The sequence below is a fragment of the Sphingomonas psychrolutea genome (genome assembly GCF_014636175.1).
Taxonomy (GTDB): Bacteria; Pseudomonadota; Alphaproteobacteria; order Sphingomonadales; family Sphingomonadaceae; genus Sphingomonas; species Sphingomonas psychrolutea.
On sequence record NZ_BMDW01000003.1, the window covers coordinates 1 to 115,343 of the forward strand.

General features: G+C 62.5%; 102 protein-coding genes, 2 tRNA genes and 1 pseudogene (1 of these 105 running past the window's edge). 43 read left to right on the forward strand and 62 right to left on the reverse strand.

The annotated features are described in order from the left end of the window. Window positions 1-411 precede the first annotated feature (411 nt). Both IEV62_RS02795 and IEV62_RS02800 read right to left on the reverse strand, forming a co-directional pair. Window positions 412-3,402 (reverse strand): TonB-dependent receptor domain-containing protein, encoded by a 2,991-nt coding sequence (locus IEV62_RS02795; RefSeq protein ID WP_188445349.1) that lies wholly within the window; start codon window positions 3,400-3,402, stop codon window positions 412-414. 466 nt (window positions 3,403-3,868) lie between these two features. Further along, on the reverse strand, window positions 3,869-5,968 hold the full coding sequence (locus IEV62_RS02800) for a PAS domain-containing hybrid sensor histidine kinase/response regulator (protein WP_188445350.1): 2,100 nt from the start codon (window positions 5,966-5,968) through the stop codon (window positions 3,869-3,871). A 270-nt stretch (window positions 5,969-6,238) separates the two neighbouring features. Between IEV62_RS02800 and IEV62_RS02805 the strand changes: the two genes are divergently transcribed. Both IEV62_RS02805 and IEV62_RS02810 read left to right on the forward strand, forming a co-directional pair. Next, window positions 6,239-6,760 (forward strand): glycine zipper 2TM domain-containing protein, encoded by a 522-nt coding sequence (locus IEV62_RS02805; RefSeq protein ID WP_188445351.1) that lies wholly within the window; start codon window positions 6,239-6,241, stop codon window positions 6,758-6,760. Between the two features lie 718 nt (window positions 6,761-7,478). After that, on the forward strand, window positions 7,479-8,945 hold the full coding sequence (locus IEV62_RS02810; RefSeq protein ID WP_188445352.1) for a M48 family metalloprotease: 1,467 nt from the start codon (window positions 7,479-7,481) through the stop codon (window positions 8,943-8,945). 252 nt (window positions 8,946-9,197) lie between these two features. On the opposite strand, the gene IEV62_RS02815 is transcribed toward IEV62_RS02810, so the two are convergent. The 4 genes from IEV62_RS02815 to IEV62_RS02830 all read right to left on the reverse strand — a co-directional run bounded on the left by IEV62_RS02815 (window position 9,198) and on the right by IEV62_RS02830 (window position 12,446). Further along, the gene (locus IEV62_RS02815; RefSeq protein ID WP_188445353.1) at window positions 9,198-9,485 is read right to left on the reverse strand and encodes a hypothetical protein; all 288 of its coding nucleotides are present in this window, start codon (window positions 9,483-9,485) and stop codon (window positions 9,198-9,200) included. Window positions 9,486-9,834: 349 nt separating this feature from the next. Continuing rightward, complete coding sequence (locus tag IEV62_RS02820; RefSeq protein ID WP_188445354.1) at window positions 9,835-10,332, reverse strand: glycine zipper 2TM domain-containing protein; 498 nt, start codon at window positions 10,330-10,332, stop codon at window positions 9,835-9,837. A gap of 132 nt (window positions 10,333-10,464) precedes the next feature. Next, complete coding sequence (locus tag IEV62_RS02825; RefSeq protein ID WP_188445355.1) at window positions 10,465-10,929, reverse strand: hypothetical protein; 465 nt, start codon at window positions 10,927-10,929, stop codon at window positions 10,465-10,467. Window positions 10,930-11,258: 329 nt separating this feature from the next. Continuing rightward, window positions 11,259-12,446 carry a tyrosine-type recombinase/integrase gene (locus tag IEV62_RS02830; protein WP_188445356.1) on the reverse strand — a complete coding sequence of 396 codons (1,188 nt, stop codon included), beginning with the start codon at window positions 12,444-12,446 and terminating at the stop codon, window positions 11,259-11,261. 550 nt (window positions 12,447-12,996) lie between these two features. On the opposite strand from IEV62_RS02830, the pseudogene IEV62_RS02835 reads away from it, so the two are divergent. Continuing rightward, window positions 12,997-13,257: pseudogene (locus IEV62_RS02835) on the forward strand (transposase); the annotation flags it as partial. Between the two features lie 552 nt (window positions 13,258-13,809). Here IEV62_RS02835 and IEV62_RS02840 read toward each other — a convergent pair. The 3 genes from IEV62_RS02840 to IEV62_RS02850 all read right to left on the reverse strand — a co-directional run bounded on the left by IEV62_RS02840 (window position 13,810) and on the right by IEV62_RS02850 (window position 16,397). Continuing rightward, window positions 13,810-14,175: an ATP-binding domain-containing protein gene (locus IEV62_RS02840; protein ID WP_188445357.1), complete on the reverse strand. Its 366-nt coding sequence runs from the start codon at window positions 14,173-14,175 to the stop codon at window positions 13,810-13,812. Window positions 14,176-14,284: 109 nt separating this feature from the next. After that, window positions 14,285-14,890, reverse strand: coding sequence for a hypothetical protein (locus tag IEV62_RS02845; RefSeq protein ID WP_188445358.1), 606 nt, complete (start codon window positions 14,888-14,890; stop codon window positions 14,285-14,287). Window positions 14,891-15,026: 136 nt separating this feature from the next. Further along, on the reverse strand, window positions 15,027-16,397 hold the full coding sequence (locus IEV62_RS02850; protein WP_188445359.1) for a Fic family protein: 1,371 nt from the start codon (window positions 16,395-16,397) through the stop codon (window positions 15,027-15,029). 711 nt (window positions 16,398-17,108) lie between these two features. On the opposite strand from IEV62_RS02850, the gene IEV62_RS02855 reads away from it, so the two are divergent. From IEV62_RS02855 to IEV62_RS02880, 6 genes are all read left to right on the forward strand, one after another. After that, window positions 17,109-17,741: a curli assembly protein CsgF gene (locus IEV62_RS02855; protein WP_188445360.1), complete on the forward strand. Its 633-nt coding sequence runs from the start codon at window positions 17,109-17,111 to the stop codon at window positions 17,739-17,741. Between the two features lie 9 nt (window positions 17,742-17,750). Then, window positions 17,751-18,704 (forward strand): CsgG/HfaB family protein, encoded by a 954-nt coding sequence (locus tag IEV62_RS02860; RefSeq protein WP_188445361.1) that lies wholly within the window; start codon window positions 17,751-17,753, stop codon window positions 18,702-18,704. A 108-nt stretch (window positions 18,705-18,812) separates the two neighbouring features. Further along, a complete protein-coding gene (locus tag IEV62_RS02865) occupies window positions 18,813-19,913 on the forward strand; it encodes a hypothetical protein (protein ID WP_188445362.1) in 1,101 nt (366 codons plus the stop codon). A 70-nt stretch (window positions 19,914-19,983) separates the two neighbouring features. After that, the gene (locus IEV62_RS02870; protein ID WP_188445363.1) at window positions 19,984-21,150 is read left to right on the forward strand and encodes a hypothetical protein; all 1,167 of its coding nucleotides are present in this window, start codon (window positions 19,984-19,986) and stop codon (window positions 21,148-21,150) included. Window positions 21,151-21,228: 78 nt separating this feature from the next. Beyond that, a complete protein-coding gene (locus IEV62_RS02875) occupies window positions 21,229-22,029 on the forward strand; it encodes a hypothetical protein (protein ID WP_188445364.1) in 801 nt (266 codons plus the stop codon). 569 nt (window positions 22,030-22,598) lie between these two features. Further along, window positions 22,599-23,549, forward strand: coding sequence for a hypothetical protein (locus IEV62_RS02880; RefSeq protein ID WP_188445365.1), 951 nt, complete (start codon window positions 22,599-22,601; stop codon window positions 23,547-23,549). Between the two features lie 37 nt (window positions 23,550-23,586). On the opposite strand, the gene IEV62_RS18405 is transcribed toward IEV62_RS02880, so the two are convergent. Further along, window positions 23,587-23,874 (reverse strand): PqqD family protein, encoded by a 288-nt coding sequence (locus IEV62_RS18405; RefSeq protein ID WP_188445366.1) that lies wholly within the window; start codon window positions 23,872-23,874, stop codon window positions 23,587-23,589. Between the two features lie 421 nt (window positions 23,875-24,295). Between IEV62_RS18405 and IEV62_RS02890 the strand changes: the two genes are divergently transcribed. Then, complete coding sequence (locus tag IEV62_RS02890; protein WP_188445367.1) at window positions 24,296-26,221, forward strand: asparagine synthetase B family protein; 1,926 nt, start codon at window positions 24,296-24,298, stop codon at window positions 26,219-26,221. A 160-nt stretch (window positions 26,222-26,381) separates the two neighbouring features. Beyond that, window positions 26,382-27,314 carry a helix-turn-helix domain-containing protein gene (locus IEV62_RS02895; RefSeq protein ID WP_188445368.1) on the forward strand — a complete coding sequence of 311 codons (933 nt, stop codon included), beginning with the start codon at window positions 26,382-26,384 and terminating at the stop codon, window positions 27,312-27,314. Between the two features lie 38 nt (window positions 27,315-27,352). On the opposite strand, the gene IEV62_RS02900 is transcribed toward IEV62_RS02895, so the two are convergent. Then, window positions 27,353-27,757, reverse strand: a complete 405-nt coding sequence (locus IEV62_RS02900) for a VanZ family protein (RefSeq protein WP_188445369.1) — start codon at window positions 27,755-27,757, stop codon at window positions 27,353-27,355. Between the two features lie 298 nt (window positions 27,758-28,055). On the opposite strand from IEV62_RS02900, the gene IEV62_RS02905 reads away from it, so the two are divergent. From IEV62_RS02905 to IEV62_RS02915, 3 genes are all read left to right on the forward strand, one after another. Further along, complete coding sequence (locus tag IEV62_RS02905; protein ID WP_229732792.1) at window positions 28,056-28,853, forward strand: formylglycine-generating enzyme family protein; 798 nt, start codon at window positions 28,056-28,058, stop codon at window positions 28,851-28,853. Window positions 28,854-28,914: 61 nt separating this feature from the next. Further along, window positions 28,915-29,832: a haloalkane dehalogenase gene (locus IEV62_RS02910; RefSeq protein WP_188445371.1), complete on the forward strand. Its 918-nt coding sequence runs from the start codon at window positions 28,915-28,917 to the stop codon at window positions 29,830-29,832. Then, entirely contained in the window at window positions 29,829-30,245 is a 417-nt protein-coding gene (locus tag IEV62_RS02915; RefSeq protein WP_188445372.1) for a DUF1330 domain-containing protein, read from the forward strand. Before IEV62_RS02910 ends, IEV62_RS02915 begins: the two co-directional genes overlap by 4 nt. Window positions 30,246-30,259: 14 nt before the next feature. On the opposite strand, the gene IEV62_RS02920 is transcribed toward IEV62_RS02915, so the two are convergent. After that, window positions 30,260-30,634 carry a hypothetical protein gene (locus tag IEV62_RS02920; RefSeq protein ID WP_188445373.1) on the reverse strand — a complete coding sequence of 125 codons (375 nt, stop codon included), beginning with the start codon at window positions 30,632-30,634 and terminating at the stop codon, window positions 30,260-30,262. Window positions 30,635-30,747: 113 nt separating this feature from the next. After that, on the reverse strand, window positions 30,748-31,833 hold the full coding sequence (locus tag IEV62_RS02925; RefSeq protein ID WP_188445374.1) for an MBL fold metallo-hydrolase: 1,086 nt from the start codon (window positions 31,831-31,833) through the stop codon (window positions 30,748-30,750). Window positions 31,834-31,952: 119 nt separating this feature from the next. On the opposite strand from IEV62_RS02925, the gene IEV62_RS02930 reads away from it, so the two are divergent. The 3 genes from IEV62_RS02930 to IEV62_RS02940 are packed head-to-tail and all read left to right on the forward strand — an operon-like array spanning window position 31,953 to window position 34,614. Next, window positions 31,953-32,339, forward strand: coding sequence for a hypothetical protein (locus IEV62_RS02930; RefSeq protein WP_188445375.1), 387 nt, complete (start codon window positions 31,953-31,955; stop codon window positions 32,337-32,339). After that, window positions 32,336-34,027 (forward strand): sulfatase-like hydrolase/transferase, encoded by a 1,692-nt coding sequence (locus IEV62_RS02935; protein ID WP_188445376.1) that lies wholly within the window; start codon window positions 32,336-32,338, stop codon window positions 34,025-34,027. Before IEV62_RS02930 ends, IEV62_RS02935 begins: the two co-directional genes overlap by 4 nt. 8 nt (window positions 34,028-34,035) lie before the next feature. Beyond that, entirely contained in the window at window positions 34,036-34,614 is a 579-nt protein-coding gene (locus IEV62_RS02940; RefSeq protein ID WP_188445377.1) for a TetR/AcrR family transcriptional regulator, read from the forward strand. On the opposite strand, the gene IEV62_RS02945 is transcribed toward IEV62_RS02940, so the two are convergent. Next, entirely contained in the window at window positions 34,611-36,431 is a 1,821-nt protein-coding gene (locus IEV62_RS02945; protein ID WP_188445378.1) for a DUF885 domain-containing protein, read from the reverse strand. The genes IEV62_RS02940 and IEV62_RS02945 overlap by 4 nt on opposite strands. Before the next feature lie 110 nt (window positions 36,432-36,541). Here IEV62_RS02945 and IEV62_RS02950 point away from each other — a divergent pair, with 110 nt between their 5' ends. Both IEV62_RS02950 and IEV62_RS02955 read left to right on the forward strand, forming a co-directional pair. Continuing rightward, on the forward strand, window positions 36,542-37,525 hold the full coding sequence (locus IEV62_RS02950; protein WP_188445379.1) for a polysaccharide deacetylase family protein: 984 nt from the start codon (window positions 36,542-36,544) through the stop codon (window positions 37,523-37,525). 146 nt (window positions 37,526-37,671) lie between these two features. Continuing rightward, window positions 37,672-38,163 (forward strand): hypothetical protein, encoded by a 492-nt coding sequence (locus IEV62_RS02955; protein ID WP_188445380.1) that lies wholly within the window; start codon window positions 37,672-37,674, stop codon window positions 38,161-38,163. Window positions 38,164-38,197: 34 nt separating this feature from the next. Here the strand turns inward: IEV62_RS02955 and IEV62_RS02960 are convergent, their stop codons facing one another. Next, window positions 38,198-38,470 carry an HU family DNA-binding protein gene (locus tag IEV62_RS02960; RefSeq protein WP_188445598.1) on the reverse strand — a complete coding sequence of 91 codons (273 nt, stop codon included), beginning with the start codon at window positions 38,468-38,470 and terminating at the stop codon, window positions 38,198-38,200. Window positions 38,471-38,608: 138 nt separating this feature from the next. Continuing rightward, the gene (gene lon, locus IEV62_RS02965) at window positions 38,609-41,038 is read right to left on the reverse strand and encodes an endopeptidase La (protein WP_188445381.1); all 2,430 of its coding nucleotides are present in this window, start codon (window positions 41,036-41,038) and stop codon (window positions 38,609-38,611) included. Window positions 41,039-41,129: 91 nt separating this feature from the next. Here lon and IEV62_RS02970 point away from each other — a divergent pair, with 91 nt between their 5' ends. The 3 genes from IEV62_RS02970 to IEV62_RS02980 are packed head-to-tail and all read left to right on the forward strand — an operon-like array spanning window position 41,130 to window position 44,149. Then, entirely contained in the window at window positions 41,130-41,780 is a 651-nt protein-coding gene (locus IEV62_RS02970) for a hypothetical protein (RefSeq protein WP_188445382.1), read from the forward strand. Then, entirely contained in the window at window positions 41,777-43,504 is a 1,728-nt protein-coding gene (locus IEV62_RS02975) for a M1 family metallopeptidase (protein ID WP_188445383.1), read from the forward strand. Before IEV62_RS02970 ends, IEV62_RS02975 begins: the two co-directional genes overlap by 4 nt. Before the next feature lie 48 nt (window positions 43,505-43,552). After that, window positions 43,553-44,149: a methyltransferase family protein gene (locus IEV62_RS02980; RefSeq protein ID WP_188445384.1), complete on the forward strand. Its 597-nt coding sequence runs from the start codon at window positions 43,553-43,555 to the stop codon at window positions 44,147-44,149. On the opposite strand, the gene IEV62_RS02985 is transcribed toward IEV62_RS02980, so the two are convergent. The 7 genes from IEV62_RS02985 to IEV62_RS03015 all read right to left on the reverse strand — a co-directional run bounded on the left by IEV62_RS02985 (window position 44,144) and on the right by IEV62_RS03015 (window position 50,658). After that, window positions 44,144-44,680 carry a DUF4893 domain-containing protein gene (locus IEV62_RS02985; protein ID WP_229732793.1) on the reverse strand — a complete coding sequence of 179 codons (537 nt, stop codon included), beginning with the start codon at window positions 44,678-44,680 and terminating at the stop codon, window positions 44,144-44,146. The genes IEV62_RS02980 and IEV62_RS02985 overlap by 6 nt on opposite strands. A gap of 236 nt (window positions 44,681-44,916) precedes the next feature. Next, entirely contained in the window at window positions 44,917-45,504 is a 588-nt protein-coding gene (locus IEV62_RS02990) for a GNAT family N-acetyltransferase (protein WP_188445386.1), read from the reverse strand. After that, window positions 45,501-46,769, reverse strand: coding sequence for an ATP-dependent Clp protease ATP-binding subunit ClpX (gene clpX, locus IEV62_RS02995; protein WP_188445387.1), 1,269 nt, complete (start codon window positions 46,767-46,769; stop codon window positions 45,501-45,503). Before clpX ends, IEV62_RS02990 begins: the two co-directional genes overlap by 4 nt. Window positions 46,770-46,913: 144 nt before the next feature. Then, window positions 46,914-47,588, reverse strand: coding sequence for an ATP-dependent Clp protease proteolytic subunit (locus IEV62_RS03000; protein ID WP_188445388.1), 675 nt, complete (start codon window positions 47,586-47,588; stop codon window positions 46,914-46,916). Window positions 47,589-47,664: 76 nt separating this feature from the next. Further along, window positions 47,665-48,615 (reverse strand): glycosyltransferase family 2 protein, encoded by a 951-nt coding sequence (locus IEV62_RS03005; protein ID WP_188445389.1) that lies wholly within the window; start codon window positions 48,613-48,615, stop codon window positions 47,665-47,667. Window positions 48,616-48,833: 218 nt separating this feature from the next. Continuing rightward, on the reverse strand, window positions 48,834-50,477 hold the full coding sequence (gene tig, locus IEV62_RS03010; protein ID WP_188445390.1) for a trigger factor: 1,644 nt from the start codon (window positions 50,475-50,477) through the stop codon (window positions 48,834-48,836). A 96-nt stretch (window positions 50,478-50,573) separates the two neighbouring features. Next, window positions 50,574-50,658: transfer RNA gene (locus tag IEV62_RS03015), tRNA-Leu, on the reverse strand. A 132-nt stretch (window positions 50,659-50,790) separates the two neighbouring features. Between IEV62_RS03015 and IEV62_RS03020 the strand changes: the two genes are divergently transcribed. After that, window positions 50,791-50,964 (forward strand): hypothetical protein, encoded by a 174-nt coding sequence (locus IEV62_RS03020; RefSeq protein ID WP_188445391.1) that lies wholly within the window; start codon window positions 50,791-50,793, stop codon window positions 50,962-50,964. Beyond that, window positions 50,964-51,158 carry a hypothetical protein gene (locus tag IEV62_RS03025; protein ID WP_188445392.1) on the forward strand — a complete coding sequence of 65 codons (195 nt, stop codon included), beginning with the start codon at window positions 50,964-50,966 and terminating at the stop codon, window positions 51,156-51,158. Before IEV62_RS03020 ends, IEV62_RS03025 begins: the two co-directional genes overlap by 1 nt. 3 nt (window positions 51,159-51,161) lie before the next feature. Here IEV62_RS03025 and IEV62_RS03030 read toward each other — a convergent pair whose 3' ends face one another. The 6 genes from IEV62_RS03030 to IEV62_RS03055 form a co-directional block, all read right to left on the reverse strand. Beyond that, window positions 51,162-51,770 (reverse strand): hypothetical protein, encoded by a 609-nt coding sequence (locus tag IEV62_RS03030; protein ID WP_188445393.1) that lies wholly within the window; start codon window positions 51,768-51,770, stop codon window positions 51,162-51,164. Between the two features lie 8 nt (window positions 51,771-51,778). Next, a complete protein-coding gene (locus IEV62_RS03035; RefSeq protein WP_188445394.1) occupies window positions 51,779-52,831 on the reverse strand; it encodes a M48 family metallopeptidase in 1,053 nt (350 codons plus the stop codon). Between the two features lie 58 nt (window positions 52,832-52,889). Next, window positions 52,890-54,362, reverse strand: coding sequence for an Asp-tRNA(Asn)/Glu-tRNA(Gln) amidotransferase subunit GatB (gatB, locus tag IEV62_RS03040; RefSeq protein ID WP_188445395.1), 1,473 nt, complete (start codon window positions 54,360-54,362; stop codon window positions 52,890-52,892). Window positions 54,363-54,449: 87 nt separating this feature from the next. Next, window positions 54,450-55,934 (reverse strand): Asp-tRNA(Asn)/Glu-tRNA(Gln) amidotransferase subunit GatA, encoded by a 1,485-nt coding sequence (gene gatA, locus IEV62_RS03045; RefSeq protein ID WP_188445396.1) that lies wholly within the window; start codon window positions 55,932-55,934, stop codon window positions 54,450-54,452. Beyond that, window positions 55,934-56,236 carry an Asp-tRNA(Asn)/Glu-tRNA(Gln) amidotransferase subunit GatC gene (gene gatC / locus IEV62_RS03050; protein ID WP_188445397.1) on the reverse strand — a complete coding sequence of 101 codons (303 nt, stop codon included), beginning with the start codon at window positions 56,234-56,236 and terminating at the stop codon, window positions 55,934-55,936. The genes gatA and gatC overlap by 1 nt, the downstream gene beginning before the upstream one ends. A gap of 49 nt (window positions 56,237-56,285) precedes the next feature. After that, on the reverse strand, window positions 56,286-58,079 hold the full coding sequence (locus IEV62_RS03055; RefSeq protein WP_188445398.1) for a DUF4153 domain-containing protein: 1,794 nt from the start codon (window positions 58,077-58,079) through the stop codon (window positions 56,286-56,288). Between the two features lie 134 nt (window positions 58,080-58,213). Between IEV62_RS03055 and IEV62_RS03060 the strand changes: the two genes are divergently transcribed. Both IEV62_RS03060 and ruvX read left to right on the forward strand, forming a co-directional pair. Then, window positions 58,214-59,317, forward strand: a complete 1,104-nt coding sequence (locus tag IEV62_RS03060; RefSeq protein WP_188445399.1) for a DUF3089 domain-containing protein — start codon at window positions 58,214-58,216, stop codon at window positions 59,315-59,317. Window positions 59,318-59,432: 115 nt separating this feature from the next. Continuing rightward, window positions 59,433-59,897 (forward strand): Holliday junction resolvase RuvX, encoded by a 465-nt coding sequence (gene ruvX, locus IEV62_RS03065; protein WP_188445400.1) that lies wholly within the window; start codon window positions 59,433-59,435, stop codon window positions 59,895-59,897. On the opposite strand, the gene IEV62_RS03070 is transcribed toward ruvX, so the two are convergent. Further along, window positions 59,855-60,295 (reverse strand): hemerythrin domain-containing protein, encoded by a 441-nt coding sequence (locus tag IEV62_RS03070; RefSeq protein WP_268234225.1) that lies wholly within the window; start codon window positions 60,293-60,295, stop codon window positions 59,855-59,857. The two genes, ruvX and IEV62_RS03070, sit on opposite strands and share 43 nt — an antisense overlap. Before the next feature lie 196 nt (window positions 60,296-60,491). On the opposite strand from IEV62_RS03070, the gene IEV62_RS03075 reads away from it, so the two are divergent. After that, entirely contained in the window at window positions 60,492-61,478 is a 987-nt protein-coding gene (locus IEV62_RS03075; RefSeq protein ID WP_188445402.1) for an aspartate carbamoyltransferase catalytic subunit, read from the forward strand. After that, window positions 61,475-62,716, forward strand: a complete 1,242-nt coding sequence (locus IEV62_RS03080) for a dihydroorotase (RefSeq protein ID WP_188445403.1) — start codon at window positions 61,475-61,477, stop codon at window positions 62,714-62,716. The genes IEV62_RS03075 and IEV62_RS03080 overlap by 4 nt, the downstream gene beginning before the upstream one ends. Here the strand turns inward: IEV62_RS03080 and IEV62_RS03085 are convergent. From IEV62_RS03085 to IEV62_RS03095, 3 genes are read right to left on the reverse strand one after another with little or no spacing between them, the layout of a single operon-like run. Next, window positions 62,713-64,053, reverse strand: coding sequence for an SPOR domain-containing protein (locus IEV62_RS03085; protein ID WP_188445404.1), 1,341 nt, complete (start codon window positions 64,051-64,053; stop codon window positions 62,713-62,715). The two genes, IEV62_RS03080 and IEV62_RS03085, sit on opposite strands and share 4 nt — an antisense overlap. A 23-nt stretch (window positions 64,054-64,076) precedes the next feature. Continuing rightward, entirely contained in the window at window positions 64,077-64,667 is a 591-nt protein-coding gene (locus tag IEV62_RS03090) for a hypothetical protein (RefSeq protein WP_188445405.1), read from the reverse strand. Between the two features lies 1 nt (window position 64,668). Further along, window positions 64,669-65,388: an AAA family ATPase gene (locus IEV62_RS03095; RefSeq protein ID WP_188445406.1), complete on the reverse strand. Its 720-nt coding sequence runs from the start codon at window positions 65,386-65,388 to the stop codon at window positions 64,669-64,671. 194 nt (window positions 65,389-65,582) lie between these two features. Between IEV62_RS03095 and IEV62_RS03100 the strand changes: the two genes are divergently transcribed. Then, window positions 65,583-66,584 (forward strand): SPOR domain-containing protein, encoded by a 1,002-nt coding sequence (locus IEV62_RS03100; protein ID WP_188445407.1) that lies wholly within the window; start codon window positions 65,583-65,585, stop codon window positions 66,582-66,584. A gap of 476 nt (window positions 66,585-67,060) precedes the next feature. Here IEV62_RS03100 and serB read toward each other — a convergent pair whose 3' ends face one another. Continuing rightward, window positions 67,061-67,942 (reverse strand): phosphoserine phosphatase SerB, encoded by an 882-nt coding sequence (gene serB / locus IEV62_RS03105; protein WP_188445408.1) that lies wholly within the window; start codon window positions 67,940-67,942, stop codon window positions 67,061-67,063. Between serB and miaA the strand changes: the two genes are divergently transcribed. From miaA to IEV62_RS03130, 5 genes are all read left to right on the forward strand, one after another. After that, window positions 67,935-68,864: a tRNA (adenosine(37)-N6)-dimethylallyltransferase MiaA gene (miaA, locus tag IEV62_RS03110; protein WP_188445409.1), complete on the forward strand. Its 930-nt coding sequence runs from the start codon at window positions 67,935-67,937 to the stop codon at window positions 68,862-68,864. The two genes, serB and miaA, sit on opposite strands and share 8 nt — an antisense overlap. 80 nt (window positions 68,865-68,944) lie before the next feature. Continuing rightward, window positions 68,945-70,690, forward strand: a complete 1,746-nt coding sequence (locus tag IEV62_RS03115; protein WP_188445410.1) for an acetolactate synthase 3 large subunit — start codon at window positions 68,945-68,947, stop codon at window positions 70,688-70,690. Window position 70,691: 1 nt separating this feature from the next. Beyond that, complete coding sequence (gene ilvN, locus IEV62_RS03120) at window positions 70,692-71,207, forward strand: acetolactate synthase small subunit (RefSeq protein WP_188445411.1); 516 nt, start codon at window positions 70,692-70,694, stop codon at window positions 71,205-71,207. A gap of 117 nt (window positions 71,208-71,324) precedes the next feature. Then, complete coding sequence (ilvC, locus tag IEV62_RS03125) at window positions 71,325-72,344, forward strand: ketol-acid reductoisomerase (RefSeq protein ID WP_188445412.1); 1,020 nt, start codon at window positions 71,325-71,327, stop codon at window positions 72,342-72,344. A 205-nt stretch (window positions 72,345-72,549) separates the two neighbouring features. Beyond that, window positions 72,550-73,176: a YceI family protein gene (locus IEV62_RS03130; protein WP_188445413.1), complete on the forward strand. Its 627-nt coding sequence runs from the start codon at window positions 72,550-72,552 to the stop codon at window positions 73,174-73,176. 50 nt (window positions 73,177-73,226) lie between these two features. Here the strand turns inward: IEV62_RS03130 and IEV62_RS03135 are convergent, their stop codons facing one another. After that, window positions 73,227-73,619 (reverse strand): BLUF domain-containing protein, encoded by a 393-nt coding sequence (locus tag IEV62_RS03135; protein ID WP_188445414.1) that lies wholly within the window; start codon window positions 73,617-73,619, stop codon window positions 73,227-73,229. 233 nt (window positions 73,620-73,852) lie between these two features. On the opposite strand from IEV62_RS03135, the gene leuA reads away from it, so the two are divergent. Both leuA and IEV62_RS03145 read left to right on the forward strand, forming a co-directional pair. Further along, on the forward strand, window positions 73,853-75,511 hold the full coding sequence (gene leuA / locus IEV62_RS03140; RefSeq protein ID WP_188445415.1) for a 2-isopropylmalate synthase: 1,659 nt from the start codon (window positions 73,853-73,855) through the stop codon (window positions 75,509-75,511). Between the two features lie 104 nt (window positions 75,512-75,615). After that, the gene (locus IEV62_RS03145; RefSeq protein ID WP_188445416.1) at window positions 75,616-76,248 is read left to right on the forward strand and encodes a hypothetical protein; all 633 of its coding nucleotides are present in this window, start codon (window positions 75,616-75,618) and stop codon (window positions 76,246-76,248) included. 240 nt (window positions 76,249-76,488) lie between these two features. On the opposite strand, the gene IEV62_RS03150 is transcribed toward IEV62_RS03145, so the two are convergent. The 3 genes from IEV62_RS03150 to folE are packed head-to-tail and all read right to left on the reverse strand — an operon-like array spanning window position 76,489 to window position 78,232. Then, window positions 76,489-76,845, reverse strand: a complete 357-nt coding sequence (locus IEV62_RS03150; RefSeq protein WP_188445417.1) for a dihydroneopterin aldolase — start codon at window positions 76,843-76,845, stop codon at window positions 76,489-76,491. Continuing rightward, a complete protein-coding gene (locus IEV62_RS03155; RefSeq protein ID WP_229732808.1) occupies window positions 76,842-77,615 on the reverse strand; it encodes an SDR family oxidoreductase in 774 nt (257 codons plus the stop codon). Before IEV62_RS03155 ends, IEV62_RS03150 begins: the two co-directional genes overlap by 4 nt. After that, on the reverse strand, window positions 77,612-78,232 hold the full coding sequence (gene folE / locus IEV62_RS03160; RefSeq protein WP_188445419.1) for a GTP cyclohydrolase I FolE: 621 nt from the start codon (window positions 78,230-78,232) through the stop codon (window positions 77,612-77,614). Before folE ends, IEV62_RS03155 begins: the two co-directional genes overlap by 4 nt. A gap of 241 nt (window positions 78,233-78,473) precedes the next feature. Here folE and IEV62_RS03165 point away from each other — a divergent pair, with 241 nt between their 5' ends. Together IEV62_RS03165 and IEV62_RS03170 are read left to right on the forward strand one after the other, a co-directional pair. Further along, window positions 78,474-81,077 (forward strand): TonB-dependent receptor, encoded by a 2,604-nt coding sequence (locus IEV62_RS03165; protein ID WP_188445420.1) that lies wholly within the window; start codon window positions 78,474-78,476, stop codon window positions 81,075-81,077. Window positions 81,078-81,223: 146 nt separating this feature from the next. Further along, the gene (locus IEV62_RS03170) at window positions 81,224-81,505 is read left to right on the forward strand and encodes an SWIB/MDM2 domain-containing protein (RefSeq protein ID WP_188445421.1); all 282 of its coding nucleotides are present in this window, start codon (window positions 81,224-81,226) and stop codon (window positions 81,503-81,505) included. 86 nt (window positions 81,506-81,591) lie between these two features. Here IEV62_RS03170 and IEV62_RS03175 read toward each other — a convergent pair. The 5 genes from IEV62_RS03175 to IEV62_RS03195 form a co-directional block, all read right to left on the reverse strand. Further along, window positions 81,592-81,668, reverse strand: a tRNA-Arg gene (locus IEV62_RS03175). Between the two features lie 108 nt (window positions 81,669-81,776). Next, window positions 81,777-82,235 (reverse strand): DUF1178 family protein, encoded by a 459-nt coding sequence (locus IEV62_RS03180; protein WP_188445422.1) that lies wholly within the window; start codon window positions 82,233-82,235, stop codon window positions 81,777-81,779. Then, window positions 82,232-83,053 carry a carbon-nitrogen hydrolase family protein gene (locus IEV62_RS03185; RefSeq protein ID WP_188445423.1) on the reverse strand — a complete coding sequence of 274 codons (822 nt, stop codon included), beginning with the start codon at window positions 83,051-83,053 and terminating at the stop codon, window positions 82,232-82,234. Before IEV62_RS03185 ends, IEV62_RS03180 begins: the two co-directional genes overlap by 4 nt. Beyond that, window positions 83,050-83,307, reverse strand: coding sequence for a glutaredoxin 3 (gene grxC, locus IEV62_RS03190; protein ID WP_188445424.1), 258 nt, complete (start codon window positions 83,305-83,307; stop codon window positions 83,050-83,052). The genes IEV62_RS03185 and grxC overlap by 4 nt, the downstream gene beginning before the upstream one ends. 31 nt (window positions 83,308-83,338) lie before the next feature. Beyond that, window positions 83,339-84,076 carry a ComF family protein gene (locus tag IEV62_RS03195; protein WP_188445599.1) on the reverse strand — a complete coding sequence of 246 codons (738 nt, stop codon included), beginning with the start codon at window positions 84,074-84,076 and terminating at the stop codon, window positions 83,339-83,341. Between the two features lie 43 nt (window positions 84,077-84,119). Between IEV62_RS03195 and IEV62_RS03200 the strand changes: the two genes are divergently transcribed. After that, window positions 84,120-84,989, forward strand: a complete 870-nt coding sequence (locus IEV62_RS03200) for a class I SAM-dependent methyltransferase (protein ID WP_188445425.1) — start codon at window positions 84,120-84,122, stop codon at window positions 84,987-84,989. Here IEV62_RS03200 and IEV62_RS03205 read toward each other — a convergent pair. The 15 genes from IEV62_RS03205 to IEV62_RS03275 all read right to left on the reverse strand — a co-directional run bounded on the left by IEV62_RS03205 (window position 84,986) and on the right by IEV62_RS03275 (window position 108,357). Further along, the gene (locus IEV62_RS03205) at window positions 84,986-85,771 is read right to left on the reverse strand and encodes a DUF1223 domain-containing protein (RefSeq protein WP_188445426.1); all 786 of its coding nucleotides are present in this window, start codon (window positions 85,769-85,771) and stop codon (window positions 84,986-84,988) included. The genes IEV62_RS03200 and IEV62_RS03205 overlap by 4 nt on opposite strands. Window positions 85,772-85,827: 56 nt before the next feature. Next, a complete protein-coding gene (locus IEV62_RS03210; RefSeq protein ID WP_188445427.1) occupies window positions 85,828-86,787 on the reverse strand; it encodes an AraC family transcriptional regulator in 960 nt (319 codons plus the stop codon). A gap of 119 nt (window positions 86,788-86,906) precedes the next feature. Further along, on the reverse strand, window positions 86,907-87,296 hold the full coding sequence (locus tag IEV62_RS03215) for a response regulator (protein ID WP_188445428.1): 390 nt from the start codon (window positions 87,294-87,296) through the stop codon (window positions 86,907-86,909). A gap of 61 nt (window positions 87,297-87,357) precedes the next feature. After that, window positions 87,358-89,787, reverse strand: a complete 2,430-nt coding sequence (locus IEV62_RS03220) for an ATP-binding protein (protein ID WP_229732795.1) — start codon at window positions 89,785-89,787, stop codon at window positions 87,358-87,360. A 90-nt stretch (window positions 89,788-89,877) separates the two neighbouring features. Then, complete coding sequence (locus tag IEV62_RS03225) at window positions 89,878-91,068, reverse strand: EAL domain-containing protein (RefSeq protein ID WP_229732796.1); 1,191 nt, start codon at window positions 91,066-91,068, stop codon at window positions 89,878-89,880. A 662-nt stretch (window positions 91,069-91,730) separates the two neighbouring features. Further along, window positions 91,731-92,897 carry an acetylornithine deacetylase gene (gene argE, locus IEV62_RS03230; protein ID WP_188445431.1) on the reverse strand — a complete coding sequence of 389 codons (1,167 nt, stop codon included), beginning with the start codon at window positions 92,895-92,897 and terminating at the stop codon, window positions 91,731-91,733. A gap of 38 nt (window positions 92,898-92,935) precedes the next feature. Beyond that, complete coding sequence (locus tag IEV62_RS03235; RefSeq protein WP_188445432.1) at window positions 92,936-94,405, reverse strand: efflux transporter outer membrane subunit; 1,470 nt, start codon at window positions 94,403-94,405, stop codon at window positions 92,936-92,938. After that, a complete protein-coding gene (locus tag IEV62_RS03240; RefSeq protein WP_188445433.1) occupies window positions 94,402-95,991 on the reverse strand; it encodes a DHA2 family efflux MFS transporter permease subunit in 1,590 nt (529 codons plus the stop codon). Before IEV62_RS03240 ends, IEV62_RS03235 begins: the two co-directional genes overlap by 4 nt. 1 nt (window position 95,992) lies before the next feature. After that, window positions 95,993-97,102 carry an HlyD family secretion protein gene (locus IEV62_RS03245; protein ID WP_188445434.1) on the reverse strand — a complete coding sequence of 370 codons (1,110 nt, stop codon included), beginning with the start codon at window positions 97,100-97,102 and terminating at the stop codon, window positions 95,993-95,995. Beyond that, window positions 97,099-97,773: a CerR family C-terminal domain-containing protein gene (locus tag IEV62_RS03250; RefSeq protein ID WP_229732797.1), complete on the reverse strand. Its 675-nt coding sequence runs from the start codon at window positions 97,771-97,773 to the stop codon at window positions 97,099-97,101. Before IEV62_RS03250 ends, IEV62_RS03245 begins: the two co-directional genes overlap by 4 nt. A 56-nt stretch (window positions 97,774-97,829) precedes the next feature. Next, entirely contained in the window at window positions 97,830-99,314 is a 1,485-nt protein-coding gene (locus IEV62_RS03255; RefSeq protein WP_188445435.1) for a flavin-containing monooxygenase, read from the reverse strand. A gap of 71 nt (window positions 99,315-99,385) precedes the next feature. Next, window positions 99,386-103,624 (reverse strand): translocation/assembly module TamB domain-containing protein, encoded by a 4,239-nt coding sequence (locus IEV62_RS03260; RefSeq protein ID WP_188445436.1) that lies wholly within the window; start codon window positions 103,622-103,624, stop codon window positions 99,386-99,388. Then, on the reverse strand, window positions 103,624-105,642 hold the full coding sequence (locus IEV62_RS03265) for an autotransporter assembly complex protein TamA (protein WP_373868538.1): 2,019 nt from the start codon (window positions 105,640-105,642) through the stop codon (window positions 103,624-103,626). The genes IEV62_RS03260 and IEV62_RS03265 overlap by 1 nt, the downstream gene beginning before the upstream one ends. A 113-nt stretch (window positions 105,643-105,755) precedes the next feature. Next, complete coding sequence (locus IEV62_RS03270; protein ID WP_188445438.1) at window positions 105,756-107,828, reverse strand: malate synthase G; 2,073 nt, start codon at window positions 107,826-107,828, stop codon at window positions 105,756-105,758. A gap of 76 nt (window positions 107,829-107,904) precedes the next feature. Then, on the reverse strand, window positions 107,905-108,357 hold the full coding sequence (locus tag IEV62_RS03275) for a MarR family winged helix-turn-helix transcriptional regulator (protein WP_188445439.1): 453 nt from the start codon (window positions 108,355-108,357) through the stop codon (window positions 107,905-107,907). Between the two features lie 101 nt (window positions 108,358-108,458). Here IEV62_RS03275 and hppD point away from each other — a divergent pair, with 101 nt between their 5' ends. The 4 genes from hppD (at window position 108,459) to IEV62_RS03295 (ending at window position 112,396) form a co-directional block, all read left to right on the forward strand. Further along, the gene (hppD, locus tag IEV62_RS03280) at window positions 108,459-109,499 is read left to right on the forward strand and encodes a 4-hydroxyphenylpyruvate dioxygenase (protein WP_188445601.1); all 1,041 of its coding nucleotides are present in this window, start codon (window positions 108,459-108,461) and stop codon (window positions 109,497-109,499) included. A 136-nt stretch (window positions 109,500-109,635) separates the two neighbouring features. Beyond that, a complete protein-coding gene (gene hmgA / locus IEV62_RS03285; RefSeq protein WP_188445440.1) occupies window positions 109,636-110,916 on the forward strand; it encodes a homogentisate 1,2-dioxygenase in 1,281 nt (426 codons plus the stop codon). Between the two features lie 188 nt (window positions 110,917-111,104). Then, on the forward strand, window positions 111,105-111,812 hold the full coding sequence (gene gntA, locus IEV62_RS03290) for a guanitoxin biosynthesis heme-dependent pre-guanitoxin N-hydroxylase GntA (protein WP_188445441.1): 708 nt from the start codon (window positions 111,105-111,107) through the stop codon (window positions 111,810-111,812). Beyond that, window positions 111,779-112,396 carry a DUF1989 domain-containing protein gene (locus IEV62_RS03295; RefSeq protein WP_188445442.1) on the forward strand — a complete coding sequence of 206 codons (618 nt, stop codon included), beginning with the start codon at window positions 111,779-111,781 and terminating at the stop codon, window positions 112,394-112,396. The genes gntA and IEV62_RS03295 overlap by 34 nt, the downstream gene beginning before the upstream one ends. Window positions 112,397-112,527: 131 nt before the next feature. On the opposite strand, the gene IEV62_RS03300 is transcribed toward IEV62_RS03295, so the two are convergent. The 4 genes in view from IEV62_RS03300 to IEV62_RS03315 are tightly spaced (at most 7 nt apart) and all read right to left on the reverse strand, a layout consistent with a single transcriptional unit that may run on beyond the window. Continuing rightward, window positions 112,528-113,940 carry a coniferyl aldehyde dehydrogenase gene (locus IEV62_RS03300; RefSeq protein WP_188445443.1) on the reverse strand — a complete coding sequence of 471 codons (1,413 nt, stop codon included), beginning with the start codon at window positions 113,938-113,940 and terminating at the stop codon, window positions 112,528-112,530. Continuing rightward, the gene (locus tag IEV62_RS03305) at window positions 113,937-114,389 is read right to left on the reverse strand and encodes a hypothetical protein (RefSeq protein ID WP_188445444.1); all 453 of its coding nucleotides are present in this window, start codon (window positions 114,387-114,389) and stop codon (window positions 113,937-113,939) included. The genes IEV62_RS03300 and IEV62_RS03305 overlap by 4 nt, the downstream gene beginning before the upstream one ends. Next, window positions 114,386-115,138 carry a prepilin peptidase gene (locus IEV62_RS03310; RefSeq protein WP_188445602.1) on the reverse strand — a complete coding sequence of 251 codons (753 nt, stop codon included), beginning with the start codon at window positions 115,136-115,138 and terminating at the stop codon, window positions 114,386-114,388. Before IEV62_RS03310 ends, IEV62_RS03305 begins: the two co-directional genes overlap by 4 nt. Before the next feature lie 7 nt (window positions 115,139-115,145). Then, window positions 115,146-115,343, reverse strand: the 3' portion of a protein-coding gene (locus tag IEV62_RS03315) for a hypothetical protein (RefSeq protein ID WP_229732798.1). The gene runs 57 nt beyond the window's last position; 198 of the gene's 255 nt are visible here — the last part of the coding sequence; its start codon lies off the right edge, out of view — the gene reads right to left on this strand; its stop codon occupies window positions 115,146-115,148.

Below are 115,343 nucleotides of genomic sequence, written 5' to 3' on the forward strand. Positions count from 1 at the left end.
CACTGCCTCGAGCTTGAACTCTCGGCTGAACTTCCGTCGTTGCATTTACACCCTCCGGTTCCGAAAACACCTTATCTTGGTGTCCACGAAACCGGCAGCAGCTCAAAGTGCCTGACTTACCGATCGTGCGGGCGCGCTTGCACCACTGCTCAGACACCGCATAGAGCTGCGGAGGCGTGTCGCGTAACTTACAGTCTCGTACTTGGCGAACAGCGCACGCCACCGATCGTCGCGATAGTCCCGGCCACGCAGAAGTTCGAGAAGTGGGAACTGGGTACAAGCCTGCACCACGTCTCGACAGATTTTTCCGGGGGATTTCGAAGCGCCTGGGAAAGGTCGAGACCTTGGAGACTGCATCTCTAAAAACCCGCCGCCCGAAGGCAGCGGGTCACCCATTCGCTCGATAAGCGATCAGAATTTCGATGAAAGCCCTAACTTGTAGTTGCGCTTCAAAGCGCTCCCCGTGAACGGATCATAGTTATAATCAAGCCGCGCGAACGACGGATCGCGGTCGAAAATGTTCAGAACCGACAGGCTCAGCGTCGTCCGATGTGGCAACTTCACCCTGAGCGTGAAGTCGGCAGTGAAGAAGCTCGGGATATTCGCGCCCTGCAACAAGGTCGGATTACCCGGCAGATCTTCGCGCGGCCTGAACGGACCCGAATTCGTGTCGGCGCGCTGATCATGGTAGCTGTCGATGTAGGTACCGCTCAGCCTTCCGTCGAAGATACCTGCCCCTAAATCGATATAAGCCTGGCCCTTAATTTTCGGCACAGGATAAGCCGTGGTCTGGAAGTTGAGCTTACCGGCAGCGTCGAATGCCCGCTGCACGATGACACCCTCGACTGATTGATCGGCCGTCTTGTACTCGATCGTGTATGTTGCGTTGGCACCGATGCCGAACCGGACATTGCCGAAGTCGCCTCGATAATTTGCGGCAAAATCAAGCCCCGAATTCTTCACGCCAGCACCGTTGATAACCTGGGTTCGCAAGCGAGAGATATTGGCGACTCTGCAGGTGCCTGCGCCTGAGACGCCGCCGCCGTCGTTGAACTGGAAGCGCTGGCGAAGTGCGGCAAAGGCCGGGTCAGCACAGTTCGCGGCATTGGCGAACAACGTGTTGACGATCCCCGCTACCGGCTCGAATACAATAGAGTTGGTCAGTTCGTAACGGAAATAATCCACGCTAGCGTTGAAGCCGCCGAATTTGAGCAGCACGCCGCCCGAGTAATTGGTCGAGGATTCAGGCTTCAGCGCGACGTTGCCGAACACATCGACTGGACGGAAGCTCGTTCCGATCAGCTGAAGCGACGTGACCGATCCGGGATCGAGATTCTCGTTGCGCGGACCGCGGAATGTCGTGCCGGCACCGGCACGGAAGGCCAACCACGGAGTTGCCTGGAAGCGGATGCGACCCTGCGGATCGAAGGTCGATCCGACATTGCCGCTGTAGCGTTCGTAACGGGCCGAGAGCTGCACGTTGAGCGAATCGAAGATCGGCGCCTGAATTTCGCCGTAACCTGCAAACACGTCTCCCGATGCCTTGGCGTTCCGGTTGGTACCAAGGAAGGCGAGCGCACCCGTCGCCGGTGGGTTGAGCAGGCTGCCCTGGTTGGGCGTGCAAGCGCCGATATTTCCCGTAACGGGCGATTCGCGGCACGGATTGAGCGCAAGATTGTTGTTGTTACCGTACAGTACTGAATAGGTTTCGCGGCGATACTGCCCACCGACGCCGAACTGGACGTCGCCACCCGGCAGCGTGAGTCCGGTTCTGCCGCTAATGCTCGCCTCGGCAACAAACAACGACGTGTCCGTCGCGCTGAAGGATTTGACGAAAAACCACTGAGCAAGATCGGCCGTATTGGCCACGCTGGCCACGTAATTGGGGTTGGCCGCGCCGGTAGCGAGGTTTGACTGGATCGCGTTGCCGAACGGATTGAGATATTGGCAACCGTTGAGGCCGGGTGTGTTGGCCGTGATATTGCAATTCGGCCCACCGAGGCCGCGCAAGGCGAGCTGTACGCGGTCGCCAAACGAATCGAAGCCGTCGATATAGCGATAATAATGATGATATGTGGCGTTGATGTTGAAATCGAGCGCGCCGGTCAGCTTGCCAGACAATTGCGCGGTGAACCGCTCAGATTCCGACTTGCGCGAACCGACCGAAGCACCGGGATCATTCGGGTCGCTCGCAAACAGCGGATTACCGCCCGCGAGAAATGGGCGATACAACAAAGTCGGAAACAGCACCCCTATTGAGGTCGCCGGGATCGCGGTCGGGTTTTGCGCGCGATACTGGATAAGGCCCGGATTAGTCGTCGGCACGAAAAAGCCGCTCTGCGTTATCCCCGAAACCGAAGACGGTGACTGGGTCAGAATGTAAGATGGCGACGTGCGATAATGCGGCACGGTCGAGCGACCATAGAGCGCTGAGATTTCGAATTCGATATTAGGCGCTACATCGATGCCAACCTCTACATAGGCTTGGCCGCGCCTCTCGGTGTCGACCAGTGAGTCATAGGCGCTATACTGCGTCGCGCAGCGATTGAGCGCAGTCACAAAACCTCCGACTACGGCGCAGCTCGCATCGGGCTGGAGACCCGTGATCGGAGCGCCGGTAGGGCCAAGCGCGAGAAAGGTCGCTGGGTTACCACCACCTGTAAAGCCGCCTTCTGGATTGTCGGTGTACGGACGAATGGCAAATTTACGGTCACGGGCGAGCAGTTCGCCGCGGGTCTGATAGCCTGCTGCGACCAGCACGCGGAAGCCGTTGCCATGATGGCCGTAGCTTGCGGAGATGTCGTAATCACCCGGGTCGTTCTTGATGAGCTTGTACGAACCCGAGACCAGAAAACCCTCCTGCTCGGTCCGCGTGAAGAAGTTGACGACACCGGCCACCGCGTCCGAACCATAGGTTGCGGCCGCGCCGTCCTTGAGGATCTCGATCCGTCCGATCGCCGCCTGCGGGATCAGGTTTATGTCAACTGACGGAATGCCGTTGCCGGCCGAAACGAGGCGTTTGCTGTTAAGCAGAACCAGGGTGCGCTGCGGGCCGAGCCCGCGCAAATTGATCGTCGCAATGCCCTCGGCCCCTTGCGAGCGGGAATCGAACTGGTTCGAGTCACCAAGCACGCCGTTCGACGTCGGCAACGCTTTCAGCAATTCCACCAGCGAAGGCGAGCCTTGCTTGGCGGTATCGGCACTGGAAATAACATCGATTGGGATTGCGCCATCTTTGCGTGAGCCGCGGATCAGCGATCCGGTGACGACGATATCGGGACCGGCATTCGCGCTGGTCGCGGTTGACGGTGCGGGCGTTGTGGTCTGCGCAAGCGCCGGCGTTGCGAGCCCGAGCGCTAGTGCCGAAAATCCGCACTCCGCCAAATACCTCTGATGACGCATTTGATCTCTCCCCTAGTCGGCGCGCTGATCGGCTCCGTACTCGATCTTTGAATTGCCGCACGTTTAAGGCGGCGTCAAGCGGAAGATCCGTAGCAAAACGCTACGGCTACGTGCCCTGAGCGCCCAAAGTTCCTATCTATGATAGTTCCGGTTCGGCCAGAACGCGATTTCGAAAAGGAGATTTTCGGATCGCATACGCGAACGAAAAGGACGGTGCCGGAACAAGTCGTGTCGATGCTGAAGCCGTCCGAGAACCTCGCAGGCAGCGTCGTAGACTGCCTCCGCCAACGTCAGCTTTCGGGGACGGCGGCGAACCCGCGAAAGTCGCAACTTGGGCGCTTTCCGCCCGACCGCTTTCTCTCCCGATAGCTGCCGGTCGGGTTTCGACAGGATGATCGCGCTGGCGACCGATGAACGGCGATAGGTGGTGGCGAGCAGTTCGGCAGCTTTCCGGCAGGTCGCTCAATTAAGCGGACGCTCCTTCCAATGCGAAATACGCTGCCCCGGCGTTCGCGAGAATGAGGGGCGTGCAATCCTTTGCTGCGGTGGCTAACGCGTCGGCAAGCCTTGACAGGGGCTGCGTGATTGAGGCCCCAGTCCTAACGGAGCCTTGGTAACTCTGGATCTCTCGCTCGACCTCGCTAGCAAGCTCGCCAAGGCAGGACTTGCCAAACATTCCAGCCGACCCCGCAACCGAGTGCGCGAGCATGACGGCCTCGCTACAGAGCTTGTGCATTGACGCGGCATTCGCGTGGCGGAGCTCCACTTGAACATCAGCCAGCCGTTGCGCATAGTTTCGGCATCTTTCATCGAAAAGTTGGTTCAAGGATTCTTTTAGTGAGTTCGTCCCTTCGGCAGCGATCGCTTGGTTCACCCAGCGGTCAACCACCCGCTTAAGTTCCCCAGCAGAGATCGGTTTCGCAGCGTGGTCGTTCATTCCGGCATTCCGGCAATCTTGAATCTCATAAGCGAAAGCGCTCGCGCTCAGACCTATGATGGGGATGGTTTCAGCCTTGCCACCTAGCGCACGGATTGCTCGTGTCGCAGTGAGGCCGTCCATGACCGGCATCTGCACATCCATCAGGATAAGGTCCCACCCGCTCGACTCTTCATTCATGCGCGCCGCCATGGCCAACGCGATTGCACCATTTTCGGCGAACTCAACCCGGTGACCCATGCGGTTCAGCATAATGGTTACTAATTCGCGGTTTATATCGACATCCTCTACAAGCAGGACCGAAGCACCGAGCCCGACCGCCGGCGTTTCCTTGACCGTCGGCGTAGCCGGTTGAATCCCGGCGTTTGGTTTCATTTCCGCGAGAGGAATCATTACGGTAGCGGTCGTTCCTCCTTCGGGCCGACGTTGCAGGTTGATGCTACCCCCCATCAACTCAACCAATTGGCGCGAAATGCTGAGGCCAAGGCCAGATCCCCCAAACCTCCGCGAAATCGATGTATCTGCCTGGACAAAGGGATCAAACACAGCGTCCAGCCGGTCCTGATCGATGCCCACGCCGTTATCTTTCACGCTGAGAACAAGTGTTGGGTACCCGACCGCATCCGCGACCAGCTTTAATTCGACGGACACTGAACCACTGGTCGTGAACTTTATCGCATTCCCGAGCAGATTTAGCAAAATCTGACGTATGTGTAGACCGTCTGTTAGAATAGTTTGAGGAACATCCGACGCAATTTCAACGCGGAGCGATAGCCCCTTCTGCTCAGCCATTGGTGACATCAAACGGGCGCACTGTTCAACGCCATAAGCAAGATTGTACGGCTCTACGACGACATCCATCTGGCCGGCGTTTAACTTAGAGACGTCCAAAATGTCGTTTAGCAGCTTAAGCAGGGCCTGAGACGATTCAAGAATCAAGCCCGCGTAACGGTGCTGTTCGGGATCTAGCGCAGTGCCGAGTAGAAGTTCGGCGAAACCCATCATGCCATTCATGGGCGTCCGAATTTCATGGCTCATATTCGCCAAAAATGCGGCCTTCGCGGCTGTCGCCGCCTCTGCTTGATGCCTGGCATCCTCTAAGTCCGTCATGTCCTTTTTCAGCTGGCAAGCCATGTACTTGAGTTGGGCGGTTCGAGCCTCAACTCGCATCTCCAGCTCGGCATTCATGGCCTTGACTGCAGCTTCAGCGTGTCGTTGTTCGGTGATGTCCGTGTGGACGCCCACCCACTCGATTATGGCTTCATCCTGCAGGTCGAACAACGGCACAGCGCGAATCGCGAAGAGTCGCCACTCACCATCGTATCGCCTCACTCTGTGCTCGAATGTGAAGGTTCGGCGCTCCGCAACCGCCTGGTTCCAAGCGTCGATTGTTGGCTGCGCATCGTCAGAGTGAACAGCGGACGCCCAGCCGTATCCTTGATAGTCGGCGAATGCCTGTCCAGTTAGAGCGGCCCACCCGAGCTGTTCTCCCACCATTCGGCCCTCTGCATCGTTTGTCCACAGCACACCCTGAACGGCCTCGATTGCGGCGCGAAAGCGGTTCTTTTCGTGTTTTACAGCGGTCATGGCCTCCGCGAAACTATCGCCGCTGAGACGGTGTTCTGGCATACCACTTTCCTCACGAGCCTAAAGCGCCCGACGTGGGTAGCAATAAGTAACAACGATTAAAGGATCGTAATGAGGTGCTGCCGGTTTCGTGGACACCGAGATATGGTGTCATTGAAACCGGCACCGGATCATATCGCCGTTCCGTATATTCCATATTTCTTGGCGCGCAGGCCCACCGAATGGCCTGCTTGGCGCAACCAATTAGCGGGTGCATCGTTTGAGAGCCGTAACGTAAATGGAGAGCCCCCGATGTCCGTATTATCCCGCACGATGCTGCTGATCGCCGGATCCTGCATAGCGGCTGCCACGCCTGTGCTGGCGCAAAGCCAAGCCGACGAGCAGCGTTTCCAGCAAGCACAGCAGCGTTTGGACAATGAACTGAACGTTTTCCGCAGTGAATTCGACCGTTATCAGCAGGCCCGCGCGCGTGGCTATCGCGATCCGCGCGGGGGCAGTTATTACGATCCGCGCGTATCGGATCAACGTTATTCGTACGACGACCGCGACGAATCGGGTTATGATCCATCGCGATATTACCGCGATGGATCAAGCTATCAGGAGCGCGTACTGACCAGCAGCGACCGCGTCTATCGCGGCACAGACGGCCGTTATTATTGCAAGCGGAACGACGGGACGACCGGCCTCATCGTCGGAGCAATCGGCGGCGGGGTATTAGGCAACGTGATTGCCGGAGGGCATTCGGCCGGGGTTGGTACCCTTCTCGGCGCCATTGCGGGCGGCGTGCTCGGCAAGAGCATCGACCAAAACAACCAGCAGATGCGCTGCCGCTGAGACGAGGCACCACGGCAAAGAAGGGGCTGCCGGGGCGACCCGGCGCCCTTTTTTGTGGCGACGTGCGTGCGATCGGGCAGCACGGTGCTCAGTAAAAAACCCAATATACACCTCGCCAAGTGGTGGCATGTCGAGCTGAAGTAACTTTCGGCCCCGCAATTTCATTTCAACGATACCTAGGGCGGCCGCCGTTCCTGGAAAAAACGTTTGTTCAGCGAACTGCGGATTTCAGGTAACCTAGAAGCTGCGCTGACCGGCCGGGGTTGGGGCGCTTTCCGTCCGACCGCTTTGTCTCCCGATAGCTGCCGGTCGGGTTTCGGCAGGATGATCGTGCTGGCGACCGATGAACGGCGATAGGTGGTGGATTCCAGTCCGGCAGCTTGCGGCACCGAAGATTGCTTTAGCCGCCGTTCCCTTGCTCGTATCGATGGCGACGGCTTTGGACCACGAATTGAGACGCAACTTGTCAATTCTATCGAGCCTGAAGCCAGTCGATCTTTTCCCCGATGACGGAGAGCTAGAATTTTCCAAGGCGGGTCAGGTGGCTTCAACCCGATAGGGTCGCTTGTAAGCCAAATCTCCGAACGAGCCGGTCAAGCCGACAAATTAAATCACTGCGGTGGGTGCCGCTCGCTTAGTCGGTGTCGGCAGTGAGCGTTCATAACGGAACTGCAACAGATGCAATTCGTTGAGCGACTCTTAGGGGAGTAAATTATCAGTGTCGAAGTTTTGGGTTGAAGCATCCGCACTTGCGCTAGCGCTGTCGATACCGGGTGCCTCAGAAGCGCAGTCGGGCGCCGCGATCCAGGCGGAGCCAATCAATGCGGCTGAGCGGCAGCAGGGAACCGCTGCAACGGCTGATATTACCGCCGAATATGGCGGCGTATATCGCGGATCCCAGGCCCAATATGCCGAGCGCGTGGGACGTCGAATTGCGGTGCAGTCAGGCCTTTCCAGCGATCCGAGCGCCTTCAACGTCACATTGTTGAACAGCTCGGTCGACAACGCCTTCGCGATTCCGGGTGGCTATGTTTACGTGACGCGCAATTTGTTGGCGCTCATGAACGATGAGGCGGAACTGGCGGCAGTGCTCGGCCACGAAGTCGGACACGTTGCTGCACGGCATAGTGCGAAGCGTGAAAAGACTGCCACCCGCAACTCGATCCTTGGTGCGCTCGGCCAATTGCTGGTTGGTTCGGTCGCGGGCAACTCTCAGGTAGGACAACTGCTCACGCGAGGGATCGGCACTGGAGCTCAACTAGCCACGCTGGGTTTTTCGCGTTCACAAGAAACTCAGGCCGATGATCTGGGAATCAACTATCTCGCCGGAGCGGGTTATGACCCGGCGGCTCTCTCGACGATGCTTGAAGATCTTGCGGCGCAGAATGCGCTGACGCAGCAGATCGCAGGCGCTTCCAGCGCACGTCCGGCATGGGCAAGCACCCATCCTGATCCAGCGTCACGTGTGCGCCGTGCGCAGCAGCAAGCGGCTCAAGTAAGTCGGGCGACCGGTGAACGAGGCCGCGCGCCCTTTCTCGCAGCGATAGATGGCATGTTGTACGGAGACGATCCTAAACAAGGCGTGATCGATGGCCGTAATTTTCTGTATGCGCCGGGACGTGTGGCATTTTCCGTGCCTCAAGGGTTTGCAATTGCTAACGGCGCGCGAGCTGTAACAATATCGGGCGATGATGGACAGGCGCAGTTCTCGACCGCGCCGTACGACGGCGATCTCCCCCGTTATGTCACCCGCGTGCTAAGCCAGCTTGGCAACATTTCCGCGAGCAGTGACGCAGTCAGGCAGACGCAAGTAAACGGCATTCCCGCTGCTTATACCACGGTGCGCGCGCAGAGCGGACAGACCGAGATCGATGCGACTGTATTCGCATATGCGCCTTCACGAGACCGCGCCTACCACTTTCTGGTGCTCGCACCCGCGGGTCAAGGCTTGGGTCAACTCGAATCACTCGTCGCTTCGTTCCGGGCCATGACCTCGGCTGACACGGCGGCGGCAAGGCCTCGCTACTTGCGCGTTGTGGCAGTACGCAGCGGAGATACGCAGGAGACGCTTGCTGCACGGATGGCGTTTTCAGCGTATCGGCTGGAACGGTTCCGCGTCCTAAACCGATTGAACCCGGGTCAGGCTATGCGACCCGGCGATAAGGTCAAGATCGTCACCTACTGATCTGCCAGGCAAGCCGAAGACCCGACCCGGGCATTGTCGGCATGAGATAATCGATCTGGCATCTTCTCACCATCTTTTACGCCTCGGACGCTCGTCGGAACCGATTAGAGCAAGGCGGGAGGCGAGTTGAATCAATGTTAAGCCGACTGTTTTATTGGATCAGGCTGGGATTTTTTCCCAGGATCGGGTCAGCGACGCGGCGATTCGCCGCAGGGTTTCCAGGTAGCGCCGGCAGCCCTCCGGTTGGTGGGGCTATATGGCTTCGATCGAGGTCGATTGCACAGTGCGCCAGCCGCCAGGCTCGCGCGCAGTCTCCACCAAAACCGCTGCCGCTAGACGTTCGGAAAATGCGTATTCAGCTTCCAGCGTCAGGCCATCTTTGCGATCGTCCGACCCTCCCGTAAGTGGCCCATAGCGTGCCTCAAACTCGGTGGTTCCGCGCTTCAGGGTTGCACCGTAAACCGGATCGCCGACGCCAGGCTCGGCGAATGCAACCGATGGCACGAACAGCAAAAGACATGTCAATCCGAGCCGCCACACCAAACATCTCCCCAGTCACAACCATTCTATTGCGACGCATTTGCATTTTGAAGGGGGGGTAGGTGGTGAACTGGGACGTAATTATGCGTTGGACAAAAAGGCGGTAATTGTTAATCTCGCTCCGCTGCGGCGAGTTTGGAAGGCTCAAGCCGCTCAACAAACCGGCGATTGCGGAAGTTTTTTCTACGGATGCCGGCAAGAAGACAAAAACGCGCAAAGCCTGACGGCGTTGGCACGATCGTATAGCGAACCTATTGTCAGACGTAACCGCCGCCAAGCTCTGAGGCTATGGCGGCGGCCGTCTCAATTAATCGCCCACGGGGCGTTCGCTGCACGGGCGCGGTCCAGCCTACCTGCAACCGTCCTGTTCGATCGCGCGTCCGGCGAGTGCGCCGGCGCCAGCGCCGACGATAGTGCCAGTCGTACTTCGCTCATTGTAATATCCGCCGCGACCGACTTCACCTCCCAAAAGCCCGCCAACCACCGCGCCAAGGATCGCTCCGGTCGTGCCCGACGTGCAGCGCTGCGGCCGGCGATAACCCTGTCGTGAATAAATTTCGGTCCGGCGGTCATAATAGGGGCGACCGACATAGACATCCTCGCTGTAGGCGCGGTCATTATAGCCGTCATAGTCGGGCGCGTCGTCGTAGTCGTTGTCGTCGTAATAGCCACTGCGAGCGAAATCAGGGTAAGCGTCATAACCGTATCCGGGTGCTCCGGAATAGCGACTGTCGTAACCCGAACCGATCGAAAATGTAATGCTACTCTGCGCTGATGCGACTGTAGGCAGACCTACCGCGATTGCGGCAACGCCAAATGCGGCAAGAATTGATCGTTTGAATTTCATCTCGCTGTCCTCTCAAAGTAAAATTATTTTGGCATCGAACCCGGAGCACGGCAGCTATACGTAGGGTCGTCGCAAGCGGCACCAATCCGAGGTGTGGACCTATGCATTCCACACCTCGAGCGGATGGACCGGTCAGTAGCGACGCCCATTGTAATAGCGGTAATAGCGCACAGTCGGTCGCGCGCGGCGCTGGATGTAATAACCGCGCTGGTTGGTGCCGTAGTAACCACCGCTTCGACCGTACCCATTATAGCCATAGCCCTGACCGTAACCACCGTAGCCGGAGCCGTACCCGTAACCATTATAGGAGCGGTTTTGATAAGCCTGGCTTTGATGCTCAAGTTCGTGCTGATACTCGATATTCGTGTCAGTCCGCTCATGAGCTCGCGCCAGCTGCTCATGCAGCCGCTGATGCTCCCACGGTGTCAGACCGTCTTCGTGCGCCTCCTGATGGATTTCACCGAGCTGATCGTGAACTGCCGCATGCTCTGCATCAAGCTGCTCATGATCGTCGTCGTGAACCGATTGCGCCATCGCAGGGACGGAAAAAAAGCTAACTGCAACTGCGCCAGCTAGAGTCATTGCAAGTTTCTTCATCACATCCTCCATCTCGTCTGTGCACGGTCTGCGCCGAGTCGGTTGAATGGCGGATGAGGGAAGCTTGCAGCCAGCGTTAATCTGCACGGTTGTCATCAATCCCATGCGAACTCCTGCTTAAAGTCTGGGCCGTTGGCCCAAGGCGCGGCAAATCGAAATTAAGCTGTCGTAGCCAACGCTAGACGCGGCGAGGTTGATCCCCGGCTTGCCATCGATCCGATCGGGCAAGCAGCTGCCGTCGAAAAACATCTGTTCGGCGAACGGCAGGTTTCAGGAAGCCGAAGATCCGAACTGAACGGCGACATCTGGGCGGCAACGGACTGGTCGCTTTATGCATCAACGACCTTGGCTGTCACTGCCGCAAGCCGCATCATCTCCGCGCCGATCGCGTCAGCCGCCACGCGAACGGGATCTTGGGCCAAGTGGGCGTAACGGTTGGTCGTCGCCGCCTGAGTGTGGCCAAGCAAGCGTCCGAGAATTGGCAAACCCATACCCAGCCCCGCTCCGATGCTGGCGAAAGTGTGCCGCAGGTCATGAATGCGCACGTCGTCCAGTCCTGCCAAGGCCCGCAAGGCACGCCACGGCTTTTGCAGGTTCACTAGTGCCGCCCCCTTCCGCTGGCCCGCGATAACAAAGGTCTCATCGCGGCCATAGCTTTTCAGATCAGCAAGGACCGCAATGGCGGCATCGCCGAGCGAAACGGTCAGCGCACCGTTTTTTGTGTCAGGCAAGCGCATGACTTTTGTTTCAAGGTCAATCCACTCCCAGCGAAGCCCGAGAACTTCGTTCAAGCGTCGCCCAGTCAACATCAACAATTTGATGGCACCTATGGCGCTCGCGGATGCCTTGGCGGTGGCCTCATCAGAGCTTAGGAATGTCCATAGCCGTGCAACTTCTGCGCTGGATAAGTAACGCTCCCGCTTGGCCTCCCGATACCGGTCGATGTTCCTTGCGGGGTTGGAACCGTCCACACGCAAACCCCAGCGTTCGGCAAGGCCGAACATCTTACTCGCCATCGCTAGCAATCGGTTGGCCTCATAGGGCGTAGCACGCAGCGAATGATGCAGCGCGGCGATGTCGGGTCGGGTCACAGATCCGACCTTTTTCGAACCTAGTGCGGGCAGCAAATGCGTATCGATCAAGCGCCGGTCGTTACGGATCGACGTCGCCTTTTTTCGGGTTTCCGCATGCTCGCTCATGTAGCGCTCGCATAGGTCGCGAACGGTGGGCGCGGCACGATCGTCCGACCGGGACTGCGATGGGTCCTTGCCTTCCGATACGTCGGCGAGCCACCGACGCGCTTTCTCTCGTGCAGCTTCCGGGCGCGTCGGGCCATGCACGCCGATCGTAGGACGGCGCTGTTGCCCTTCCTTGTTACGATAGTAGAGGAAATAGGTCCGCTTTCCCTTGGGTGTGACCTTGCAGCCGAAGCCTGCAAGTTCCGTGTCCCAAACAATCACGTCAGCCGCTGCTGGCTTGATCGCTTCAACGCCACGGACGGTCAGCTTCACTTTCATCGCACACTCCACCAAGTAGCAGCTAGGTAGCACATTGCAGCGACTGACAGCAACCGTTATCGAACTGGAGCGTGGAGTTAACCACTGCTTTTCTTCGGTTTATCGTAGACTGGCGTAACAGAGCGAACCCCATCAAACATACGGACGTGAGACTCTTAATCAGCGGGTCCTTGGTTCGAGCCCAAGTGCGTCCACCATTTTATTATTGGTTTTCAATACCTTGTGCGCGTTATATCGCATGCTTGCTTGCTGCCTTTAGAAGCAAGAACCGGATAGGTACCGTAAACCCGGAACTGCCGATTCCATTTGTGCTCGATGATGTGATCCACTGGAATGACCGCGTCACACTTGCTACGCCTCCGAAGCGCGTAACGAGGGGGCTAACTTGGCGGAACGTTTTCACATCGCTGAGTGGTACGGTCGACCGTTCCTTGAGTTGACGGACGCTGAGCGCTTCTTGCTGTCGAACCACAAGGTCGGCGGCTCGGTGTGAGCTGCACCCGGTTTCGTGGACACCAAGATAAGGTGTTTTTGGGACCGGAGGGTGATGATGCAACGACGGAAGTTCAGCCGGGAGTTCAAGCTCGAGGCGGTGAAGCTGGTATTGGAGCGGGGCGTTTCAGCAGCGCAGGCGGCGCGCGATCTGGACGTGCATGCCAACGTGCTGCGTAAGTGGATCCGCGAAGCGGAAGGTGATCCTGGATCGGCCTTTCCCGGCCACGGCAACCTGCGCTCAGAGCAGCTTGAGATTGAGCGGCTGCGCCGCGAGCTGGCCCGGATGAATGCGGAGCGCGACATCCTAAAAAAAAGCGGCGGCCAGCTAGGCGCCGCCTCATTCGCGATGCGCGCGGTTCCGTTTGCACCGCGCCGCATCGACCCCTTCGACCCGCGCGCGAACAGCAATGGCGCTGAGTAGCCCAACTTCGGTCCTTGGAAGCGCAAGGATCGAAGTTGCCTCGCTGGATTCAAGTCGGACAATTCCCTCTGCCGAGTCCATGTGGAAGCCCCGCGGCGTTATGTCGGTCAGTAGCGGTCGCGGATCGTCGAAACGCCAAGCACGAAGCAATTCCAGCCCGAAGGGCCATTTGTGATTGCCAGCAGGATCGAGATCCTGCGGCCCCCTGATCAAGTCATAATCCAGCGAACTGACGATGTGCCGGGTGGGCTCCATTAATCCGAGGATGCGACCTTGTTCATCATCATCAGTCTCGGCGCCCTTTGTTCCAACAATGACGACCATGTCGCCAGTTTCTAGCGTCGATCTGGCATTGGTCCGCCAGCCGTTGGTACTGGACTGCAGCGGCCCAGACGGGGTTCTAAATCCCCAGGTTTTGGTCATGTACAGCGTCACGTCCGCGCGCTCCTACACGATGAACAACGGGCTGGGTGTTGTTCGCGACGCAACACTGTGAAGCCTATCCGTCGCCCGGCTCAATGCAACATAGAGCAAGCAGCGAGCATCGGGTTTCTCGGGAAAACTTTTGACGTCGCCGGCAAGTAAGGTAACGCCCCGGCATTCAAGACCCTTGGCCTTGTGAATCGTGCTGATTGCCTTGGCCGGCGGACTCGGCCGCGAATATGTCCGCCGGTCCGTAATTTCAGCGAGGCCGGCTTCGAGATCGTCGAAATTCCCCAACCGGACGGTATCCCAATATTCGCTGTGATGATCGAATGCGACGTCGCTAACGCCGATATCAGAACCCTTCAGCTCGGCGAGGTGACGCAGCATTGCTGCGACCCCACGATGGTCGGGACGGTCGATTATGTGCTTTGCCAGTTCCTGGATCGTCGCTGATTTGCCGCGACATGCCTTTGCACACAGCTCGCGGGCTTCCTGCTCAAACCGATTCCCAAAGGCCGTCGGGCTGAATCTCTTGCCCGTAGAACCGACGAAGGCGACAACGGCCGCAGCGATGAAGGCTTCGAGCGCCGAACGCTTTGTCTAGGTCTGCGAGCGACGTCTTCGCATCGTCGGCGAGTTCGTCCTTGATGGCATGGTCCGCCAAGGTGCTGGCCATGCGCGATCGCAACCCCTTGTCGGAAAGAAGGCGGTCGAGCGCGGCGCCCTGTACCAGCCGCAGATCACGATCATTACGATCGTCGCCGCCCAACCTGACCAGACAGATTTGGCGCCTGAGCGCGACCGGGAAATCATCAGCGCTGGCGTCGGGCTGCAATATCTCATAATAGAGTTCGAGATCCTCGGTTCCGCGGACCCGCACGCGATAGACGGGTTTGCTGTCCGCCGGAGCGTTGCCCTCAAGGCTGGAAGCGATCGCCTCCGTGCCATTCCAATCCCAAGGCCACGCTGGCTTGAGCTGTGTATTAATACCGATGGTCGCGGGCAGCGACAGCACAGCCTCGATCGAAAACCCCTCTTCGATCACTCGCCGGTAATAGTCGGTGTCCGGCAGGTTGGCTGGATTGACCGGGCTCAGCAGCAAGGCGATCGCGTCGAGAATTGTCGTCTTGCCGACATCGCCACGCCGAGGATCAGGTTTAGGCCGGCGCTTGGCCGCCAGTCGACCATCTCAAGGCCCCGAAAGCAGTCAATCTTCAGGCGGAGAATTGTCGGGACGGTCACGCCTGGCTCCAGATCAGACGCCATGCCGCGAATTCCGAAGGGCGGACTTGGTAGCGCGCGAAATTGCCCTCGTGCAGGCCAAGCAACTCGGTCTCAGCGACCTCGATAAACTGGTCCTGATCCGCCGCCGGAATGATCTCGCGCGCAATCTCAGCAAGGTGCGCGCGCGCAGCCTTTCGGTTCATGGGGCCGCGCACAACATCGCGGATGATGTCGCGTAACGTTTCGCGGTAGCGCAAGCGGAAGGTGTCCGGTTCGCCCATCGATTGGCGAACGGCTGCATAGCGCCCTGCTGATCGCTCATAGGCCCAGAGGAAGACGTCGCGCAGTAAGGAGATGTCGTTGCGTTCGTACACCCCAAGCGTAGCGCGCGTATAGAGGTCGCCCGGAACCTCGGTAAACGACAGCGGCGCAAGGTTCGCCCTGATCATCGGAATATTGGCCGCGAGGCGCAAGACCCGCTTGTTCACATCGTCGAAGGGCTGGAGGTAAGGAAGTTGAACCATGACGAAGAAGGCTTGCTCGAAAGGATCCGTGATGGCTGCTGCAGTGGCGAGGAGCTGATCGAAGCATTCCTCGATGAGCCCGGGCACTTCCAGCGGATGGAATGCCGAACCGTCGATGCCGACGATGATGTGCCGCAACCGACCAACCGCCGCAGGGTCGGCCAACAGGTTGTTTGCCAGCAAAGCGTGCAGATTGAGGATCGTATAGCGGTTGAAGCCGATATCGTCGGCGTTGGCGACGAGAAACTCGATCGCGTCCTTGTGGTTGAGGATCATCTGAGCTTCGAGCGGCCCGCGACCCTCAGCAGCCTCCCCGAAATCGAGCAGCCGCCGGGTGTCGAGCAGCGAATAGGTGTTGCCTTCGAGCCGGCTGGAATTCCACGCCAGGTCGATCAGCAGCCTGTTCAGGATTCGCTTCGCGTAGGTTCCTGCGGCTGCGGCCTCGATCTGCGGCTTGCCGATCGTGGCTAGGTGGTCGCGATGCTCTTGGGTGAGATAATAGGTCTCGTTTGGCCGGTAGCCATCTAGGAACCCGCGATTATAGCCGACCGGTAGTCGGGCCGCGACGGGCTGGCGGACATACGCCAGGACCGCCTTGCCCTCGGGCGACATCGGGACGATGTCCGCCGCGTCCGGTTCGGTAGTAGTATCGCCAACAAGATGGTAACGGGCGGCGCGGCCGTCTCCGGCAAGCCGGAGACGGCCGGCATCAATCAGCGCGCGAAGGCGATATTGGAGCGTGCGGCGGGCACCAGGCGTGGCGAGAGATTCGGCGATCTGCGCCGCTGATGCGCCGCCTAGATGTTGGGCTACCGCTGCCTCGATCGCTGCCAGATCGCCTTCGGGAATCGGTCGCGCCACACAAACTCCTTAGTTGCGCGAAACGTGAACCGCGCAACCAAATGAGTCAATGCGCAACTAAACAGAGACTTGCGCAATCACATCCAGATTCGCGCAATCTCAGACTGCGCGAAAGGCCTTCAATCCACAAGCCCTCGCTCAACATTTAGCGCGCGCAGCGCTTTCAGGGTTGGGTGCTTTATCCGACATGGGCGCTACCGGCGATGCCCCCGTGGGCCTTGCGCTGTCCCGCTGCAGATGCCGGGGATTCTCTATCGGTCTCAAATATCAGCCGAAAATGGTCCGGCTGATTGAGCGGCGGAACCTTGTGCACGCCTTACAAGATCCTCGCGCTACCCGAGGTGCTTGTAAGGAAAGATCATTTACCGAAACTAAATTCTTTCGTAAGTCCCTCATACAGAGGTGATTATTTAATCTAGATTGGTATTCGAGTTGTCAGATAAAAGAGAAAAATGGCACACCCCAACTATAACGGTGTACAAAGTTGGCGATCATAAATATAAAGAGATGGCGTTGATTTTTAAAAGTAATCTTCTGCATAATACTGTCGAATGCATTGCAAAATAGTATTTGTTCCAGAATTTTGGCGCGTATCTAAATGCGGATGTCGATAATGCATCCTTTATATTTTCCTGTTGATCTAATTGTATCTATTAGATGTTAATAAAAATTAAATTATATTTTAGTGCATTGCATAAAAGGTCGAATTTAATGTTTTCTCAGGGGGGCGCGATCATTAGTTTCCGTTCACTGACGTCTGCATTATTATTGGCTTTTGGTGTTCTGGCTACACCAGCTTCCGCACAGGAGCTGAAGTTTGATTTTAATTCACCCTCGTTCGGCGGAAATCCTTTTAATTCGACCAGCTTGCTTGCAATCGCCACTGCGCAGCGGCCGGCCGCGAAAACGACTGCTACAGCGCCGTTGACGGCCGCGCAGACGTTCGCCGCGCAATTGCAGGCACGGCTGCTTTCGGCCTTTTCCTCCGGCCTCGTCACCGCGATCACGGGCTCGACCTCTGGCACGTCCGGCAGCTACGATTTGGGTGGCCAGCGCGTCACGTTTACGAACGATGGGACGAACATAACCGTTACGATCGTCGATGATGCCACGGGCGAAACCACGGTCATCACCGTACCGGTCTATACCTTTGGCAAGACAACGGCGGCGGCAGCGGCCGATCCTGCTCTGGTCCAGACCTCGGTCGCGGCATCCAAGGCATCGCTTGAGGCATCGTTAGCCGGCGCAGCACCGATCACCGGCTCCACGCTTGCGGCGGCGGGTTCGTTGGACGGAGCGCCGCTCGATGTCCCGCTGCAACGTGCCGACGGCCTGCAGTTTTAAGATCGGCCGATGTTCGAACACCAGACCATATCGAAGCTCTCTGGCTTGCTTGCAGCGGCGCTTGCCATGACGGGCTGTACCGCCGCGCAACAGGCATTCCGGGTCTCGGGCGCGCCCCCTTCGCTCGCGCAGAGTACGCCGTCGCAGCGCGAGCTGTTCACGATGCCCGTGCCGGCCCAGCCAATCCCGATCGCTGTGTACGATTTCACCGATCAGACCGGCCAGCTCAAGCCATCGGACAGCATCCAAAGCCTGTCTCGTGCGGTGACGCAGGGCGGCGCGAGCATGGTGGTGCAATCGCTGCGCGATGCCGGGGATGGCCGCTGGTTCACCGTCGTCGAGCGCGAGCGGTTGGATAATTTGCTGAAAGAGCGCCAGATCATTCGCGAGATGCGCAACCGCTATCTGGGCGAAAAGGACACCCCGGCCGAGGTTCTGCCGTCGCTCTTGTTTGCCGGCATCGTGCTCGAAGGCGGGATCATCGGCTATGATACGAACCTGAAGACCGGCGGCATCGGCGCTCGCTTCCTCGCGATTGGTGCTTCGACGCAATATCGCCAGAATAGCGTGACGATCTATCTGCGCGCGGTCAGCGTGAAGACCGGCGAAGTGCTGGCGAGCGTCGTCACCCACAAGAGCATCGTCTCGGTGTCGCTGAACGCCAGCACCTTCAAATTCGTTACCTTCGATGAGCTTTTGGAGGCCGAGGCCGGGGTTTCGGTGAACGAACCGACGCAAATTGCCGTCCAGTCCGCGATCGAAAAGGCGGTCTACGCCTTGATCATGGAGGGTGCGCAGGCCGGCCCCCGCCATCTGTGGAGCTTTTCGGACAGCGCAGCGGGTTCTGCCGCGCTGGCGCGTTATGCCGCGGAGAAAGCGCGATCGAACGCGCTTACGCGCGTGACGTTTCCGGTCGATTCGCCAAAAGATCAACCAAAGGTCGGGAGAGCGCATGCACAATAGGGGTGAAAATATTCATTTATTGTATTGATGAACCGTAACCACGTTCCTCTTTACCTAAATCGTACAAGCAGTTTTGTTTTTATAGTTATCCACAATGGGGTCTATTTTATGATGAAGTCCTTTCTAGTTAGCGCATCGGTCATTGCACTGTCGGTTTTTGCTACCCCGGTAGCTTTCGCGCAGACCGCGGCGACTAACGTTACCATTAATACCCAGACGACCACGCAAAAAGGCAACAGCAACCAGATCACGATCAGCCAGGCCACCTCCACTCCAACGCCAGCAGCCAGCGTAACAAGCGAAGCCAAGGTCAAGCAGGATGGTGATTTCAACGTTGCGTCCATTACGCAGCTGGGCAAAAGCGATTTCGGGTTCTCGCAAGTCGTTGGTAGCCACAATACGGTAACGCAGACCTTCGCCGGCCCGTCGAGTGGTTCGGCCACCAACAATCGCAGTGAAGTCTATCAGTGCGCGACCGCCGCGTGCAGCATAGGTGGAACAGCGTCCACGTACAACACTGCGACAACCAACCTGTCGGGCACCAACAACGTCAGCTATATCGTGCAGGCGGGCAACGGCAACACCGCGACGACCAAGTTGACGGGTAATGGCGGCGCCGGCGCAGTCGCAAATGCTGCTATCGAGCAATATACCGACTACAACACTGCGGAAATAGACCAGACTGGAACCTCAGCTGGGCTTGTCAAGATCATCCAGGGCGTGACCACGGTTGGCGCTACCCGGAACACTCCGGTTACCAGCCCCTACACCATTTCTTCGGCACCGGCAGTGAAGCTCGGTACCTATCCCCTTGGTGCAAACAACTTCGCCACGGTGACGCAGGCGAGCGGTGCCGATAGTGGTGTTGTCAATGTCTACCAGGGTGCCGACTTCAACTTGGCAGTTGCCAATCAAGCTGGCGCGAACCAGTTCGTCGAAATCCGTCAGGATGGCAAGACGTCGGCGGACACCTATGGCAACAACAACGCCAAGGTTACCCAGGAGCTTTCGGCTACCACCGCCTCGGCTTATGTTATCCAAGAGGGCCAGAGCAACACACTGACCTTGACCCAGTCGGCCGCAAACGTGAAGGCGGATCTGGCCCAGTTCGGCAATCTCAACAAGCTGACGTTGACTCAGGTTACCGCCGGAGCGTCGGCAACCCTGACCCAGACGGGCAATTCCAACACGCTGACGATGAGCCAGTAAGCCCGCGCACAGGCGACGTGCTGCGCACGTCGCCTGTGATCGACCTCAATGCTGCGCCGATTATCCTGACGTGAAGGAAGCCGGTTTTGTATTTTATCCAAAATCGGCAACCGTTATGACAAAGTTTTTCTTAGCTAGTGCGTCTGTACTTGCTCTGTCTGCGTTCAATACATCAACTGCTCACGCTAAGGGTCCAGCCCAAAGTATTACGCAAAGCGGACAGAGCAGCCAAATTACGATCGATCAGGTGGGCGGCACAAATAACAGAGTCATAATGGACCAGAATGGCGACTTCAACGTAGCAAAAGTTACACAAGTTGGTCGAGACGATATCGCCGTTTTGTCTGTTTTTGGCAATTACAACACGGCAACGCAAACTTTTACCGGCAACGGTGGCGGTGTCACAAACAACGTCAGTCTAATTTTTCAGTGCGGGTACGCTGCGTGCGACGCAAGCGCGTCGGTAACGCCTACGGGCAACACTGCGACAAGCAACCTGTCGGGCACCAACGCGTTCAGTTTTATCGGCCAGGCGGGCAACGGCAATATTGCGACGGCAAAGCTTTCGGGTGATGGCGGTAGCAACGGCTTTTTTAATGCAAATTCTGATATCGAGCAATTTACCGACTACAATACTGCGGAAGTAGATCAGACCGGAACCGCGGCTGGTCTTGTCAAGATCATACAGGGCGTCACGACGGTTGGTGCTAAACGGGGCGTTGCGATTGGCACTCCCTACTCCACTTCTTCGGCACCGGCAGTAAAGCTCGGTACGTATCCCGTTGGTGCAAACAACTCCGCCACGGTGACGCAGGCGAGCAGTGCCGATAATGGTATTGCCAACATTTATCAGGGCGCCGATTTCAACCTGGCAACGGCCGACCAGGCTGGCACAAATCAGTTTGTGGAAATCCGTCAGGACGGGGCCACGTCGAGCGACACCTATGGCAACAACAACGCCAAGGTTACGCAGGAAATTGGCGGCAGCTCTGCGCAAGCTTATGTCCTCCAAAATGGCCAAAGCAACGCGGTAAGCTTGACCCAGTCGGCCGAAAACGTGACGGCGGATGTCGCTCAGTTCGGCAATCACAACCAGCTGACCCTGACTCAGGCAAACGCCGGAGCGGCGATTTATGCCACCCAGACGGGCAATTACAACACAGCGACGTTGCTCCAACAACCCGGCGCGCCACCTCCTCCTCCTCCTCCTCCTCCTCCTCCTCCTCCCCCAGCCTAATATTTGACCCGTGTAGACGAGCAAACCCGCGAAAGGCGGTGCAGTCGGCACCGATCAAAGCATCCGGAAGGCCAGACCATGAAATACGGATCTCACCTTGCTACGATCACCTTGGCGTTAGGTTTTGGCGCGCTCGGCGTGAAGCCCGTCGCGGCCGTGGCCCAACCGGCGGACGCATCCGCCTGTTCCGGCGCGGCCAACGCCGTGTGCGTGACGCAGGTTGGTGATCGCAATGTCGCGACGATCGCGCTGAATGGAAACACGGCCGGCGGCGTCATCGCCGGGGTCGAGACCGGGAACTTAACCGAAATCGGGTCGTCGCGCAGCACCGGGCCGATCAGCATATCCAGCCAGATTGCGGGGTCGGTCTCGCAAAGCGGCAACAACAATCACGTTTCGATCGCAATGAATGGGGACAATACCGCCTTCGCCGTTTCCCAACAGGGGAATTTCAACAGCGCGACGCAATCCGTCGAGGGATTGAATAACAGCCTGACGCTGCGTCAATCGAGTTCGGACCCCGCCATTGGCAATACCGCGATTCAAGTCCAGCTCGGCAATGGCAACAGCTCCTTTGCGTCGCAGACCGGGTCGGGCAACACCGCGCGCTTGATTCAATCGCCGACCGCAGAGGCGACTCTGCTCGGGATTGGTGCCTTGCTCGACCCGGTAAATCGCACTAGCGAGTCCAACGCGATCGTTCTTGAACAAACGGGGCCGAACAATCAGGCCGATCTGGGCCAGCAAGGCAACAGCCATAGCATCGCGCTCCGTCAAAACGGTTATGCCCAAATTCTGATTACGCAATCCGGCGTTGGCCGGTCGATTTCGGTTGATCAACCGGTCGGCTCGGTTGGTGTGCAGATCACCCAATATTAACCAGTACGCGAAGGTCTCTCCTCAGTGTTATTCATGCTGCGACATTTGTTGAGGATTGCTGCGATTGCGAGCGCGACGCTGGCGCTGTCCTTGGGGGTCAGCGAAGGATCCGCGCAAACCAACGATGCAGCGACTGTCGCGCAAATTTCGAATCGTGCCGCAGGCAGTGTGCCGCCTTCCCCGACAAAGTCGCAGGAAGCGCCGAGAGCGTACATGGTTGAAGCACCCGCCCCTCCCCTATCACCAGCGCGGACGCAGCAAATCGATCTCTGCGCGCCAGACGTTCCGCGGTCGGTTGAAGCTACGAAAACCTCGGCCTGTTCCAATGTGCGCGCGAAAAGCGATGGCCTCACCGATCCAGCATCAAGGGATCGAGTCACTTTGAGCGCCCCCGACACCGATCAAACCGCAGCTACGCGTGCGCCCGGATCGGCACCGGATGCCGATGTGATTGCCAATCGTCTGCGGACCGGCGACGTGCAGACCTCGGCGATCGCCGATTCGGTTGGCGTCGGACTGCGTGCACCAACCCCGGCGCCGACTTCTGACGCACAACCTGTGGTGCCGCGATGATCCACTGTGCGCTGCCCGCGGCACATCGGTCGCGGCTCGACCCGCGGCAGGACCATTTCGACTATCGCGTCTTCGGCCTGAAGGTTCGATCGGAAATCAGGTTGTCCGCGCTGATCCCAACCCCGATCGACAGCGCCGATGTAGAGATCCGGCTCGGTGCAGTGCCAAAGCACCAATCGGTCGAACCACTCGGGCTCTATGTCGATACCGATGGGCCGATCCTGAACATTGCGAACGTTGGTCGATTCCTGATTGCCAATGGCAACGAGATCATCGTCGAACCGCACGCCCAGGCCTCGGCGCGCAATGTCGAACTTTATCTGTTGGGGTCTGCGTTCGGGGCGATCCTGCATCACCGGCATTTGCTCCCGCTTCATGCCAATGCGATCGAGATCAACGGTCGCGCCATCGCCTTTATGGGGCATTCCGGTGCGGGCAAATCTACGCTTGCGGCGTGGTTTGCCGATCACGGATACCGGATTTTGTCGGATGATGTGTGCGTCGTCGACTTTGACTCCGCAGGCATAGCCTATGCCAGAGCGGGAATCCCACGGCTGCGCCTATGGAAGGATGCGCTGAAGGTCAGAGGGATTAGCGAGACGGGTCTGACACGGTCATTCGATGGCCAGGACAAATTCGATATGCCGATCATCGGATCTGGATCTCACGATCCTGTAAGACTCGATGCTATCTATTTATTGGGAAAGAATATCGGAGCGACTGACCAGTTGATGATCGAACAGGTTAGCGGTATGGCGGCAGTTGAAGCGATATCGGTCAATACTTATCGCGGTAGTTTCGTGCCACTTATCGGCGATCGTATCAGGCACATAAAAGACTGCTTAAAACTTACTCAACTTGTAAAGGTTTGTAAGTTCAATCGGCAATGGGATCATCGGCATTTCGAGCGTGACGTGAGATTATTTCTCAGTAGCGAATTCCCATAAAACGCTACACAATACATGTGTGGCTATCCAACGGATATTAACCGTCGATAAGTATAATTACCTTTTCATTGACTAGATATTGGACGAGCTCTTCAACATCTATCTGGCAGGTTGCGATATCGATATCGAACTCGTCACACAAAATGGTACAGAGATCGGTTAGCGAAATCGGAGTTTTTACAATCTCCCAAATTCTGTTCGCAACTGGATTAAACATATGAAATTTTGACGTATCAATCTGAAGCGCGATCAATTCCTCATCATGATTTATCTCAATCATCTTGTCTGATCGAGATATCAGAACCCCTTCTTGCATTTTTTTCATCCCAGATAGTCCGCGCTTTATTCAGTATTGGAAATTATCTCCATAGTTCTGAGATATAGCGGCTACACAGTAGCTGCCCAGACCACGCCCGGCAACGACATTCCTAAAAAAAAGAGCAAGATTTTTAGCATATTAAGTGGACAGGCGGCTACCGGTACGCCATAACAAAAGCGCGTATGCAGGTGGGTGTTCGCCGCCGATTTCTGCTATTATATTGGAGTGTAATTATGACGCTTGGACCAATCATCAGTGCCGATCGCGTGAAAGCATCATGGGTAAAGCCAGTCGTTCGCTCGGTTTCCGCCGGTTCGGCCGAAGCTGCCGGCGTTACGAACTTTGACGGCCCAGGCACGCAAAGCTCCTAAGGTGCGGGCGCCATACGGTTTTTAACCCGTATGGATGTCTTTGATATTTATACGCTGTGAACGCGGTTGCAGGTTTAATTGGGGGTAATTCGGGCGAGTTCCTCCGTCTCTGCAATCATATGCTTGCGGCGCAACGCCTTTACGGCCCAGATAAGCAATCGGTCGGAAGTCTCGGAAACGTGACTTTCGGCCATTGCCTGTTCAGGCTGCTGGCTGAGGATGCGTTCGATCTGCAGCCGGTAATTGGTTGCGGTGGCGCCGCGATGTTGGTCGCCGATCTTCGCATCGACAATCGCGACGAGCTTATTGCGCGTTTTGATGTCGCGCAGGATGCCAAAGCGTGGAGCGATTCGCGCTTGCTGATGCACGCCTATGAGGTTTGGGGCATCGGCGTACTCGATCACGTGATCGGTGATTTCGCCTTCGCCATCTGGGATCGCCGCTCCGATCGTTTATACCTCGGGTGCGATCCGACCGGCCAGCGGCCGCTGCATTACCGCGTCACGCCGTCTCGCGTCGAATTTGCCTCAATGCCGGTCGGGCTGATCGCGGTCATGCCCGGACGCGCCATGGTCGATGCTGAAAAAATCGCGGCATTTATCGACAAGCGCCATAGCCCGCTGTCCTCCAGCTATCTTGACTGTATCTTCAGGGTTCCCCCTGGCCACTATGTCGTGTTTGACTCCGGCGTCCGCACGGAACGGCGATACTGGGATCCCCAGCCTAAAACGCTGCGGTTGGCGCGGACACAAGATTATGTCGACGCCTTTCATGCCCACCTCGAACAGGCCGTAGAAGCACGGCTGCGCGATGCCGGCGCAATTGTCGGCACACAGCTCAGCTCGGGCCGCGACAGTAGCGCAATCACCGCGATCGCGGCGCGCCTGCTCGAACCGACGGGCGGTCGCGTCCTATCGGCGACGGGTGCGCCAAGAGCTGGGTTTACCGGCGCAGCCCCCGATCGAAAAGCGATCGACGAAAGTGCCGTGGCCGCGGAAACAGCGCGCAAGTACGCCAATGTTGCGCACGTCGTGGTACGGCCAGAGCACTCGTTCGACTTTGGTGACTGTGAGCGATTGTGGGACTACTATCAGGAACCCTTTATAAACGCTTGCAACTTTCCATGGCTGGCGGGCATCAACCGGACGCTTGGCGAGCATGGCGTTTCGGTACTCTTGACCGGTGATTTGGGAAATCTGACGATCAGCGCCGGCGGATACGCCATCCTCCCCGACTTTTTGTGGCAAGGTTCGTGGCGATCGTGGCTGCGCGAATTCCGGATACTCGGCGCCGAGGGGCGGATGCGCTGGCGCGGCGCGCTGGCGGTGACCGCGGGCGGGTATATTCCGCGCCCGATCTGGGCGCTGCTCGCCAGAGCGACCGGGCGGAGCAGCCAGGACCCTGGGCGCCCGCTTTTACAAAAAGCGTGGCAATCAACTGATCGAACAGCGTCGATCATGGCGCAGCCGCCACGCAATACCTACAGCAACCGGGTCGATCAAATCCTGCACACGAGTATTGCCGGGATCCGAAAGGGCAATCTGGCGCAATTCGGGATCGACGAACGAGATCCGACATCCGATCGACGTTTGATCGAATTTTGCTTGTCGCTACCAGCGGATCAGCTGTTGAAAGATGGGATCGAACGACCGCTTTTCATCGCGGCTATGACGGACTTGGTTGCCCCGGATGTGATCGCGGGGACGTTGCGTGGATTACAGGCCGCAGATTGGTACGCCAGCTATTCGCGAGCAAGTCTGCAAGGACACGTTTCAACCATCTCGGCCAATGATCGCGTCGCCGCGATCATCGATGTGGAGGCCCTCGAAGCCCTCGTCGGTTCGTGGCCGGAACGCGGACACGCCTCCCCGAACGACGCGTTCGCATTTCGAGCACCCTTGATGAAAACACTCTCCGCCGCGCATTTTATCCAGGCGCTGGACGCCAAAACATCGGAATGGAGCACGGCGATTGATTGCTAAAACAGGCTGCTGGATCAGCCGTTCTGGGATCCAGCCTTACCCCCAACAATATACGTTTATGATTGAATTATAACTGAAATCAACGAAGAGTTAACCGTACGCTAATCAATTTGGCGCAGGTTCGAAGGCTCTTTCCCATCCACCATTTTGCCTATGCGTGATGATGACAATGATCGAAAGTGGTAGTCACCGTCCGGGTGTTTTCGCGCGGGATTTTGGCCTTCCTGACCATACGGCATTACGATACGAACAACCCGCGCATGCGCTGCGTGAGCTGCTTCCAAGCTATGCGGTTCTCGATTCCGAACCAGGATTTCCGCATCTGGAAGAGACTTGGATGCTTCCAAGCTGGGCGATGATTTGGGTCGTGCTGGCGGAGGACCCCATCTCGGTCAGCGTGGGCAACCGGCGCTATGGTGAGCTGTCTTCGGCAATCCTGTACGGCGTGACGAGCTCCGCCATGCCGGTGCGATCGAACGGTGGAGTCACGATCGCGATCGACATCAGCCCGCTTGGCTGGGCGCGTTTTTTTAAACAAAGCGCAGAGACGCTGCGTGATCGCATCACACCCCTGAAGGAAGTTTTGCCCCCGTCTCTGGTCAACGAGCTCGTCAATCGGCTCTATCATTCGGATCGCGCGCTCGATGTTAAAGGAATTCTCGACGACATCTTTTTGCGCGCACTACCCGCGCCGCACCCCGACGAGGCAATGATTGCCGACATGATACGCATACTTTCCGCAACGGGGCGGTCAGATTTGTCGGAAGCGTCGGCGAGCTTGGGAATACAGCCGCTGAAATTACGCCGCCTATCGCAACGTTATTTCGGCTTCCCCCCCAAAATTCTCCAGATGCGTACGCGTTTTCTGCGGATTTTCCTCAATATGATGATCAACCCCTGTGATGACTATGAATCACTTATTTCCGAATTTTACTTCGATAGATCGCATTTTTTGCGCGATTCTAAGCGTTTTCTTGGAATGACACCGTGGCAATTCCTGGATTTGAACACATCATATCTGACAGCGGCGTTGCGCGCGCGCAGGCTTGTGATGGGCGTGCCGACATCGTCCCTCGATATCGTCTCGGCATAGTGACAACGTCGGCGGTTTAGCGTCGACGTCGCCCCGCGCTATCGGCCCGCCCCATCGTTCGCCCCACCGTTCGCCCTAGCGCGTGTCCGCCGGCTGTCTCGAACCAAGCGAACGAGCAGGAGAGCCACGATGATGGCGACGGTATCTGCCAACCAGTCGCGAATATCGCAATCGCGATGCAGGACCGGGATCGACTGGCAAACCTCGATCAACGCGCCCAAAAATGACAGTCGCTCTCCAAGAAGCGGTAGCGCCACCCTCGGGTAACCGTTTGCACCCAGAATCGCGACCGTGCTGAACGCCAGCATGTGCTCAAATTTGTCACCCAGGCCGTTGATCGGCAGATGCGGCGGATGGGGTAGCAGCGCCATCACCAGCGCAAACGCGAGCGCAAGCCAAAACGATACGCGGAAAATAGCGGTGTGAGTCGACCTGTCGGGCATTGCTGGGCGCATGGCCGTGATATGCCGATCTGTCTATCCCCAGCCCAAACCACTTGCGCGAAATTCAACCGGACCACAGCTTGGGAAAGGCCGTTGCAACATCGACGTCGCAGGGAAGGCAGCTTCTTCGCGTTGACAATCCGTGCGCCTTGCCGCCTCTTGGGGTTGAGGGGCGACGGCGATGATCCACGGCAGGGAAGGTTTCGCCGCGTTGATCATGGCGCTCGGGTTCGCAGGGTGCGCGCCCGATCGACCGCCTGCAAGCACTAAGCAGTGCGCCGATCTACGATCGGCACCGATGATCCCTCTACCCGCCGCCGACTTCACGATCGGGGCCGATCCGAAATATCCCGAGGAAGGGCCGCCGCGGCGCGCGCGGGTCAAAGCGTTCTGGATCGACGCGCACGAATTGACCAATGGAGAATTCGCCCGGTTCGTCACCGCGACCGGCTACCGCACAGTCGCCGAGCAGACGCCCCGGCAGCTCCCTGATACCCCGCCCGAAATGCAGCAGCCGGGATCTGCCGTCTTCGCGATCCCCGATGATCGCGACCCGCGCTGGTGGCGATGGTCGGTCGGAGCGCAATGGCGCCACCCGTCGGGGCCGGCCGAATCGATCGCAGGGCGTGATGCCGAACCCGTCGTGCAAATCGCCTATGACGATGCCGAGGCTTATGCGCACTGGGGCGGCAAGCGGCTGCCGAGCGAAGCCGAATGGGAATATGCCGCGCTCGCCGGAAGCACAGCATTGCCCGAGCCGATCGATGCCCATGGCACGCCGCAAGCGAATTACTATCAGGGCGTGTTTCCCGCGCGCGATCTGGGGCTCGACGGCTTTCGCGGTCGCGCGCCCGTCGGCTGCTTCAAGCCCAATGCCTTCGGACTGTACGACATGATCGGCAATGTGTGGGAATGGACCAGCACGGCCGTCGGCCCCAGCCGTGCGAGCGGTGTGATCAAGGGCGGATCCTATTTATGCGCCAGCAATTATTGCGCCCGCTACCGCCCGGCGGCGCGGCAGTTCGAAGAGCGCGGCTTGGGCACAGATCATATCGGCGTACGCTTCGTGCGGGATTCGGCACCACCTGCCAATTGACGTCGGAGCTTTCTTTTGGCACTATCGCTGCCAATAGAATATACTGTCAGGAGAGCGCGCGGTGGAGTTTCTGAGAACCCCAGAATCCTGTTTTGACAATCTCCCGGATTATCCGTTTGCGCCGCAGTATCTGAGCGTCACCGACGCCGATGGAACGGAGTTGCGGATCCATTATCTCGATGAGGGTCCCCGTGACGCATCACCCATTCTGCTGATGCATGGCGAGCCGAGCTGGTCGTATCTCTATCGCAAGTTCGTGCCCGATCTGGTCGCGCGCGGCCACCGCGTGATTGCCCCCGATCTGATCGGCTTCGGCAGATCGGACAAGCCGGCCGCACGCAGCGATTACACCTATGAACGCCACGTCGCCTGGATGAGCGCGTGGCTCAGCGCGCTCGACCTCAACGACATCACGCTCTTCTGCCAGGATTGGGGCGGGCTGATCGGCTTGCGCCTCGTCGCTGCCTTCCCGGATCGCTTCGCGCGGCTGGTGATCGCGAACACCGGTCTGCCGGTTGGCACCGGATCGTCCGACGGGTTCAATGCCTGGCTCGCCTTCAGCCAGAACGTCCCGCAATTTCCGGTCGGCTTCATCGTCAATGGCGGCACGTTGCGCGAGCTGACGCCGGAGGAGATCGCCGCCTATGACGCGCCCTTCCCCGATGAAAGCTATAAGGAAGGCGCGCGCGAATTCCCGAAGCTCGTGCCGATCACGCCCGACCACGCCTCGGTCGCGGAAAACCACGCGGCGTGGAAAGTGCTTGAGCGCTTCGACAAGCCGGTCCTCACCGCCTTCAGCGATCAGGATGCCGTGACCAAGGGGGGTGAGAGAGTCTTTATCGACCGCGTTCCCGGCGCGAAGGGGCAGGCGCACACGATCATCGCCGGCGGCGGCCATTTCCTACAGGAAGACGCACCGGAACAGCTTTGCGCGCTGATCGACGCTTTCATTCGCTCCAGCCAAGGTCAAGAATCATGAACGTTACCAACGCGGTATTCCCGGGCCCAGAGCAACTTGCCGCTTTCTTCACTGGCGCGGAGGACGGCCCGTTCGTGATGGTCAATTTGCTGCGCTTCAAGCCGCATGCCGAATATGCCGACGGCAGCGACGCCGATCTCACCGGGCGCGAGGCCTATGCGCGCTACGGCGCCGCTGTGCAGGCGTGCCTTGCCGCGGTCGGTGGCAAATCGGTGTTCGCGGGCGCGGTGACCGAATTGATGCTCGGGCAAATGGACGAGCCGTGGGACATGGTTGCGCTGGCGCAATATCCCAGTCGTGCGGCGATGATGGCAATGGTGCAATCTCCCGACTATCAGGCGATCGAAAAGCATCGTCTGGCCGGGTTGGAGGGACAGTTGAACATCCGCACCAAGGCGCTGCCCGTCGCCTGACGCCGCCGCGTTCCTCAGACGTCGAGCGGGCTTTCGGCGAGCCAGGCTTTGGCTTTGGCGAGCGACCTGAACACGCGCAATCGCGGATGCACCAAGGTCCGCTCGGCTTGCAACTTGTTGAGTTGACTGCCCACCACGACCGCCGCGCGCCCTGACGTCAACGCGATGCCCGCCACCATGATTTGGGTAAGCAGATCGGCAACGTCGTTGGATTGGACCGGAAATTCCAGCGATTCGACGATGACGTCGAAATCGCCACCGGCTCCATGCAGCTCGCGTGCCTTCTCCATCAGCGCCCCGCCCAGATCGGCCACGATGTCCGGCGTCCAGAAACCCTTTACTCGGATCGTGAGCGTGTTGGTCGAGCGATCATGGTCTAAGTGGAACATTCGAAAGCGTATCTCTGAGCGGGCAATGACACAACGCGATGCCCGGTCGGCCCCTCAAAGCGAAGCCCGCGGCACTGCGCAAGCCCTTTGGCGCATGCAGCGCCCCGAAAGTTTCAATCGACCGGCAGGCGCGCGAAGGCGATGGTGGGGTTTGCGGCGGGCAAGCTGAAGATCATGCCATCCTCTCCTACCGTGATCGGCCCGTCATAAAATTGCCGCGCGCGACCGAGGAACGCCGGATAGGCGATGCGGAACGGCACCGGTGGCAGGATGTGGGTGAAGAGCAAATGCTTCACCCCCGCCGCTTGCGCTTCCTGCGCGGCCACCTCGGGTGCTGTATGATAGGTTAGGATATCGCGCGTGATTTGCGCGGTGCCGGGCTGGTGTCGCGCGACCAGCGCTGCGGTCATGCGCTTGACCAAAGCCGGTTGCAGTCCCTCATGCACCAGCAGATCGACACCCTTTGAATTGGCGACCAGCGCCGCGCTCGCTGCGGTATCGCCGCTAATCACCGCCGAGCGGCCCTTATAGTCAAAGCGATAGCCGACGGCTGGCTGGACCGGTCCATGTTCCACGCTGAAGGCGGTGACGCGCAAGCCGTTCGCGCGATACACTTCCACTGCACCAAGCGTTCCGCGCACCGGCGGGGTGAAGCTCACCGCTTTGCCCCCGGCGCCCGAGGGCGGCGCGATCTTCGGACCATGGTGCGCGGTGCGATAGCCTGAATCGGTCGCGTACGCCGCGTCGAACCCGGCGACGATCCGCTCGACTCCGGTCGGGCCGTAAATTGGCAGTGGCGCGGTCGCCCCTCGGCCGGTCCAGCGCAGCAACATCATCGGGCCGAGGCCGTCGATGTGGTCCGAATGAAAGTGCGTCAGGAACACGCCCTCGATCCGACCGTTGGGAATGCCCATCAGCGCGATGTGCTTGGCACCACCCTCGCCCGAATCGACGACGAAGATATGTTGCCCGGCGATGACCACGGTACACGCACCGGCGCGGCCTGGGTCGGGCAACGGTGCCCCGGTCCCACAGAGCGCGACGTGCAAACCGTCGGGCAGATCGCGCGTATTGTCGACGCCAGCGCGTGCTTCAAACGCAAGACCGAGCAGCGCAGCGCCGGTTTCCCCCCGGAACAGCGCCGCGCCGACGACCATTGCAACCAAGGCCACGGTCGTGAGGATCCCGGTAGTGCGCATCGTCCCCTCCCCCTCGCTGACATACGTTGCCGGTTTAATATGGCATTGGCAATGCCGAAAGATTGCAGAACGCCCGAACGGTGCTACGTTGGTTCCCATAACCAAGGGGGGATGTCGCAATGCGCAACGGGATACGAGGAATCGTCGGGCTTACGGCCGTGTTCAACATCCTGCTCGGGATCGGATTTTTGATCGATCCGGCGCAATCGGGCTTGCGCTTCTTCATCACCGCGCTCGGCACGCAAGGGCTGGCGACGATGCGCGCGGATTTCCCCGCCTTTTTCCTGACCGGCGGAATATTCGCGCTGGTCGGGGCGTGGCGCGCGTGGCGCACGCCGTTGATCGTCCCGCTTTGCTTGCTCGGCCTCGCGATCAGCGGACGCGCGATTAGCCTCGTCGCCGATGGTGCCCCCGCTCACGCTTTCCCGCCGATGGTGGCGGAGGCGGTGATGATCATGATCCTCGCGCTGGGCTGGCGCAACTTTGATCGGGAGGGCATGCGATGAAACGCTGGGTCAAGATCTCACTCGCCTCGGTCGCGGCGCTTGCGATCGCTGGGTTTGCCGCCAAGGATTATGTGCTGCTGCACTTGCCCGGCTGGATCGCGCCGCATGTTGAGGACAGTCATCCTGTCGCATGGCAGCCGGGCCCAACCGTCGCCGCTCTGCCAGTCGATCAACGTCCGCCCAACATCGTGCTGATCGTCGCCGATGACCTCGGTTATAACGACATCAGCTTCAACGGCGGTGGAGTCGCGGGCGGCTTGGTCAAGACGCCCAACATCGACGCGCTGGGGCATCAGGGTGCCTCGTTCGCCAATGGCTATGCCGGTAACGCGACCTGCGCACCAAGCCGCGCGGCGTTGATGACCGGCCGATACGCCACGCGGTTCGGCTATGAATTCACCCCCGCCGACGTGCATCCGCCAAAGTGGTTCCCGTCCAGCCTGATCCGCACCGACGCAGCCTTTTCGCGCACGATCGCCAGCTTCCCGACGACATGGGAGCATAAGACGATCTTCGACGAAGATGCCGCGCGCTTGCCGCCGGTGCAGGACAAGGGGATGCCCGCCAGCGAGATCACCATCGCCGATTTGCTGCGCACGCGCGGCTATCACACGATGCACCTCGGCAAATGGCATTTGGGCGATGCCAAGGGGATGCGACCCGAGCAGCACGGTTTCGACGAGAGCTTGGGCTTCATGATCGGCGGCCAGAAATACCTGCTCGACGACAGCCCGGACGTCGTCAATTCGGTGCAGGACTTCGACCCGATCGACAAATTTCTGTGGGCCAACTTGCCCTTCAGCGTCCAGTATAACGGTAGCAAACCGTTTCGCCCCGATCGCTACATGACCGATTATCTGACGGCGCAGGCGCAAGCGACGATCGTCGCCAACCGCAACCGCCCATTCTTCCTGTATCTGGCGTATAACGCGCCGCACACGCCGCTGCAGGCGGCCAAGGCCGATTACGATGCGCTCCCGCAAATTACCGATCACCGGATGCGCGTTTATGCTGCGATGATCCGTGCGCTCGACCGCGGTGTCGGCCGCGTGATGGCGACGCTGAAAGCGCAAGGGTTGGATCAGAATACGCTGGTGATCTTCACCAGCGACAATGGCGGCGCGCATTACATCGGCCTGCCCGATATCAATAAACCGTATCGCGGGTGGAAGGCCACGTTCTTCGAAGGCGGCGTCAAGGTGCCGTTCTTCATGCGCTGGCCGGCACGGATCAAGCCCGGCACGACGGTCGCGGCGCCGGTCAGCCATTTCGACATTTTCGCAACCGCCGGCGGCAGCGCCGGCGCGAGCTTGCCGCACGATCGCCCGATCGACGGGGTCAATCTACTGCCCTTCATGCAGGGCACGGCTACGGGAACGCCGCACAACACGCTGTTCTGGCGCAGCGGTCGCTACAAGGTTGTGCGCGATGGTGACTGGAAGCTGCAGGCGCTCGATCTGCCGCACGTCAATCTGCTGTACGACATGAAGGCCGATCCGACCGAGCAGCGCGATGTCGCGGGCGCGCATCCCGATGTCGTCGCACGCCTAACGCAATTGCTCGCCGCGCACGACCGCGACAACGTCAAGCCGGCCTGGCCCTCGCTCATTCGTTCGCCGATTGCTATCGACCGTCCACTAGGCACCAAACCGAAGGCCGACGAGACGTACATCTATTGGTCGAATTAGGGATAGCGATGGGTGAAACCGACGGGCGCCGCAAACGCGCTCAGACCAGCCGCGACCGGATCGTCGCGGCGATGCTCGCGCTGGTCGAGGAAGGCCATATCACGCCAAGCGCCGATTTGGTCGCGGCGCAGGCGGCGGTCGGGCTGCGCACGGTGTTCCGGCACTTTGCCGATATGGAGACGCTCTACGCCGCGATGACGACTGAATTGTCGCGGCACTACGATCTCGGCGTCCATCCTTTCGCTGCGGAGGATTGGCGGGGCCGACTACGCGAGGGTGCCGAACGCCGGATCGCCACCTACGAAACCTTGCTACCGTTCAAGCGCGCCGCCGACGCGCACCGCCACATGTCGCCCGCGATCCAGGCCGAGCATGATCGCGTGCTGGCACTGATGCGCGCGCGGCTGGAATCGGTGCTGCCCGCAGAGCTTCGGGCGCAAGCGAGCATGGTCGAGACGATCGACCTGCTGCTCAGCTTCGACGTGTGGCAGCGCCTGCGCGGCGACCAGAAGCTCCCGGTCGAGCAAGCGCGCGCCATCATCCTGGCCGAAATCGACCGCATCGCGCGAGATTGCGGCGTCCGCTAGGCGCGCGCCCCGGCGATGTAGCGCGTGATGTTGCCGCCCAGCACATCGAGCGGCACATTACCCCCCTCGACCACTGCTTGGTTGAAATCGCGCACATCGAACCGCGTGCCGAGCGCGACCTTGGCGCGGTCGCGCTGCGCGACGATCTCGGTCTGCCCCAATTTGTAGCCGCACGCTTGCCCCGGCCAGGCGCAATAGCGATCGACCTCGCTCGCCGCATTGCTGAGCGGCAGCCCCGTCGCCGCGACGAACTCCGCCAGCGCACGCGCGCGCGTCCACCCCATCGCGTGGATCCCGGTATCGACCACGAGGCGTACCGCGCGCCATGACAAGCCCATGAGATAGCCAAGCCGACCCGCCGGATCATCGTCATACATGCCCAATTCGTCGGCCAGTTGCTCGGCATACAGCGCCCACCCTTCGGAGTACGCGTTGAACGCGAGGATTGATCGCAGCAGCGGCAATTTCTGCGCATATTCGCCTTGCCAGACATGGCCGGGAATGCCCTCATGGAACACCAGATCGGGGATCGTCACCTTGTTGTGAATCGAAGGATCGCCGAGATTGACCCAGATCCGCCCCGGGATCGACCCGTCGAGCGATCCCGGTCCGCCATAAGCGGCAGGGGCACCCGGCTCCTGCGCCAACGGCATACGGCGGATTTCGAGAACGCCGGGCGTCGTCCGCCGGAACGCAGCGGAAAGGCGTGGGCGGATCGCGTCGATCTTGCCTTGCATATACGCGACGATCTGCCGCCGTCCTGCATCGTCATTGGGGAAGACCATTTCGGGTCGGCGCTGCAACGCCGTCGCGCGCTCAGCAATCGTGCCCTGGGTCAGCCCGAAACCCCTGAGGATGACATCCATCCGTGCGTGCAGGTCGATCAGTTGCGCGACGCCCAGCGCGTGGATTTCGGCCGGAGTCCGCTGTGTCGTCGTGCTCGCGCGCAACCCCCACGCATACCATTCATCGCCAAATGGCCGCGCGCCGAGCCCCGCGGCATCGGTTGCCAGCGCGCGCTGTGCCTGAAGCTCGACAAGCTGACGCTCAAGCGCCGGCACGACCGATTCCTGCACGATCTTGACCGCGCGATCGACCCACGGCCCCGGGATTGTGCCCGATTTGCGCGCCAGCGGACCGATCAGCGGTCCATCGGGGGTCATCGCTTCGCGCACGGTCCGGGTGACCCCGACGATCGTCTTGTCGAGCAGGAAGGCGGGCGGCACGAGTCCCTGCCCGCGCGCGATCCGCCCCCGCACCGTCTCGCCATCGAGTTGCGCCGCCGTCGCGGACAGTCGCGCGAGATAGGCAGCACAATCGGCCGCATCGCGCACCGGCTGATCGCCATCGAGCAGTTGCGGCACGTCGAGCCATGCCCCCACGTTCTGGATCACGGTGTAAGGCGTGTTACGCCAATTGCCGATCGTCGCGACGCCATAGGGCAGCTTCATGCCGTCAAGCGCGGTGCGAAACGCACTCTCGGCCACCGCGAGGCTGGTCAGCGTGGCGGGATCGAGCCCGGCACGCGAAACGCGCCCGAGCGCAACCAGCGACTGCGACAGGAATGCTTGGCTCTTCTCGACGCCCGCTGGCGAGCGATCATCGAGGCGACTGCGCAATGCGGCATGATGCCCGGTATCGACGCCAAGCCGGGTGGCCTCGGCCGGTTGCAGTTCGAGCAATTGCCAGGCGAGGCGATCGAGCAACGCGGCGGCAGTCGGTGCGGCCGCCACGGTACGCTGGGGTGCAACCGCAAATGCGGCGCTGGCGGCAAGACCGGCAAGGGTCGCGCGACGGGAAGGTGCGAAAATGTTCATAGCGCCATGGTTAGTGCGCAACGCGGCGACGTCAAACGTTGGCTGCCCGTTACCCCGATCTTAACGCGGGCGTGCGATAGGCGGAGACCTGATGCCACGCTGCAGCGCCCATGACTGACGTCCTCATCACGATCGACACCGAACTCTCCGCAGGCCTCCATCAGCGAGGAATGTCGGCACGCGAGAATATCGACAATTCGATCCTTGGTGTCGTGCCTGGCGGGACGGTCGGAATCGGTTGGCAAATGGATCAACTGGAGGCGCATGGCTTGAAGGGCGTGTTCTTCGTCGATCCAATGCCGGCGCTGGTCTATGGACCGGAGATTCTTGCAGACATGATCGGCCCGATTGTGGCGCGACGCCACGAGGTTCAGCTCCATGTCCATACCGAGTGGCTGGCATGGGCGAAAAGCGCGCCAGTGGGTAAGCGGCGCGGTCAGAATATCGGCGACTTCGATCTTGCCGATCAATCCACCCTGCTCGGGCTCGCACGCGATCTGCTCGAGCAAGCCGCGGTCCCGCGCCCGATCGCGTTTCGGGCCGGCAATTATGGAGCAGACGACCGAACCCTGATTGCGTTGTCGGACTTGGGCATCGCGTGGGATAGCAGTTTCAACGCATCGTATTTAGGTGCGGCGTGCCGGATCGGGCTTACCGCCAATGACCATGCTCCTGTCTGGCGGCACGGTGTCGTGGAGGTGCCGGTTTCCGGAATCTCGGCGTCGTCCGGCTTGGTCCGACCGGCGCAGGTCTGCGCGTTGTCGCGGTGGGAGATGATCGATGCGCTGCGCCACGCAGCACAGCATCGGCAAGCGGCGTTCGTCATCGTCAGCCACAGCTTCGAAATGCTGTCGCGCGATCGCCGTCGACCGAATCGTGCCGTGATGGCGCGGTTTACGGCGATGTGCCGGGAAATCGCGCGCAATCCAGATTTGCGCAGCGTCGGCTTCGGCGACCTTGATCCGGCGATTGCAGCGCCGTTGCATCCGAAGTCGTCGCGCTTGCCGGCCAATCCGGTACGGATGATTGGACGCGTCATCGAACAGGCAGCGGCGACGGTGCGCTACGAGCGCCAATGGTCACGCGCGCGATGAGCCTGTCGATACCAAAGCTCGCAAAGCGGCTCGTCCGCCATATGGTGCATGACTACCGGCTCAACTGGATTTATGCTTCGACTGGCGCCGATGCTGTCCTTCCGCTCCCCGATACTCTCGAATTTGCGCGGCTCAACGACGTCGGGTTGATGCACATCGCCACATCGAACGACCCGCAATTCCGGAAAGCGCTCGGCTATGATCGGATGGGGGCGGAGGGATATGTGCTGGCGCAAGACGGCATCCCGCTTTGCGTGGCACATTTCGTGGATCTCGCGCGCTATGAGAATGCAACGATTTGGCCGCTTCGTGCGGATGAGGTCGCGCTACTCAACATCGTGACCGATGAACCAGCGCAAGGCCACGGCTACGCCGCTGTCCTCATTTCCAACGCGACCCCAGCGATGCTGTCGGTGCATTTCACGCGGGCAATCGCGTTTATTTGGTGGAACCACCGGGCGTCGCTTCGCGCGTTTCAGCAGGCCGGATGGCACCGTGTGGGTTTTTCGGTGGAATTCATCGGCAAACGAGGCAGCGTGCGCCACCTTCATGTGCCAATACCCACAGCTTGGTCGCCAAATCGATCGGGACCAGGAACCACGGCGAGGAGTCGAACGCCGCACCCGTTGCAGCATTGATGACATCCCCGCCGAACGGGTCAAATCCTTGCGATCAGTTCACAGAATCCTTCAAGCCCTTGCCGGCCTTGAACTTTGGCTGCGAGGATGCCTTGATCGTCATGGGCTCACCGGTACGCGGATTGCGGCCCGTCGAGGCCTTCCGCTTGCTCACCGAAAACGTTCCGAAGCCGACCAGGCGAACTTCATCGCCCCGTTTCAGCGCGACCGATACCGCGTCGAACACCGCCTCGACTGCCTTGCTCGCGTCGCCCTTGGTAAGACCCGACGTGTCCGCCACAGTCGCAATCAACTCTTGTTTGTTCATGGCCACCAGCCCCCCGTTACAAATATTCAAATGATTCCCGGCGCGAAGCCAGTGGTCCAGTAAGACGGGTCGCGCCGGGGCTGTCAAAGCAAAAGCGTCAACCCCCGCGCAAATATGGCAATTTGGGCGGCTAACGCATCAATGATGCAGTTCACCGCCGATTGCCGGAACGCCCGCGGGAGGTTGTGCGGCGAGATCATCGGCTTCGGTCCAATCGATCGGTTCGAGCGGCGCGGTCAGCGCGAGTCGCAACACTTCATCGACATGCGCGACCGGGATGATCGTCAGACCGTCAAGGATGTTGGCCGGAATCTCCGCCAAATCCTTCTCATTCTCCTGCGGGATCAGCACGGTGGTAATGCCACCCCGCAACGCCGCGAGCAGCTTTTCCTTCAACCCGCCGATCGGCAAGACACGGCCACGCAGGGTTACCTCGCCGGTCATCGCGATGTCGCGCCGCACCGGAACGCCGGTCAACGTCGAGACGATCGCGGTGACGATACCGATACCCGCCGACGGACCGTCCTTCGGCACCGCACCTTCGGGCAAATGGATGTGGATGTCCTTGCGCGCGAAAATACTCGGCTTGATGCCATAGGATGGCGAGCGCGCCTTGATGAAGCTGAACGCGGTCTCGATCGATTCCTTCATGACGTCGCCGAGCTTGCCGGTGATCTTGGCCTGGCCGCGTCCGGGCACGGTCACACTTTCGATCGTCAGCAACTCGCCGCCGACTTCGGTCCAGGCGAGTCCGGTGACGGCGCCGATCTGATTCTCTTCCTCGCCAAGGCCGTGCCGATACTTCTTCACGCCGGCAAAATCAGACAGATTGTCGGGCGTCACGGTAACGCTCTTGGTCTTGCCCTCAAGAATCTGGCGCAGCGCCTTGCGCGCCAGCCGCGCAATCTCGCGCTCGAGGGTGCGCACCCCGGCCTCACGCGTGTAATATTGGATCAGCGCGCGCAGACCCTCGGTCGTGAGCGTGAACTCACCATCCTTCAACCCGTGCGCCTCGATTTGCTTGGCGATCAGATGCCGCTCGGCGATCTGAACCTTCTCGTCCTCGGTATAGCCTTCGAGCCGGATAATCTCCATCCGATCGAGGAGTGCCTGGGGCAAGTTGAGCGTGTTCGCGGTGGTGACGAACATGATGTCCGATAGATCGACATCGATCTCGAGATAATGGTCCTGGAACTTGGCATTCTGCTCCGGATCGAGCACCTCGAGCAATGCCGATGCCGGATCGCCGCGGAAATCCTGCCCAAGCTTGTCGATCTCGTCGAGCAGGAACAGCGGATTGCTGGTGCCGGCCTTTTTGAGGTTGGTCACGATCTTGCCCGGCAGCGAGCCGATATAAGTGCGGCGATGCCCGCGAATCTCGGCTTCGTCGCGCACGCCACCCAGCGATTGGCGGATGAACTCGCGCCCGGTCGCCTTGGCGATCGACTTGCCGAGCGAAGTCTTGCCGACACCCGGCGGGCCGACGAGGCACAGAATCGGCCCCTTCAGCTTGTTGGTGCGCGCCTGTACCGCGAGATATTCGATGATCCGGTCCTTGACCTTTTCGAGCGCATAATGATCCTCGTCGAGCACCGCTTGCGCCGCCGAAATGTCCTTGCGAACCTTCGATTTCTTGCCCCAAGGAAGCCCCAGCAGCACGTCGAGATAATTGCGCACAACGGTTGCCTCGGCGCTCATCGGCGCCATCGTCTTGAGCTTCTTGAGCTCTGCGGTCGCCTTGGTCCGCGCTTCCTTCGACAGCTTCAGTGTGGCGATTTTCTGGGTCAGTTCGGCGATCTCGTCGCCCTCGCCCTCATCGCCTTCATTGCCGAGTTCGCGCTGGATCGCCTTCAACTGCTCGTTGAGATAATATTCGCGCTGGGTCTTCTCCATTTGCCGCTTGACCCGCGACTTGATCTTCTTTTCGACCTGCAACACGCCGAGCTCGCCCTCCATGAAGGCGAACACCATCTCCAGCCGCTTGGCCGGATCGCGCTCGATCAGCAATGCCTGCTTGTCGCTCACCTTGACCTGGATATTGGCGGCAACCGCATCGGCGAGCTTCGAGGGATCCTCGATCTCGGCCAACTGCACCGCCGTCTCCGACGGCAGCTTGCGGTTGAGTTTCGCGTAATTCTCGAACTGATCGATCACCGAGCGCATCAACGCCGAGACCTCGGTGCTGGCGACTTCGAGCGCATCAGCCCCCGCTTCACCGTCGAGCATCTCGACCTCGGCGGAGAGATAGCCATCGACGGCGGCGAGCGACGTCAGTGCCGCGCGGCGCTTGCCTTCGACCAGCACGCGCACCGTGCCGTCGGGCAGCTTCAACAATTGCAACACGACCGCCGTAACGCCGACCTCGTACAGATCGTCGCGGTCGGGGTCATCCTCGGCCGGATCGACCTGCGCGACGAGGAAAATCTCCTTGTCGGCGGCCATTGCCGCTTCCAAAGCAGCGACCGACTTGTCGCGGCCGACGAACAGCGGCACGATCATCGCCGGGAAGACGACGATGTCGCGCAACGGCAGAACAGGGTAAAACGGGGTGGAAGAAACTTGGGTCATGCATACTCCGGGGCGGCGCCAGCCACGCGCCTATGATGTCTTATATGGGGCGGATTGCCATTCCATCAATCGCCGAACGGTTTTGGGTGCAATGATTGCATGCGCGGCAGCGCCGACAGCGGCGTGGTCGCGTCCCGATGCGGTGTCGCGCGCGCTGACGGCGGCCGGTGGTGAGGCCGTCTTGCGGCGGGTTCTAGCGGTGGCGTGGCGCGGCACCGCGCGGATGATGCTGGGCAAGGTTCCAGTCGATCTGAACGTGGAGACGCGCATCGAACCGTTCGTCCGGGGGCGATCCGACACTTGGCTCGAAAGTGAGGGACGCAGCACGATTCGCACGGTCATGGTCGAGCGCGACAGTGCTTTCCTGGTGCATGAGGGCGCGCAGACCGCGCTAGCGCCTGAGCAGGCGCGGTTCGAGCGGCAGCAATTCGGCGCCTATGCGTATCTGCTGCTCGCCCCCGCCTTTGTCAGCGCGGCGAGCGCGACGCGGCTCAACGCGGCACGTGAGGGGTATCCGCCGATCGCGCTGACCCTCGCGCGCGACGGGCGGATCGCCGCGGCCGACTATCGCATCGGAACGCCCGACCACGAAGGGCGCTCGCTGCGCCAGCATTTCAGCCTCGCCGGTTCGGTCTCCTCCAACGGGGTACGCTTCCCACGCGTCATCACGATCGTGCAGGACGGGCGGCCGCTGTCGCGCCTGACGATCCGCGATTTCTCGGTGGATCTCGACGCGGCATGACACTGCACCGGATCGCCTTCGCGCTGCTTTGTTTGGGCATGACCGGCGCGAGCTTGCCTAAAAAGGGCGAGCCGCCGATCACCGCACAAACGCAGAAATCGGGCGGGCCGATCGACCCCGATCAAGCCAGGCTGCGCTTTGATTCGGCCGATCTCGCGTTCGAGGTCCTGCCCGAAACGCAAACGCTGCGCGGCATCGCGACGCTGTCCTTTACCGCCAAAGCGCTGCTGGACCGGCTGGTCGTCGATCTCGACCGCAATTTACCGGTCGATGCCATTACCATCGACGGGGTCACGCTGGCATCGACCGCGTGGAGCAACCCGGAGGGCAAGCTGTCGGTCACTTTGCCCCGCGCCGTCCCCACCGGTGGCAAGGTCACGGCGCGCATCATTTACGGCGGGCAGCCGCATGTCGCGGTGAAGGCACCGTGGGATGACGGGATGGTGTGGGCCAAGACGCCGACGGGCGAACCCTGGTTCGCGACGACGGCGGAGGGTTCGGGTTGCGACCTGTTCTGGCCGTGCCTCGATTTCCCGACCGGGGAACCGGGGGTGGTCACACTCCACATCACGGTGCCAAAGGGGCTGAAGGCACCCTCCAACGGCATATTGCTCGGGGTCGAGGAATTGAGCGACGGGCGCACGACCTGGAACTGGCGCGTGAAGCAGCCCAACACCTATGGCATCGCGTTGACGGTCGGGCCGTATGAGCAAGTTTCGGGCAGCTATAAGAGCCGCTACGGCAACACGATCCCGCTCTTTTATTGGTATCTGCCGGGAGAAGAGGAGAAAGCGCGCGGGCTATTCGCTGAATTCGCCCCGACGCTCGATTTTTTCGAAAGCGAGATCGGCCCCTACCCGTTCAGCGATGAAAAACTCGGCGTGGTCGAAACGCCGCACAAGGGCATGGAACACCAAACCATCAACGCTTACGGCAACGGCTATGCCAAGGCACCCGAAGGGTTCGACTGGCTGTTCCACCACGAATTCGCGCACGAATATTTCGGCAATCAGATGACGGTGGCGAATTGGGACGATTACTGGCTGCACGAAGGCTATGCCAGCTACATGCAGCCGCTCTACGGCCGCTGGCGCGAGGGCAATGCGCGCTACGCCACGATGCTGGCCGAGCAGCGCAAGAGCATCGCTAATCTGCGCCCGGTCATCTCGGGCAAGGTGCGCACCGAGGAAGAGGTGTACGAGCTGGCGAAAGGCGGGCCGGGTCAGGACATTTATTACAAGGGATCGTGGATGCTCCATACCTTGCGCGGCCTGATCGGGGATCGCGCTTTTCGGAGCGTAACGCGGCTTGCGGTGTACGGGCGGATCGACCCGCGTCCCGGTAATTTCACGCCACGCTACACCTCGACCGACGCATATGAGCGGATCGTCCGGCGCGTGACGGGCAAGGATTATGGCTGGTTCTTCGACGTGTATCTGCGGCACGCGGCGTTGCCCGATCTCATCGAGACGCGCACGGCGCGCGGCCTCTCGCTCCGCTGGGACGCGCCGGGCGGGCGCCCGTTTCCGATGCCGGTCGATGTACAAAGCGATGGGCGGGTCGTGCACGTGCCCATGACCGGCGGGATCGGCCGCCTTTGGGTGGCGAAAAGCGCGCACATAGTGATCGACCCCGATGCCAAGCTGCTGCGGCGTTCAGTCGCGATCGAGCGGTATCAGGCGTGGCGCGATGCCGAGGCGCGCCGCGCCAAGGTCGCGAATTGACGTCGCGTGTTTTATTGAGATAATACACAACGACGATAGGACACTGCCATGCATTTCCCGCACGATCCGGTCGGTCTCCCGGGCCTCGCCGCCCTCGCAGTCGGCTTCATCGCCTTTATCGTCGCGCTGGTGCTAGCGCGGCGGCGCGGCGTCAAAGCACCCAAAAGCGCGGACAACACCCGCAGCAACGCTTCGATTGTGTGGATCATCGTGCAGGGAATCGGCATCGGCATCGCCGGGTTCGGACCGGTCGACGCGTCGCTCGGTTCGGCGACGAGCAAGGCCGTCATCGAAGGCTTGGCGGTGCTTGCCCTGATGCTGTCGGCCGTATGGCTGTTCGACGCGTCGTCGCGCGCGATGGGCAAGAACTGGGCATTGGTTGCGCGCACGCGGGCCGACGGCAATCTTGTCCAGTCCGGTCCGTTCGCCCAGATCCGCAATCCGATCTACGTCGCGCTTGGCTGCTTCATGCTGGCGATGGCGATTGCGTACGGTCATACGCTCAACTTGCTGATTGCGGCCCCCCTCTACGCGCTCGGGACGGGGATGCGCGTGCGGCATGAGGAGAGGGTGCTCCGCGCGACCTTCCCCGACTATGACGCCTATGCTGCGCGCGTGAAGCGCTTCGTGCCGGGGATCTTATGAGCCGGGAACGCGCGGCGTAACCGGCACGAGCTCGTAAATATCGACCGCAGCACCACCGCCCGCGCGCGTCAGCACCAGCCGCCAGCGGAATGCGGCAACGCGCTCGACGATGCCAGCCACATCCTGTGCCGCGTTGACGCTATAGGCAGGTGCGGTCTTCACATGCGCAGGACGGAACGTTCCGAGAAAGATCTGCCGCCGATCGCTGTCCGGAAACAGCCATCCGCCAGGCAGGACCGACCCACTTTGCTTGGTAAGGGAAAGGTTGCGGGCGGTGCCGTCGACCGTGCAAAAATCGGGTTTGAACGTCGCAAACCCGACGCGACCGCCGAGCCGGACGAGCCGGCAGGAGTATGTCCCGGGCGGAAGGCTCGGCAAATCGAGCGCCGCCGCAGGATCAACCAGTGGCCCTTCCTGAGCGAGCTTTGCCCTCAACCGACCGGGAACGGCAGCACGGGCCTTGGTCCACACAGTGTTGAGCGAGGCCAGCCGTGCCCGATCGGCGGCCGTAACCAACGTCTCCCACGCCATCGGGGCCTCCGACGTTACGCTGGGCGTTCGATGGAGTGGCGTAAGGCGGTGTTGCTTAACGGCACATCCGGACAGCAAAATTGCGACGGAGGCGAGCAAAAGCGAGCCGTGATTCATCGCGGGCAGCTCCTTGACGGGAATGGACAGATAGACGCGTCGCCGCGCGTCAAGATTTGGTAAATCTGAAAGGTTAACAGATCGTAAAGATCGGGCGATCTGTTCGTCTTACGCGACGGTCAGGTGCGTAGCATCGACCAAAAGCGTGGTCCCCCGCGCGGCACGACCCATGTGTCGATCACTTCGAAGCCGAGCGCGCGGTAAAGGCCCAGATTTCGCTCGGTCGCCGTCTCGAGATAGGTGGGTAATCGGCTGCCGGCGATTCGGGCCAGGCCTGATCGAATTGCGGCACCGCCATGCCCCTTCCCCTGCGCCGCCGGATCACAGCCCGCAATATGGAGATACCAATGCGAGATCGTTGGCATATGCGCGTCGATCGCGTGCGACACCGCCAACCCCCGACCCATTGCGGCCCCAAAGGTGCGCCACAGCGGCCAGGCTTGGCGCAGCAACGGCATCAGCCCCGTTTGCCCCTGACCAGGACCGCGCCATAAGGTCGCTGCTTCGCCGCCTTGCGACACTATGCGCATGCCACTCAACGCGTCGGCATCGAACAGCAAAGCGAACAGCCGGGGCAACCGTACAGCCCGGTCGGCCGCATCGGGAAACAGGAAGACCATCGCCGGATCGTCGGCAAAGGCGCGTGCCAACAGCGCGACGATCCGCGCCCGGTCAGCATCGCCCGCAACCCGGACCGGATCGCTCACGCCCCCCCGGTGCCGGTCTTTTCCTTCTTGGCATAGACGCGGATCGGTTCCTTACGGCCTTCGATCACGTCCTTGTCGATCATGACTTCATCGACCGAGTCCATGCCGGGAAGATCAAACATCGTGTCGAGCAAAATCCCCTCAAGGATCGAGCGGAGCCCGCGCGCGCCGGTCTTGCGGTCGATCGCCTTCTTCGCGACCGAGACGAGCGCCTCGTCGGTGAAGCCGAGCTTGACCGCCTCCATGTCGAACAGCTTCTGATACTGCTTAACCAAAGCGTTCTTCGGCTCGGTCAGGATCGTGACCAAAGCGGGCACGTCGAGATCTTCGAGCGTCGCGATCACGGGCAGACGACCGACGAATTCGGGGATGAGACCGAATTTGAGCAGATCCTCCGGTTCGACCGCCTTGAGCGTCTCGCCGGTACGACGTTCCTCAGGGGAGGCGACATAGGCACCGAAGCCGATCGACTTGCCCTGCAAACGATCGCCAATGATCTTTTCGAGGCCCGAGAAGGCCCCGCCGCAAATGAACAGAATGTTGGTCGTATCGACCTGCAGAAACTCCTGCTGCGGATGCTTGCGCCCGCCCTGCGGCGGAACGCTCGCGGTGGTGCCTTCCATCAGCTTGAGCAAAGCCTGCTGCACGCCCTCGCCCGACACGTCGCGCGTGATGGAGGGATTCTCGGCCTTGCGGCTGATCTTGTCGATCTCGTCGATATAGACGATCCCGCGCTGCGCCCGCTCGACGTTATAGTCAGAGGCCTGGAGCAGCTTGAGGATGATGTTCTCGACATCCTCGCCGACATAGCCGGCTTCGGTCAGCGTCGTCGCATCAGCCATGGTGAACGGCACGTCGAGGATGCGAGCGAGCGTCTGTGCGAGCAAGGTTTTGCCGCAGCCGGTCGGTCCAACGAGCAGGATGTTCGACTTGGCGAGTTCGACATCCGCGCCCTTCTGGCCGTGGTTGAGGCGCTTGTAATGGTTGTGCACAGCGACCGAGAGGACGCGCTTGGCGCGCTTCTGCCCGATCACATAATCGTCGAGCACGTCGCAGATTTCCTGCGGTGTCGGCACGCCGCCGTCCTTCTTGGACACCAGCGCTGACTTCGTTTCCTCGCGGATGATGTCGTTGCACAGCTCGACGCATTCATCGCAGATGAACACCGTCGGCCCGGCAATGAGCTTGCGCACCTCATGCTGCGATTTCCCGCAGAAGGAGCAATAAAGCGTGCTCTTCGAGTCACCGCCGCTGAGCTTCGTCATTCAAACCATCCTTGGCGCCGCTGGCTGGCGCACATATGCGGAGACTCTATCCTAGACCGCCCCCGCGCGGTCCGACAATCACCAAAATCGCCGTTCGGAACCGACACCGGGACGCACCCTAGCGCCCCGATGTCCAAAAAGTGTTTACGCCGAGGTCAGCGCAGGCGGCGTGCTCGTATCGTCGGGCAGAGCCGGACGCTTGTCAAACACCTCGTCGACCAGGCCGAACGCTTTCGCCTCATGCGCCTCGAGGAAGGTATCACGGTCCATCGCCCGCTCAATCTCTTCCAGCGGCTTGCCGGTATATTGCGCGTAGAGATCGTTCATGCGGTTCTTGATCCGCTGGATTTCCTTGGCCTGGATCTGAATGTCCGATGCCATGCCCTGCGCCCCGCCCGATGGCTGATGGATCATGATCCGGGCATTGGTAAGCGCAACGCGCATCCCCGGCTCGCCGGCGGCCAGCAGGAAGCTGCCCATCGACGCGGCCTGCCCCATGCATACCGTGCCGACGCGCGGACGAATGTACTGCATCGTGTCATGGATCGCCATGCCCGCCGTGACGACACCGCCCGGCGAGTTGATGTACATGAAGATATCCTTCTTGGGGTTTTCCGATTCCAGGAAGAGCAACTGTGCCGAGATGACCGAGGCCATATGGTCCTCGACCCCACCGGTCACGAAGATGATCCGCTCACGCAACAGCCGCGAATAAATATCGAAGCTGCGCTCGCCGCGGTTGGATTGCTCGATGACGATCGGCACGAGGCCGTCATTGATGGGTGCAAGGAAGTCGCCAGTGTCGAACGGATTGCGCATGATGAGCCTGTAAGTCCTTTATGCCCCAGAGGACGTGAATGCCGAGCGCCCTACATCGGCGCTGGCGGAAGCGAGTTCAAGCCCCGGTATCAGCACGACGCTCCTCGCCGCCTGGCGCACGGTGTCCGAGATAGGCGAGCCGCCGGACCTCCCGCCGCCCGCGCACCACAGTATCGAGGATCAGCCCGGTGAAGACATTGAGCGCCGCGAGGATCGTCAGCCCAGTCACCAGCACAGCAGTCGGCAAGCGCGGCACGAGGTGCGTATGCATATAGGTAACGATCAGCGGCACCGCGAGCGCGAACGCTACAGCCAGCAAAGCGCCGGCGATGATCCCGAAAAACAGCAAGGGCCGCTCGATTCGGTACAGCGTCACGATCGTCCGCGCGATGCGGAAGCCATCGCGATAGGTGCTGAGCTTCGATTCGGACCCCTCGGGCCGCGCGAAATAGGGCGTTTCGATCTCGCCGGTTGGCATCTTGAGTTCGAGCGCATGGACGCTGATCTCGGTCTCGATCTCGAACCCCGACGACAGCACCGGGAAGCTTTTGACAAAGCGGCGCGAAAAGACGCGATATCCCGAGAAGATATCGGTGAAGCTGCGCCCGAACAATTGCGCGAGCAGCCCGGTCATCGCGCGATTGCCGAGCACATGCCCGCGCCGATAGGCGGCGGTGACTTGCGTCACGCGGCTGCCGACGACCATGTCGAGCTGTTCGTCGAGCAACCGCGCGACCAGCGCCGGCGCCGCGCTCGCGTCATAGGTCGCATCGCCGTCGGCCATCACATAGATATCGGCATCGACATCGGCGAACATGCGGCGCACGACGTTGCCCTTGCCCTGCATCCGTTCGGACCGGACGACGGCACCCGTCGCGCGTGCGACCGCGACGGTGTCGTCAGTGCTGTTGTTATCGTAAACGTAGATCGTCGCATCCGGCAGCGCCGCCCGGAACCCGGCCACGGTCTGCGCAATGGCAGTGCTTTCGTTATAGCAGGGGAGCAGGACGGCGATGCGCGGTGTCATGATGTCGCCATAAGCACGAAATGGTTACCGCTTCGACAGTTTTATCAGATCGCAGCCACCCTATCCTTCCCCGGTGAGGGCCGGGGCCCAGTAGCGGTGGCATCAATGCATGAGCGCCTTGCCCAAAACCGGCCACTCCACCACTGGGCCCCGGCCTTCGCCGGGGAAGCGCGAAAAGGTGGCCCGCCCGCGCTAATGCGCCGGACGGGCGTAGGCCTTTACTCCGCTTTTTCAGCGGCAGCCTTTTTCTTGGCCGCAGGCTTCTTTGGGGGAGCCTCAGCCGCAACGTCATCAGCCGACCCGGCCTCTGCCTTAGCCTTCGCCGGTGCCTTCTTCGTCGCCGCCTTCTTCACCGGCTCGGCCTCGACCAGATCATCGCCGGACGCGGCAGGCTCGATGTCAGCCGCTTCCATTTCGTGCGCGTCGTCGGCCGACGTCTTGGCGGCTTTCTTCGCGGCAGGCTTGGCTGCAGCCTTCTTGCCCTTGGGCTTATGGTTGTCGTGGTCGTGGCTGTGCGTGCCAGACGAGAAGCCTTCTTCGCTCTCGATCGCGGCTTCCAGCTCTTCGCGCGTCACTTCGCGATCGCTGATCTCGGCCTTGGCGAACAGCCAGTCGACGACCTTGTCCTCATACAGCGGCGCGCGCAGCTGAGCAGCGGCCATCGGCTCCTGCTGGATGTACTGCATGAAGCGCTGGCGATCTTCCGGACCGTATTGCTGTGCGGCTTGCGCGATTAGGCGGTTCATTTCCTGGCTGCTGACTTCGACGCCATTCGCCTGGCCGATTTCGCTCAGCAACAGCCCGAGGCGCACGCGCCGCTCGGCGATCTTGTGATAATCATCGCGCTCGGCTTCCATCTCGGCAAGCGCCGCTGCCGGATCTTCCTCATGCGTCGCTTCATGCTGCAGCTGCTGCCAGATCTGCTCGAATTCGGCTGCGACCATCGACGGCGGCACTTCGAAATCATGCCCCTCGGCCAATTGGTCGAGCAGCTTGCGCTTCATGTGCGTGCGCGTCAGGCCGTTCAGCTCTTGCTCGATCTGGCCCTTCAGCAGGCCGGTGAGCTGCTCAAGGCTCTCAAGCCCGAGCGACGTCGCGAGTTCGTCGTCAATCTTGGTCTCGCCCGCGGTCTTCACCGCGGTGATCTTCAAGTCGAAGGTTGCGGCCTTGCCGGCCAATTCCTTGGCCTGATAATCTTCCGGGAACGTCACGTTGATCTGGCGCTCTTCGCCGGTCTTCACGCCAACGACCTGATCCTCGAAACCTGGGATCAAGCGACCCGTACCGAGCTCGACCGACATGTCGGTGCCGGTGCCGCCGTCGAACGCGACATCGCCGACCTTGCCGAGGAAATCCATCACGACCAAATCGCCGATCTTTGCCTTGTACGTGGCCTTGGCGTCTTCCCAGCGCTTCTGCTGGTCGGCGAACTTCTTGAGCTGCTCGTTGACGGCGGCCTCATCGGCGGGAACGGTCAGCCGCTCGAGCTTCAGGCCGTCGATCGCGGGCGCGGGCACGTCGGGGAGCACTTCGAGCTCGACCGTCACATCGGCATCCTTGCCGAGTTCATAGCCGTCATCGAGGCGGACCGAGGGCTGTAGCGCGGGGCGCAGCTTCTGCTCGGCGATCAAGCTCTGAATGCCTTCCTGGATCGAGGTGTTGAGCGCATCCTGCATCAGCGCTTCACCGTGCATCTTGCGCACCAGATTGGCGGGCACCTTGCCGGGACGGAAGCCAGGCATCTTGATCGTCGGCGCGACGCGCTTCAGCTCGGCATCGACACGCGAATCGATATCCTTCGCGGTGATCTTCAAGGTGTAGGCGCGCTTCAGGCCTTCGTTCAACGTCTCGACAGTCTGCATTGTCTTTTCAATCTCTCTCTTGAGCGGCCCCCGTCGCTTCGCTCGGGGAGTTGCGAAGCCGAAAGCGTCCGCCGGACGCTTTCGAGTCTTCGCAACTGGTGCGGGCGAAGGGACTCGAACCCCCACATCTTGCGATGGCAGGACCTAAACCTGCTGCGTCTACCAGTTCCGCCACGCCCGCATCGGACACCGTCGGTGTGGGGGGCGTCTATACCAGCGATGCGCGGCGGGGCAAGCGGACTTACGCTCCACCGCAATATCGCTTGCAACCGCGCGCGCGACTGTGCGTTTAAACGGGCAGAGGAGAGATGAGATGGCGACCACCCCCCCGACCGAATTGCCCCCGATCCCAAGCGAGCCGGGCCAGCCCGATCCGGTCCCGACCGAATTGCCGAGCCCGACGCCCGACGTGGACTTTCCCGACCCGACGCCAGAAGGCGAGCCGATCGGGCCGGTCGATACCGGGATGACCGGGGACTTTGCGTGATGGACCGCGACAGCCTGCCCGAGGCCGACAAAGATCCGCGCAGTGACATCGAACAAGCCGTCGAAGCGCGCAAGGATGCGGTCGAACGCGGCCAGGGTGGCGATGAACCTGATGTGCTCACGTCGCCCGGCATGGCCGACGGCGTCGGCGGAACCGGCGGCGTGACGAAGAACCAGGAGGGCGATGGGCAGTAATCGTTATTTGACCCCCGGCTGGGCCAGCGTAGCCGTCGAGACAATCGCGCGATACGCTGGCAGATCGCGTTGGAAATAGAAAACATCCGGCGCCTCGAATGTGATCATAAACAATTTTCCGTCGACGATCGTGGCCGATGCTTCGCCCTTGCGGCGGACCTCTTCATTAAGGCGGCTGAAAGTGTAGGTGAAATGCACTCCCTTCCGGCCAAGAAAATCGATGGGTTCGACCGTGTCGATCTTTATCAGCTGCGTGTCGAGCGCGATGCTGTAACTGTTTTCAAACAACGTCGGCACATCCGTCAGCAACATCGTCGACGCGAAATGTGGCAAGGGTTTGCTGCGCTTGCTGATTTCGCGGAACAGCGTCGTGTCATTCTCGATCCCGCCATAGAACGTGACGTCGTTTAGTCCATCTCCATCGATCGTCCAGGTTTCCGATTTCCGCCCAGGGCGTGCACCCATCTTATTCCATTCGCGGCTCAGGGTGACGGTCAATGGCGACTTCGCCACCGCCACACTGACCTTTTCCGGGATGAGGGTATTGCTTGCCAGAGCAGGCGTTGAGAACAACGCGAAACCAATCACTAAAGTGGCGATGGGGTTTTTCATGGCTCGTCTCATTGCAGGAGAGTGGAAATCATGGCGCGATCCGACGCGTCGGGGCGCATCGCCAGATAGGTTTTCAGCGCTTCGACCCCCGAGGGATCGCGGTTCCGCAGCTGGGCCAGTCCCAATCCGCGATAGGCCTCCGCGTTGTTATGGTCGCCCTCTAGCGCTTGCCGGTAGAAGCTGATTGCCGACACGAGATCGCGCGGGTTTCCGCGCGCGCGGTAAAGCTCGGCCCGACTGTACAGCAGATCGGGCGTCCACTGGTTCGCGGCCAGTTGCCCCATCAGGAAATCGGTCCCCTCGAAATCATTGAGCTTGATCTGATCCAATAAGAAATCGCCCCGCCATTTGGCCATGGCATCACGGAAACGCTGGCTGCCATCCTCGCCGCCCTTATTCATCTTTAGCGCGATGTCCCGCAAATATTGCGCGCGCGCGAGTTCGGTCGGATGGCTCGCGAAAAAGGACACACGATCATAGCGCGCGATGCGTTGCTTGCGGCCCCGCGCGGTCGCATCGGCTTCGCCCATGACCCGCTCCCAGATATCGGCAAAGCACCCGGGATCGTATGGCGAGATTTTCAGATATGCCATCGACAGCAGATCCGCCTGCGTCTCCTGCGCCCGATCGTTGGCGTAGATCGATCCGATCGCCCCGATCTGCGCCGATTGATAGCTGCGCACGCTGCCATAACCGCCGCCATAATAAGCGGCACCAGCCGCCGCCACACCCATCCACGCGAAAATGTCGGTGGCGGTGCGCTGTTGCTTGAATCCGTTCAGCGAATGCCGCATCTCGAAGTGCGCGAATTCATGTCCCAAAACAGCGGCAAGCTCCGCCTCGTTGCGCATCCGCAGCAGCAAGCCTGTGTTGACGACGAGCATGCCATTCGGGGCCATCGCTGCATTGAATGCGGCCGTGCGAACGATGTAGAGGCGAACGCCGCCACATCTGCTGTCCCCGACCGTTTTGCAAAGGACACCAAGCACATAGTGATTGAGCCCCGGATCGTTTACGAGAAACTTGGAGTCTCGCAACAGCCGCTCGCCTTCGTCGGCCATCGCAACTTTTCGCAGCAATGGCCTATGTTACTGTCAAGTCCGGTGAGCGACCCAGAGCTTACCCCAATACCTTCTTCAGCACATCATTCACGACCCCCGGATTCGCCTTCCCCCCCATCGCCTTCATCGTCTGCCCGACGAAGAAGCCGAACAGCTTGTCCTTGCCGCCGCGATAGTCGGCGACCTTGTCCTCGTTCGCCGCCATCACCTCGGCGATGACGCGTTCGATCTCGCCGGTGTCGCTGGTCTGCTTGAGACCCTTTTCCTCGACAATTGCAGCAGCACCCTGCCCGGTTTCGAGCATGATTTCGAACACCTGCTTGGCCAGCGTGTTCGACAGCGTCCCGTCGGCGATCAAACCGAGCAATTCGGCGGCCTGATCGGGGCTGACCGGCGAATTCTCGATGTCCCGACCGGTGCGATTGAGCGCGCCGAACAGTTCGGAGGTCGTCCAATTGGCGGCGGCGACCGGGGCAGCGCCCGTGTCGAGCAAGGCATCGAACCACCGCGACGCCTCGACCTCGGCGGTCATCACGGCGGCCGCATACGGCGTGATCCCTAGCGCCAGATACCGCGCACGCTTGGCATCGGGCAGTTCCGGTAGCGAGGCGCGGCATTCGTCGAGAAACGCCTCGTCGAGTTCGAGCGGCAGCAAATCGGGATCGGGGAAGTAGCGGTAATCGTGCGCATCTTCCTTTGAGCGCATCGAGCGCGTTTCATTGCGGTCGGGGTCGTATAGCCGCGTTTCCTGGACGATCCTGCCGCCGCTTTCGATCACCTCAACCTGGCGCTTGGCCTCCTGTTCGACCACGGCCATGACAAAGCGCACCGAATTGACGTTTTTGGTCTCGGTCCGCGTGCCGAGCTCGTCGCCTGCCTTGCGCACGCTGACATTGACGTCGGCGCGCATCGATCCCTGGTCCATATTGCCGTCGCACGACCCGACATAGCGCAGGATCGAGCGCAGCTTCGACAGATAGGCTCCGGCCTCGGCGGGCGAGGCCATGTCGGGCTTGCTGACGATTTCCATCAGCGCAACGCCGCAACGGTTGAGATCGACATAGGAGCGCGTCGGATGCTGATCATGCATCAGCTTGCCCGCATCCTGCTCGACATGGATCCGCTCGACCCCGATCCGCTTGCCGTGCGCGTCAGGGTTCTTGTCGTCGAGGCTGATGTCGACATGGCCTTCGCCGACGATCGGGTGGAACAGCTGGCTGATCTGATAGCCCTGCGGCAAATCAGCGTAGAAGTAATTCTTGCGGTCGAAGCGCGACCATTTGTTGATCTGAGCATTGATCGCCATGCCGGTGCGCACCGCCTGGCGGATACACTCGCGGTTGGGAACAGGCAGCATCCCCGGCATCGCGGCATCGATCAGGCTGACCTGCGTGTTCGGCTCGGCCCCGAATGCGGTGGCGGCACCGGAAAACAGTTTGGCATTTGAGGAGACCTGGGCATGGACTTCGAGGCCGACCACGACCTCCCAATCGCCGGTTTCGCCGCGGATGGTGTATTTGGTGTCAGTCATGTTCGTTCTTCCCAAGTGTTCCTGCGCAGGCAGGAACCCAGAGCCAAGCAACCCGAGGCTCCTGCTTTCGCAGGAGCACGGCAAATCCTACCACCACGCCTCGGCGCGCGCGGTGAACCCCGCACGTTCCTCCAGCGCCAACCCCGCATTGAGCACGCCTTGTTCATCAAGCGGCTTGCCGATGATCTGCAACCCCAGCGGTAGCCCCATCCCGTCGAGGCCACCCGGCACCGACATCGCCGGAAGCCCGGCAAGCGACGACGGCACGGTAAACACATCGTTCAAATACATCGCAATCGGATCGGCGCTCTTCTCACCCAGCGCGAACGCAGCCGACGGCGCGGTTGGCGTGAGCAGCAAGTCACACTTCGCCCACGCCTGTTCGAAATCGCGCGCGATGAGTGTGCGGACCTTCGAAGCCTGTGTGAAGTACGCGTCGTAAAACCCTGCGGAAAGGACATATGTCCCGATCATGATTCGGCGCTTCACCTCGTCGCCAAAACCGGCCGCGCGCGTTGCAGCGTACATGTCCTGCAACCCTGCCCCCTCGGGCAGATCGCGCAGGCCATAGCGCACCCCGTCATAGCGGGCCAGGTTGGACGAGGCTTCGGCGGGCGCAATGATGTAATAGGCCGGCAGCGCATATTTGGTGTGCGGCAGCGAGACTTCGACGATCTCGGCGCCGGCATCCTTCAGCCAGTCGATCCCCTGCTGCCACAGGGCTTCGATCTCGGGGGGCATGGCGTCGACGCGATATTCCTTCGGAATCCCGACGCGCTTGCCCTTGAGATCGCCCGACAATCCGGCATACCATTGCGGCACGGCCAAATCGAGCGAAGTCGCGTCTTTCGGATCGAAGCCGGCCATCGCCTCGAGCATGATCGCGCAATCGCGCACGTCGCGCGCCATGGCACCTGCCTGATCGAGCGAGGAGGCAAAGGCGATCGTGCCCCAGCGCGAACAACGGCCATAGGTCGGCTTGATCCCGCTGATGCCGGTGAAAGCAGCGGGCTGGCGGATCGATCCGCCGGTATCGGTGCCGGTCGCCGCCGGGCAGAGCCGCGCGGCGATCGCCGCCGAGCTTCCGCCCGACGATCCACCGGGCGCGAGCGGCGCATTGCCACCGTCGCTCCGCCGCCACGGCGAAATGACATTCCCGAATGCGCTCGTCTCGTTCGACGATCCCATCGCGAACTGATCCATGTTGAGCTTGCCGAGCATGCCTGCGCCCGCCGCCCACAAATTGGCGGAGACCGTCGATTCGTACGGCGGCGTGAAGCCCTCGAGGATCAGACTCGCGGCAGTCGCGGGCACGCCCTTGGTGCAGAACAAATCCTTCATGCCGATCGGCACGCCGGCCAGCGGCTTAAGCGTCTCGCCCGCCGCGCGCGCGGCGTCGGCGGCATCGGCAGCCGCCAGCGCGTGCTCGGGCGTTTCGACCAGAAACGCGTTGAGCGCCTTGGCTTTGGACACGTTGGCAATGAAGCCCTCGGCCACTTCGCGCGCGGAAAAGGTACCGGCACGCACGCCGTCACGGATGGCGGCAACGCCGAGATCGGTCAGGTCGGTCATTATTCGATCACCTTTGGCACGGTGAAGAAGCCGTGCTCGCCCTGCGGCGCGTTCGCCAGCACCGCATCACGGATGCCGCCCCCGGTCAGCGGATCGGCATTCACGACATCGTCGCGCAGCCGCAAATGGTTGGGGATCACCGCCATTATCGGCGCGACATCGGTCGTATCGACCTCGCCCAATTGCTCGATCCAGCCCATGATGTTGTCGAGCTCCGGCGCGATCCGCGCGGCCTCTTCCTCGGTGATGGCGATGCGAGCGAGGCTCGCAATCTTGGTGACGGTGGCGATGGTGACAGGCATCCGATGCGGCTAGCAGAGCGGGTGCGCCCGATGCAACCTTAGCGGCACCCTATTCGAACGGATCGCCGACCGGAACGCCGCCGATGAAGACCCGGCGCGCGGGGACGGGGCGAATTTCGACCTTGCCCGCTGCGTCCCCGGCCTTGAGCGCGGCGCGCTCGGCGGGGGAGCGCGGAGCGACCGCCCCCTCCACTTTCCCCCAAATTCCCGCAGTCAGCCTGTATCGCGCGGGTCCACACCCGTCCCAACCGCGTCCGATAAAGCCGCTTCCGTGAGTATTGGGCACCGGATCCTGCGCATTTTTATCGATGCAGGATTGCGGGATCGCGATGGCCTCGGTCGAGCTTGCCGAATACAGTATGGTGCAACGATCGCTGCCATTATTGCCGCAGCCGTCGTAGTTCGTGAGCACCTTGCGCAATTCGAGCGGTACCGGGATTGCGACCGGCAATACGCGCAGTCGCTTGACGAGCAGATCGGCCTCGCTTCGCTCCCAATCTACCGACGCAACCGCCCAGCGATTGTCCTTGCTCGCCACGTCCTTGGCCCGTGCCGCTATGGTCGCGTTCTTCGACCTCGCTAGTCGTTTCAACGCCGCCTTGCCGGACTCGCCGAAATCGAACGCCAGCGCGGACCAGTCGAATTTTTCGGGCGCGATTTTGCCCGATTCGAGCCGGGCGAGCTGATCTGCAGTGGACAGCGCGTTGAAGCTGAGCATCGGCGTGGCGAGAAACAGGCCAAGTCCTGCCACCACGAAGGCGAGCTGCAAATTGCTCACCCGCGCCCGCTTGGCCCAGCGGCCGCGCGCACGGGCTACTGCGAGCAGATAGGCAATACCGTAAGCGCTCGCCAAGGCGACGAACACCACCGCCCATAGTCGATCCGGCGTCAGACCATATTGGCTCACTCGCAGCCATGTCGCGTTCGCCGCCACCACCGCCAGCGGGAACATCGCGACGGCCAGCGCCATCGCGCCGAAGCGCAGAACCGGATTGGTCGCTTCCTCCTCCTCGCTATTGCCGATCACCGCATTGGCGAGGATCAGCGCGCCGATCACGCAACTGAGCAAGATCGGCGTGGTCGATTTGGTCGCATCCCACAAGGCGTGCAGCCCGGTAAACGGCAGCGAAATCAGGAAGATCAGCAACCCCACGCCCAGCACCGGCGCGAGCACCGCCAACACCGCCGTCACTACGCGCTGGAGCAAGCGCACGACGGTATCGCGTTCGCGCAGCAAGCCCAATGCCGCGCCGAACCCGCCACCGAACAGCAAAGCGTTGAACCAAGAGTGCCGCAACAGATCGCGCAGGAAATGCAGCCCGATCAGGTCGAACAGCGCCGCGAGCAACCATGCCAGCGCAAACACCACGCCCACGAACAGCCAGCACGCGCACCACAGCACCACGTTAGTCCAGGCATGGCCGTGGACCTCCGGATAGGGAAAACGCCAGCCGCCCTGATCGCGCGCGGTCTGGAACAACGGCACGGCGATCGCGATGGCAAGGAACAGGCTCGCGGTGTGCCAGTCGCTCCACACCCGCCAACCGCCGCCGTTCCAATAGAAGATCAGTCCGGCAAACGCGCCGACCACGCCCGCGAACAGCACCGCCCACCACCAGCGATTCCGCTCCATCCCGAAACCGAGCGCACCCGCGCCGGTGCCGATCGCGGTGGCCGTCGCGATTCGCCAGGCGGCGGGTTCGATATAAGAGACCGTGCCTGACTGGCCCCGATCGAGCAGTTGCTGCACCGCCAGCGCCGCGAGCGCACCGAGGAGCGCGAGCAGCGGCGGCCGCAATCGCCAGCCAGCCCGATCGCGCGCGACGTCGTGCGATTCGTCCATCGTTCGGTCCCCCTGCTGCTGTGCGACAGGAACCCGCCCGCGAAGGCGATTGCAAGCGTCGCGATCCTGCTGCACGGAAATCGCACCGCCGCTGCACCTGTTGTGCCGACCGGCCGGAGGAGATGACACGTCCCGTGGCGCGCAAATTTATCTATCTCGTGGCGATCTTGATCGTGCTGACGATCGCGGGGGCGTTCGCCTATCGGATCTGGGGCAAGGAATTGCTCGCGATTGCAACGGTGCCAACCGAGCAGTTCGAACCGCTCCCCGCGCAACCCGCCGACGCGTACCGTGACGCCAAAATGTGGCTTGCGCGGCCCGACAAGCCGGGCAATCCCGCGCTGTGGACCCCCGCTGCCTACAAACCCGGCGCCGCGCCCGAAGCAGCGGTGTTCTTCATCCACCCGACCTCTTTCCTCGACCGCTCGCACTGGAACGCGCCGCTCGACAATCAGGAGGCGAATGACCGCGCGGCCCTGTTCCTGCGTGCGCAGGCAAGCGCTTTCAACGAGGTCGGTGCGATCTGGGCACCGCGCTATCGCCAGGCGACCTTCGGCGCGTTCCTGACGACCGACGGCAATGCCGCCAAGGCATTGAACCTCGCCTATGGTGACGTGGCGGCGGCGTTCGACGCGTTCGTGGCGCAAGCGGGCGATCGACCGATCATCCTTGCCGGGCATAGCCAGGGCGCGCTGCACCTGCTCCGGCTGCTGCGCGAGAAGGTCGCGGGCAGGCCGCTCGCGAAGCGCGTGGTCGCGGCCTATGTCATCGGCTGGCCGGTGTCGCGGCCAGTTGATCTGCCCGCTTTGGGGCTCCCCGAATGCAAGACGGCGGATCAGGCCGGATGCCTGCTGTCGTGGCAAAGCTTCGCCGAACCGGCCGATCCGTCGCTCGTGGTCGATGCTTACGATGCGAGCAGCGGCACCGACGGCAAGCCGCGCCGGGGCACGCCGATGGTCTGCACCAACCCGCTGACCGGCACGCCCGATGCAGCGGCGCCCGCAACGGCCAATCTCGGCACGCTCTACCCCGCCGCCGACCTCGGCAGTGCGACGATCGAAGCGCAGCGCGTCTCGGCCCGTTGCGATCCGCGCGGGCTGTTGCTGATCGGCGATCCGCCCCAGCTCGGCAGCTATGTGCTGCCGGGCAACAATTACCACGTCTATGATTACAGCCTGTTCTGGGCGAACGTCCGCGCGGATGCCGCCCGGCGTCTGGCGACGTTCAAGCGCAAATGATGCAGACCCCAACCCCGTTCGCCCTGAGCCTGTCGAAGGGCACCTCCCCGCGCGCGGGCCGGTCGCATAGGGCGAGGTGTGCTTCGACAAGCTCAGCACGAACGGAAGTAATGGGATGATCACCACCGACCGCGCCGAGTTTCGCGTTGCGCTGCCGGACGGCGGGCGGCTGATCGGGCTGGATGTCGGGACCAAAACGATCGGTACCGCTTTGTGCGATGCGGGGTGGAGCTTCGCCTCCCCTGCCCTGCTGATCCGCCGTACCAAGTTTCAGAAGGACAAGGTCGCGCTCGCCCAGATGATCGCAGCGCAGCTGGTGAAGGGCATCGTCATCGGCTTGCCGCTCAACCTGACCGACGGCAGCGAAAGCCCACGCAGCCAATCGAGCCGCGCGTTCGCGCGCAACATGGCCGATCTCGGGCTACCGATCTTCCTGCAGGACGAACGCTGGTCGACCGTCGCGGTCACGCGCACGCTGATCGAACAGGATGCCAGCCGCGCGAAACGCGCCGAACTGGTCGACAAGATGGCCGCCGCCTACATCTTGCAAGGCGCCATCGATGCGCTGGTTGCGGTATAAGTCGCGGTCTCGGTGATGCGCGGATACAGGTCGCGCTCCTCGCGCAGGATGCGACGGCGCAAAGCCGCCATGACCTCTCGCGTCTCTTCACCAAACCCCTGCCAATCGGCCTGGATGCGCTCGATCGTCCATTTCGACGCGTACCCGAGATAGACTTTGGCCAAGTCTCCCATCTCGCTCGCAAAACGCTGCGCAAGTGCGCGGGTTTCGGGCTTGGCGAGAAGGCGCGGATACAGCACCTTATCCTCCTTCGCGAGATGAACCATCAGGACGTGATTGAGTCGCCACCGCAGCGCAGACAGAGTTTCACCCGGTGCTTTGGCATCGACCTCAGCGAGCAGTCTCACGGCAAGGGCATCGAGTTCCGCATGTTCCTTCGATAAGCTTACACGGTCCAACGCACTCCACTCCCAGTGGTAGCCTCGCCGAACTTTGGCGGAGCGACTCGTACTCTAAGATGATGTCCTTGCCGACATATTAGCAGGCTACTCAGTACTTTCCCCGTCGCTCCGCGGAGATTGCACGGCCGGGCGACTCCGCCGCCGCGGACGCGACCTTGCCACCCACCGCAGGGACCGTTAGGGCGCAGCTTCGATGCAACCCTCCGATCACCGCCCCGCCTCGCTGATCCCCAGCCGCGCCGTTTTCCCACATCGTCACCTCACCGGCATCGAGGGATTGCAGCCGCACGAAATCCTGTTCCTGCTTGACGAAGCCGATGGCTGGGTCGCGGCGAACCGGACGCGCGCGATCGCGGACAAGCGGCTCGGCGGCCTGACGCTGATCAACGCTTTCTTCGAAAATTCGACGCGGACGCTCTTGTCGTTCGAGATTGCGGGCAAGCGGCTCGGCGCCGATGTCGTCAACATGCATGCCGCGCAAAGCTCGGTCAAAAAGGGCGAAACGCTGATCGATACCGCGATGACGCTCAACGCAATGCGCGCCGACGCGATCGTGATCCGCCACATGAGTTCGGGCGCAGTGCGGTTGATTGCCGACAAGGTCGATTGCCCGGTGCTCAATGCCGGCGACGGGCAGCATGAACACCCGACGCAAGCCTTGCTCGATGCGCTGACGATCCGGCGGCGGCGCGGGCGCATCGCCGGGCAGCGTGTCGTGATATGCGGCGATTTGCTGCACAGCCGGGTGGCGCGCTCGAACATTCTCGCACTCACCGCGCTCGCCGCCGAGGTGCGCGTCTGTGCGCCCGCGACGCTGATGCCCGCTGGGATCGAACGGATGGGCGTCACACCCTTCACCGATTTCGACAAGGCGCTGGACGGGGCAGACGTGGTGATGATGCTGCGCTTGCAGAGCGAGCGGATGAACGGCGGTTTCGTCCCCTCTAACCGCGAATTCCACTTGCGCTACGGCTTGACGCTCGCCCGGCTCGAACGCGCTGCACCCGATGCGTTGGTCATGCATCCCGGACCGATGAATCGCGGGGTCGAAATCGATTCGAATGTCGCCGATCACGCGCGCTCGGCGATTACCGAGCAAGTCGAGATGGGGGTCGCGGTGCGGATGGCGTGCCTCGATGTGCTGACGCGGCGGCCGCGCGGCGTGGCGGGCTGGGCATGAGCCGGATGCTCGCCTTTACCGACGCGACGCTGGTGTGCCCGGTCGCGGGCGTGTCGCGCGGCGGGGTGCTGGTCGAGGACGACCGCATCATCGCCACCGGCGTGATCGAAATTCCTGAAGGCGCGGAGGTCATCGCCTGCGGTGGGCACGTGCTTGCCCCGGCGCTCGTCGATCTCGGCGTGTTTGCGATCGATGTGCCGGCCTTTCATGCCGGGGGGATCGTCCGCGTCGGGCTGATGCCGGATCAGTCGCCCGTGCTCGACGATCCCGGCGTGGTGCAGCGCGCCGCGCTGATCGGGCGGCCGGGTTTGTGGATTCACCCGATTGCCGCCGCAACGCGCGGGCTGGCGGGCAAAGACCTGGCCGAAATGGCGATCAACCGCGACGCGGGCGCGCGCGCGATCGGGACGGGTGCGGGCTGGATCGCCGATTCGGGCGTAATGCGCAAAGTGCTGGCCTATGCCGGAGACCTTGGCCTGACCGTCATCGCGCATGCCGAGGATGCCGGCGTTACCGCAGGTGCGGTCGCGACAGCGGGGGAGACGGCGACGCGGATGGGCTTGCCATCGGCTCCCGCGATTGCCGAGGCGCTCGCCATTGCGCGCGATGTGATGCTCGCCGAGGAGACGGGCGCTGCGCTCCATATCCGCCAGGTGACGACGGCGGCGGGGTTCGATCTGGTACGCGCGGCGAAACGGCGGGGCGTTCGCGTAACCTGCGGCATTACGCCGGCGCATCTTTTGCTGTCGGATATTGCGATGAGCGATTTCCGCACCTTCGCGCATCTCTCGCCACCGCTGCGCGGCGAAGACGACCGTCAGGCCGCGGTCGCCGCGCTGGCCGACGGGACGATCGACGTGCTGTGCTCCGCCCACGATCCACGTGGGCCGGAGGAGAAGCGCTTGCCATTTGCCGATTCGACATCGGGCATGGCGGGGGCGGAAACGCTGCTTGCCTTCGGACTCGGGCTGGTGCGCGACGAGACGATCGACCTGCAACGCCTGTTCGTGTTGCTCGCGGCCAACCCTGCGTCGGTGCTTGGGGTGGATGTGGGAACGCTGATGCCCGGAGCCCCCGCCGATCTCGTGCTGATCGACCGGGACGCACCGTGGCAAATCAATGGCGACCGATGTTTCGCGCGCGCCGGTAACACCCCGTTCGACGGATTACCGGTTCAGGGCAAGGTTCTCCGCCTGTTTAAGGGCGGGACCGCGCTGCCCGTGCCGGTGCGCCTTTAGCGCGACGCGAGTTCGCGTCCCTTGGCCCACATCGCCACCTGATCCCCCGCGCCCGCGCGGACGAAACACGCTCCGCCCTTCATACGATACGTCAGGCACAAAGCAACGGCGTCGGGTCGGGCGAAGCCGCCAACCGACAAGCGATAGAAGGTCTTGCCTGCTGCCGTGATGCTCATGCCCTGCGGCGTGTGGACCCCAAATGCGGCGTTGCGGCGCGTCGCGCGGCCCCACGCATCGCGTGCGACCCCGGCATTGTCATAGGCACCGAGCTGAACGTAGAAATTGCCCTTGGCTGCCACACGCGGCGGGGCTGGCACGGGCGTGGTCTTGGCGACAGCGACGCGCGCGACGACGGCCTTCCGCATCACGCGTGCTTCGGCGACCGACACCGGGACCGCCTGGACCACTTCCTTGCGCTCGGCAAACACCACGCCTGCGATGCTCGGACCGACCGGCGTGGCCGACGATTCAGGCACCGCAGCCACGTCGACCGGGGCAACAGCCGCTTCGGCCTTGCCCGGCATGTACGTGTCGATCGGCGCCGCGGCGGCCATGGCCGAAGTGCCGGCATCGCCACTGGCGTTGAGCGCGAGCGCGACCGGGCGGCCTGGATCGACCGAAGGCGTCACGCCGAGCAATGCGGCGATTTGGTCCGACGCTGATTTCGGCTGGGCGAAGTTTGCCCATTCGAGAATCCGCTTGTCGGCATCGACCGGCGCGAGATCGACCGCGACCACCGTATGGGCTTCGCGCCAGCGACCGGCGAGCGCGAGGCTGAGCGCGAAATTCTGCCGCAGCTTGGCGTCCGCATCGGGCGCGCGTGCGGCCACGGCGAGCAGTTCGACCGCCGCCGCCGGATCCCCCGCCAGCGCAATCGCCAGCCCGCGATCGCTGACCGCGATCGTGTCGGCATGCGAATCCAGCGTCTTGCGCGCACCGGCCCAATCGCCCGTCGCGATTTGCGCCAGCGCGTAATGGAGCGCTGCCTTGCCGTTGTTCGAATCGAGCGTCAGCGCGTCGGCAAAGGCATCGCGCGCCGAGGCGAAGCGCCCCGCCTTCAGATAGCTCTGGCCGAGAGTCATGCGGTACGACACCACTTGCGGCTGATACCCCACAGCGGCCTCGGCATGGCGGATCGCCGATCCGGTCTGGCGCTGCGCCAGCGCAATCTGCGCCGCGCTTGCTTCACTGGCGCCCTTTTTTTCGGCACGCGACTCGTCGCGCGCGCTCGCCGCCGCCAGCGTCGAGGTCGTGACCGCGCCGATCGTACCGACCAGCGCGAGGACGGACAGGCCCAGCGTCAGCGGGCCGAAAGTGATGGCGGAGCGGGTCTTCATCGTAGCTCTCCCCTGGGGGTGAATCAGCGGGCCGACCGAGTCGGGATCTGGCGGACCAGATCGTCAACTTCGGGCAACGATTGCAAAAATTGGTCGAGCGCCGCGGTGACCAGCGTCTGGGCCGAGGCATTGTGCAGCGCACTCGCCAGCCGCAGCCGCAAATGCCGATCATGGTCCAGCCGCAGCGTAAAAGCGGACTTGGCGTGCGTCTTGGTATGCTTCTTGGTCGTCTCGCGCCCGATCCGCGTGGCGGTCGCAACAGAAATTGGCTTGATCGTGGCAGGGGTTGGTGCGGCAAACACCGGTTCCGGCTTGGGCTCAGGCTCGTACGCAACCGGCATCGGCGCGGGCATCGCGAACTCTTCGCGCAGTACTTCGCGCTGAACGAGGACCGGTGGCACCGGCGGGGCCGGGGCATAACCCGGCTGCACTCCCTCGACATGATGCCCCATGTCGTTCCAACCGAGATCATCATGCCCGTCTGAACCCGCGCCCGGAAAGACGCCGAACCCGCCAAAGCCTTGCGGCCGCATTGCGGGTTTTGCCTGGCCTTTGCGGGCAAGCAGCGTCGAGGAAAGCGATGCGGTGGGCTTATGCTGGCCGAACATGCTCATCTCAGCTCACCACCCGGCGGCCGAAGCCACCGCCTGCCGAAGGACGCTGCGAACCATAGCCGTTGACGGCGCTCGGCGCGGCAAACACCGTCCGGCGGAAATTCTTTTCGAGCCGGTCGGAAATGTAGGTCCACAAATCGCGGACTTCCTGGGCCGACTTGCTGTTGCCGTCGCATTCCATGACGGTGCGGCCATCGATCATCGACGACGCGAAATCGGTCCGGTGATGGATCGTGATCGGTGCGACCGTGCCATGCTGCGATAAAGCGACCGCGGCTTCGGACGTGATCCTGGCCTTTGGCGTCGCGCCGTTGACGACGAACAGCAACGGCTTGCCCGCCCGTTCGCACAGGTCGACCGTGGCGCCGACCGCGCGCAGATCGTGCGGCGATGGACGCGTCGGGATGACGATCAGTTCGGCAACGGCGATCACGCTCTGGATCGCCATCGTGATGGCGGGCGGGGTATCGATCATGGCGAGCCGGAAGCCCTGCTGGCGCAGCACTTCCAGATCGGCGGCGAGCCGCGCAACCGTGGTCTGCGCGAACGCCGGATATTCCGCGCTGCGCTCGTTCCACCAATCCGACAGCGAGCCTTGCGGATCGATGTCGATCAGAACGACCGGCCCTGCCCCCGCAAGCTGTGCCTGCACGGCCAGATGCCCGGACAAGGTCGTCTTGCCCGAACCGCCTTTTTGAGATGCCATCGCGAGAACGCGCATGTTGCCCCTTTGAATTTCGGTCCCTCGAAAGCTTGAAATGGCATGCCAGGGGTCAAGGAAAGGTTAATATCGATGTCGGGGTCGTTCTTTCGAATGAACGTCGATAACGAATTCTTTGCCAAACTTGCGCTAGGAGGCATGATCAGCCCGCGTATACGGGGCGAGACGGGACAGTGACGATGCGAAGCCGTACAATGTTTGGACTGCTCGCCGCATTGGGTGGGCTTGCGACGGCGGTCGGTGCGGGGGTCGCCCCCGCCATCGCCGACGTGAAGCAAGGCGTCGATGCCTATAGCCGCGGCGAGTATCGCAAGGCCGTCGAGGAATGGCGCCCGGCGGCAATCGCGGGTGATGCCGATGCGCAATTCAACCTCGGGCAAGCCTATACGCTGGGGCGCGGCGTGCCGGTCGATATCGCGATGGCCGAAAGCTGGTTTCGCAAGGCGGCGATGCAGGGGCATTTCGAGGCTGAAGCCAAATACGGCCTGGTCTTGTTCGAACAAGGCAAGCGCACCGAAGCCGCACCCTGGCTGGAAAAAGCCGTGAAGCGCGGCGAACCGCGCGCCGAACTGGTTTTGGGCACGATGCTGTTCAACGGCGACGGGGTGCAAAAGGATTGGCCGCGCGCTTATGCGCTTCTCGTGCGCTCGGCCGCTTCGGGCATGCCCCACGCGTCCGAAGCGCAGGCACAAATGGACGCCCTGATCCCGACCGAGCAGCGTCAAGCGGGGCTCGTCCTTGCACGGCAATATGAAGCCGAAGCGCAGCGCCCGCAATTGCCGCCCGAGATTTCCGGGCAAGGCAGTGTGGCGGCGATGCGCGGGACCGATCTGCCACCTTCAAATTACGACCCGAGCGTCGAGCGCAGGCCGGAGATCGTCGCCATGCGGCCCGAGCGGCAGACGCAGCCCCGGCCGCGCGCAATGTCGCCGCCAGAGGCGGTCGCCGTCCGCAGCCCGGCACCGGCTCCCATCGCGAGCGGCCGCGGCGGCTGGCGCCTGCAGCTCGGCGCGTTTGGCGAGGCCGGCAATGCGCGCAAACTCTGGGGCCAAGTCGGCGGGCGCTTTCCCGGTGCGAGCGTCGCTTACGTGAAAGCCGGTTCACTCACCCGCGTAATGGTCGGTCCATATGGATCGCGCGCAACGGCGGCGGCGGCGTGCGGTTCGGTCAAACCGTGCGTGCCGGTGAGCGACTGAGTTTTTGACAGGAGGCTCATCGACGGGATGTCTGAAATTGATGGGTGGCGGTTCGGCTGCTTCCGGGAGCGTGATGGGAGTGAGCGGTCGTTATCTGACGCAGGCTCGATCATCCAACGTCAGCGCCATCCCTTGGACGGATGCGCGGACTGTATCGCCAACGTGGCACTTCAACTCTGCAAGTGGGACATTCTTGACCGTGACAAGGCCGTCCGAAGTGCGCGCTGTGACTTGCACTTTGTCGGTATCCCATTTCGGACGAAGACCCGGCGCTATATTGACAACAACGGCTGAGGTCTGACGCATCGGCTGGTTCGAGCAGGCCGCAAGCAACGTGGTCGCGACAAAAACGCAGAGGCTGATTGTTCGCACCTTGGCATCCTAACGACATAAATCGTGTCTGCGATCAGGATCAGCCCCACTCTCCGAAGCCTGCTCCTGGACGAAGGCGACCGGTACGGATACGCGTTCACGATCTAACTCAGTACCCATTCCGCCCGTGGAATGCCCTGCGCATAAAGTAACGCCGACAGATCGCCGTGATCGATCCGCGCGGCGGCGGCGGCGGCGACGATCGGTTTGGCGTGATAGGCGACGCCGAGGCCGGCGGCCTTGATCATCGCCAGGTCGTTCGCGCCATCGCCGACCGCGAGCGTCTGCTCGGGCAGCAGGCCGAGTTCCGCGCTCGCCGCCAGCAACGTCTGCAACTTGGTGTCGGACCCGACGATCGGCTTTGCAACCGCACCCGACAACATGCCGTCCACAATCTCAAGCCGGTTGGCGATCGCGCGGTGGAAGCCGATCTGTGCCGCAACGGGCTCGGCAAAGCGCGTGAAGCCGCCAGACACGAGGATCGCGGTTGCGCCGCGTGCGCGCATCGTTGCGATCAACGCGACGGCTCCCGGCATAATCCGGACGCGCTCGGCGAGGCAGCGGTCGATCACCGCTTCCTCGAGCCCCGCGAGCAGCGCCACACGCGCATCGAGCGCGGCTTCGAAATCGAGTTCGCCACGCATCGCCGCTTCGGTGATCGCGGCGATTTGCGGCTTGATCCCGGCATAGTCGGCCAGCTCGTCGATGCATTCGACCGTGATCATCGTCGAATCCATATCGGCGATGAGCAGCTTCTTCTCGCGTCCGGCGACCGCTTGCACGACGATATCGACGCCCGCAAACGCGCCTTCGAGCGCGGTACGCGCAGCATCCGGGCCTGAGCCGAACAAAATATCCGCCGCTTTGCCTTCGTCGATCCAGCTGTGCACGCTCGGCGCGCACCCGGCGGCATCAAGCCGATCCATCGCCGCCGAAATATCGCCTGCGCCGAGGCGATCCGATGCTATCAGCGTCGCAATGAACACGGCTTACCTCCCTAAAGTGGCGCTCATCGCAGGGCCGACCGCCAGCGGCAAGTCCGCGCTCGCGTGCACCGTGGCGGAACAGCACGACGGGGTCGTGATCAATGCGGATTCTGCACAAGTGTATCGCGACCTGCGCGTGCTCACCGCGCGCCCCTCGCCTGCGGACGAGGCTCGTGCCCCGCACCGGCTGTTCGGCCATGTCGACGGCGCGGAGAGTTATTCGGCCGCACGCTGGGCGGATGAGGCACGGGCGGAGATCGACGCGGCGCATGCCGCGGGCAAGCTGCCGGTGCTGGTCGGCGGCACCGGCCTGTATCTGCGCACGCTGCTCGACGGCATCGCGCCCGTCCCCGAGATCGACGCCGCGATCCGTGCCGCCGTGCGCGCGTTGCCGGTGGCGGAGGCGCACGCCGCACTCGCCCTGCTCGACCCCGACGCCGCCGCGCGTCTCGCCGCGGCCGACACGACGCGCGTTGCCCGCGCGCTGGAGGTGGTGCGCTCGACTGGCCGGACGCTGCGCGACTGGCAAGCGGCCAAGAGCGGCGGGATCGGTGACCAGATCGCGCTCGCCGCGCTCATCCTGCTGCCAGATCGCGATTGGCTATTGGCGCGCTGCGATGCGCGCGCCGCCGCGATGTTCGCGGCGGGGGCGCCGGACGAAGTACGCGTGCTGCTGGCCCGAACCGACATTGCGGCGTCGGCGCCGATCCGCCGCGCGATCGGGGTGCCGGAAATCGCCGCGCTGTTGGCGGGCGAAACCACGCAAGCGCAAGCGCTTGCGCTCACCCGCCTCGCCACGCGGCAATATGCCAAACGGCAATATACGTGGTTCCGCAATCAGCCTCCGCCGAGCTGGCAGCGAGCTACCATGATAGAAAACACTGATCACGCAACTGAAATCGACATATTATTACGTAATTAGTCCTTGACGCGCACATTTCGTTTCTCTAGCAGCGCCGCTCCAACGCTGCTAAAGGCCGCAGCGGTTGAAGGAGACACGACGTGAGCGAGAAAAGCGGAGCAGACATCCTGATCGAGGCGCTGTGCGATCTCGGCGTGGAGGTCGTGTTCGGCTATCCCGGTGGCGCTGTTCTCCCGATTTATGACGCGCTGTTTCGCTCCGGGCGGATCAAGCACATCCTCGTCCGCCACGAACAGGCAGCAACCCACGCCGCCGAGGGGTATGCGCGTTCGACCGGCAAGTGCGGCGTCGTGCTTGTCACCTCCGGCCCCGGCGCGACCAATGCGGTCACCGGTATCACCGACGCGCTGATGGATTCGATCCCGATGGTGGTCATCACCGGCCAGGTGCCGACCGCCTTGATCGGCACCGATGCCTTTCAGGAAGCCGACACCGTTGGCATCACGCGCCACTGCACCAAGCACAATTATCTGGTGAAGGACCCCGCGCGGCTCGGCGAGACGATCCACGAGGCGTTCTACATCGCGACCTCCGGGCGGCCCGGCCCGGTCGTGATCGACATCCCCAAGGATGTGCAGGTCGCGACCGCGCGCTATACCAAGCCCGGGCCGATCCGCCACAAAACCTACCGCCCGCAGATCAAGGCCGACCAGCCAAGCATCGAAGCGGCGATGGACATGCTCGCCGCGGCCGAGCGCCCGATCCTCTATACCGGCGGCGGGATCATCAATGCGGGTCCTGCGGCGAGCCAATTGCTGCGCGAACTCGCGCGGATCAGCGGCGCGCCGGTCACCTCGACGCTAATGGGTCTGGGTGCCTATCCGGCAAGCGGCGAGCAATGGCTCGGCATGCTCGGGATGCACGGCACCTACGAAGCCAATCTCGCGATGAACAAGGCCGATCTGATTCTGTGCCTCGGCGCGCGCTTCGATGATCGCGTGACGGGTCGGCTCGATGCCTTCTCGCCGTTCAGCCGCAAAATCCACGTCGATATCGACCGTTCTAGCATCAACAAGAACGTCCGCGTCGATCTCGCGATCGTCGCCGATGTCGGCCATGCGCTCGAGGACATGGTCCGCGTGTTCAAGGCGCGGCGGCATCCCAAGCCCGATCTCAGCGAATGGTGGCGGATGATCGCCGGCTGGCGCGCGATGAAGAGCCTCGATTTTACCGAAAACGCCGACGAGATCGCCCCACAACGCGCGGTCCGCGCGCTGTGGGAGGCGACGCACAAGCGCAACCCGATCATCACCACCGAAGTCGGCCAGCACCAGATGTGGGCGGCGCAGCATTTTGGGTTTGAGGGGCCGAACAAATGGCTGACCAGCGGCGGTCTCGGCACGATGGGCTATGGCCTGCCCGCCGCGATCGGCGCACAGCTCGGCAATCCCAAGGCGCTGGTGATCGATATTGCCGGCGAAGCGTCGATCCAGATGAACATTCAGGAGCTGGCGACCGCGACGCAATACCGCCTGCCGGTCAAGATCTTCATCCTCAACAACGAATATATGGGGATGGTCCGGCAGTGGCAGGAGCTGACCTATTCGAGCCGCTATTCCGAAAGCTACAGCGATTCGCTGCCAGATTTTGTGAAGCTGGGCGAAGCGTATGGCTGGAAGGGCATCCGGATCGACAAGATCGGCGAGCTCGATGACGGCATCGCCGCGATGCTCGATCATGACGGCCCGGTGATCGTCGATTGCCGCGTGGCGAAGCTCGCCAACTGCTTCCCGATGATCCCGAGCGGAGCGGCCCATACCGACATGATCCTGCAATCGAGCGAAGTCTCGGGCGAGATGGACGACGAAGCGAAGGCGCTGGTTTAAGATGCACATCACCACCGCCCCCACTTCGCGCCACACGCTCGCCGTGATGGTCGACAACGAACCCGGCATCCTCGCGCGGATCGCGGGGCTGTTCACCGCGCGCGGCTATAATATCGAGAGTCTGACCGTGTCGGACGTCACCGCCGACAAGGCGGTCAGCCGCATCACGATCGTCACCTCGGCGAGCGACGCGACGATGGAGCAAATCATCGCCCAGCTCGACCGGCTGGTGCCGGTGCATTCGGTCAGCGATCTCACCGCACTTGGGCCGCATGTCGAGCGCGAGCTGGCGCTGCTCAAGGTTGCCGGCACGGGCGATCACCGGATCGAGGCGCTGCGCCTCGCCGACGTCTACCGCGCGCGCGTCGTCGACGCGACGACCAGCAGCTTCGTGTTCGAAGTGACCGGGGGACGCGAGAAGATCGACACCTTCGTCACGCTGATGCGCGAAGTCGGGCTGATCGAAGTCGCCCGCACCGGCATCGTCGCGATCGCGCGGGGGAATTCCAGCGTCTGACCTGCATACAACAACCCGTCACCCCGGCCTTGAGCCGGGGTCCCGCTCCTCCCGACCGGCGAGAAGTAAGCGGGACCCCGGCTCAAGGCCGGGGTGACGACAAAGGAGCTTAAACCAATGCGCGTTTATTATGATGCCGATGCCGATCTCAACCTGATCAGCGACAAGAAGATCGCGATCATTGGCTATGGCTCGCAGGGCCATGCCCATGCGCAAAATTTGCGCGACAGCGGCGTCAAGGAGGTGGCGGTTGCGCTCCGCGAAGGCTCGGCCACCGCGCAAAAGGCGTATGCTGCCGGCTTTACGGTCAAGACCAACAAGGAAGCCGCCGCCTGGGCCGACATCGTCATGATGCTCGCCCCCGATGAGCATCAGGCGGCGATCTACGCGGAGGATCTCCACGCCCATATGAAGCAGGGCGCCGCCCTCGCTTTCGCGCATGGCCTCAACATCCACTTCGGCTTGATCGAGCCGCGCGCCGATCTCGATATCATCATGATCGCGCCCAAGGGCCCCGGCCACACCGTGCGCAGCGAGTACGTCAAGGGCGGCGGCGTGCCGTGCCTGATCGCGGTCGACAAGGATGTCAGCGGCAATGCGCATGACGTGGCGCTCGCTTATGCCAGCGGCGTCGGCGGCGGGCGTTCGGGCATTATCGAAACCAACTTCCGCGAGGAATGCGAGACCGACCTGTTCGGCGAGCAGGCCGTGCTGTGCGGCGGCATCACGCATTTGATCCAGGCCGGGTTCGAAACGCTGGTCGAGGCGGGCTATGCCCCCGAAATGGCCTATTTCGAATGCCTGCACGAGACCAAGCTGATCGTCGATCTGCTCTATGAAGGCGGCATCGCCAACATGCGCTATTCGATCAGCAACACCGCCGAATATGGCGACATCACCACCGGCCCGCGGATCATCACCGCGGAGACCAAGGCCGAGATGAAGCGCGTGCTGGCGGACATTCAGGGCGGTCGTTTCGTCAAGAATTTCGTGCTCGACAACCGTGCGGGGCAACCCGAGCTGAAGGCCGCACGCAAAGCCGCCGCCGCGCATCCGATCGAAAAGGTCGGCGCAGAGCTGCGCGCGATGATGCCGTGGATCGGCGCGAACAAGCTGGTCGATAAGGACAAGAACTGATCCGTCGACCCGTGACCCCGGCCTCGTGCCGGGGTCCACTGCCGTCCGCGACCAACGTCTTCGGGATGCGTGGCACGGTGGACGCCGGGACAAGCCCGGCATGACGGGTCCAGGGACAGCCTCCACGAAACGGTCCGTTGCCGAAACGGCGTTTGACGCTTCCCCCCACGCCGCGCACTGGAGTGCTTCTTAACGGGAGTCTCTAATGCGTATCAAAATTCTCTGCGCCGCCACTGCTGCGCTTCTGATCGGTGCCCCCCTTCTCGCCCAGACCACTCCGCCCGAGATGCTCAAGGGTGCGGGCACTGCCGCCGACGTGCAGGCCGGGACCTATGCGATCGACCCCAACCATACCCAGGTGACCTTCAGCGTCAGCCATTTCGGCATCTCGCCGTTCGCCGGGACGTTTTCCGAAGCGAGCGGCACGCTGATCATCGATCCCGCCAAGCCCGCAGTGTCCAGGCTCGACGTGACGATCCCGATCGCGAGTGTCCAGACCACCAGCAGCGTGCTCACCGGTGAGCTCAAGGGTGCCGACTGGTTCGACGCCGCCAAATTCCCGACCGCAACGTTCAAATCGACCAAGGTCACGCAAATCACGCCCGATGCGGTGCAGGTCGATGGCACGCTCACGCTGCACGGCGTGACCAAGCCGGTCATGTTTCGGGCGAAGCTGTTCGGCGCGGCGACCAATCCGATGAGCAAGAAGGCCTCGATCGGTTTCCTCGGCCGGATGGTGATCCATCGCGCGGATTTCGGCATCAGCAAATATGTACCGCTCGTGTCGGACGAAACCGTGCTGGTGATCAACGCGGCGTTCGAACGGCAATAATTGAAGCAAGTCGCCGGCGCCCGTGTCGGGTGCGCCGGCGGCGCTACGGCTCAGGCGGGCACCAGTGCGCGGAAATAGCCTGCCGTTTCGTGCGAGACATTCAGCAGCAGCCCATGCAGCCGCCGGTCGAACGCATCGACGGTCTCGCGGCGTTCGCGGTGCAGCATCATCCAGTCGCCAAACTCGCGATCCTCGATGTCGCGGTCGATCAGCATCCGCAGGTCGCGATGCCGCGGATCGCTCAACAGGCTCGCCAGCAAATCGGCGATACTATCGTCCGGCCCCTCGATCACTTGCAGGAAATCAGCGTCCTGCGTGTAGAGCAGCCCGGTAATGCCATCGAGACCGTTGCGCAGCAACGCTTGCCGCGTGATCGCCACGGCGTCGTCGTCGGCGTGACCGCTCGGGTTGGTCGTGATGCTGGTATAGATGATTTGCCGCATCCAGGCGTCCTATCCGAGCACCGCGATCGGTGAATTGATATCGATCAACCGGCCGTTCACACTGGACAGCCGCGCCCTCCAAGCGCTATTCACCGCTCATGCACCTCGCATCGCGCCTTGCCCTGCGACTTACGCGCCCTTAGGCGCGTATACTGCCGCGCGCCACGAGTGCAGCGCGGCCCGCCTAAGGACCCACCGCCCCTATCGACCCGCGATCCTTAGCGAGACTTGCCATGTTGCGTGACCCTTCGACCAAATACCGTCCCTTCCCCACCATCGATTTGCCCGACCGGCGCTGGCCATCGCAAGCGATCACCACTGCCCCGCGCTGGCTCTCGACCGATTTGCGCGACGGCAATCAGGCGCTGATCGACCCGATGGACGCGGAGAAGAAGACCCGCATGTTCGATCTGATCGTCAAGATCGGGATCAAGGAAATCGAAGTCGGCTTTCCGGCGGCGGGCGCGACCGAATTCGATTTCATCTCCGGGCTGGTCAGGACCGGCCGCATCCCCGACGATACGATGATCCAGGTGTTGACCCAGGCGCGCCGCGATTTGATCGAGACGAGCTTCGCGTCGCTGAAGGGCGCACCCCGTGCGATCGTCCATCTCTACAATGCGGTCAGCCCTGCCTGGCGCAAGATCGTCTTCGGCATGACTCGCGCGGAGGTGAAGCAGATCGCGATCGAGGGCGCGATGATGTTGCGCGACCAAGCCGCGGCGCAACCCGACACCGACTGGTTCTTCGAATACAGCCCCGAAACCTTCTCGACCGCCGAACTCGATTTCAGCCTTGAGGTGTGCGAGGCAGTGATGGACGTGCTGCGCCCCACGCCCGACCACAAATTGATCCTAAACCTTCCCGCGACGGTCGAATGCGCAACGCCCAACGTCTATGCCGATCAGATCGAATGGTTCGGTCGCAACATCCGTAACCGCGATACTGTCGCGTTGAGTCTTCACCCGCATAATGACCGCGGCACCGGCGTCGCCGCCGCCGAACTCGGGCTGATGGCGGGCGCCGACCGCGTCGAGGGCTGTCTGCTCGGCAATGGCGAGCGTACCGGCAATTGCGATCTCGTGACTGTTGCGCTCAACATGTACACGCAAGGCCTTAATCCAAAGCTGGATTTCTCGGACATCGACGCGGTGGTCAACACGGTCGCTTACTGCACGCAACTGCCGGTCCACCCGCGCACGCCTTATGCCGGCGATCTGGTCTTCACCGCGTTTTCGGGCAGCCATCAGGACGCGATCAAGAAGGGGTTTGCGGCGCAGGAAGCCAAGAACGACACGCTGTGGGAAGTGCCGTATCTGCCGATCGATCCGGCCGATCTCGGGCGCAGCTACGAAGCGGTGATCCGCGTCAATTCGCAGTCCGGCAAGGGCGGCGTCGCCTGGGTGATCGAGCAGGACAAGGGTCTCAAACTGCCCAAGCGCCTCCAGGCCGATTTCAGCCGCCACGTCCAGCGGCTAGCCGACGAGACCAGCCGCGAAATGAATGCGGGTGACATCTGGGGCCTGTTCGAGACGACCTACCTCGCGCGTGCCGACGACCGGTTCCGCCTGCTCGATTATAATGAGAGCGGCAGCGTCGGCGACCGGCTGTTCGTCGGCCATGTCGCGGTCGATGGCGAAGAGCGCTCGATCTCGGGCCGCGGCAACGGGCTGATCTCGGGCGTGATTGCAGCCCTCGGCGGATCGACCGGCCCGGCGCTCGACGTGGTCGATTATAACGAACACGCGATCGGCCACGGTGCCGACGCGCAAGCCGCCGCCTATGTCGAATGCCGCACCAGCGACGGGCGGACGGTGTTTGGGGTCGGCATCGACGCGGATATCGCAACGGCGAGCGTGCGCGCGGTGCTGAGCGCGGCGAATAGGGTGTGACTTGCTCGTTACGCGGTTGAGCATCGCCCGGTTTTGCTCAATCGCGCGGCTGTAGGGCTCTGAAGGGTAAGAAATTTTTTATCGGCAGACGCTATCGGCTGCTGATGCAAACCGCTCTCAAAGCTGCCGTAATATGCGTCATCGCTTTAATCGGTGTGGTATCTGTTCCGATTGCGGTCATTTCTGCGCAGGATTGGGGCACCCCGATACCCGTTTTGGCAACGGCAATTGGCGGGCTTTTGTTGGTCGCACTTGTGTTTTTGGCGCGCGGCAAGCGCCTTCAACGCTCAGCATATACCGGTAACGCATCGTCCGCTCGTTGGCTGGCGGAAGCGCGTTCGTCTGTAGGCAAGGAGCAAGCCCGTCAACCTGCGCCAATCTACGTAAGCCTGCTTTTGGTCATCACGCCCGTCCTGCAATATGCTTGCCTGACCTCGCTGGCCTCATCGCGAATTACCGTCGAACCGGCCGCGATTTGCGCGGTGATTGGGCTAGTCGGAATGTTCGGGGTGGCGATCTGGAACCTGCGCCAAACCCGATCGGATCCGCTGTATGAGCTCACAAGCCCCCCGTTGCGGTTAGTTGGACTTGGTCTTGCGGTCTTTGCGCTCATCGCATTCGAGGCGCTGATCAAGCATAATTTGCTAGCGACCATCCTCGCATTCTTGGTGGTCGATTTGCTGTTCATGCGACTGCTGATCGTTTGCGGCAGAAGACTGACTCGTCGATTGCGCTAAGCATCGAGCACGCTGAACGACAGCTACCCCAGGTCACAGACAAACCTGCTGTCCCACACACCCCCAATCTGTCAGCCCGGCGAGTCCGCTCTCTTTAACCGACGACGTGCCTGCCGATCCGCGCGCCCGAAAATGGCTCTGATGGTGTGACATTTGTGACTTTAGCCACAAAAACAGGCATCTCCGACCGCCCGGGTACTGTCGCTCGGGTAACGTTTGCGACTTTGCGTCGGAGGGAGCCTACCGCCCCCGCACCACCTCACACCCGACCGCCGCATCCGGATAAATATCTGGCTTCGACGTCCGCACCGTAACTTGCTCCACCCGCGCGTCGCTCAGACATAGCGCGGCGATCGCTTCGCACAGCGTTTCCTGCAAATGGAAGTGCTGGTTAGCGACGAGTGCCTGAACGCCGCTGCGCACGAAATCATAATCGAGCACGGCGTCGATCCGGTCCTCGGCGGGTGGCGCGGCGTAAGCCACCTCCATCCGCACGGAAACGATCACCCGCTGCGGCGCAGCCAGCTCCTCGGGATGGATGCCGAGGCCCATCACGACCTCCAGTCCTTCCAAGATGGTGGTGAAGCGGACGGTCATGCCCCCGCCCTGCTCTCGAACATCACGTCGCGGGTCCGCGGCAGGAAGCGCTGGCCGCAATCGACGAACAGATCCTGCCCCTGCACGCCGCGCGCGCCGAGCAGGAAGGCGACCGCGCGCGCGATATCCTGCGGGTCGACCGGGCGGCGCAGCAGGTTTTTGGACGCTGCCTCGGCGAATTCTGCCTCGGTCTGGTCGGCGCTCGGCAGCGACAGCCCCGGCGACACAGCATTGACGCGAATGCGTGGGCCGAGCGCTTGCGCCAGCATCGTCGTCGCGCCGCCGAGCGCGAATTTGGCGCAGCTGTAGGAGAAGAAATCGGGGTTGGGATTGGCGAGCTTCTGGTCGAGGATATTGACCACCGCGCCCTCCGCCAAATCATCCTGCGCCGCCAGCGCCGACGCGAGCAAAACGGGTGCCGCGAGATTGACGGCATGATGCCGCTCCAGCGACGCCGCGGTCAGCGCAGGCGGGGTATCGTATTCGAACAGCGAGGCGCTATTGACCACCGCCATCAGTGGCGCAGCGAACCCGCCGCGCGCCGCCGCGACCAGCGCCATCGGCGTCTCGGCATCGGCAAGGTCGCCTGACAGTACGATTGATCCCGGAAGGTCGGCCGAAAGCGCCGCCGCATCATCGCCCGAGTGCAAATGGTGGATCGCCACGCGCCACGCCCCACCAGCACACACTGGCCCCGCCAGATGCCGCGCGATCACCGCGCCCAGCCGCCGTGCCGCGCCCGTCACCAACACCGTGCGCATGCGCCTCAGCAGCCCATCAGCGCGAGGATTTCCTTGCGGCTGCGTTCGTCGTCGCGGAACACGCCCATCATCCGGCTCGTCACCATCGTGACGCCGGGCGTGCGCACGCCGCGCGCAGTCATGCAGGCATGGCTTGCCTCGATCACCACCGCCACGCCGTGCGGGCGCAAATGCTCCCAAATGCAGTTCGCCACCTCGGCGGTGAGGCGTTCCTGCACTTGCAGCCGCCGCGCATAGGTGTGCAGCACGCGCGCCAGCTTGGAGATGCCGACGACCCAATTGCTTGGCAGATAGGCGATGTGCGCCTTGCCGATGATCGGCGCCATATGGTGTTCGCAATGCGACTGGAACGGGATATCCTTGAGCAGCACGATCTCGTCATAGCCGCCAACCTCCTCGAAAATGCGCGACAGATGCACCGAGGGATCGTCCGAATAGCCCGAGCAATATTCCTTCCACGCCCGCGCGACTCGCTGCGGCGTATCGAGCAACCCCTCGCGCGTCGGGTCATCGCCAGCCCAGCGGATCAAGGTACGAACCGCATCGGCAACGTCATCGGGCACCGGAATCTTGGGCATGGCGGCAACCAAATCGCCATTGCCACGCCCCTCGGAACTGTCGTCCATCGTCATTCCTTCTCGAGTGAGTCGCTGCTGACGTTACGGCAAACGCGTTTCGCCGTACTGCAACATGTAAATGGTCCTATTTTGAAACTGTCTCATTTGAGCAACGGCGGCGCAAGCCCGCAGTTTTCCTAAGATTATGTCATTGACGCCTGATTTCGCGACACGCTATTTCGTGCTACCGATCATTCGAAACCGGTACCAGGCAAAGAGACCAGGATCGGCCCACCGAGGGGATGCCACCATGAAGAAATTCGAATTGCTTGCCGCGTCAGCAGTCGTACTGCTCGCAGCCACTCCGGCCTTCGCACAAACGACCAGTGCCAATACCGGCCCTGCGCCGCAAACCGCGCCGGCTGCGTCGACCGGCTCTGACGATGCCGACATCATCGTGACCGCAACCAAGCGCGAGCAAACGCTGCAGGATGTTCCGGTGTCGGTCGCGGTTACCGGTGTCGATACCATCGAGAAGGCCAAAATTCACGACTTGATCGATTTGCAGGCAAGCGTGCCGTCGCTGAAAGTCTATCAGTTGCAAAGCTCTGGTCAGACGGGTTTCCAGATCCGCGGCTTCGGCAACGGAACCGGGAATATCGGGATCGAAAGCTCGGTCGGCGTGTTCATCGACGGCGTTTATCGCTCGCGCTCGGCCTCGGCGATTTCGGATCTGCCCGATCTGGAGCGGATCGAAGTATTGCGTGGCCCGCAATCGACGCTATTCGGCAAGAACGTGTCGGCCGGCGCGATCTCGATCGTTACCAAGCGCCCGCAATTCACCTGGGGCGGCAGTGCGGAGGCAACAGCCGGGAATTTGGGGAATATCGAAGCTAAGGCATCGATCACCGGCCCGATCACGGACACCCTCGCTTTCCGTCTCTATGGCAACGTCAACCAGCGCGAGGGATATTATTCCAACCTCGTCAACAGCGTGAAGGTCAACGGGCGCAACCGTTACACGCTGCGCGGCGACGTGCTGTTCGAACCATCATCGAATTTCTCGGTCCGGATCATCGCCGACCTCAACCGCATCGACGAAGTGTGCTGCGGTGCGGTGACGATCTTCAATGGCCCGACGACCCAGCTCATCGGCGTTCCGCGGGCCTTTGGCGGCGTTGGCGGCGTTGTCGGCAACCCGGCGACCGCATTCAACCGGCAAGTGGTTTATAACACTTCGCCGAACAACCGGCTGACCGGCAAGGGGATTTCGGGTCAGGTCGATTGGGATGTCGGCTTTGCCAAATTGACCTCGATCACCGCCTATCGCACCCAGACCAACGACACCTCGCTCGACGTCGATTTCACCGGTGCCGACATATCCAACCAAACGACCGCCGACACGATCAAGACGTTCACACAGGAATTCCGCCTTGCCTCGAACAGCACGGGACCGTTCAGCTGGCTGCTCGGTGGATTTTATTCGGATGAAAAGATCACCTCAGGTCGCAACATCCTGTACGGCGCGGACGCCCGTCGCTTCGCCGACGCAGCGGTTCTCGGCTTAAGCGGGCAATCGCTTCTCGCGACATCGCCGATCCTGCAGCTTGAGCAGCTGCAGCGTGGTGCCGGCAACACGACGGTTGTGCCGGGCCAGACCTATTTCGCGCAAGGCACCGGAATTTTCGACAACTATCGCTTGAACGACCAGTCGTTTTCGATCTTCGGCCAGGCCGATTATAAATTGTTCGATCGGCTGACCCTGACTGCCGGTGGTGCGTATCTGAACGATCGCAAGGCCGCGGTCTCCAACGTCGTGCTGACCGATCGCTTCTCGCAACTGAACCTCAACAACGTGCCGGAACTCGGGTTTCTTCCGTTGTTCTTGATTGCGTGTCCGAACGCACAACCTTGCCCTGCCTCGGTGCCGAATGCAGCGATCATCAACTCCTTGCCGATCCCGACGAACACCTTTGCTGGCCTGAATGCGGTTCAGTTCTTCTATGGCGACACGGCGAACCACGGCCCGGTCAATTTCCCGAACGCCAATGAAAGCGGCATTCTGACGGGGAGCAAGTTCACCTATCTGGCGCGCGCTGCATTCGAAGTGACCAAGAAAATCAACGTCTATGGTAGCTATTCGACTGGCTGGAAGGCTGGCGCGTACAACCTTTCCTCCGACAGCCGTCCGGCCAACAACGGCGTCGGACGTACCGCCAACCCGGAAAATGTCGAAGTCTACGAAGCGGGCGCAAAGACGCGCTTCAGCGGCGGCTTCTTCAATATCGCGGTGTTCTATGAAAAGATCAAAGGCTTCCAGTCGAACGGCTTCACCGGTACCGGCTTCGCGCTGGTCAATGCCGGCAGCCAGTCGGTAAAGGGGATCGAAGCCGAGGCCTCGTATCGCCCGTTCAGAGCGTTGGTGCTGAATGCTTCGGCGACGTATCTCGACCCGAAGTACGATTCCTTCTCGCGCGCACCATGCTTTTCGTTTGATCCGCGCTGCCAGGTGCCAGCAGGATCACCCGCCGGCACGCGGGCTCCGCAATTCCGCGACTTGACGGGCACGCGCCCCGCCGGAATTTCGAAATTCTCGGGCAATATCAATGCGGTGTACACGCAGAAATTCAGCGAGACGGTCAGCGGGTTCCTGCGCGGCGAATTCGTCTATTCGAGCAAGACTGCACTGACCGATACCGTTCCGGCCTCGATCGCGAGCACCGAGGTAAAGGCCGTCAACGCCAGCGCGGGTCTGGTTCTGGCCGACGGCTTCGAAATTCAGGGCTGGGTGCGCAACTTGACGAATCAGGCCTATCTGATCGGCGCGTTCAACACCGTGATTCAGTCGGGCAGCTATAGCGGATACATCAACGAGCCGCGCACCTACGGCATTACCTTGCGCAAGAAGTTTTGAACTCAGCGATCCGATCGATCACGCCCGCGCCGCCAAATTGGCAATGTAAGGCGTGACAAGGCCAAAAAGGCGGCGCAGAAGAAGCCAGCGCTGACGAAAGCGTGAAACCGATGTCGGTTGCAACGGCACGACAGGAAGGACTAAAAATGGCGAAGACCCCAACCGCAAAGAGTGACGCTCCCAAGACCGGCGGCATCTTTGCACCGATCACTCCCTCGGCCGAACTCGGCGCGATCGTCGGCACCGACAAGCTGCCGCGTAGCGAAGTGATCAGCAAGGTGTGGACCTATATCAAAGCGCACAACCTCCAGAACCCGGAGAATAAGCGCGAGATCGTCGCTGACGAAAAGCTGAAGAAGATCTTCGGCAAGGACCGGGTCACGATGTTCGAGATGAACAAGCATCTGGCCGGCCATATGAAGGCCTGATCCTCCCCGAATACCCAGAACGACCGAGCGCCGATGTCCCCCCGGACGTCGGCGTTTCGCGTTTTTCGGTTGGCGCATGCTGGTGGTGGTGCCCCCGAGTGGATTCGAACCACCGGCCTGCGGTTTAGGAAACCGTCGCTCTATCCACCTGAGCTACGGGGGCATCGTCGGTGGTGGTAAAGCGCGGCCTCGGGGTGGTCAATCGGCGGCGATCTTTTCGCGGGCGTACTGACGGTGCAGCAAAGGTGGCGCCGGCGTTGCCCGACCGCGTTCAGTTGACCGCGTCGGGCGGAACAATCGGTAACGGCAAGGCCGCAACGGGCACGCCCTCCTCGATCAGCGCCTTGGCCTCGGCCAGCGTGGTTTCGCCGTGGATCGGGGCGGCGGCGACCTCGCCGTCATGCATCGCGCGTGCGGTGTCCGCAAACGCACGGCCGACCCATTGCGACTTGGCCAGCGCCTGGGCCTGCGCGGTGGCGAGCGCATGGAGCGCCGCCTTCAGCGCCGCCGGACTTGGTGGTGTGGTGCTCTGCGGCTTCGCGATGATCTCGGTGCGCGTATTGCCCTTTGCCCCGACATTGGGGGCCATCGCCGCCTTGACGATCTCGGCATCGCCGCACACCGGACACGCGAGCAACCCGCGCGCGCGCTGATCCTCATAGGCCGCGCTTGATCCGAACCAGGCCTCGAATACATGGCTCTGCGGGCAGCGCAGATCGAAAACGATCATGCCATCGTGACGGCGGGGATCGGGCGGCGATGCGCGATGACGGGCACGCGCGCGCGCACATCAGCGATGCGTGCCGGGTCGATCTCGGCATAACCGATGCCGGCGCTCTCCCCCATGTCGAGCAATATCTCGCCCCACGGATCGACCACCAGCGAATGGCCATAGGTCGCGCGACCGTCTTCATGCTCGCCGGTCTGCGCCGCGGCAACGACATATGCCCCGGCCTCGATCGCGCGCGCGCGCATCAGGATATGCCAATGCGCGGCGCCGGTCGGGCGGGTGAAAGCAGCGGGAATCGCGAGCACGGTCGCCCCGGCATTACTAAGCGCGCGATAGAGATCGGCGAAGCGCAGATCATAGCAGATCGACAGGCCGAGCGCCCCGATCGGCGTCTGCACGACCACCGCGCCCTCACCCGGCGCATAAGCAGCGGATTCGCGCCAGCTTTCTCCGCTCGGCAAATCGACGTCAAACAGATGGATCTTGTCGTAGCGCGCGCGGATCGCGCCGTGATCGTCGATCACGAAGGCGCGGTTGGCAAGCTTGCCGCCCGCCCCGAGTACCGCAAGCGACCCGATATGCACCCAGATGCGATGCTCGGCCGCCGCTGCGCGCACCGCCGCCAGCACGACATCGTCCTCCTCGCTGTGCAAGACAGCCGAGGCCCGCGCCCGGTCACGATCGAGCAACCCCGACATTTCGGGCGTGAACAGCATCATCGCCCCACCCGCCGCAGCCGCCGCGACCGCTTCCACCAGAATGCGCGCATTGGCGACGGGGTCGATCCCGCTCGTCAGCTGCGCGAGCGCGATCTTCATGCCGCGAGCAGCGCGTCCAGCTTGCCCGCACGATCGAGCGCCGCCAGATCGTCCGATCCGCCGACATGCTGCCCATCGATGAAGATTTGCGGGACCGTGCTGGCCCCGCCCGAGCGTGCGAGCATCTCGGCGCGCTTTGGCCCGCCCATCGTGATGTCGAATTCCTCAGGAGAAGTGCCCTTGGCCGCGAGCAACTTCATCGCACGCGAACAATAGGGGCAGAAGGCTTTGGTGTAGATTTCGATCTTGGACATAGGTCAGAAATGTGGGTTGGCCCATCGATTGTCAATTCCCCGCACCATCTTCGCGCTCCAGCACCCGCGTCCAACACAGGATCGTCACGCGCGCAGCACCCGCACGGAGCAGCACCCGCACGCAACCATCGGTGGTCGCGCCGCTGGTGTGGACGTCATCGATCAACACCACCGACTTGCCCTTGAGCAGCGCTTCCGGATCGACCACGCGGAACACGCCCGCGACCGCCCGCGCGCGCGCCTTCGCGCCCATCCCGCGCAGCGGCGGCGTCGGCTTGATCCGGCGCAGCAGCAGCGGATCATTCGGCACACCGGTGGCGCGGGTCAGCGCCGCCGCGATCAGCGCCGATTGGTTGAACCCGCGCGACCAGATCCGCCAGCGATGCAGCGGCACTGGGACCAGCAAATCGGCCGCCTGCGGCATCAAGCGCGCCATTTGCCGCCCGACCGTTTCGGCAAAGGCGGTGCGCCCGCCATATTTCAAGCGCACCACCACGGTGCGCGCGACCTCGCCATAGGCCACCGCCGCGCGAATGCCGGCATGGCGTGGCGGATCGGCAAGGCATTCGGCGCAGCGCGCGTCTGCGCCGCGGTCATAATCGAACGGCACATTGCATCCGGCGCACCATGGGGGCCCGAGAAACCGCAGCGAACCCCAACAGGTCGCGCAGAAGCGGTGATCCTCGCCCGTCACCGCGCCGCAGCCGGGGCAGCGCGGCGGCAGCGCGAAATCGGCGATATAGCGCAAGGGGGCGAGCCAAAGCGACACATCGCCCTTGTCGCGTGCGCGGCGGAGCGGCACAAGCCACGCAATGTCCTCCCCCCTCCCCAGCGATATCCCGGAAATCTTCGATCGCGCCGCGCGCCGTCGGCGCCGCGATCGCGCCGCGCCGACCTTTGCCGACTTCGATTTTCTGCGCGCGGCGATGCTGGAGGGAATTGCCGATCGCCTAGCGAGCGTCACCCACCGTTTCACCGACCTGCTCGATCTCGGCTGCTTCGACGGTGCGCTACCGGTGCCGGAGGGCGTGGCGGTCACGCGCTGCGATGCCGGTGCGCTGTTCGCGGCGCAAGCGGGGGGCGTGCAAGCCGATGAGGACCGCTTGCCCTTCGCCCCCGGCAGCTTCGATCTGGTGATTTCGGCGGGCGTGCTCGACAGCGTGGATGATCTGCCGGGTGCCTTGACGCTGATCCGGCGTGCCTTGCGGCCCGACGGGCTGTTCCTCGCGGCATTCTGCGGCGCGGGCACGCTCGCGACGCTGCGCAGCGTGCTGCGCGAGGCCGAGCGCGAACGGCCGGCCGCGCGGGTTCATCCGCAAATCGATGTCCGCTCTGCGGGCGATCTGCTGATGCGCGCGGGGTTCGCGCTGCCGGTCGCCGATATCGAGGCGCTGACCGTGCGCTACAGCTCGATCGGCGGGATCTTGCGCGACCTGCGCGGGATGGGGGCGACCAACGTGTTGCGGGCGCGCACCCCGCTGCGCCGCGATACGCTCGCGCGCGCCGCCGAACTGTTCGCTGCGCACGCCGACCCGGACGGGAAAACGCCCGAACGCTTCGACCTGATTTATCTGACCGGTTGGTCCCCTGCCCCGTCGCAGCCGAAACCGGCACGACGGGGCAGCGGAACGGCGTCGCTGGAGGGGGCGCTCCGCCGTCCGCCCGGGGTTAGCGAAACTTAGATGCGGGAAGCCGCGATGATCTTGCCGCCCTTGCCCTGCTGGACGAGGACCGCATTGCGGTAATTGCGGTCGCTCGGCGCGGGTACGCTGAAGGTCGCGGGTGCCCCGTTCCAGGTGCCCAGCGACGCCAGCGAGCGCACGATATTGCGATGCGCGAGCGTTGCGCCGCCATTTTCGCCGGCGCGGATTGGCACAACGAGGTTGCGTGGATCATATTGCACGATCCAGACCGTTGCCGAGCCAGAACCCTTGCCGACGGTAACTTTGCCGTTCGCCGCGACGATCTGCGGGCCACCCAAGCCGCGCGTATTGTCGTGGATCGCACGCGCCAGCGTTTGCGGGTTCGCGCCGACCACGGTGGCACCGCCGTTGATGATCACTTGCGGCGTCGCGACTTGCCCGCGGCCTGCGGCGTTGGAATACTCCCACTGCCGTGCGGTGTAAGCGGGCTTGGCGAAGGTGTCCTTCCAGCCGAGCTGATCCCAATAGGTTACCGCAAAATTGAGCGCGAGAATGTCGGGGCGAGCCGCGAGCGCGTTCACATTGGTGTTGGCAGGCGGGCAGTCCGAGCAGCCTTGGCTTTCGAACAATTCGACCACCGTCGGGTGCGCGGCATCGGCACCAGTCGACACGGCAGGAACAGCAGCGGGCGCTGCGGCGGCGACGGCAGCGGTGACCCCGACGTTCGATTCGGTCGGGTTGAAGCCGATTACGGCGACGCCGCCGCCAATCGCGAGCGCCGCGCCGGCGAACAGCAGGGAAAGTGATGAGATGCGGGTCATGGTATCTAATCTCCGGTAAAGCGATGCGTCACGCCGTCTTGTGCGGGACATGTCACTCAATTCGCACGGAGCGCGTCGGAAGTTACGGCAGGCGCGTTATTCGCACCATTACTGCGAAAACGGCTCGGGTCCGCGCCATAAGCCGACGCAAATGCGCGGCTGAAATGGCTGCGGCTGGCAAAGCCGATGCTCGCGGCGATAACCTTGACCGGCAATTTGGTCGATCGCAGTAATTCTGCGGCGTGATGCAGCCGCGTCTTGGCGACAAAGGCCATCGGACTCATCGACAGCGTGTTCGAAAATTCGCGCGCAAAGGCCGATCGGCTCATCCCCGCGATACTGGCAAGGCTGGCGACGCTGTGCAGCGCAGCGGGTTTGTCGAGGACCGCGGTAATCGCCTTGCCCAACCTTGGATCGCGCAAGGTACCTAGCACGCCCGAACCATGTCCGGCGCGCGCGAAATGGCGACGCAGCACGATGACAAGGCAGACTTTCATCAACGCGCCCGTCAACGCGCGCGTTCCAAGCGCGCCGCCGCCAATCTCCTCAAGCATCATACGGTAGCCACTCTGGACGATTGCCAAATCCGAGAGGTCTTCGATGATCGGCCGCGTCACTGCATCGAGCAAGCCGAACGAGCCCGAGATGTTGGCGAACACCAGACCGCACACGACGCGCAGATCGCCGTCCTCCCCCCCGGCCGCATCGAACAGCATCAGGCCATCGCGCGTCATCCGGCAATTGTCGGCGGCTCCGACATCGCGCGCGGGCTGCTGATCGGCGGCGATCAGTTGCGCGACGCCGGGCGGCACGATGACGACGCTGCCGGGTGGACAGACCATCACGGCTTGGCCCGGTACCGTCAGGTACATTGTGCCTGACAGAACATAATGGACTTCGATCGCCTTGCTCGCCCCGCCGACCAGCCGGAGGCCCTTGCGCACCTCGCATACGGCGAAGGCCTCGACAGCGACGTCCATCGTCGCCAACAGGTGATCGAGAAGGGGTTCGGACATGACGCGCTCCAGCGAGGGGGATGTGCCCTATACGCTAAAAATCGTCTGATCGTTACGCGACCGAACCCGCACAACCCAAACACACGACTGCGAGACGATCAGGCACCGCCCGTTTCGGCTCAGCCGATCATCCCATCCCCAGTGCCTTTGGCCAGCATCCGCCCGATCGCATCGAACAGCGAATCCATCGCCACCGGCTTGAACAGCACCTCATCCGCGCCGTCGGCGAGGCAGCGTTCGCGCAGATCGACCGCGGTGTCGGCCGTAAGGATGATAACCGGCAGATGCGCCTTGGCATCGTCCCGCAAGCGAATGTGGCGCAGCGCTTCGAAGCCGTCCATGCCGGGCATCCGCAAATCGAGCAGCACCATCTCGAAATCGTGGCGATCGATCAGATCGAGGCCGATCTCAGCGCTTTCGGCCCCGGTCATGGTCGCGCCTGCGACGTCCAGCATGTCCTTTACGACACGACGATTCATCGGGTCGTCTTCGATGAACAGGATGTTCATTGCCCGCGTCCCAAGCCGCGATCGAAGGATGAGTGTGCGGACATCGGTGCCTTCTATCGGGTCAGGCAGCTTGCGATACAAGCCGGTTAAGCACCGGTTGGCCACAATCGGGCACATCGAACAAGATCGCGGCAAGCGCGACCCCCGCGATCGGCTTGGCAATGACGTGATTGATCCCGATTGCGGCGAACCGCTCGCGCTCGACCGAATCCGGCGCAGGCCATAGCAATGCGGTGATGACATCGTGCGCGGCGAGCGCCTTCAACGCCGCGTCCACATCCTCCGCCGCCTTGATCGTCGCGTCGTCGATCAGCACGCGCGACACGCGACCCGCCTTGATCTGCGCCAAGGCATCTTCGATGTTCGACGCGAACAGGACGGTTCCTGCGCGCGCCTGCAGCACAGCGCGCAACATCGCGCGCGAGATCGGATTGCGGTCCATAATCAACAGCGCGTCCGACTCCGGCGCATTCTCCCCCGCCGTACCTTGCGGTGCCGCGGCGAGCAGCAGCGGAATTTCCAGCGTGAACGTCGTCCCCGCATCGGGCGTGCTCGCGACCCGGACGTCGCCGTCCATCGCCTGGGCAAGGTTGCGGCAGATCGCCAGCCCCAGCCCGGTCCCGCCGAACTTGCGCGTCGTTCCGGCATCGACCTGGCGGAACGATTCGAAAATGATGTCGAGCTTGTCGGCCGGGATACCAAGTCCGGTATCGGCCACCGCGAGCGACAGCGTCGTGTCGCTGGCATACGCCCGCAGCGTTACGTCGCCGGTCGCAGTAAATTTCAGTGCGTTGGACAGGAGGTTGAACGCGATCTGACGGATCCGCGCAGGGTCTCCTTCGATCATCGCCGGTGCCCCCTCCAGATCGAGCGTGAAGGTCAGCCCCTTGCCCTTGGCTTGTTCCTCCCACATCCGGCAGACATCGCGCAATGTCGCCTTCAGGTCGAACGGCACGCGCTCGATCGTGAGATTACCCGTCTCCATCTTTGCGACATCGAGAATATCGTCGACCAGCGCGCGCATTGTGATCCCGGCCCCGTGCACCACACCGATCCGGTCGCGCAGTGGCGCGCTCAGCGTCGCGTCGGCGAGCATGACTTGCGTCATGCCGAGAATCCCGTTGAGCGGTGTGCGGATTTCATGGCTGGTCGTGGCGAGGAACTCGGTCTTGGCGGCCAGCGCCTTGCCGAGCGCGGCGTTGGTCAGTCCGAGATCGACGTTGGCGGCGCGCACTTCGTTGCGGCTGCGGCGGATGGTGATCAATCCGAAGACGAGCATGGCGACGATGATCAGCGCGATGACAGCGAGTCCGACGAAAATCTGCTGCTGTGTGCGCGCGCGCTGCTTCGCGTCCTCGATGTTGCGCTGCAATTGCGCGCGCTTCAGTTTTTCAATGTTCAATTCCTGATTGGCGAAATCGAATCGCGCAGCGGCGAGCGCGGTGTTGGCCGAGGCCGCCAGCGTCGAGGTCTTGTCATCGAATTTCTTGAGCGCTTCGAGATGGAGCAGCGCTTGCCCCTGATTTCCGGCTTGTTTAAAAATGTCGTACGCGGTCTTGTGCCCCTCGCGCAGGTCTAGCGTCGAACTTTCGGTGGTGGCGCTGCTGAATGCGCGGCGAATCAAGCGCTCGGCTTCCGGCAATCGCCCGTGCAACCGCGCCGACCAAGCCGAAAGAACGAGGAAATGCGCGCGCGACGTTGCTGCGCCATCTCTGGGCAACGCTCGAAATCCGAGCGCAATCGTTCGATCGGCATCGTCGATCTGCCCTGCCATCAACTGCCCGCGCGCAATGTTGCGAAGCGTCTGACCCTCCAGATTGGGGCTGTTGAGTGAGCGCGCGACATCCAAGGCCTGGCGAAATTCGATTTGAGCTTCGGGAAACCGCTTCAGTTCCTGCAGAGAAATTCCACGGTTTGTGTAGACTGAGAAAAGCAGTTGCTGGTCGGCTTTATACACATCGAGCGCTTGCTTGAAGTACCTTAGCGCATTCTCGTGGTCATCCGCCTCCGTGTAGAGGACACCGATCAATACTAACGCGATCGCCTGGCTGCGTGTCTCGCCGATCGAACGAAATACATCATGAGCTTGTTGATAGGCAGCCAAGGCGCCCGCAACGTCGGCACGGGCAGTCATCAACCCACCACGCGACAACAGCAGATCGCCGTTCAATTTGGTGGCAGCGCCCGTGGTCGCGACCAATTTGATGGCGTTATCGATCAACGGTGCGGCTCTAGCGGCGTTGTTCAGGCGGACATAAGCTTCGCCCTGCAACCACTGCGCGGTGGCGATCGCGATCGTTCGTGGTCGCCCCTGCATGTTTCCAGCGACTTGCTCGGCTGTTCTCGCCTGCACGATCGTTTGCGCAGGATCGATCAACATTTTCGCTCTGGCATCGCCGACCAACGACTCGAACCTTACATTTACCGCCTCGCTCGATAGCGCCGGTGCAGGAGATGCGGCGAGCCCTGCCCCGACACAAACGAGCAGCATGGTCGCAAATGCGCGGAGGAAGAGGCGCCTCATGATCCTGACCATGCCCGTAAAGTCGTTAAAGCCTCGCTAAACTGACGACCATACCCCTCAGGCGCTTTTCCAGAACGTCGCCGGGCGCTTGAACATCGATTGGCGCGGGTCCTCGACCGGGCGCAAAATATCGTCGCGCAGGAACTGCCGGAACGCGTCGATCGAAATCGGGCGGCTGATCAAATAGCCCTGGATCATGTCGCAGCCCATTACCGACAGCAACGCCATTGCGGCCTGCGTTTCCACGCCCTCGGCCGTCACTTCCATGTCGAGCGCATGGGCCAAATCGATCGTCGAGCGGACGATCAGCGGATCGCGATTGCTGCTGGTCAATTGCAGCACGAACATCTTGTCGATCTTGAGTTCGCGCGCCGGGAGTTGCTTCAAATAAGCCAGCGACGACAGTCCGGCACCATAATCGTCGATCGCGATGGTGATGCCTTGATCGGCGAAGATCTGCAGGTTCGCGATCGCGCATTCCGGATCGCGAATAACCGCCGTTTCGGTGATTTCGAACCCGATCTTCGCATTCGCCGTGCGCATCTTTTCGCAGGCTGCATCGACAAACGCCTTGTCACCCAGCAACTGACCCGAAATATTGACAAAAATCGTCAGATCATGGCCGTCCGCGGCCAGCGTCCGCTGGTCGCGGATCACTTCGTCGAGCGTCCAAAGCGTCAGCGCCGAAATCTGCCGCGCTTCTTCGGCGACCGTGATGAAATCTCCCGGGAGGATGAGGCCACGCAGCGGATGCTGCCACCGCACAAGCGCCTCGGCGCTCGCAATCGCTTGTTTGCGGACGTGCAGCTTGGGCTGATATTGCAGAAACATCTCGCCATTCGCGATCGCCAGGGGCAATTCGCGCGTGAGGGTCAGGCGATCGAACGCCGGCGTACCGATCGACAAGTCGCGCAAGACGCTGCTTTGATCATGTCGCGCTTGCTCCAACGCGCCTTCTGCTTCCTCGACCAACCGGACATCCTCGGTCAGGCCAAGCGGCGCACCGACACCGCCGATCGCAATTTCCATCGCGCAAAGCGCCTGGTCGAGATCGAACGGCGCAATCATCGCCCCGCGAAGCCCGGCATTGGCGACTTCGAGATCGGCAAACGTTGCGCCGTCGAACGATACTTCGATCGTGGCGCGGCCGACGACCATCGTAGCCGCAGCAGGCAGCGTCGCAACGATCCGCTGTTCGAGATCGAGTACGAGCGCATCGCCGCGCGATCGACCGATAAGACGGCGCAATATTGCAAAATTTGTGATTTCGACAAGGGCAATGAATTGCCACGTCGAATCTTGCGCGGTGCCGCCCGGTTCCGACGGCGCACCGGCCATCTGCGAACGACGGGCATGCCCGCCGCCGCGACGCGCTATCGGACTGGAAAACCGCAACCCGCCCAGATCAGCATTCGGTGTAGCCGGACGCGCTTTCGCCGGTCGGCGCGATGCCGTTCGTGGATGCGGGGCCGATGCCATGAGAACCGCGATACGCCGCAAGGCTTCAACGAAGCGTTAAATCCGTTTTCGCTGCCTGCGGAAGCCACGGATATGCGGTTGCTTTGTGCTTAAGATTCCATTAAGAATCTCGGGTACTCGCCTGAGTGCACAAGGGAGAAACCGTGATGTTGAAGTTCATCCTGAATCTGGTTTACGGCGAAACTTCGCGCCCCTGGTAAACCGTTCCTCGACCCGATGCGGAACCAATTTGGTCGAAATTCGAGCGAGTTGCATCCGTATCGGGTCGAAATTTCCCTGAAATTCAAGTTCACACCCGTCGCCACCGTTAGCGCTGCGACTTGGTCACCGTCCCGATTCGGGACTCTCGCATTTTTCTAGTTCGAGTTGTAAAACCAGCTTTAAATTTAAAACGCGAATGCCCGACGGGTAGCGTTGATTTCAACGGCAAATCACACCATCGCCTCATAGAGCCGCGTCATGAACGCGGCACCGCGCTCGAATTGCGTAATTTCCATATATTCGTCGGCTTGATGCGCCTGCTCGATCGACCCCGGTCCACAGATGATCGTCGAAAAGCCAGCACCCTGAAATTGCCCTGCTTCGGCAGCATAAGCGGCCGCGCGAGCGGGTCCGTTATCGCCGGCCAGCCGGCGCGCGAGTTGCTCGGCCGCACCACCGGGTTCGGGCGCGAAGGACGGGGTGGCCGAACGGCGTAGCACCTGGACCCCGGCATCGGCGAAGTGCCGCTTCAGCGCAACATCCTCCCCCGCGCACGCAGCCAGAAACGGCGCAATGATCGCATCGGGATCCTGTCCCGGCGGCGTGCGCAAATCGAACACGAAACTGCATTCGCGCGCCAGGATGTTGACGGCGGTTCCACCCTGCATCAGCCCGATCGTCAGCGTGGCATGCGGCGGGTGGTAGAGCGACGTTGGATCGCCATGATCCGCCAACACGCGCGCCAGATCGCGCAGCTGCGCCATCAGTCCGACCGCGACCATATTGGCGGACACGCCGAGATGCGTGAGGCTCGAATGCGCCTCATGCCCCGTGACCGTTACGCGCCACGTTGAGATGCCCTTGTGCCCGCTGACCACTTCCATATTGGTCGGCTCCCCGACAATGACGGCAAGCGGCGCGGGGAGCTCGGTGACCAACTCCCGGATCATCGACGGCGCGCCGAGACAACCGACTTCCTCGTCATACGAGAACGCCAGATGCAGCGGGCGCGCGGTCGTCCCTCGCGCAAAAGCTGGAACCACTGCAAGCGCGAGCGCGAGGAACCCCTTCATGTCGCACGTGCCGCGCCCGTACAGGCGCTCACCACGGCGGGTCAGGGTGAACGGATCGCTGCTCCACGCTTGCCCGTCGACCAGCACGACATCGGTATGCCCCGACAACACCACGCCACCCATGACCGCAGGCCCGACGGTCGCGTACAGATTGGCTTTGGTCCCATCGGCATTGGCGACGCGCCGGGCAGACAGGCCATGTCCGGTCAGGAAGGCCTCGACATAGTCGATCAGTTTCAGGTTCGAATCGCGCGAGGTGGTATCGAACGCGATCAGCGCTTCGAGATGCGTCAGCGCGGCGGCGCGCAAATCATTGGTATCCATCGCTTCGACCCTTATGCCCGAACAACGCCGCACGCCAGTCACCCCGCCTTGGCTTCGTCCCATCCGCCGCCGATCGCCTTGAACAAAGCGGCGGTATCCTGCCGCAATCGCGCATCGCTCGCGACAAGCTGTTCGCGCGCGCTCAGCACGGTGATCTGCGCATCGATCAGCGCATTCTGCGCGACGAAGCCGGTGCGATATTGCGCGTCAACCGCATGCGCCGTCGCCGCGGCATCGGCGACCGCCCGCGTCAGCGCGGCATTGCGCCGCCGCTCGGCATCGATCCGCGCAAGCGGGTCTTCAACATCGCGCAGCGCGCCGAGCACAGTCGCCTTATAGCGCAGATAGGCCTGCTCACGATCTTCCTTGCGCAGGCCGACCGTGGCCTTGCGCCGCCCCCAGTCGAGCAATGGGAAGCTGACCCCGGCAACGCCGCTCGCCTGAAGGCTGTCCCGCGCCAGCAAAGACGCGAGCGAGGTCGAAAGGAATTCGGCCATCCCGGTCAGCTTGAACTTCGGATACAAATCGGCAACGGCAACGCCGATGTCCGCGGTGGCGGCCGCCAATTGCCGCTCCGCCGCGCGAATATCGGGCCGACGCCGCAGCAAATCGGACGGCAGACCGGCGGGTACGACCGGAACCGACGCCAATGTCGGCGGTGGCGCGATCAATTCCGCGGTCAGGCTTTCCGGCTCGGCCCCGAGCAAGATGCCGAGTGCGTGGATTCGCACGCGCGTATCAGCACGCAGCGGTTCGAGCCGCGCCTCAAGGCTGGTGATCGACTGGCGCTGCCGCGTTACGTCGATTTGCGGGCTCAACCCCACCTTTGCGACATTGCCGGCGATCTCGAGCGCCCGGCGCTGGCGACCGAGCTCGTCCTCGACCACCGCGCTCTGCGCTTGATCCAGCCGCAGCGCGAAATACGCCTGCGCCACTTCGGCCCCCAGCGTCACCGCGGCATCGCGCTGCGACCACACCGCCGCATCGCTCCGCGCCAGCGCCCCTTCGACGCCGCGCCGCCCGCCGCCGAACAGATCGATCTCCCAGCTCGCGTCAAAGCCCGCCGCATAGGTGGTGATGCCGCTTCCCGGCAGTGCGATCCCACCGCCCGATCCGTTCCCGCTCCCGCCTGAAAACAGGCTGGCGAGCGAGGAGAAGCCGGCATTTTTGCTGAATTCGACATGGCTGACATTGCCGAGCGCATCGACCGTCGGCCGGCCGACCGCATAAGCCGCGATTTCCTGCAACCGCGCCTGCCGCACGCGCGATGCCGCGATCGCGACAGTCGGGCTGTCTTTCAAAGCCCGCTCGACCAGCGATATCAGCGTCGAATCGCCAAACGCCGTCCACCACCGCGCCGGATCGACGCCCGTGCCCGCTCCGGCGCCCTGCGGCTCGGCAAAGCTCGGCGGCACGGCCAGGGTCGGCGCCTGATAATCCGGTCCGACGGTGCAGCCGGCCAACAGCGTCGCCCCGATGAGCGCCGTTGCCACAAACGAACGGGTCAATGTCCCACGCCTCCACCACTGCCACCGGCCTTGCCGGGGCGCATAAAGAATACGAGCGGTGCCACGCACAGCACCACGATCATCAACGCGTGAAACACGTCGAGGAACGCGAGCATCGCGGCCTGTCGCTGCACCGTCTGGTACAGGATCGCGAGCGGGGTGGTCGCATCGCCGAACGCGCCCTGCGCCTGCTGCATCCAGTCGTTGTAATTGGGATTCAGCGGGTTGAGCGGAGCGACGAGATTGGACTGGTGCCGCTGCAATCCATGCGACAACAGCGTCTGCGAGATCGAAATGCCGATCGATCCACCCAGATTACGCGCAATATTGAGCAAGCTCGACGCCTGCGCCGTCTTGTTTTGCGGCAGGCCGACATAGGCGACCGCGTTGATCGGCACGAACAGAAACGGCAACCCCATCGCCTGGAACAGCCGCGCGATCGCCGCGTCGTGGAAGGTGATATCGGCGTTAAGGTGCGTCATGTTCCACAGTGCGAACGCCTGGACGAGCAACGCCGGGAACAGCAGCAGCCGCACATCGACCTTGCCCGACAGCCGCCCCGCAAACGGCACCGCCGCCAGCGTCGCAAGCCCACCGAGCGTCAGCGCCAACCCGGCCTGGAACGACGTATAGCCCAGCACTTGCTGGAGCATTTGCGGGATCAGCTGAGTCGTGCCGAACAGGATCATGCCGGTCACCGCCATCATCAGCAGCGTAAGCGAAAGATTGCGGCTTTTAAGCAATTTCAGGTCGATCACCGGATCGTCATTGTTGAGCTCCCACAGCACCAGCGCGATCAGCGAGACGGCCGAAATCGTCGCTGTGGTGATGATGAAGCTGCTGGCGAACCAATCTTCGCGCAAGCCCCGGTCGAGCGTATATTCGAAAAAGCCCAGCCCGAGCACGATCAGGATGATCCCGATATAATCGACGCGGATGCCGCGTTTGAGCAGCTTGGCGCGGTCGTCGGTGACGGCCTTGGACTCATCGACGAACAGATTGACGAGAAACAGCGACGCGATCCCGATCGGCACGTTGATCAGGAACACCCAGTGCCAGCTCGAATTCTCGGTGATATACCCGCCGAGCGTCGGCCCGAGCACCGGGCCGACCACGACGACGATCGCGAACGCCGCAAACGCCATACCGCGCAAGCGCGGCGGGAAGGTGTCGGCGAGGATCGACTGTTCGACCGGGGCCAGCCCACCGCCGCCAATCCCCTGCAGCACGCGCGCAATGACCAGCGTCGTCAGATTGGGCGCGAGCCCGCACAGCAACGATGCCAGCGTGAACAGCGCAATCGAGATCATGAAATAGCGTTTTCGCCCGATCACGTCCGACAGCCAGCCGCTGATCGGGATGATGATCGCGTTGGCGACGAGATAACTCGTCAGCACCCACGTCGCCTGATCGTTCGAAATCGACAGACCGCCCGCGATATGATCGAGCGCGACGTTGGCGATCGAGGTGTCGAGCACTTCCATGAAGGTCGGGATCGAGATCACCGCCACGATCAGCCACGGGCTATAATTGCCCGCTGCCGACCGCGAAGGACTCCAGCCATCCTGCGCGGCCGCAGACGCCATCTTAGCGAACCTTGACCGTCGGCACGACCGACATGCCCGGCCCGATCGAATATTTGCGCGGATCGGGGCTGCCCGGCTTCACGTCGAATTCGATCCGCACCGGCACGCGCTGAACGACCTTGACGTAATTGCCCGTCGCATTTTGCGGCGGCAGCAGCGCAAACGCTTGCCCCGCCCCGCGCTGGACCGAATCGACATGCCCGGCGAATTTTACATCGGGATAGGCATCGACCTTGATCGTGACGGGCTGGCCGATCTTCATCCGCTGGAGCTGGGTTTCCTTGAAATTCGCGGTGACCCAGATGTGATCGGGGATGATCGCCATCAACTGCGTGCCCGGCCCGACATAGGAACCGAGGTTAACCTGCCGATTGACGACCTGGCCCGAGACGGGCGCGGTCAGCCGGTTGTCGCCGAGCGTCACATTGGCCTGCCGCACTGCGGCTTGTCGCGCTTCAATCACCGCGCGCGCAGCGGTGACCTGCCGCCGCGCGACCGCGATATTGGCGGCAGCGCTGTCGATTTGCTGGCGCGCGGCCAGCGCCTCGGCGGCGGTCGAGCGCGCGGTCGCGCGCGCCGCGTCGAGCTGTTGTCCGGCGACGGCGGCGGGATCGATCTGCCGCAGCGCCTCATAGCGGGCGAGATCCTGCTGCGCCTTGGCGGCAGTCGCAAGCGGCGCACGCGCCTGCGCCGCGGCCTGGTCGCGCGTCGCCTGCGCGGCAGCGACTTGCGCGCGCGCTTGCTCGAATTGGGCTTCGGCCTGTTTCACATTGGCGCTCGCTTCGGACATCCGCGCTTCCGGCCCCGACGCGCTGATCACCGCGAGCAGGCGGCCCGCCTCGACATGGCGATTGTCGACATCGGCGACCTCTTTCAGCGTCCCCGCCACGGTCGGTGAAATCCGCACGATATGCGCATCGACGAACGCATCATCGGTCGATTCATACTGCCGCGCGTCGAGATAATAGAGCACCGCACCAATGACGATCACACCGACCACCACCACGAACCCGATCCAGAAGAGCGGCTTGGTGAAGATCGATGGCTTTTTCGACGTGTCATCCGGGGCCGCATCCGCGGTCTTCACCGGGTTCGTCTGGTCGTCGCTCATGAAATGTCCTGGCGTTCGGCAATCAGCCGGTCGAGAATGGCATCGGTATTGGCAGCGATACGCGCGGCGAGCGTTGCGGTTGCAGCGGCATCGATCGTGGCGCGCTTTAGCAGCTTGAGCACCGTCGCCCGCGACGCGCGCAGCACGATCACTTGGCCGATCAGCGTGATGACGACGATCCGCGCCGTATCGCGATCATCGCGTCCGGTCGCGGTGCAGACCAGCTCGCACAGCGTTTCGAGCATCTTGCCCATCAAGCCGCCGTAAATGCGCTCGAACGCCTCGGTCGGCGCCATTTGCTCGCGCATGATGAACAGCGACGCAGCGGTGCTTTTTTCGCCCGACATCGCCTCGATGAATTGGCGGACGATCGCGTGAATGCGGGATCGCGCATCATCGGGGGTCAGCGCCTCGAGGAGCGCATTTTCGGGAAAGGCGGGCGCCATTTCCTCGCCGAGTTGCAGCGCGATATAGTCCGCCGCCGCCAGATACAGCCCTTCCTTACCACCATAATGGTAGGTGATCGAGGACATTGCTGTGCCCGCCGCCGCGGCGATTCCGCGCGTACTCGCGCCTTCAAGCCCCTTCGCGGCGAATTCGGCGATCGCGATCTCGAGGAGCCGGTGCTGGAGCATCGTCGCGCCGATAGTTCGTTCGAACGAACACGGCAAGACAAAATGTGGCTATTGCGGAAAAACGACCGCATTGGCTCCGGCCCGCGCGTCGATTATGCCGAAACCGCCTCGCGCTTGGGCGCAAAGGCCACCGGATTGGAGAATTCCATCCCGTCATCGACCGAGCCGTAGCGCAGCGCCAGCAGATCGCGCGCATAATTCTGATGCACGCGCCACGGTGCCTTGCTCCCCTGTTTCGGGAATTTTTCCATCGCGCGCGTGACATAGCCCGAGCTAAAATCGAGGAATGGGGCCGGCACGAGCATGGTATCGCCGACGCGCGGCGTCGCCTGCCGCAAGCCCCGCGTCTTCATCGTGTTGAGCAAGCGACAGACATAGGCGCAGGTCAAGTCTGCCTTCAGCGTCCACGACGCATTGGTATAGCCGAACGAGGACGCCATGTTGGGAACATCCGAGAACATCATGCCCTTGTAATTGAAGGTCTTGGACAGATCGACCGGGGCACCGTCGACGCTGAAGACGACGTCGCTCAGCAATTGCAGTTCCAGCCCGGTCGCCGTCACCACGACGTCCGCTTCGAGCGTCTCGCCCGAGGAAAGCGCAATGCCGCTCGGGGTAAAATGATCGATCGTATCGGTCACCACCGATGCCTTGCCGCTGCGCAAAACGCCGAACAGATCGGAATCGGGGACGAGGCACAGCCGCTGGTCCCATGGGTTATATTTCGGCGTGAAGTGCCGATCGATGTCATAATCCGGCCCCAACTCGTCGCGGACCATGCCGATCAAGCGGTCCTTGACCTTGGCCGGCCGTTTGCGCGCCATGTTGAAGAAGAACATCCCGAACAGCACGTTGCGCCAGCGCACCAGGCTATACGCGAGTTTCGCAGGCAGCCGTGCACGCAGCCAGTTCGCCGCCGCATCCTCGGCCGGGCGCGACACGACATAGGTTGGCGAGCGTTGCAGCATCGTCACGTGCGCTGCGGTTTCCGCCATCGCCGGGATCAAAGTAACGGCAGTCGCGCCGCTGCCGATCACGACGACCTTCTTGCCCGCATAATCGAGATCTTGCGGCCAGAATTGCGGATGGACGATGCGCCCGGCGAAGCTCTCCGCGCCCTTCCACTCGGGGGTGTGGCCGCGCGCGTAATTGTAATAGCCGCTGCACATGAAGAGGAAATTGCAGGTGTAGGTCACCGGACCATCCGGCCCTTCGGAATCGACGGTCCAGCGCGCGTCGGCGGTCGACCAGGCGGCGCGCTTGACGTGGTGTTTGAAGCGAATGTGCTGATCAATCCCGAAGTCGCGCGCGGTCTCGCTAACATACTTTAAGATCGAGGGACCGTCGGCGATCGCCTTCGCCTCGGTCCACGGCTTGAACGAATAGCCCAGCGTATACATGTCCGAATCCGATCGGATACCGGGATAGCGGAACAGGTCCCACGTGCCGCCAAGCGCGGGACGCCCTTCGAGAATGACGTAAGATCGGTCCGGACTCATCGTCTGTAAATGATAGCCGGCCCCGATCCCGGACAGGCCGGCCCCAACCACCACAACGTCGAAATGTTCGATTGTCATATCCGGCACCGTCCTCATGCGAGGATACCCGATATTCGATTTTTGCGCGGACGGGAAGAGATCGGTTGCGATTAGAAATCTTTCTTGTAGCGCACCGTGACATTCGATCCGCCGAACGACCCGGCTTGCGACAACACGCTGAGCGCCTTGGTCAGCGAAACCTCGAGCTGCGTCGCGGTGAAGCCGCGCGAATCGGTGATCACCTCCACATAGATATTGTTGGTGATATACTTGCCCGCGGCGAGCGAGGTGCCGCGCCCGGTCGCCTCATCCGCGCCCAGAATACGCAGCCGATCGATTCCCGCGACCGAGCGCAACTTGCCCAGCGGATTAAGTCCGCCGCCCGATCCGCGCAGCGAATTGAGCGCCGCTGCAAGCTGGATCGCCTGGATCGCCGACAGGTTGGTCACCGAACTGCCGAACAGCAAACGGCTAAGCACTTCGTCCTGCGGCAAAGCCGGTGTCGAATTGAACGCGATTTGCGGCTTCTGCCCCGTGCCCGTCACATCGATCACGACGGTGATGTCGTTGGTGGTCGTGGTCGCACTCAGCGCAATCTGCGGATCGGCCAGCGCGCCACCGTCGAAGCGAACATCGCCCTTGGTCACGTCGAAGCGCTTGCCGGCGAACGAATAGGTGCCGCGCACGATCTGCAACCGCCCGACGATCCGCGGCGCGGCCGACGTGCCTTGAACGCGCAAGTCCATTTCCCATTCGGATTCGAGCCCCATGCCCGAGACGAACAGCTGATTGTCGGCGCGCACGCGCAAGTCGAGCTTGAACAGCCCGACCGGCGGCTCGGCCGGACCGGCGGCGGCGGCCTTGACCACATCGCTCTTGCGGCGGACGCCGGTCAATTCGGCGACATCGGCCTGGCCCTGGCGGATAATCTCGTAGCGCGCTTCGGGGATGCGCAGATCGCCCGTGATCAGCCCGCCATTCGCCCTGCTGTTGGTGACCCTGATCGTGCCCGTCGCTGTCGCGCCGAGCGCATCGCTGCGCGCCAGCCGCGCATTGGAGAGCGTCGCACGGACATCGATCGGGAAACCGGCGGCGGAGGAGAAGCCGACTGACCCTTGCGCCTGCACCGTCCCCTCGCCGGCCTTGGCCGAAAGCTGCGTGATCTCGAGCCGGTCGTTGGTGAACCGCCCCGCCAGCTTCATCTGGCTCAGCCGCGTGCCGTAAACCTCATTGTCATAGGTCAGCGCATCGGCACGGATCAGGCCGTTCAAGCGCGGGGCATCGACGCGCCCGCCGAAATCGGCCGCCAGCGCGATCGGGCCCGACAGCTGTTGCTTCGACAGCCCCGCGAACGAGAACAGCACGCCCGAGGGGCCGTTATAGCGAATCCCGCCAGACAATGGCGCCGACATCAACCGCTCGGTCCAGCTCGCGCCGGCCCCGAGCGGACGCAGCGCCGCAACCAGCCGCCCGACGGTCGTCCCGCCCCGCTGGATCAGCGCGCGCGCCTCCCCGCCGGCATTGGTCAGGCCAAACTGTGCGATCAGGTCGACCGGTTCGGACACGCTCGCCAGGCTGGAGCGCGTGAAGTTCTTGACGCGGAATTGCCCGGCAATCTGCGGCACCGAAGCGCCCCGTGGCTGCGCGTAATCGAGCGAACCCGTCGCCGATCCACCCAGCCCGAGATCGGGGATCAGCGCATTGGCGACCGACAGATCGAGCGCGTCGAGCCGCAGCTTCGCCGATACGCCATTGCCGTAATCCGCCGCGATCCGCGCCGATCCTGCACTCTTCCCCACGCCAAACGCGATTTGCGTCGGCTGCAAATGATAGACCCCGCGATCGATCGCAATCCGCGCTGGGGCGGTCGTCTTGAAATCGATCCCGTTGGCTTGCCCCTGCGTCGCGACCAGCCACAGCTTGGGACTCAGCCGCGCATTGGCGGCGACGCGGAACGGCACGCCGTTCGATCCTTGCGCCAGCACCTGCGCCGTGCCGCTACCGCCAGTATAATCGATCTTCGCGCGCGCCGTGGCCAGCACGGTCGGGCCGTAGCGCAAGTCGGCGACCTGCGCGTCGGCGACGATCTGCGGCGCATTCGGGTACAGCACAGCGCGCGCATTGATGATCGCGCGCCCGATCGTGAAATCGACTGCACCCGGTATCTTCGCATTGTTCGCCCGCGCCGCAACGTCGACGCGCTGCACCTTGCCTTGCGCGCCGAGCAAGGCCGCACCACTGACCCCAGACCCGGCAAAGGTCACGCGACCGCCAAACGGTCCCGCCGCAAGCTGCTGTACCCGCCCCTTGAAATCGACCCCGGCAAAGCGCGCAGTGCGGATATCGACCGTCAGTTGGCTGGCGGGGCTCACCAGCAGATCCGCGCTGAACGGCCCGTATTGTGTGCCACCAGTAGCAAGCACAGCATAAGCCGAGCCGGTGCCACGCACCCGTGCCTCAAGATTGACCAGCCCGACGCCGACCCCAGGCCGGGGGGCGCGGAGCAGCACGATCGGCTGCGTCGCCGTGCCCGATACGCGCGCGAAGAGCGGACCATAAGCGGTCGAATAGCCATCGGCATCGACCAGCAACCGCCCCTTGGGATCGTACCGCCCCTGCCCGCGGGTCACGCGGAATTGTGGGGCGTTCAGCCGCAAATTGCGGAAGGTGACGATTCCGTTCGGATCATACCCGACATCCGCCACCACCACGGCATTGCCACCAAGAAAGCTCCGCGCGCCTTCATTGAAGATTTGCGACGTCCGCGCCGCGACATGGCCGGTAATCCCGAACCCGCCGCTCGGCACCGTCACCAGCTTGGCATCGGTGCGCAGCGAGACAATCCCGACCCCGTCGATCCGGTAATCATTGACCCGCCCGTTGAGCGCGCCGCGATACAGGCCGGTCGAGAGGTCGGCAACGACCAGCGCCGTTGCATCGATCTTGCGCGACCGGATCTTCAAATTGTCCGAAAGGATTTTATCGCCCGCAATCGCGAAATCGCCGTTGATCGTCACCGCGTCGAGCAAACCGCCTGCCGCCGCGTTCAGCCCCGTCACCCGCGCCGCGCGCGCAGCAACCGGCACGAGGATATGGTCGGCGTCGATCTTCGCCAAACCCGACGCGTACAGCTGCTCGACTTGCGTTTCACCAAAGCCGAGCACACCCGCCGTCACGACATAATTGACCGTCGGCGTCGCGAATTTCCCGTCGAGCACCACGCGCGCCGCGACATCGCGCCCGCGCAAATTGGGCGCGATCGCACCGGGCGTCAGCAACCGCGCATTGACCGCGAACTGCCCGAAGCTGCTCGCCGCGAAATCGAGCAGACCCTTCGCATCGAGCGCCAAAGCATCCGAACGCGCGGTCGCCGACAGCGTCATCTTGCGCTGATCGAGCGTAGCGTCAGCCGCGATCTCAAGCCGCGGCGCGGTCAAGCGGGCAAGCGGGTTGGTCGGGGTCGCCGTGTCCTTCGGCGCGCCGCCGGGATAGAGACCCGGATTCACCGAGCCGCGCACGGTGAATCGCCCGCTCTTCGCCGTCAGCGCCAGATCAGCAAACGATGCCCCGCCAAGCGTGCCCGAAGCCGTGCCGCTCCACGCCGTCCAGCTCCCCTTGCCGCCAACGGTGAAATCGACCGGCGCCTTGATCCCGCTCATCGCCGCGACGACGCCATTGGCGGGCGCGGTCAGCCGCGTATCGATGTCGAGCAGATCGCGATCGGGCACCGCGTCGAGCTTGAAGCGCAGTCGGTCGCCCCCGGCGACGCCCGCGCCGGTCAGCGCCGCAACATCGGCGGTCACTTGCGCCCGCCGGTCGGCGATGTGCGTCTGCCCGTCGATCTTCAGGATATGCACCGCCCCCGTCACCGGCTTGGCGAGGATCATCCGCGCGATCGTCAACCGCCCGATGTCGATATCGAGATCGGGCAGGATCGGCGCATTGGGGTCGCTCGGCACCGGCTTGAACACCGGCGATCGCGTCATCGTCACCAGCGCCGCTTGCGCCGACCGCACATCGATATGGTTGCTGGCATAAGCAAAGGGCCGCCAATCGACCGCGATCCGTGGCGCGGTCAGGAACACGCCTTGCGGATCGCGGACGCGCACGTCGGTCAGCACCATCTTGCCATAGAGCGATCCCTCGATCCGACCGACCGTGATGTTGAGGCCCGAGGCGGTGGTATAATCACCCAGATAATTGGCGATCACCCGCCGCCCCGGCGCGGTATCAAGGCCGAGCACGAATGCACCCGCCAGCGCGACGAGCCCGACAACCGCGATCCCGGCCCATTTCAGCACGCGCTGCCACATTGGCGGGCGCACCACGATCACCGCGTCTTCGGCCATCAGAACGCTTGTCCGATCGAGATATAGAGCGCGACCTTGCCGTCACCCTTACGCGGGTTGAGCGGCGTTGCGACATCGACGCGCACCGGCCCGAAATTGGTATAGAAACGCCCGCCAATGCCCACGCCCAGCCGCAGATCGCCGCCCTTTGGCAGCGAACTTTCATAGGCATTGCCGCCGTCGATAAACGGCACGATCCCGTAATTGCCGAAGCGGTAGCGCGCCTCGAGCGCGAATTCGTTGATCGACCGCCCCCCGACCGGATTGCCTTGCGTGTCGAGTGGCCCCAGGCGCTGATAGCCATAGCCACGCACCGATCCGCCGCCGCCGCCATAATAGCGCCGCGACGGTGCCAGATCGTCACGGCCGGTCCCGGCGATCGACCCGGCGCGGACCCGCCCGGCCAGCACGATGCTGTCGCCGATCGGATAATAGCCGCTGGCTTCGATCAGCACGCGCGCATAGGGCCGCACCGCGCCGCGCACCGATGTTTCCGGGCTGAGGCTCAGCTTCAGCCGATAGCCTTTGGTCGGGTTGAGCAAACTGTCCGACCGATCGAACCCGACTTGCCCCGGCAGCGCCGCGATGAAATACGAGCCGCGTTTGCGCAGCCCGAGGCCGAAATCGAACACACTTTCGTTCGTCCCGGTCAACTCGAAGCCGTAAGCATAAGTGAGTTTCTTCTGCCAGATCGGCGTCGAATCGTACGAAATGCGCCCCGAAACCGTCGTCGTGAAGGCGTCGAACGCGTCATAGTTCGAATGGTTCGCCCCCGCCGCAAACGTCACGGTCTTGTCGCGGCGGCCGGCATTGGAACGGCGGAAGGTCGCGCTCGCGCCTTGCTCCTGCGTTCCCGCCACCGCCGTCACGATCAGCGCGCCTTCGGGCGGAAACAGGTTGCGATGGGTAAACGCGCCTTCAAGCCGGATACCCTGCCCGGTGCTGTACCCGCCGCTGACCGAGAGCGAACGCGGCGGCCCGCGTTCCTGCTCGATCAGCAAATTGACTTGCTCGGTGCCGTCGGGGTTGAGGTTGCGCGTCCGCACCGGCTCGACCGAAACGGTCGAGAACAGGCCGGTGGCAATCAACCCCGCGCGCAAATCGTCGACCTTGCGATTGTCGTACAGTTCGCCGGGCTTGAAGCGCGTCAGCACGCTGACATGCTCGGCCCCGAAGGCGAGCCGTCCCTCGGAGGTGAAAGTGCCGAACGACGCGCGCGGGCCGACATCGACCGGCAGGGTGTAGGCGCCCGTACCCGCCAGATCATCGAGCAGCACGTCGCGCTGCCCGACCTTGGCGAAGGGATAGCCCTGTTGCGGCAGGATCAGCGCAACGTTCGCCTCCGCCCCCTGCACACGCGCGGCATCGATCGGATCGCCGATCTTGAGCGCCAGCTGGCTTTCGACCAGCCCGGGCGGTGTGGTCGGCTGCGCCAGGACAGTGATCGAGCCTAGCGTGTAGCGCTTGCCGGGCGTCGCCGAAACAATCGCGCGGACTCGCGCCGTCTCGCCGGGAATGACTTCGAGGGTCGAGACCGCCGTGCCATCATAATAGCCGAGCGACTTCATCAGCCGCACCGCGAGCGCCTCGTCCTCGCGCGCGCGCGCCGACACGACGGTCGCATTGGGCGCCTTGCCGCCGCCATCCTTCAAGGCCGAGAAGCCATCGAACTGCCCCGCAAGCCCAATCTCACCGAGCCCGCGCTGCACGGTGTCGTAGCGGATGTCGGGGGCTTTTGCGTCCGTCACATTCACATCGACCAGCGGCGTCGTGTCGAAGGTCGCAAGCGTCGGCAACGGCTCGGCCAATTCGGGCGGCACCGCAGGAGCCACAACCTCTGGCACAATCGTCATCGGTTCGAGCGGCGCATTGATGTCGCTCGACAGCGGCGGCAATGCCTTGTCGAACGTATCGTCAGAGACAATCGGCGGCTCGGGCGCTTGTTGCAGGGCAAGCGGCGGTGTCGGAACGACGATCGCAGGCGGCAGCTGCTGCGACCCTGCCGCCGCAACAATCAAACCAGTCGAAAAACCAAGTAAAGACAAACGTCTGCGTCCCCGCTTAAGAGCACAGGTGCCACGCAGACAGCCCGTAACGAGTCACCATAACGCACGAACCGCAGATCGTTTCCCTAGGCCGCCTTCAAGCGCAGCCGATACGCATGCAGCAGCGGTTCGGTATAGCCGTTGGGCTGTACGATCCCCTCGAACACCAGCGCGCGCGCCGCTTGCAGGGCAAGGCTCTCGGGATGTCCCGTCATCGGCCGATACAGCGGATCACCCGCATTTTGCGCATCGACCTTGGCCGCCATCCGCTCGAACGCGGCATCGACTTCGGCGCGCGTCGCAACCCCGTGGAGCAGCCAATTGGCGATATGCTGTGACGAAATGCGCAACGTCGCGCGGTCCTCCATCAGGCCGATATCGTGAATGTCGGGCACTTTCGAACACCCCACCCCCTGGTCGATCCAGCGCACGACATAGCCGAGAATCCCTTGCGCATTATTGTCTAGCTCGGCGCGGACTTCGTCGGGAGTCCAGTTGCGCCCCTGCGCCGCCACCGGCACGGTCAATAGCGGCTCGAGCACGGGAATGACTTCCCTGGCGATGTCCTGCTGCCGCGCGAACACATCGACCTTGTGATAATGCATCGCGTGGAGCGTCGCGGCGGTCGGCGATGGCACCCAGGCGGTGTTCGCGCCCGACATGGGATGGCCGATCTTCTGCTCCATCATGTCGGCCATCCGGTCGGGTGCCGCCCACATCCCCTTGCCGATCTGCGCCCGCCCCGCGAAACCGGCGGCAAGACCGATCCGCACGTTGCGATCCTCATACGCCTTGATCCAGGCGCTCGCCTTCATCTCGGCCTTGGGGATCATCGGCCCGGCGCGCATCGCGGTGTGCATTTCGTCGCCGGTGCGATCGAGGAAGCCGGTGTTGATGAAGACGATCCGGTCCTTAACCGCATGAATGCACGCGGCGAGGTTCGCCGAGGTCCGCCGCTCCTCGTCCATCACGCCCACCTTCACCGTATGCCGCGCGAGTCCGAGGAGATCCTCGACCGCATCAAACAGCGCGTTGGTGAACGCCGCCTCGTCGGGCCCGTGCATCTTCGGCTTGACGATATAGACCGAACCGGCGCGGCTGTTCTTGAACGTGCCAAGCCCGCGCAAATCGTACAGCGCAATTGTGCTGGTAACGATCGCATCGAGAATTCCCTCGGGTGCCTCGCTGCCATCGGCCAGGCGGATCGCCGGATTGGTCATCAAATGCCCGACATTGCGGACGAACAGCAGGCTGCGCCCCGGCAGCGTCAGGCCATCGTCATACACCCGATCGGCGTTGAGCCGCCGCGTCACCGCCTTGCCGCCCTTGTCGAACGTGTCAGCCAGATCGCCCTGCATCAGCCCAAGCCAATTGGCATAGGCCGCGACCTTGTCCTCGGCATCGACCGCCGCGACCGAATCCTCGAGATCGCAAATCGTCGTCAGCGCCGATTCGAGGATGACATCGGCGATGTGCGCCGGATCGTCGCGGCCGATCGGGTGCGCCGGATCGATCACGACCTCGATATGCAGCCCGTGATTTACGAACAGATACGACGCCCCCTTGCGCCCGACGAGCTGTGCGGGGTTGCGCAACACCGGCGCATCGTCGTTGAGCAAATCCGCCCAGCGCCCGTGCGCAAGCGGCACCGCCTGATCCAGAAACGCCTTGGCCGCCGCAACCACCTGCCGCCCGCGCACCGGGTCATAGCCCCCCGGCACCGCCATCCCCGGTAGCGCATCGGTGCCATAGAAAGCGTCGTACAGGCTCCCCCAGCGCGCATTGGCGGCGTTGAGCAGGAAGCGCGCGTTGAGGATCGGCACGACCAGCTGCGGCCCGGCCATCGTGGCAACCTCAGCATCGACATGTTCGGTGCCGATCGTGAAGCGCGCAGGCTCGGGAACGAGATAGCCGATCTCACGCAGAAACGGTTCGTCCACCGCCTCGCCCGCCTGATACCGCGCATCGATCTTCGCTTGGAGACCGTCACGAACCGCCAGCAGCGCACGGTTCTCCGGCGCGAACTTCGCATAAATCGCCGCGACACCCTGCCACCAGCCGCTCGGATCGATCCCGAGTCCCGGCAGCACGCGCGCTTCGATAAAGCTGGCGAGCGGGGCGGCGACCGAAAGGCCGGCGCGGTCGAGCATGTCGGGCATGGAAATCCTCCTTGGGAAACGTGTGCGTGGCCTGGGGAGGGCTGGCCTCGCGCTTAGGCCAGCAGGGCGCCCGGCATCAACCCCGTTCGCTATCGAACGGCGCGGCCGACGCCTCGATCCGCTCGAGCATCGCGGCGAAGGTCGCGATTTCCTGTGGCGAGAAACCGGCAAACACCTGCGCCTCGAGCTCGAGTGCTTTCGGCGCGACATCTTCGTACAGCGCGCGCCCGGTCGCGGTCAGGATCAGCAAATGCGAGCGCTGATCCCCCAGATTCGGCCGCCGCTCGACCAGCCCGCGCTCGACCAGCGTCGCGGCCGCACGGCTGACGGTCACCTTGTCCATCCGCGTCGCCACGCCCAGCGCCTGCTGCGTCGCCCCCTCGCCTTCGGCGATCACCGCGATCAGCCGCCATTCGGGAATCTTCAGCCCGAACAGCGCCTGATACGTGCTGGCGACCGCCGCCGACACGCGGTTCGAGGCGATCGAGAGGCGATACGGGAGGAACTCATCGAGCTTCAGCGTGGTCATGATCGCGCGACGATACGGGATGGACGGGTCTGCGCAACCCCGCTATATGGTTACAGATGAAACCAGTTGGAGAGTCTCGCGTGACCGCAATCGAAAATCCGATGGGCCTGAACGGCTTCGAATTCGTCGAATTCACCTCGCCAGACCCCGCCGCGATGGCCGATTTGTTCGTGAAGATGGGCTTCACCCATGTCGGCACGCACAAGTCGAAGAATGTCCGCCGCTATGCGCAAGGCGACATCAATTTCCTGCTCAACATGGACGATGCCGGTCAGGTCGCCGGTTTCCGCAACGCGCACGGCCCCTCGGCCAATGCGATGGCGTTCCGCGTCGCTGACGGTTCCGCCGCCGTGAAGCTCGCGCTTGAACGCGGCGCGACGCAAGTCACCGGCGAGCATGGCCCCGGCGAACTCGCCATCCCCGCGATCGAGGGCATTGGCGGCGCCAACCTCTACCTCGTCGACGCAGCCTCGCGCATCTACGACACCGATTTCACCCCCACCGGCGCGGGCGTCGACGATCATAGCGTGGGCTTGCACACGCTCGACCACCTCACGCACAATCTCCAGCGCGGGCGGATGGACTATTGGGCGAACTATTATTCGAGCATCTTCAACTTCCGCCAGATTCGCTATTTCGACATTGAAGGCCAATCGACCGGCTTGTTCTCGAAAGCGATGACCGCGCCCGACGACAAGATCCGCATTCCCTTGAACGAAAGCCAGGACGAGCATTCGCAGATCGAGGAATTCATCAAGGATTATAAGGGCGAAGGCATCCAGCATCTGGCACTCGCCACCGACGACATTTTCACGACGGTCGACACGCTGCGCGCCAACGGCATCCGCTTCCAGACGACGCCGCAAACCTATTTCGACTTGATCGACAAGCGCCTCCCCGGCCACGGCCATGACATCGAGGAAATGCGCAAGCGCGACATCCTGATCGACGGCGCGCCCGAGACGGGTGGCGGGTTGTTGCTGCAAATCTTCACCGAAAATATGGTCGGGCCGATCTTTTTCGAGATCATCCAGCGCAAGGGCAATGACGGCTTCGGCGAGGGCAATTTCAAGGCATTGTTCGAGAGCATTGAGCTCGACCAGATCCGCCGCGGCGTGGTGCCGGGCAAGGTCGAGGCGTAAACAAGAAAGCCCCTCCCCTTCAGGGGAGGGGTTGGGGGTGGGGCGTCTCAGTCTCACCGAGCCATACCGTAGATTTGCGGCACGGCCCCACCCCAACCCCTCCCCTGAAGGGGAGGGGCTTAGGAAGGCACAGGTCATGACCACCTACCAAACCGGCTTCGGCAACCATTTCGCGACCGAGGCCATCCCCGGCGCGCTCCCGATCGGCCGCAACTCCCCCCAAAAGCCCGCCTTCGGCCTCTACGCCGAGCAACTCAGCGGCACCGCCTTCACCGCCCCGCGCCACGAAAACCGCCGCTCGTGGCTCTACCGCCTGCGCCCGTCCGCCGCACACCCCGCTTTCACCCGCTACGAAGGCGCGCCGCTCTTCGCCCCCGGCCAGTCACAGGCACCGCTCGCTCCCAATCGCCTCCGCTGGGATCCGCTCGACGTGCAGGACGCCGACTGGCTCGACAGCCTCACCACGATGCTCGTCGCGGGCGACGGTCCCAAAACCCAGACCGGCGTCGCGATGCACCTCTACCGCTGCGCGAAGGACATGCGGAACCGCGCGTTCGCCTCGGCCGATGGCGAACTGCTGATCCTGCCCGAACAGGGTGCGCTCACGCTGCTGACCGAACTCGGCCGCATCGACGTGAAACCCGGCGAGATCGCGCTGATCCCGCGCGGCGTGCGGTTCCGCGTCACCCTCCCCGACGGCCCCGCGCGCGGCTATGTCGCCGAGAATCACGGCCAGCCCTTCCGCCTCCCCGATCTCGGCCCGATCGGCGCGAACGGCCTCGCCAATCCGCGCGATTTCGAAACGCCCGTCGCCTGGTTCGAAGATGTCGAGGGCGACTACGAGCTCGTCCAGAAATTCCTCGGCAAGCTGTGGACCACCAACCTTGGCCGCTCCCCGCTCGATGTCGTCGCGTGGCACGGCAATTACGCCCCTTGGAAATATGACCTGACGCGCTTCAACACGATCGGCAGCATCAGCTTCGATCATCCCGATCCGTCGATCTTCACCGTCCTCACCTCGCCCAGCGACGTCCCCGGCACCGCCAACGTCGATTTCGTCATCTTCCCGCCGCGCTGGCTGGTGGCGGAGGACACGTTCCGCCCGCCGTGGTTCCATCGCAACACGATGAGCGAGTGTATGGGGCTGCTCTACGGCGCCTATGACGCCAAGGCCGACGGCTTCGTCCCCGGCGCTCTGTCGCTGCACAATCAGATGAGCGGCCACGGCCCCGATGTCGCCAGTTGGCAGGGCGCGAGCAAGGCCGAACTCAAGCCGCACAAGCTTGACGGCACGATGGCCTTCATGATCGAAAGCCGCTGGGTCTTCACGCCCACCGATTTCGCGCTCGAAACCAGCGCGCTCGACGCCGATTACGATCAGGCATGGGACGGCTTTCCGAAGGCAGTACTGCCGTAAACCCTTCTCCCGTTGGGAGAAGGTGGCGCGCAGCGCCGGATGAGGGCAGGGTTTCGAGAGCGTACTGCCCTCACGCTTCCGTCGCTTCGCTCCTCCCTCCCTCTCCCAAAGGGAGAGCGAATGGATGGTTGATCCGTATCAGCATGGTTCTCGCGGAACTTCCCCCCGAAAAACGCGTCTTACCCCTCATGCCTACCCCCGCGACCCCCATGTTTCCCTGGCGCCACCGCGCACAGGGCGATTTCCAGGCTTTGCTCGACGCGCATGTCGCGGCGGCAGAATTTCCGTGCGTCGGCGCCAAAGCCGCGCTCGCCAAGGGCACGCTGTCGGTGCTTGCTTGCGACCGGATCGACAGCGCGTGGGACGATCTGCGCATCCATGACGGCCTGCTCAATTTCGCTGCCGACTATCGCGCCGACCCCGGCCTGTTCCGCAGCTTCGCGGTGATCTTCGGCGGCCCCGACGATCTCAGCGAGGAAGCGTTCGAAGCGGCCCTATGGCAACGCGCGCAATCGCTCTCCGACAAGGATCATTGGCGCGGTCAGGGCTATGATTCCGGCGTCAGTGCCGATCCCGACAGCCCGCATTTCTCGCTGAGCTTCGGCGGCGAGGCGTTCTTCATCGTTGGCCTCCACCCGCGCGCCAGCCGCCCGGCGCGCCGCTTCGCGCAGCCGACGATGGTCTTCAACCTCCACGACCAGTTCGAAACGCTCCGCGCGCAAGGCCGCTACGAGGGCATGCGCGAGAAGATCCTCGTCCGCGACGAAGCGCTGGCCGGATCGCGCAACCCGATGCTCGCTCGCCACGGCGAGTCGAGCGAGGCCCGCCAATATAGCGGCCGCGCGGTCGAAGACGGCTGGAAATGCCCCTTCTCGTACGCAGGCACGCCCGATTGACCGACACCATCGAAATCCCCGAGCGCAGCGGGACTGCCTTCTTGCTCGCGGCAGGCCAAACGCTGACCGTGATCGATCCGCGCGGCGTGCAGGTGGCCGATCTGCTCGCCTTCAACGCCGATGATCTAGCCGAGGTGATCTCGTCGGGCCGCTCGCTCGATTATGCCGAGACGATCTTTCTGACCACCGGCCACATCCTCTATTCGAATCGCTCGCGCCCGATGCTGTCGATCATCGCCGATACGGTCGGGCGGCACGATTTCCTGCTCACGCCCTGTTCGTACGACACCTTCCACCATTTCTATCCCGACCTGCCGCCGCATCGCGGCTGCTTCGGCAATCTCGCCGCCGCGCTCGAGCCATGCGGCGTCGCGCCGGACGCGATCCCGACCGCGTTCAATTGCTTCATGAATGTCGCCGTCGACGGAACCACCGGCATCCTGTCGGTCCTACCCCCGATCAGCCGCGCGGGCGATCACATCGTGTTCCGCGCGGAGATGGATCTGATCATCGGCCTGACGGCGTGCTCGGCCCCGGCGAGCAATGGCGGGAGTTTCAAGCCGATCGAGTATCGGGTGGATTGAAAGCCGTTGCATACCCCCTGACCACCCCGGCGAAGGCCGGGGCCCAGTCGTGAGACGAGTATTGGTTGACGTTGCGCGTCGTTACATAAACCTTCGCAACTGGGCCCCGGCCTTCGCCGGGGTGGAGACCGCTACTTCATCTGCCGCTTCACACTCGCCATCGTCGCCTTGCCATAAGGCGGCTTCAGCCCCGCCAGCTTCGCCACGTCGAGCTTGGCCTGCTTGTACACCGCCTTGGCATGGCTGAACGTCTTGAACCCGTCGGTCCCGTGATATGATCCCATCCCCGATGGCCCGATCCCGCCGAACGGCAGTTCCTCCATCGAAACGTGGAACACCACATCGTCGAGCGTCACGCCCCCCGAGATCGTCCGGTCGAGCACGCGCCGCCGCTCGGCCTCGTCTGGCCCGAAATAATAGAGCCCGAGCGGCCGGTCGCGCCGGTTGACCTCGGAAATCGCGTCGTCGATCGCGCGATAACTGCGCACCGGCAGGATCGGCCCGAACAATTCCTCCTGCATCACGATCATGTCATCGGTCGCGTTCCGTACGATGTGCAGCGGCATCTTCCGCGCGTTCGATCCCGCAAAATCCTCCCCGCCGGGATTGACCACCTCGACCGTCGCGCCCTTGGCGCGCGCATCCGCGACCCAATCGGTCAGCCGCTGATGATGCCGGTCGTTGATGATTGCGGTGTAATCAGGATTGGCGAGCAAGGTCGGATACATCGCCGACACCGCCGCCTTCAGTCCGTCGACCACAGCCTGTTCCTGCGCCTCGGGAACCAGCATGTAATCGGGCGCGAGGCAGATTTGTCCGGCGTTGAGCATCTTGCCGATCGCGACGCGCTCAGTCGTCTTGGCGATATCGGCGCCCTTGCCGACGATCACCGGCGACTTGCCGCCCAGTTCCAGCGTCACCGGCGTCAGATTATCAGCGGCGGCGTGCAGGATATGCCGCCCGATGCCCGTAGCGCCGGTGAAGATCAAATGGTCGAACGCCAGCTCCGAAAACGCCTTGCCGACATCCGCCCCGCCGCTGAAGAAAGCGAGCTCGTCCTCCGCGAAATATTTCGGGCAAAGCTCCTCAAACAACGCCGCCGTTCGCGCGGTGAACTCACTCGTCTTGACCATCACGCGGTTGCCCGCCGCGAACGCGCCCGCGACCGGCCCCATCACCAGATTGACCGGGAAATTCCACGGCGCGATCACGCCGACCACGCCCTTGGGCTGATATTCGACCCACGCCCGCGCGCCGAGCAGACCGAGCGGAAATTGCACCGCGCGCGGGTCGCGCCGCATCCATTTTTCGACCGATTTCAGCGCATGTTTAAGCGGCGCGATCGAGGATGCGATATCGGTCAGCATCGATTGTTCACGGCTACGATGCCCGAAATCCTCGCTCAGCGCGTCGCAAAACGCCTCGGCATTGTCGCCGATCATTGCGACCGCGCGCTTCAACCGGTCTTTGCGCACCGCCAGCGTGACCGGCAATTCGTCCATGAAACGCGCGCGTTGCAGCGCCAGAACATCCTGCATCGTCATGCCGCGCATCCAATCATCCCCGCGACCGGCACCACGAGGCTGTCTTGCCCCGCCCGGTCGATTTGCAAAATCCCCTCAGGCACCAACGCCCCGCCGCTGAGCGTCTCGCGCGGTTCGATTTTCAGGGTCAGCTTGGCGGCGGTGCTGCCGCTGCCATAATCGTTCGTCTCGGCAAAGCCGAACCCGCCCGCACCGACTTGGCCCGAGCGTTCGAGATCGACGATCGTCCCCGCAATCGACAGCCGCAACCGCGCGGGATCGGCCTGCGCCATCGCCACCAGCGCGCGCGTGCCGCTCGCCGTCCACAGAAACGCGGCACAGCCCCGCTCCGGCAGATCCTGCCGCGGAATCGCGCCGATCGGCAAGCCATCGATCGACGGCGTAGGTGCCGCCGGTGCCGTCGCCGGTGCAGCCTGGGCGAGGGCGGCGAGAAAGAGAAGCATGCTCATGGAACCGATCCTAACAGCAACAGCCACGCCGGGTAAGCGGCGATCGCGAGCAGCGCGCCGAACGGCTTCGCATCGGTCAGCGCCGCGCTTTTGCCCGTCGCCATCCCGACCAGCACGAGCGCGAGGCCGGTGAGCGCGGCCAGAAAAACCACGACCGGCAGGATCTGCCACCCCAGCCACAATCCAATCGCGCCGAGCATCTTGGGGTCCCCCCCGCCCAGGCCGTCCCGCTTGCGCAGCAGGCGATAGCCTTCCCCAATCAGCCACAAGACAGCAAAGCCCCCTGCCCCGCCGATCAGCCGATCCGCCAACGACGGCTCGACCCCCAGCCATCCGGTGACCAAACCGCCGATCGCCAGCGTCACGGTCAGCACATTGGGCAGCACGAAATACGCCAGATCGAGCGCCGCTAACGTCAGCAGCAACCAGCCAAACACTGCCCCCGCCAGCCCGACCGGACCCGGCACCGCAATGCCCGCCAGCACACCCACAAACACGCAGCCCAGCTCGATCTGCCAATGCCGCGCATCGATCCGCGCGCCGCACCTCCGGCACCGCCCACGCGCCACGGCCGCGCTCCATAACGGGATCAGGTCGCGCGCGCTCAGCGTCGCATGGCACGTGTCGCAGTGCGACCGCCCCCGCAGCACCGACCGCGCCGCGCCCCAGCGCACAACCAGTGTCGCAAGAAAGCTCCCGATCACCGCGCCGAGCACGCCGAGCAGCACCGGCCACCACAGATCGGCCATCACCTGCTCAGCCATTCGGCGCCTTGCGAATCAAGTAGCGATACGCCCCGTAAAGATCGATCACCAGCAGCACGGCGTTCTGCGTGCCGAGTGCGAAGTCCCGGGTCAACACCGCTCCCCCCATCCACGCCACCGCCGATACCGCAAACAGCACCAGCCCCCAGCCCGTCAGCCGCCGCCCCAGATCGAGCGACACCATCGTCGC

Excerpts from the sequence above, each read along its gene's own strand:
- IEV62_RS03020 (WP_188445391.1), top strand. The coding sequence starts at position 50,791 with ATGGCGACCACCCCCCCGACCGAATTGCCCCCGATCCCAAGCGAGCCG.
- IEV62_RS03270 (WP_188445438.1), bottom strand. The coding sequence starts at position 107,828 with ATGCCCGACATGCTCGACCGCGCCGGCCTTTCGGTCGCCGCCCCGCTC.
- IEV62_RS02960 (WP_188445598.1), bottom strand. The coding sequence starts at position 38,470 with ATGAACAAACAAGAGTTGATTGCGACTGTGGCGGACACGTCGGGTCTT.
- IEV62_RS03080 (WP_188445403.1), top strand. The coding sequence starts at position 61,475 with ATGAGCCGGATGCTCGCCTTTACCGACGCGACGCTGGTGTGCCCGGTC.
- clpX (WP_188445387.1), bottom strand. The coding sequence starts at position 46,769 with ATGACGAAGCTCAGCGGCGGTGACTCGAAGAGCACGCTTTATTGCTCC.
- IEV62_RS02795 (WP_188445349.1), bottom strand. The coding sequence starts at position 3,402 with ATGCGTCATCAGAGGTATTTGGCGGAGTGCGGATTTTCGGCACTAGCG.
- IEV62_RS02925 (WP_188445374.1), bottom strand. The coding sequence starts at position 31,833 with ATGCGCACTACCGGGATCCTCACGACCGTGGCCTTGGTTGCAATGGTC.
- IEV62_RS03205 (WP_188445426.1), bottom strand. The coding sequence starts at position 85,771 with ATGACCCGCATCTCATCACTTTCCCTGCTGTTCGCCGGCGCGGCGCTC.
- IEV62_RS02875 (WP_188445364.1), top strand. The coding sequence starts at position 21,229 with ATGAAATACGGATCTCACCTTGCTACGATCACCTTGGCGTTAGGTTTT.
- IEV62_RS02935 (WP_188445376.1), top strand. The coding sequence starts at position 32,336 with ATGAAACGCTGGGTCAAGATCTCACTCGCCTCGGTCGCGGCGCTTGCG.
- leuA (WP_188445415.1), top strand. The coding sequence starts at position 73,853 with ATGTTGCGTGACCCTTCGACCAAATACCGTCCCTTCCCCACCATCGAT.
- IEV62_RS02915 (WP_188445372.1), top strand. The coding sequence starts at position 29,829 with ATGAACGTTACCAACGCGGTATTCCCGGGCCCAGAGCAACTTGCCGCT.
- IEV62_RS03090 (WP_188445405.1), bottom strand. The coding sequence starts at position 64,667 with ATGAGCATGTTCGGCCAGCATAAGCCCACCGCATCGCTTTCCTCGACG.
- ruvX (WP_188445400.1), top strand. The coding sequence starts at position 59,433 with ATGATCACCACCGACCGCGCCGAGTTTCGCGTTGCGCTGCCGGACGGC.
- IEV62_RS03305 (WP_188445444.1), bottom strand. The coding sequence starts at position 114,389 with ATGAGCATGCTTCTCTTTCTCGCCGCCCTCGCCCAGGCTGCACCGGCG.
- IEV62_RS03200 (WP_188445425.1), top strand. The coding sequence starts at position 84,120 with ATGTCCTCCCCCCTCCCCAGCGATATCCCGGAAATCTTCGATCGCGCC.
- IEV62_RS03170 (WP_188445421.1), top strand. The coding sequence starts at position 81,224 with ATGGCGAAGACCCCAACCGCAAAGAGTGACGCTCCCAAGACCGGCGGC.
- IEV62_RS03180 (WP_188445422.1), bottom strand. The coding sequence starts at position 82,235 with ATGATCGTTTTCGATCTGCGCTGCCCGCAGAGCCATGTATTCGAGGCC.
- miaA (WP_188445409.1), top strand. The coding sequence starts at position 67,935 with ATGAACACGGCTTACCTCCCTAAAGTGGCGCTCATCGCAGGGCCGACC.
- IEV62_RS03095 (WP_188445406.1), bottom strand. The coding sequence starts at position 65,388 with ATGCGCGTTCTCGCGATGGCATCTCAAAAAGGCGGTTCGGGCAAGACG.
- gatC (WP_188445397.1), bottom strand. The coding sequence starts at position 56,236 with ATGCCTGTCACCATCGCCACCGTCACCAAGATTGCGAGCCTCGCTCGC.
- IEV62_RS02860 (WP_188445361.1), top strand. The coding sequence starts at position 17,751 with ATGTTCGAACACCAGACCATATCGAAGCTCTCTGGCTTGCTTGCAGCG.
- IEV62_RS03245 (WP_188445434.1), bottom strand. The coding sequence starts at position 97,102 with ATGAGCGACGACCAGACGAACCCGGTGAAGACCGCGGATGCGGCCCCG.
- IEV62_RS02865 (WP_188445362.1), top strand. The coding sequence starts at position 18,813 with ATGATGAAGTCCTTTCTAGTTAGCGCATCGGTCATTGCACTGTCGGTT.
- IEV62_RS03215 (WP_188445428.1), bottom strand. The coding sequence starts at position 87,296 with ATGAACATCCTGTTCATCGAAGACGACCCGATGAATCGTCGTGTCGTA.
- hppD (WP_188445601.1), top strand. The coding sequence starts at position 108,459 with ATGGGCCTGAACGGCTTCGAATTCGTCGAATTCACCTCGCCAGACCCC.
- IEV62_RS03030 (WP_188445393.1), bottom strand. The coding sequence starts at position 51,770 with ATGAAAAACCCCATCGCCACTTTAGTGATTGGTTTCGCGTTGTTCTCA.
- IEV62_RS02975 (WP_188445383.1), top strand. The coding sequence starts at position 41,777 with ATGACACTGCACCGGATCGCCTTCGCGCTGCTTTGTTTGGGCATGACC.
- IEV62_RS18405 (WP_188445366.1), bottom strand. The coding sequence starts at position 23,874 with ATGAAAAAAATGCAAGAAGGGGTTCTGATATCTCGATCAGACAAGATG.
- IEV62_RS03130 (WP_188445413.1), top strand. The coding sequence starts at position 72,550 with ATGCGTATCAAAATTCTCTGCGCCGCCACTGCTGCGCTTCTGATCGGT.
- IEV62_RS03145 (WP_188445416.1), top strand. The coding sequence starts at position 75,616 with ATGCAAACCGCTCTCAAAGCTGCCGTAATATGCGTCATCGCTTTAATC.
- hmgA (WP_188445440.1), top strand. The coding sequence starts at position 109,636 with ATGACCACCTACCAAACCGGCTTCGGCAACCATTTCGCGACCGAGGCC.
- gatB (WP_188445395.1), bottom strand. The coding sequence starts at position 54,362 with ATGACTGACACCAAATACACCATCCGCGGCGAAACCGGCGATTGGGAG.
- gatA (WP_188445396.1), bottom strand. The coding sequence starts at position 55,934 with ATGACCGACCTGACCGATCTCGGCGTTGCCGCCATCCGTGACGGCGTG.
- IEV62_RS03240 (WP_188445433.1), bottom strand. The coding sequence starts at position 95,991 with ATGGCGTCTGCGGCCGCGCAGGATGGCTGGAGTCCTTCGCGGTCGGCA.
- IEV62_RS03310 (WP_188445602.1), bottom strand. The coding sequence starts at position 115,138 with ATGGCCGATCTGTGGTGGCCGGTGCTGCTCGGCGTGCTCGGCGCGGTG.
- IEV62_RS02800 (WP_188445350.1), bottom strand. The coding sequence starts at position 5,968 with ATGCCAGAACACCGTCTCAGCGGCGATAGTTTCGCGGAGGCCATGACC.
- IEV62_RS03150 (WP_188445417.1), bottom strand. The coding sequence starts at position 76,845 with ATGACCGTCCGCTTCACCACCATCTTGGAAGGACTGGAGGTCGTGATG.
- gntA (WP_188445441.1), top strand. The coding sequence starts at position 111,105 with ATGCCTACCCCCGCGACCCCCATGTTTCCCTGGCGCCACCGCGCACAG.
- tig (WP_188445390.1), bottom strand. The coding sequence starts at position 50,477 with ATGCAGACTGTCGAGACGTTGAACGAAGGCCTGAAGCGCGCCTACACC.
- IEV62_RS03185 (WP_188445423.1), bottom strand. The coding sequence starts at position 83,053 with ATGAAGATCGCGCTCGCGCAGCTGACGAGCGGGATCGACCCCGTCGCC.
- folE (WP_188445419.1), bottom strand. The coding sequence starts at position 78,232 with ATGGACGACAGTTCCGAGGGGCGTGGCAATGGCGATTTGGTTGCCGCC.
- IEV62_RS02805 (WP_188445351.1), top strand. The coding sequence starts at position 6,239 with ATGCTGCTGATCGCCGGATCCTGCATAGCGGCTGCCACGCCTGTGCTG.
- IEV62_RS02905 (WP_229732792.1), top strand. The coding sequence starts at position 28,056 with ATGATCCCTCTACCCGCCGCCGACTTCACGATCGGGGCCGATCCGAAA.
- IEV62_RS02880 (WP_188445365.1), top strand. The coding sequence starts at position 22,599 with ATGATCCACTGTGCGCTGCCCGCGGCACATCGGTCGCGGCTCGACCCG.
- IEV62_RS02985 (WP_229732793.1), bottom strand. The coding sequence starts at position 44,680 with ATGGCGTGGGAGACGTTGGTTACGGCCGCCGATCGGGCACGGCTGGCC.
- IEV62_RS02920 (WP_188445373.1), bottom strand. The coding sequence starts at position 30,634 with ATGTTCCACTTAGACCATGATCGCTCGACCAACACGCTCACGATCCGA.
- IEV62_RS03295 (WP_188445442.1), top strand. The coding sequence starts at position 111,779 with ATGCCCCTTCTCGTACGCAGGCACGCCCGATTGACCGACACCATCGAA.
- IEV62_RS02950 (WP_188445379.1), top strand. The coding sequence starts at position 36,542 with ATGACTGACGTCCTCATCACGATCGACACCGAACTCTCCGCAGGCCTC.
- IEV62_RS02825 (WP_188445355.1), bottom strand. The coding sequence starts at position 10,929 with ATGAAGAAACTTGCAATGACTCTAGCTGGCGCAGTTGCAGTTAGCTTT.
- IEV62_RS02930 (WP_188445375.1), top strand. The coding sequence starts at position 31,953 with ATGCGCAACGGGATACGAGGAATCGTCGGGCTTACGGCCGTGTTCAAC.
- IEV62_RS03220 (WP_229732795.1), bottom strand. The coding sequence starts at position 89,787 with ATGCTGCTCGTTTGTGTCGGGGCAGGGCTCGCCGCATCTCCTGCACCG.
- IEV62_RS03210 (WP_188445427.1), bottom strand. The coding sequence starts at position 86,787 with ATGTCCGAACCCCTTCTCGATCACCTGTTGGCGACGATGGACGTCGCT.
- IEV62_RS03255 (WP_188445435.1), bottom strand. The coding sequence starts at position 99,314 with ATGACAATCGAACATTTCGACGTTGTGGTGGTTGGGGCCGGCCTGTCC.
- IEV62_RS02940 (WP_188445377.1), top strand. The coding sequence starts at position 34,036 with ATGGGTGAAACCGACGGGCGCCGCAAACGCGCTCAGACCAGCCGCGAC.
- IEV62_RS03005 (WP_188445389.1), bottom strand. The coding sequence starts at position 48,615 with ATGACACCGCGCATCGCCGTCCTGCTCCCCTGCTATAACGAAAGCACT.
- ilvC (WP_188445412.1), top strand. The coding sequence starts at position 71,325 with ATGCGCGTTTATTATGATGCCGATGCCGATCTCAACCTGATCAGCGAC.
- IEV62_RS02830 (WP_188445356.1), bottom strand. The coding sequence starts at position 12,446 with ATGAAAGTGAAGCTGACCGTCCGTGGCGTTGAAGCGATCAAGCCAGCA.
- IEV62_RS03035 (WP_188445394.1), bottom strand. The coding sequence starts at position 52,831 with ATGGCCGACGAAGGCGAGCGGCTGTTGCGAGACTCCAAGTTTCTCGTA.
- IEV62_RS02970 (WP_188445382.1), top strand. The coding sequence starts at position 41,130 with ATGATTGCATGCGCGGCAGCGCCGACAGCGGCGTGGTCGCGTCCCGAT.
- IEV62_RS02980 (WP_188445384.1), top strand. The coding sequence starts at position 43,553 with ATGCATTTCCCGCACGATCCGGTCGGTCTCCCGGGCCTCGCCGCCCTC.
- IEV62_RS03165 (WP_188445420.1), top strand. The coding sequence starts at position 78,474 with ATGAAGAAATTCGAATTGCTTGCCGCGTCAGCAGTCGTACTGCTCGCA.
- ilvN (WP_188445411.1), top strand. The coding sequence starts at position 70,692 with ATGCACATCACCACCGCCCCCACTTCGCGCCACACGCTCGCCGTGATG.
- IEV62_RS03300 (WP_188445443.1), bottom strand. The coding sequence starts at position 113,940 with ATGACGATGCAGGATGTTCTGGCGCTGCAACGCGCGCGTTTCATGGAC.
- lon (WP_188445381.1), bottom strand. The coding sequence starts at position 41,038 with ATGACCCAAGTTTCTTCCACCCCGTTTTACCCTGTTCTGCCGTTGCGC.
- grxC (WP_188445424.1), bottom strand. The coding sequence starts at position 83,307 with ATGTCCAAGATCGAAATCTACACCAAAGCCTTCTGCCCCTATTGTTCG.
- IEV62_RS02840 (WP_188445357.1), bottom strand. The coding sequence starts at position 14,175 with ATGCTGCGTCACCTCGCCGAGCTGAAGGGTTCTGATATCGGCGTTAGC.
- IEV62_RS03275 (WP_188445439.1), bottom strand. The coding sequence starts at position 108,357 with ATGACCACGCTGAAGCTCGATGAGTTCCTCCCGTATCGCCTCTCGATC.
- IEV62_RS02820 (WP_188445354.1), bottom strand. The coding sequence starts at position 10,332 with ATGAAATTCAAACGATCAATTCTTGCCGCATTTGGCGTTGCCGCAATC.
- IEV62_RS02895 (WP_188445368.1), top strand. The coding sequence starts at position 26,382 with ATGATGACAATGATCGAAAGTGGTAGTCACCGTCCGGGTGTTTTCGCG.
- IEV62_RS03000 (WP_188445388.1), bottom strand. The coding sequence starts at position 47,588 with ATGCGCAATCCGTTCGACACTGGCGACTTCCTTGCACCCATCAATGAC.
- IEV62_RS03025 (WP_188445392.1), top strand. The coding sequence starts at position 50,964 with ATGGACCGCGACAGCCTGCCCGAGGCCGACAAAGATCCGCGCAGTGAC.
- IEV62_RS03135 (WP_188445414.1), bottom strand. The coding sequence starts at position 73,619 with ATGCGGCAAATCATCTATACCAGCATCACGACCAACCCGAGCGGTCAC.
- IEV62_RS02900 (WP_188445369.1), bottom strand. The coding sequence starts at position 27,757 with ATGCCCGACAGGTCGACTCACACCGCTATTTTCCGCGTATCGTTTTGG.
- IEV62_RS03260 (WP_188445436.1), bottom strand. The coding sequence starts at position 103,624 with ATGGCCGAAGACGCGGTGATCGTGGTGCGCCCGCCAATGTGGCAGCGC.
- IEV62_RS03085 (WP_188445404.1), bottom strand. The coding sequence starts at position 64,053 with ATGAAGACCCGCTCCGCCATCACTTTCGGCCCGCTGACGCTGGGCCTG.
- IEV62_RS03075 (WP_188445402.1), top strand. The coding sequence starts at position 60,492 with ATGCAACCCTCCGATCACCGCCCCGCCTCGCTGATCCCCAGCCGCGCC.
- IEV62_RS03055 (WP_188445398.1), bottom strand. The coding sequence starts at position 58,079 with ATGGACGAATCGCACGACGTCGCGCGCGATCGGGCTGGCTGGCGATTG.
- argE (WP_188445431.1), bottom strand. The coding sequence starts at position 92,897 with ATGGATACCAATGATTTGCGCGCCGCCGCGCTGACGCATCTCGAAGCG.
- IEV62_RS02855 (WP_188445360.1), top strand. The coding sequence starts at position 17,109 with ATGTTTTCTCAGGGGGGCGCGATCATTAGTTTCCGTTCACTGACGTCT.
- IEV62_RS03100 (WP_188445407.1), top strand. The coding sequence starts at position 65,583 with ATGTTTGGACTGCTCGCCGCATTGGGTGGGCTTGCGACGGCGGTCGGT.
- IEV62_RS02945 (WP_188445378.1), bottom strand. The coding sequence starts at position 36,431 with ATGAACATTTTCGCACCTTCCCGTCGCGCGACCCTTGCCGGTCTTGCC.